We start from the raw sequence: 115,343 nt of genomic DNA on the forward strand, positions 1-115,343 counted from the left end.
CGGAATCCTCGATGACGAAGGTTTTGGCAGGGTCGGCGCCCAGCGTTGCCGCCGCATGCAGGAAGACGTCCGGCGCCGGCTTGGTCTTGCCGGTCGGCGTCTCCTCTGCGGAGAAGATGCGACCGGAAAACAGCGGCAGGAGCCGCGTGCGCTCCAGCATGAATTCGATGCGCTCCGAGCGCGAGTTGGAACAGATGCAGCGTGGCGCGGTGATCGAGGCGACGGCCTCATGCACGCCCTCGATGGCGCGCACGTCGCGCTTCAGTCGCTGGCCGACCAGCGTTTCGGCGCGGTCGATGAGCGCGATCTGGAAAGCCACGCCGGACCTTTCCTCGATGCTCATCAAAATATCCTTGAAGGTCAGCCCGGCATAGGTCTGCGCGATCTCTTCGGCCGATATCTCGTAGCCGGCGGCGGTGATCAGTTCGGCCTCGACGCGCGCGGCGATAATTTCGGAATCGACGAGCACGCCGTCGCAATCGAAGATGACCAGGTCGGGTTGAGGCATGACGATCCGCGGCTGGGAGGAAAGGGGCTGTCTGACGAAGCGGCGGCATACACCAGTGCCGGCGGCATCGCAAACAGCGGGCCGCACTTCATGAAATCTTTACGCAAAACGGTAACCATAACAGCCGGTAAACAGTAACGCGTATCTGGGTGTCCGATGTCTGCCGTGCGTCTCCTGGACGAGCTTTCCCATACTCCTCAGCCGGCCGAATGGCTGGATACGATCCTCAAGGGCGATTGCGTCGCAGCGCTTGACCGGCTGCCCGAGAAGTCGATCGACGTCATCTTCGCCGACCCGCCCTACAACCTCCAGCTCGACGGCGACCTACATCGTCCCGACCAGTCCAGGGTCGATGCCGTGGACGACGAGTGGGACCAGTTTGAGAGCTTCGAGGCTTACGACGCCTTCACCCGCGCCTGGCTGCTCGCGGCGCGCCGCGTCTTGAAGCCGAACGGCACCATCTGGGTCATCGGCTCCTATCACAACATCTTCCGCGTCGGCGCCCGCATGCAGGACCTCGGCTTCTGGATCCTCAATGACGTGGTGTGGCGCAAGACCAACCCGATGCCGAATTTTCGCGGCCGCCGTTTCCAGAACGCTCACGAGACGATGATCTGGGCCTCGCGCGACCAGAAGGCCAAGGGCTACACGTTCAACTACGAGGCGATGAAGGCCGCCAACGACGACGTGCAGATGCGTTCGGACTGGCTGTTCCCGATCTGCACCGGTGCCGAGCGGCTGAAGGACGACGACGGCAACAAGGTGCATCCGACGCAGAAGCCGGAAGCGCTGCTGGCGCGCGTTATGATGGCCTCGACCAGGCCGGGCGACGTGGTGCTCGATCCCTTCTTCGGTTCCGGCACGACGGGCGCGGTGGCAAGGCGCCTCGGTCGCCATTTCGTCGGCATCGAGCGCGAGCAGGCCTATATCGACGCCGCCAACGAGCGCATCGCGGCGGTCAGGCCGCTGGACGAAGCTTCGCTGGCGGTGTTGACCGGCAAGCGAGCCGAGCCGCGCGTCGCCTTCGTCAGTCTCATCGACACCGGCCTGATCGCGCCGGGCACCACGCTTTGCGATGCCAAGCGGCGCTGGAGCGCCAAGGTGCGCGCTGACGGTACGTTGGTCGTCGGCGACAATGCCGGCTCGATCCACAGGGTCGGTGCACAGGTGCAGGGCCTGGATGCCTGCAACGGCTGGACGTTCTGGCACTACGAGCGGGCAGGAGGGCTGACCCCCATCGACGAGTTGCGCAGGATCGCGCGCCTCGGCATGGAGCGGGCCGGAGCCTAGAAAGCTTTTTTGCCGAGAGCCGGCGCCTACGGCGTCAGTTCCGTGCCCGGCCGGCTTTGCGGAAATCCTCGAACAGTTTTTCCGCAAGGCGCAGGTCCTCGGGCGTGTCGATGTCGATCACCCGGTCGCGCGGCATGATGTAGAGCGATGCGGGCCGCTCGTTGAACGACAGTCCCAGCAGGGCGACGTCCGTCCTGACCAGATAGAACTGCCCGGCGTCGTGATAGGCCGGGACAAGGTCCTGCGAGCGTCGCAGGTAGTTCTCGGGCTGGAACATGCGCGCAATGCCCTTGTCGTCGATGAAAAGCGCCCGCTGGATCGGGGCGGGGAATTCGGCGGCCGAAAAGACCATGTCCGTTCCCTCCCGCTCGATCAGCGTCAGCGCGCTGGCTATGTCTTCGGCCGAGACGAAAACGGCTGTCGGGTAGACGGTCAGCACGTATTGCGGCTTGCCGTGAGTGCTCACGAACCATTCGAGCGCATGCCGGGTCACCTCGGCCGTGCCGACGAAATCGCCGGAAAGGTGCGGCGGCCGCTCGAACGGGACCTGGGCGCCGTATTTTTCCGCGACGGCACGGATTTCGGCGCTGTCCGTCGACACGATGATCTCGTCGGCAATTCCGGACGCCTTGATTGCCTGGATCGGCCAGGAAATCATCGGCTGGCCATGGAACTCCACAACGTTCTTGCCGGGTATGCGCTTGCTTCCGCCGCGGGCAGGCAGCACCGCCAGGACAGTCGGCTTCATCGCTCCCCCTTTCGCCGGCAAGGTTTGCCGGTTGTGTTACAGTTCGTGCGCGCCGAGTCCCCGGCGCTCTGCCTACATACACCATGAAATATCGGCGTCAGGTCAAGTTTCGCAGGCTCCGGGCAAGCTAGTCGGGGTATTGAACCGGAGAGCCGTGTTCCATTCGGTCAATTCCACCTAGTCGGGGTATTGAACCGGAGAGCCGTGTTCCATTCGGTCAATTCCACCTGGAAGTCTCGCCATGATCCGCAGTTTTCTCGAGCCCGCGCCAAACCTCGACGGCAAGGCCATTCTGGTCACGGGTGGAACCGGCTCGTTCGGCAAGGCTTTCGTGCGGACCGTCCTCCAGCGTTCCAAGCCATCGCGCCTGATCATCTTCTCGCGCGACGAGTTGAAGCAGTACGAGATGAACCAGGAACTCGGCAATCAGGAGTATCCCTGCCTGCGCTATTTCATCGGCGACGTGCGCGACCAGGCCCGCCTCGAAATGGCCATGGCAGGCGTCGACTACGTCGTCCATGCTGCGGCGCTCAAGCACGTGCCGATCGCCGAATACAATCCTTTCGAATGTATCCAGACCAACATCATCGGCGCTGAAAACGTCGTGCGCGCCGCCCTGAACAAGGGCGTGAAGAGGATCGTCGCCCTGTCCACCGACAAGGCGGCCAATCCGATCAATCTCTACGGGGCTTCCAAGCTTGCCTCCGACAAGATCTTCATCGCGGCCAACAATATTTCCGGCAGCTCGGGTGCGCGCTTCTCGGTGGTTCGCTACGGCAATGTCATGGGCTCGCGCGGCAGCGTGCTGCCCTTCTTCCGCAAGCTGGTGGCGAACAAGGTCGACCGGATTCCGATCACGCATCCGGACATGACCCGTTTCTGGATCACGCTGGAACAGGGCGTCAACATGGTGCTGTCGAGCTTCGACCTGATGAAGGGCGGCGAGATTTTCGTGCCGAAAATCCCGTCCATGAAGGTGGTGGACCTCGCCAACGCGGTCGCCCCCGGCATTCCGCACGAGATCGTGGGCATCCGCCCCGGCGAGAAGCTGCACGAAGTCATGGTGACGGGCGACGATGCCCGCATGACGATTGACCTCGGCGACCGGTATGCCATCCTGCCTACCTTCAGGTTCTGGGGTGGCGGTATCGACGCCTCCGCCGATTCGCGGCGGGTGCCGGATGGTTTCAGCTATTCGAGCGAGATCAACGACGAATGGCTGGACGAGACCGGTTTCCAGAGGATGGTCGCCGGCGCGGGCGTCTGAGGCTCTGCCATGTCCGACAAGTTCCTTCCCTACGGCCGTCATTGGATCGACGAGGACGACATCGCGGCCGTCGCCGAAAGCCTGCGCGGCGACTGGCTGACCACCGGGCCGGCCGTTGAAGCCTTCGAGACCGCGTTCGCCGAAACGGTCGGCGCCCGCTATGCCGTCGTCGTGGCCAACGGAACGGTCGCGCTGCATCTGGCCGCCCTGGCGGCGCATGTCGGGCCGGGCGATCTCGGGATCGCGCCCACCATGTCGTTCCTCGCCTCGGCCAACGGCATGTGCTACACGGGCGCCGACATCCTGTTCGCCGATGCGGATCCCGATACCGGCCTGGTGACGCCGGAGACCTTCAGCGCCGCCGTCGCCCGCGCGGGACGACCGGTCAAGATGGCGGTGGTCGTGCATCTGAACGGCAATCCCGTCGCCATGCCCGAGATCGCTCGCATCGCGGCCGAACACGGGATCGTGCTGGTCGAAGATGCCTGCCATGCTCTAGGGACAACCTATCGCGACGAGCACGGCGCCATGGCCAAGGTCGGGGCGTGTCGCCACTCGGCGATGACGGTGTTCTCGCTGCATCCGGTCAAGACGATCACCATGGGCGAGGGCGGCGTCGTCACCACGCAGGACCCGGACGTCTACGAACGGCTGAAACTGTTGCGGTCGCACGGCATGGTCAAGGCGCCCGCGCAGTTCGTCGACCGCGAACTCGCCTTCTCCGGTAATGAGAGAGCAAACCCCTGGTACTATGAGATGCAGGAGCTCGGCTTCAATTACCGGGTTCCCGATTTCGCCTGCGTGCTGGCTCATTCGCAGCTGAAGAAGCTGTCGCTGTTCGCCGAGCGCCGCACCCGTTTGAAGGCGCTTTACGACGAGAGTTTCGCGGGCCTGGGCAATCTCGTGACGCCGGTGCCGGCCGTGTCTTACGGCGAGCCGGTCCTGCATCTCTATCCGCTGCTGATCGATTTCGCGGCGCTCGGAAAGGATCGCGCGCGGGTGATGGCGGAGCTGCGGGCGTTGAGGATCGGAACGCAGGTCCACTACATCCCCATCCATCGGCAGCCATACTATGTCCGGCATAGCGGCGAGGCCGAGCTTCCCGGCGCGGACGCATACTACGCCAGGGTGCTGTCCATTCCTTATTATCCGCTGATGACCGAGTTGGATGCCGAGCGCGTCGTCGACGCGGTCAGGCAGGTGCTGTCGCGGTGAGCCGGGCTTCGTCCCGTGGCTGTCTTCAGCTCGCCAATGTCTTTTGCCTGAGGATAGGCCTCACTTTTCAACAAGCTGCGCGGCAAGGGCGGAAATCTCGCCGTCTTCCCGGTAGATGTCCGCGACGATCGCGGCCGCCTCGTCGGGCGCGTGTTTGAAGGCAAGGCGCATCAGATCCATCCAGTTCTTGTTGTTCTTGCGCCTGACCGCCTCGATCTGATCGATGATCGCGTTGTAGTCTTTCATTTCCTCGATTCCCATTCCGCCTTGGTTATGCCCAGCAGGACGGCGCCGTACTTCCTGCCGTCCCGGATGACATGGTCTCGCCGAAAACCTTCGCGCAGAAAGCCGAAGCGTTCATGCATGGCGATGACTTTTTCATTGAACTCGATGACTTCACAATTCAGTTTCTCGATGTCGAAAGTGGAAAACACCAGATCGAGGAACTGCTGTTCCAGGGCGGAGCCAATGCCGCGGCCCTGGACGGCTTGTGATATATAAAACGCCCAGTCGGCTCTTTTGTGCGCGGAATTGATCGCGCTGAGCCCGGCCGCACCGACGATCTTTCCCCCGTGTTCGACGGAAAAGAACTTCCTGTCCGGTGAGGAGCGAAGGCCGTCTACCCATGACTTATGCTCTTCAGCTCCAATCTGGTGGCTGGTGTACATATTGTTTCTTACGGGCAGCTCATTCCTGATCGAGAGGATTTTGGAGAGATCGGCCTCGGAAAGCTCCGTCACGTTCCGAAAATGCAGGACGACGCCATCGGGCTTGTTCATTTCACCCCTCCATCGGGCGCGCGATTTTCGGACCGGAGGTCTTTCGATCGGGTCAGCATAGCCGAAGAAAACACCGCATCCAGAGGTTTCGGCCAGAAGCGCGCAAGCCCTGTCGGCTTCGTTTTCCAGATGCTAAGAAACGGCTGGACTACGGCCGCGTGGCCTGCGGCAGGTGCGCTCCCGCTCAGGAAAAGGATGATGTCTTGAAGATCGGCAATCGTGAAATCGGGCTCGGTCATCGGCCCTACCTGATCGCGGAAATGTCGGGCAACCACAACCAGTCGCTCGAGCGGGCGCTGGAGATCGTCGATGCCGCCGCCCGCTCCGGCGCGGACGCCATCAAGCTCCAGACCTATACCGCCGATACGATGACGCTCGACATCCGCGCTCCCGGCTTCGTCATCGAGGACGAGGGCAGCCTTTGGGCCGGGCGCCAGCTCTACGAGCTCTACCAGGAAGCGCATACGCCCTGGGAATGGCATAAGCCGATCATGGAGCGCGCGGCAAGCCACGGCCTGCATTGCTTTTCCACCCCGTTCGACGACACCGCCACCGACTTCCTCATGTCGCTCGACGTGCCCGCCTTCAAGATCGCCTCGTTCGAATGCACGGACCTGCCGCTGATCCGCAAGGTGGCGTCGACCGGCAGGCCGATGATCGTTTCGACGGGGATGGCGACCTTGGCCGAAATCGACGACGCGGTGCGGACGGCCAGGGCGGCCGGCTGCAAGGATATCGTGCTGCTCAAATGCACCAGCACCTATCCGGCGACGCCCGAAAACACCAATGTGCGCACGATACCGCATCTGCGCGAGGCGTTTCCCGGCTGCGAAGTCGGCCTTTCCGACCATACGATGGGCTGCGGCGCGGCGGCGGCGGCCGTCGCGCACGGCGCGGTGCTGATCGAAAAGCACTTCACGCTCAGCCGCGCCGACGGCGGCGTCGATTCGGCCTTCTCGCTGGAGCCCGACGAGTTCGGGCAACTGCGCGTCGAGACCGAACGGGCCTGGCAGGCGCTTGGAACCGTGAGCTATGGCGTGAGGCCGGCGGAAGAAAAGTCCACGGCCTACCGGCGCTCCCTTTACATCTCACGCGACGTCAAGGCCGGCGACGTGCTTTCGGCGGAAAACGTCCGCATCATCCGGCCGGGCTTCGGCCTGCCGCCCAAATTCTACGACATCGTGCTCGGCAAGCGTGTGCGTAAGGACGTCTCGGTAGGGACGCCGGTGAGTTGGGACCTTATCGGCTGACGCTGTTTGCCATCCGCCGCCCGTCGTTCAGGAAATCCCGAGGGCCTGAAGGTCTCTCTCCAGACGATCGGCGCCGGTGAACAGCACCGCCTGCCAACCGGCGGCCCTGGCGCCGTCGACATTCTTCTGGCTGTCGTCGATGAAGATGGTCGCCGACGGCTCCAGGCCGAAGGTGGCGGCGTGGCGGTCGTAGATGGCGCGGTCGGGTTTGATCAGGCCGACCTCGCCGGAAACCGTCACGCCGCGCGGCTTCTTCAGGAAGGGAAAACGCTCGCGCGCTTCGCCGAACGTGTCGGCGGCGAAGTTGGTCAGCATCGTCACGTCGTGGCCGGCGTCGATCAGCCGCTCCATGACGGCGACGCTGTCGTCATAGGCGTGCGGCACCATCTCGTGCCATGTCAGGCGGAAATTGCGGATGTTTTCCGCGTGGCCGGGATGTTCGGCGATCAGCAGCGCCTCGGCGTCTTCCCAGGTGCGACCGCGATCCTGCTCGATGTTCCAGTCGTGGGTGCAGACATTGTCGAAGAACCATTTGCGTTTCGCCGCGTCCGGGATCAGCCGGCTGAACGGCAGTTCCGGATCGTAATGGATCAACACCTTGCCGATGTCGAAGACGATATGGCGGATCTTGGTCATGCTTTGGGGACTCGCTTCGGTTTGGTCGCGCCGGGAATGGCGGCCTCGATGGCCTTTTTCATGACGGTCGGCAGCGCCTCGCCCGAAATTCCGGCCGGGCCGGACCAGAAATGGCCGGGCGGCGCCGGTCCGTTCGTTTCGGCGCGGAAAACGGAGAGTTCCAGAGCAAAGTGCGTGAAGACGTGGCCGATGGCTCCCGCCTTTTGCCAATCGGCGGAAAACGGCGCGGCCGAGACGTCCGTCGCTCCGTCGGCTCGGGCGGTCCAGTTGGTGGTCGGCACTTCGCTCATGCCGCCGAGCAGACCCTTTTCCGGGCGCTTGCGCAAAAGGACGGCGCCGTCGCTCCTGACCGCAACGAACGCGGCCCCCCGGCGCAGCGGCTTCTCCGGCTTGGCGAGGCGTACGGGATAGAATTCCGGATCGCCGTTTGCCTGCGCGCTGCAATCCTCGCGCAGCGGGCACAGCATGCAGCGCGGCCGGCGCGGCGTGCAGATGGTGGCGCCGAGGTCCATCGTCGCCTGGGCGAAGTCGCCGGGCCGTTCCCGCGGCACCAGCCCTTCCACCATGGCGCGGACTTCCACCTTCGCCTGCGGCAGCGGCGTGGCGATGGAAAACAGCCGGGTTGTCACCCGTTCGACATTGCCGTCGACGACGGCGGCCGGCCGGTCGAAGGCGATGGCGGCGATCGCGGCGGCGGTGTAGGCGCCGATGCCGGGCAGGGCGCGCAGGCCGTCTTCGGTGTCCGGAAAGGTGCCGCCCAGAGCCGCGACCTGGTCGGCGCAGGCTTTCAGGTTGCGCGCCCGCGAATAGTAGCCGAGCCCCGCCCATGCCTTCATGATGTCGTCGCTCGGTGCAGACGCAAGAGCCGTGACGGTGGGCCATTTCCGCACGAAGGTGCTGAAATAGCTTTTCACGGCTTCCACCGTCGTCTGTTGCAGCATCACTTCCGAAAGCCAGACGCGGTAAGGGTCGGGTCGCACGCCGCGCGCGAGATCGCGCGGCGGCACGCGCCATGGCAGGTCGCGGTGATGCGCGTCGTACCAGGCAAGCAGCCTGCCGGCGATGCCGGCGTCTTGCGGAGCGGGGTTGCGGACGGGCATTGGCGGTGTCATTGATCCTTCAACAGGACTGCGGCGGGCGGCTGGCGCCGGCAATTGGAGCACGCATGGCAGGGAAAAGGCCCTCGGGCAATCCCGTTGCGGTCAGCGATCTCGCGACCGGCATTCTCGACCCGATGCTGCGCAAGCGCGCCGGCATCTCGGTCGGCCTCGTCCAATCGTGGGAAGAGATCGTCGGGCCTCGGCTGGCGCGCCTGTCGCGGCCGGAACGGATTCAGTGGCCGCGCCGCCTGCATGAGGACGATCCGTTCGAGCCGGCCGTGCTGGTCATCGCCTGCGAAGGGGTGGCCGCCCTCCACATCCAGCACCAGACGGGCGAGATCGTCAGCCGCGCCAATACGTTCCTCGGCTTTGCCGCCATTGGCCGCATCCGCATCGTCCAGAAGCCGGGAGCACTCGCATCCAGGTCCCCCCGGCCTGTCCCCCGGGCGCTGTCGGAGACGGAAAGGAGCCGGCTGGCAGGCACGGTCGGCGGCATAGAAGATGCAAGCCTGCGCGCTTCGCTGGAGCGGCTCGGCGCCAGCGTGCTGGGCCATCGCAAATGAAACTCGCATATTCGTGATCGCAGCTGGCAAGTTTGTCCGTTGGCTTGCGCGTGCCGATGCCTTAATTCGCGCCAACTCTCGCCTTTTCGTGCCTTTGCATTGCACAATCCAGCTCCAGTCAGGTGATTCGCATGAACCGTATCTTGTCCCGCAGAAACGTCCTGTCGACGCTGGCCGCCATGCCGGCGGTCGTCGTGCTGGCGGCATGCAGCGATTCCGGCAAGGCCGAGGCTGAAACCAAGCCGGTTGAGCCGGCAAAGCCCGCCGAGACCGCGACACCCGCCACGCCAGCCGAGCCGGCCGCCGAGGCGCCGCAGCCGCAAGGCACCGTCGATATGGCGGAACTGCTCAAGCCGGGCGCTTTGCCGGACAAATCCATGGGCAAGGACGACGCCAAGGTCACCATCGTCGAATATGCCTCGATGACCTGTCCGCACTGCGCGCATTTCAACGACACGACCTTTCCGGACTTGAAGAAGAAATATATCGACACCGGCAAGGTGCGGTACATCCTGCGCGAGTTCCCGTTCCCCGGCGATCCTAGGGCTGCGGCGGGTTTCATGCTGGCGCGCTGCGCCGGCGACAATTATTTTCCGATGGTCGACGTGCTGTTCAAGCAGCAGGAAAACTGGGCGATGGCCAAAGATGCCAAGGACGCCATGTTCCAGCTTTCCAAGCTGGCCGGTTTTACACAGGAGAGCTTCAACGCCTGCTTGACGGACCAGAAGCTTCTGGAACAAGTGAAAGCGGTGCAGGAGCGCGGCGCGGACGAGTTCAAGGTCGACTCGACGCCAACCTTCTTCATCAACGGCAAGACCTACAAGGGGGCTATGTCGATTGCAGAAATGTCGGCCATCATCGACCCTCTGCTCTGACGTCTCCGTGAGCGCGGGGCGGCGCGGATGAAATTTTCGCGCCTGCGCCTGCTCGGCTTCAAATCCTTCGTCGAACCCGGCGAGTTCGTCATCGAGCGCGGGCTGACCGGCATCGTCGGCCCGAATGGCTGCGGCAAGTCGAACCTTGTCGAGGCGCTGCGCTGGGTGATGGGCGAAAGCTCCTACAAGAACATGCGCGCGTCCGGCATGGACGACGTCATCTTTTCCGGCTCCAATACCCGACCTGCCCGCAACACGGCCGAGGTGACGCTGTTCCTCGACAATATCGACCGTTCGGCGCCGTCCGCCTTCAACGACGCGGACGAGTTGCAGGTTTCGCGCCGCATCGAGCGCGAGGCGGGCTCCGTCTACCGCATCAACGGCAAGGAGGCACGCGCCAAGGACGTGCAACTCCTGTTCGCCGACCAGTCCACCGGCGCGCGTTCGCCCTCGATGGTGGGGCAGGGGCGCATCGGTGAGCTGATCCAGGCCAAGCCCCAGGCGCGCCGCGCGCTGCTGGAAGAGGCGGCCGGTATTTCCGGCCTGCACACGCGCCGCCACGAGGCCGAATTGCGCCTGAAGGGCGCCGAGCAGAACCTTGAGCGGCTGGACGATGTCGTCGGAGAACTGGAAGGCCAGATCGAGAGCCTGAAGCGCCAGGCCAGGCAGGCTTCCCGTTTCAAGAATCTGTCCGCCGATATCCGCAAGGCCGAGGCGATCCTGCTGCATCTGCGCTGGACGCAGGCCAAGCTGCAGGAGGGCGAGGCCCGTTCGGCGCTTGCGACTGCCACCGCGCTGGTCGGAGACCGCGCAGCAAGCCAGATGGAGGCGGCGAAGGAGCAGGCGGTCGGCGCGCATCGCCTGCCGGACCTGCGCGAGGCCGAAGCCGCCGCCGCCGCAGCCTTCCAGCGGCTTTCCATCGCCAAGACGCAGATCGAGGAGGAAGCGGACCGTATCCGCGCCCGTCAGGCCGAGTTGGATCGTCGCCTGCAGCAGCTCGACGCCGACATCGCCCGCGAGGAGCGCATGGTGCGCGACAATGCGGAGGTGCTGGAACGCCTGGCGACCGAGGAAACGGCCCTCAACGCCGAGAACGCCGGCGCGACCGATCGCGAAGCGGCCACGCGCGGCGCCTTCGAACAGGCGACGCTGGTGCTCACGGCCAGCGAGGAGGCTCTGTCGAAGCTGACAGCAGCGCGCGCCGAGGCTGCTGCCTCCCGCCAGCAGATGGAACGCACGCTGCGCGATACGGCCGAGCGCCGCGACCGCATCGCCCGCCAGCTCGGCGAGATCGACCGCGAACTGGCCGACCTGACGACGAAGATCGCCGGCCTGCCTGACCCGGTCGAAAAGAAGGCGCTGGCTGAGCAGGCGTCAGCAGCGCTGGAACGCACGGAAGCAGCGGCGATAGCCGCCGAGCAGGCCGTCTTTGCTGCCCGCGCAGCGGAAACGGCGGCGCGCACGCCCTTGCAGGAAGCCAGGGCGGAACTTGCGCGCGTCGAGACGGAAGCGCGCACGCTGGCGAAAATGCTCAACGCTGCCTCCGGTGACCTTTTCCCGGCGGTGCTGGAGCAGGTCAGCGTCGAGCGCGGCTTCGAGACGGCGCTGGGCGCGGCACTTGGCGAAGACCTTGACGTGCCGCTCGACCGCAGCGCGCCGGCGCATTGGGGTGAGAGCGCCATCCAGCCCGGCGACCCGGCGCTCCCTGCGGGCGTCAGGGCGCTCGCCAGCGTTGTGCGCGCGCCGAGCCAGCTTGCCCGCCGGTTGGCGCAGATCGGCATCGTCGAAGCCGCCGACGGCCGCCGCCTGCAAGCGTCTTTGGCGCCCGGCCAGCGACTTGTGAGTCGCGACGGCGCGCTGTGGCGCTGGGACGGACTAACCGCCAGCGCCGATGCGCCGACCGCCGCCGCCCTTCGGCTGGCGCAGAAGAACCGGCTTGCCGAGCTCGACGCCGAGGCCGTCGAGGCGACCAAGGCCGTGCGCGCCGCCGAGGAAGCGCTGGCGGACGCCGAAGGCAGGTTGCGCGGCGCTGTGGAAGCCGAGAAGACGACGCGGCAGGCCGCGCGCGACGCCAGGCAGGCGTTGGATGCTGCCCGCGCCGCGCTGGCCGCCGCCGAAAAGGCCGCCGGCGAGCTTTCCAGCCGCCGCTCGGCGCTGACCGAGACGCGCGGCCGCATCGTCGCCGATCACGAGGAGGTTTCGACGGCTTTCGCGCAAGCCGAGGCGGCCTTGGCCAAGGCGCCTGATCTCGGCGACTTGCAGGCTCGACTGGAGCAGGCCTCCACGCGGGTGGCTGGCGATCGCGCGGCGCTCGCCGAGGCGCGCGCCGTTCATGACGGGTTGAAGCGCGAGGCGGAAGCCCGCACGCGGCGGCTCGCGGCAATCGCCTCCGAGCGTGGAAGCTGGACCGGGCGTGCCGAGAATGCGGCGGCGCAGATCGCGGCCCTCGGCGAGCGCAAGGGCGAGGCGGCGGCCGAGCGGGAAAAACTCGCCGACGCGCCCGATGAACTCGATGCAAGGCGTCGCGCATTGCTGTCGCAACTGTCGCAGGCCGAGGACTTGCGCAAGGCAGCGAGCGACCGTTTGCAGGAAGCGGAGAACCGGCAGGCGGTGCTCGACAAGGCGGCCACCGCCGCCATTCAGGCGCTGGCCGAGTCGCGTGAGCAGCGCGTGCGCGCCGAGGAGCGGCTGACCGCTGCCGACGAGCGCCGGCAGGAGGTCGAGGCGCGTATCCAGGAAGCGCTGGCGGTGCCGCCGCATCTGGTTATTCGCCACACCGGCCTGGAGGCCGACGCCCCGATGCCGGACATGGCCGAGGTGGAGCGCCAGCTGGAGCGGCTCAAGATCGAGCGCGAACGGCTGGGCGCCGTCAACCTGCGCGCCGAAGAGGAGCAGAAGGAACTGTCGGAACGGCTGGAGACGATCGTTTCCGAGCGCGAGGACGTCATCGAGGCGATCCGCAAGCTGCGGCAGGCGATCCAGAGCCTGAACCGCGAGGGCCGGGAGCGGCTGCTGGCGGCCTTCGATGTCGTCAACGGCCATTTCCAGCGCCTGTTCTCCCATCTGTTCGGCGGCGGCACGGCCGAACTGCAACTGATCGAATCGGAAGACCCGCTGGAAGCGGGCCTTGAAATCCTCGCCCGCCCACCCGGCAAGAAGCCGCAGACCATGACGCTGCTTTCAGGCGGCGAGCAGGCGCTGACGGCGATGTCGCTGATCTTCGCCGTGTTCCTGACCAATCCCGCGCCCATCTGCGTGCTGGACGAGGTCGACGCGCCGCTCGACGACCACAATGTCGAGCGCTTCTGCAACCTGATGGACGAGATGGCGAAGTCGACCGAAACCCGCTTCGTCGTCATCACCCACAACCCCATCACCATGGCCCGCATGGACCGACTGTTCGGTGTGACGATGGCCGAGCAAGGCGTGAGCCAGCTCGTCTCGGTCGATCTGCAGGCAGCCGAAGCAATGCGCGAGGCGAGCTGAGTTCTAGCCACTGCACGGGCAGGCGCGCCTAGAATAAGTGGTGCGAATGCGCCGCAGCACGCCGCTGGGTTGGTGCTTCCGTCCACTCAGATCAGAGCCGGGAGTTCGCCAGCAAGGACTGGGCGGCGTTCTTGATGCACCTCAACCTTAAGCACCGGATGAGCCGGTGGTCCGAATGAATTATCGAAGGCTTCTCCAAATGGAGAAGCAGATCAACATACATGCGAAAACAGCTGAGATGAGCCGACCGAGAACTGCTCCCGACACACCGGCAATGGGAATTAGAACGGCGCTGAATACCAATCCGACGATACTCGAAATAGTGAAGAAGACAGCGAGATGGACAGTCTTCTTTTCGACAATCAAGACATCCGCTAAAATGGAGGCAATCGTGCTGACGGTGGTGGCCGCACAGAGAACCGGGATCAGGTCAATACCTGACTTGTATCGCTTGTCGATAATAAGCGTGACCCATTGATCGTTAAATATCACCAGAAGGATCGAAATCACCGTCGATATCAAGGCGACGGCCGCAACCACTAGGCCGAGAAATCGCAAAACTTCGCTTCGCTGATTTTGATCCCATTTTACGGCGACAAGAGGAAGAAAAGCCATGGCCGCAATGCTGGCCATGAAACCGACCAGCCGTTCGATCGGAGCCGAGAACGCTGCATAAATTCCGGCGTCATATGGACTTGCCATATTCGCGATGATGAGCTGGATACCCATATTCCCGAGCAGGAATGCACCATTCATAAAAGCCAGTGGCAGTCCGAAGAATAAGAATTCTCTCTCCCATTTGCGGGTTTCCGTATTTCTGAACGGCCTGAAGGTCCGGCGGATCGCAGTAAGGGACCAAGGCTGGACAACCGCAACATACGACAAACCTAGAAACAGGACCGCAAGAAGTACATCTTTGGCGTCTCCTGAAAATATTCCCAAGGAACAAAATGCCAGGAAAAGGACAGCTTGCGCCGTTGTCATGGCAAGGAAATAGGTTGTCTTTCTCTTGGCCATGAGATGGCCGGAATAAATTTGGAATAAAGCTGCAGACCCGAAAGAAAAGATCGCTAAAGCAAATAAAGATCCGGATCTCGGCCATTCCCCTATATAGGCGGATATCAAGAAAGCAGGGACGAAACAAAGCAAGCCGAGGGAGATTACCGTTCGCGTGACTCCCGTCGCCGCGAAAGAGTATAAATCCGTGGTCTTGTTTTGTTCAAATTGCCCGTAGTAGCGGCGAAAGGCGGTTACCAGACCTGTCGTGACGATTGTCGCTGCCCCCACGATCAGCGTGAATATCTGCCAGAAAGTAGCGTAATTTGCCGGGCTCAAATGCTTGGTGAGCGTGGAGATGATGACGATCCAGGTGACCGCGACAAGTGCCTTGGACGAACCGTAAAACAGCACGTCAATCCCGAACGCCTTCATCAGATTCATTTTAGAAGATCCGAAAAATAGTTCTCCCACGTGAAGCTGTTAAGAAGGTCTTCGCTGGGCCGCGATCGGGTACCGATCAGACCGGGAAGAACCGCTGCAACGGCATCGGCTTCGGCCGGGCACACGACGACTCCGGCCGTTGTTTCCAACCCTTCAGCATCGAACTCGGTCGGCAGAACAATAGGGGTTTTGTGAATCAGGGCTTCGAGCGGAGAAATATCATAATCTCCTATGTCCATGCTGACGAACACCTGTGCCGCCTGCTTGAGCCCCGGAAGGTGTTCATCCGGCACCCGGCCAAGGAATTTCACTCGATCTGCAATTCCCAACCCTTTTGCCTGGGCTTCGAGATTCGAGCGCTCCGGACCATCCCCACCCAATACCAGAACAATGTCGTCGGCCAGGTTGGCGCGATAAAATGCCTCAACAACAAGGCTCAACCGCTTTTTGGGCGCCATCCTGCAGACGGAAAGCACATATTTGGTGCCGACGAGATCGTATGCCGCCAAGGCAGACACAAAATCGCGAACCTCTCCCAAGTCTTCCCGTCGGAATGCGCCTCTGGCAATGGTTGGAGTGCGACCGAAAAGCAATTTTGTTTCCCACTGCACTTGGTGGGAAAAAACAAACAGGCGTTGAGCTGAACGTACGGCCAAGTACCGGATAACCGACAGCATTTCCATCGCTACACGATCACTGATCCTGATCTTCGGCGGAGTCAGGCTTACAGTGTCGCGGTATCCTTTGTATGAGTTGACTATCCTTTTCAAATGACGGCGAAAAATAAACGTGTATTTGCCGTAATCTTCCGGAAACTGGTAGTTTTGACCAAATATAAGAAACTTGTAATCTATTTTAAGGAAACGAGTGGAAAGATACACAAGTGCAACGTCGTATTCGCTTTGAACAAAAACCGTGTCGACATTGTATTCTTTAAAAAATCTTCTTAATTTGGGGATGTCGAATAAGCGGGCAAGCGCGCGTTTCGTATTTTTTCCTGAACCGCTCGGGGATATCGTGACGACTTCGCTCGGATCATATCTTCCGTCGAAACTGACGGCGTCGTCATAAGACCAAGTGAAGACGACGGTACGGTGGCCTTCATTGCGATAAAAGCGAATGCCTTCCTGGATGAGTCGCTCTCCGCCGCCAACCTGGTCGAAATGACCTGCGACCCACGCGATCGATCGTTTCATTTTTCTCTCTGTAAGTCAAAACTGGACGCGGGCAGCGTTTCGCCGGGCGCTTCCGATGTCACAGATTGCCATTTCAGGCAATCCTGCATCCGGCGTACATTCGCCTTCTTATATTTTTGCTTGGCGTATAATCGGCGGCTTTCCGGCAATCTTTTGCCGATCGATGCCGCTTTTTGCAAGCCGGCGGCGATACCGCTTGACTTTGGGGGAAAAAGCCAAAATCAGGGGTCCCGCGAACACGATAGCGCCGGCAACGCATTCATCGATCCTTGTTGACCTACTTGGACCTGGGAGAATTCTGTGAGAAAAAAGGCACTTATCACCGGAGTAACAGGGCAGGACGGGGCGCTTCTCGCTGAGCTTTTGCTGGAAAAGGGGTATCAGGTTCACGGCCTGCGGCGCCGCATTTCACTGTTCAACACACAGCGCATCGATCACCTCATTGCCAGTGATTATTACCGGCAGGGCCAGTTGGTGCTCCACTATGGCGATATGACAGACGCCGCGAGCCTGATGCAGGTTGTAGCCAGAAGCGCTCCCGACGAAATCTATAACCTTGCGGCCCAGAGTCATGTTGCGGTTTCTTTCGAGGAACCCGTCTTTACCGCGAACGCAGACGCCTTGGGCACATTGCGTCTTTTGGAGGCTGTCCGGGCGAACGGTCTGGAAAAGTCGGTTCACTTCTATCAGGCCTCGACGTCCGAACTCTATGGATTGGTTCGCGAAACGCCGCAATCTGAAAAAACTCCGTTCTATCCGCGCTCTCCCTACGCGGTGGCGAAGTTGTACGCTTACTGGATCACGGTGAATTATCGCGAAGCCTACGGCATCTATGCGTGCAACGGGATTTTATTCAATCACGAATCGCCCACTCGCGGCGAAACATTCGTGACCCGCAAGATCACGCGTGGGTTGGCACGGATCAAATATGGCTTGGAGGATTGCCTGCACCTCGGTAATCTGGATGCGAAGCGCGATTGGGGGCATGCCCGCGACTACGTCGAATGCCAGTGGCTCATGCTTCAGCAGGAAAAGCCGGACGACTATGTGATCGCTACCGGAAATCAGATTTCAGTGCGAGAGTTTGTCGACCGTGCGGCCAGGAAAGCCGGTTTCGAGTTGACATGGAAGGGGCAGGGTATCAACGAGAAGGCCTATGATCAGGAGGGGCGCTGCATTATTCAAGTGGACCCTGACTACTACCGGCCGGCGGAAGTCGAAACTCTGTTGGGTGATTCAAGTTACGCGCGCGAAAAGCTCGGATGGAAGCCGAGAACCGACCTCGATCAGCTGATAACTGAAATGGTTGAAAACGATCTGAATCTGGCTCACGACGATCACGTGTTGCGAACGAAGGAGCCTCGAGTCCCATGAAGCGACCAGCTTGCAATTTCTGCGAGAGCCGCTTGATGATATTGGCCACGCGCGCGCAGGACTCGGATGGGAAGCTGGAACCAATCTGGACCAACTGACAACTGAAATGGTTGAATCCGACCCCACTCAGGCTCACCACGACCATGTGTTGCGGACGAAGGAGCCGCGAGTTCGATGAAGCGACCGGCTTGCAATATCTGTGAGAGTCGACGTCTCCGCGAAATTCTAAATCTCGGAAAGCATCCGCTTGCGGATACTTTCCTGCCGGCAACCAGATTTGATGATGCGGAGACGCATTTCCCGCTGGCGCTGGCGGAATGCGAAGACTGTGGACATGTTCTTACGCAATACTATATTCCGCCTGCCAAACGGTATGTAGAAAGCGAGTATAGTTACGACAGCTCGAATTCACCCGTTTCCAGAGCGCACTTTCGTGAGTTCGCCGGTGATATTGTCAAAACCTACAAGTCTCTTTTCGGCGGTCGCCTGCCCAGGCGTGCTACGGATATAGGCAGCAGTGTTGGGACTTTGCTCGGCTATATGGCAAATGATTTCGGCATTTCCGTCGTGGGCATTGAACCGTCCGCCAATATCGCTGCTCTTGCCGTTGCAAACAGAGTGCCTACCGTTTGCGCGCTCTTCGATGAGGGTATCAAGAGTCATCCCGAATTCGAGCCCGGAAGTCTGGATGTGGTCGCTTCTACCAATGTCGTGAATCATATCGACGATCTCAGGCTCATGATGGCGGTAATCAAGGATATTGCCAGCGATGAGGCATTGTTGTCGTTCGAAGTTCCCTATCTGGGAGATTTGCTTCAGCAGAATGCATTCGATACTATCTATCACGAGCATGTGAATTATTTTTCAATTCGTGCGATTGCACGATTGCTGGAGGAATGGGGCTTTCGTCTCGCTCATGTCGAAAAGATCGCCTATATGGGCGGCTCCATTCGCGTTTATGGTGTTCGCAAAGGCAGAGCATCTGAACCGACGGCGAATGTCGCCGTACTGCTCACGGAGGAAGATCGGTTCTTTCAGGTGAACCCGCTATGGCGGGAAAATTTCCGCGCGGAAGTCCTGAACGTTAAGCAGCGCTTGCTCGCCTTTGTGCATAGGGAGCATCTGCGCGGGGCCCGGATTTGCTGCATAGGTGCGGCGACGAAGGGCAATACCCTTCTGAATTATTGTAAACTCGACAGCGATGCGGTGACCGTTTGCTGTGACGTGTCTGCACTAAAGGTAGGCAAACGAATGCCGGGATCGGCCATACCCATCGTCCATGACGACGAATTGGGCCCCGATTGGGATTATGCGATCGTCTTGCCGTGGAATCTATCCGACTTCCTGATCGATAAGTTCCAGAGTAGCGGTTTGTCCCTCGTTTTCCCAATTCAAGGTCACATCATCAACAAGGACGGGATAATTGAGAGTCTCGCTTGACGTCCAATTTGAGGACAGCCGCGGTAAAATTGCCGATCTATTGGTCAACGAGAGCATTGACGCGATCACCTACATAACCTTCACCCCAGGTGCTGTCCGAGGTAATCACTACCATAAGCAGACCACACAGTGGACGTTCGTCATCGCGGGCAGCGTCCTCTACGCGTCCTGCCGCCCTGGCGAGCCGGTGAAGACGGAGGTCCTGAGCGTGGGTGACTTTGTGGTAGCGGCGCCGAATGAGGTCCACGCTTTTCGTGCAGGAGTTGAACCTGCCGAAATTCTTGTCTTTACCAAAGGGCCAAGGGCCGGGTTCAACTACGAGAAGGACACGTTCCGCCTCGAGAGGCCGATTTTGGAGGCAGAACTGTGATACCTGTAGCGGTCCCGTATATCGCTCGCAACAGCGCCAAATATGTGAACGAGGCGTTGGCCGACAAGGCCATTTCCGGTCTTTTTGGCAGGCATATTCCGGAATTCGAACGTATGTTCGCCCAGTATATCGGGGTTGAGCATGCCGTGAGTTGCGCCAACGGAACCGTCGCTCTCCATCTGGCTTTGGCCGGCCAGAACATTGGTCCCGGGGACGAGGTGCTGGTCTCGGCACTGACCAATATGGCGACGTTTTTCGCTGTCATCTATTGCGGTGCCACGCCTGTTCCGGTGGATATCGACCTCGACACGTATTGCATGTCCGTTGACGACTGCAGGCGCAAGATCACGCCGAGGACTAAGGCCATTATGGTCGTCCATCTCTTCGGCCAATGCGCCGATATGGATGAGTTGACCGAACTCGCAGAGGCTAACGGGCTCCTGCTTTTCGAGGATTGTGCCGAATCTCACGGCGGCACCTTCAACGACAGGCAAAGCGGCTCCTGGGGTATTGGAGGCTGCTTCAGCTTTTTTGCCAACAAGATCGTCAATACCGGCGAGGGCGGCATGGTGGTTACTAATGACGCCGCTTTCGCCGACAGGATGCGCTCCTTGAGATCCCTCGCCTTCGGCAAGAAGCAGAAGTTTCTGCACGAAACGGTCGGATACGCCTATCGAATGGACAACCTAAAGGCGGCCTTGGGATGTGCGCAGATGGAGGAGATCGACCATCTTGTCGATATCAAGGTTCGGATGGGGCAGACTTACGATCGCATGCTACGCGACGAGAAGTCGTTGATTCTGCCCGCCACGAGGCAGAATGTGAAGAACGTCTATTGGATGTACCATATCCGATTGGCCGACAGCGCCGCGCCCCATCGTGAAGCAATCCTCGAAGAACTCCGCGGTGACGGTGTGGAGACGAGACAGGGTTTCGTCTCATATACTCTCCAGCCTTTCGCGGATCGGCAGGTCGTCTCCGCCAATCCATGCCCAAATGCGGACAAAGTGTCGTTCTCAACGTTCTATCTTCCGTCGTCTCACGATATAGAAGAAGCGCAGCAGGAGATCGTTGTTGAAAAACTTGGACGAGTGCTTAGAAATTATGATTGATCATGCCGTATCTCGATAATAGATAGGGAAGAGAAGTTTGGAAAATAATTCCGAAGAAAGTGGAGTTTTTAATCTCGTAGCGCAATATTATGATTTGCTTTACAAAGATAAAGACTACGAAAGAGAAGTATCGTTTCTAAATGATATAATTTCCGACTTCGATCCGACTACAAAATCCATACTGGATTTGGGCTGCGGGACCGGAATTCATGACTGGCTGCTAGCCCGGCGTGGATACAAGGTCGAGGGTATCGATATGAGCGAGCAGATGCTGCAAGTCGCTCGTGACCGGGGAGCGCATTATCCCAACGTAGCTTATCGGCCGACTTTTCGACAAGGGACGTTGGAAAACTTCCATACCGAGGAGCGCTTCGACCTCGTCGTCTCGCTTTTCGATGTTGTTAGCTATCTCCGGGACTTTGATGGTTTGCGTGCCTTTGCGCGCAATGTGAAAGCATCGCTCAAGTCGGGCGGACTGCTGGTTTTCGACTGTTGGTACGGGCCGGCGGTTCACTGTCAGCGCCCCGGAACACGGATAAAGCGTCTCGAAAACGACGTGATAAAACTGGTTAGGATTTCGGAGGGGCACTTCGATCCGAATCGGAATCGCATCGATGTGGAGTACGAGATATTTTTGACCCGCAAGCTGGAGGGAACCATTCATACCTTCCGCGAAAGCCACGCGTTGCGCTGCTATTTCGAGGATGAATTGGATGAAATACTGGGCCAGTGCGGTTTCAAGCGCATTTTCGCGCAACAATGGTTCGACCGCTCCGCCCCCTCGGTTCAAAGTTGGAGTGTGTTGTTTGGCTATCAAGCCTGCTGAGCACCTTCGTGGGTTAAGCGGCATCTTGCTCAAATGAGCAAACAATCAAGGAGAGTTTCGCGGCGGACAGCCAGATAGTATTCCTTCGTTCTTTTCTACGAAAACGCGTAGTCAGGATACTCGAGGTCTGGTCGAATTATGCAGTCTCGACGCTTGTCACGTTTGCTAGCCTGTTCTGCATAGCTGCAAGATGATGCCGAACGGTTGCCGTTGTCTTGATCGGCGAAGATGGAACCGGTGACGCGACGTTCTGATTCTATTGGAAGGAAAGAGATGAGATGGTCGTTCCGGTTGTGATGGCTGGTGGTTCAGGCACGCGGCTGTGGCCCCTGTCGCGGCAGCTTTTTCCAAAGCAGTTCCACGCCCTTACCGGCGAATCCACCCTTTTGCAGGAAACCTTGGCGCGGCTTGGCGGGCTGGAAACCGGGGCGCCGATTGTCATCTGCAACGAGGATCAACGGTTTCTCGCTGCCGAGCAACTGCGTCTTGTCGGCGTCGAAGACGCCAGGATTCTACTCGAGCCATTCGGCCGCAATACCGCCCCCGCGATAGCCCTGGCCGCCAACATTGCGACTGCCGACGGCGATGATCCGATCCTGCTCGTTTTGGCGGCCGATCATAGTATCCAGGACGTGGATCGCTTCCATGAGGCGCTGAAGCGTGCGGAACCGTTGGCAGAACAGGGCAAACTCGTGACGTTCGGAGTCGTCCCGCAGCAACCTGAAACAGGCTATGGCTACATAAAGCGCGGCGGACAGATGGGGGCCGGATTCATTATCGAGCGCTTCGAGGAGAAGCCTGATCTAGCGACTGCTGAAAGTTATGTGTCGTCGGGGCAATATCTTTGGAACAGCGGCATGTTCATGTTTCGGGCCAGCCGTTACCTTTCCGAGTTGAAGACCTTCAATCCGACCGTTGCGGAGATTTGCGAACAAGCGGTGAAGAAGGTCGTGCCCGATATGCAGTTCGTACGTATCGATGCGTCCGTCTTCAGCAAATGCCCGGACATTTCCGTCGATTACGCGGTGATGGAAAAGACCGCTGACGCGGTCACCGTGCCTCTCGATGCGGGTTGGAGCGACATAGGCTCGTGGTCGTCGCTATGGGCGAGCCAGGCGCATGACTCGGCGGGTAATGCGTTCCGTGGCGATGTGCTTGCTGCATCGAGCAGGAACAATCTGGCCCGCTCCGATTCCAGGTTGCTCGCTTTGGTCGGCGTTGAGAATCTGATCGTCGTCGAGACAAAGGATGCCGTCCTTGTCGCGCATAAGGACAAGGTGCAGGACGTCAAGAAAATTGTCGAGCAGCTCAAACGGGCCGGGCGCAGCGAGCATCTCAGCCATCGTCAGGTTTATCGTCCATGGGGTCATTATGATTCCATCGACGTCGGTGAGCGCGATCAGGTCAAGCGTATTACCGTGAAGCCGGGAGCCAAGCTTTCGGTTCAAATGCACCATCATCGCGCTGAGCATTGGATCGTGGTGAAAGGTACCGCCAAGGTTTACCGCGGCAAGGAGACGATGATTCTCACGGAAAATCAGTCGACCTATATCGGGCTTGGCGAGATTCATGCTTTGGAGAACCCCGGCAAGATTCCGCTCGAACTCATCGAGGTCCAGTCGGGCTCTTATCTGGGCGAGGATGACATCGTGCGTTTTGAAGACCTCTACGGCCGCAGCTAGGGTGTTGCGGCCGGTAGTCCAGAATCCGGTTATGCATTCTTGCCTGCGCCCGACGATTTCTCCCGTTGTCTCGAGTGATATCCGAGCCTCGCTCAGGGATTGAAAATGAAATGACGTCGCCCTTCAAAGCCTACGATATTCGGGGCCGGATTCCCGACCAGATGAACGTTCCGTTTGCCTACCGGTTCGGACAGGCTGTGGCGCGGCTTCGACTCCCGTCGACCGTGGTTGTGGGGCACGATATGCGCAAGGATAGTCCCGCCCTGGCGCTGGCGATTGTCCAAGGCCTGCTCGATAATGGCGTAGACGTGCTTCCGCTTGGGCAATGCGGGACCGAAGAGGTTTACTTCCACACCGATGTCCAAAAAGCGGATGCCGGCTTGATGGTCACTGCGAGCCACAACCCTGAAAACTACAATGGCATCAAGATGGTGCTGTCCGGAGCCGCCGCGGCAACACGCGAGAATGCCCTGAATGCAATCGAGGAACTGGTGCTGTCCAAGGCGGCGATCGACAATGTCGCCAGCTACGCAGCTCGTGGCCGCCTGTTCGAGAAATTGTCCCGCGGCCCTTATATCGAGCGTCTCTTGAATCAGGTTTCCCGACGCAGACTCAGGCCGATGAAGATCGTGTGCCATGCCGGGAACGGCTGCGCCGGACCCATCATCGATCTTTTGGAAGAGCACCTGCCGCTCGAATTCGTGAAGATCGACCACGAACCCGATCCCTCGCTTCCCAACGGCATTCCAAATCCTTTGTTGCCGGAAAAGCGCGAGCGCGCGAGCCGAGCCGTTATCGACCATAAGGCCGATCTCGGTATTGCATGGGACGGCGATTTCGACCGATGCTTCTTCTACGATCACGAGGGTGATTTCGTAGAAGGATACTACCTTGTCGGCCTGATCGCGCAGAGCCTGCTTCGAGACAATCCGCGGCAGACTGTCCTGTATGATCCCCGGCTGACCTGGAACACGATCGATGTCGTCGAGTCCGCCGGCGGCCAAGCAAAACAATGCCGGACCGGCCATGCCTTTTTCAAGGACATGATGCGGCGTGAAAATGCGCTCTACGGCGGCGAAATGAGCGCTCATCACTATTTCCGGGATTTCAGCTTCTGCGATTCAGGCATGTTGACCTGGTTGCAGGTTATCGCCGAACTGAGCGAGCGCGAGCTGCCTCTCAGGCAAGTGGTAGCCGATCGAATCGCGGCCTTCCCCTGTTCAGGGGAGATCAATTTCACGGTTGCCGACCCTGCGGATACCAGGAAACGTGTTGCCGACTATTTTTCGCCTGCTGATCCGGCAATCGACACGCTGGATGGTCTTGGCATGGAGTTTGATGATTGGCGCTTCAATCTGCGCGCATCCAATACCGAGCCGCTCCTGCGTCTGAATATCGAAACACGCGGCAGCAGGAAACTGTTGCAAACGAAAGTTGCGGAATTGACGAAACTCATCCTGGAGGCGGACAGGAGCGGCGCCCGCTAATGTATACCGTTATCATGTTGCTTGAATGACGGATGCACAATGCAGCTCTGCCATTTTTGACGCGGTCGCCGCATTTCCTCCGGGCTCTGTTGCGCTGCCCGACGGCGCTTGACATCGCAGACGGTTTCCAGCCAATGAGGGCTGCTACGCTGTGGCTCTCCAATCAAATGGTTGCAGGAATAGAACGTTGCGTGTCCTTGTACTTTGCGGTACTCGCCCGGAAGTAATAAAGATGGCGCCCGTGGTCATGGCGCTGAAGGAAACTGCCGATATTGAGCCGATTCTGTGCTTCACGGGCCAGCATCGCTCGATGGCGGAAATGGCCATGAGGGTTTTCGGCCTGACGCCGGATATCGACTTGAACGTGATGAAACCGGGGCAGTCGCTCGAAGGACTGACGGCCTCCTTGCTGACGGCGCTTCACACGGTCTTCGATGAATGGAAGCCGGATCTCGTTCTCGTTCAGGGCGACACGACCTCGGCCATGGTTGGGGCGTTGGTTGCCTTTTATCGCGGTGTCCGGGTCGGCCATGTCGAGGCAGGACTTCGCACCGGTAATATGCAGCATCCGTGGCCTGAGGAAGCGAACCGGCGCATCGTCGGCCTTTTCGCATGGCGTCACTATACGCCCACGAGCGTCGCGACCGGAAATCTCTTGCGCGAACACGTCGATCCCAAGACGATCCTGGAAACAGGCAACCCGGTGGTCGATGCGTTGCGATGGGTCAGGATCCGCATCGAGGGTGACAAATCCTATCAGAAGCGCTTCGAAGAGAAACTCGGGGCGCTCGGGCAGGGCAGGAAAGTCGTTCTGGTCACCGGCCACAGGCGCGAAAGCTTCGGCCATGGCTTCGAGGCCATGTGCCGGGCCATCCGCGAGATCGCCTCGACGCCCGACACCAGCGTCGTCTATCCCGTGCACCTGAACCCGAACGTACGCGAACCGGTCAATCGCATATTGGGCGGTATCGAGAACGTGCATCTGCTTGAGCCTCTGGCCTATGACGAGTTCGTCTTCATGATGAGCAGGGCGCACGTGATCCTTACCGATTCCGGCGGTGTGCAGGAGGAGGCCCCTTCGCTTGGAAAACCGGTCCTGGTCATGCGCGAAACCAGCGAGCGGCGTGAAGCCATCGACGCCGGCAGCGCCAAGCTGGTGGGGACGAGTTTCGAGCGGATCGTCTCGGAAACGACGAAACTGCTGACGGACGCGAAAGCCTATGCGGCGATGGCGCATGTCAGCAATCCGTTTGGCGACGGCACGGCGTCGAAGCAAATTGCAAAGGATATTCTGGAAAATGCAGCCAATCCGTAAGGTAGCGGTCGTCGGCCTCGGCTATGTCGGCCTGCCGACGGCTGCGGTGATCGCGCGCTCCGGCCTCGAGGTCGTCGGCGTCGATATCAACAAGGGCGTGGTGGATACGGTCAACGACGGCCGCATTCATATTGCCGAGCACGATCTCGAAGATCTCGTTCGCGAGGGGGTCAAGGCGGGCCGTCTGCGCGCCACTGTCAGCCCCGAGCCGGTCGATGCGTTCATGATCGCCGTGCCGACGCCGGTCAACGGCGACAACACGCCGAACATGACGCTGGTTGACAATGCCTGCGCGGCGATCGCGCCTGTGCTCAAGAAGGGCGACATCGTCATCATCGAATCGACCTCGACGGTGGGCACCACCGAGCGCGCAGCCGATCAGTTCGCCAGGGCGCGGCCCGATCTGACCTTCCCGAAGACGCATCCGGAAACCTCGGACGTTCTGATGGCTTACTGCCCGGAGCGAATCCTGCCCGGTGCGACGCTGCGGGAACTGGTCGAGAATGCGCGCATCATCGGCGGCTTGGACGGGCGCAGCGCGGTTCGGGCAAAGGAAGTTTACGGCCATTTCGTCAAGGGCGAGATGATGCTGACGTATGCCCGGGCCGCGGAGATGGCCAAGCTCACCGAAAACGCCTTCAGGGACGTCAACATCGCTTTCGCCAATGAGTTGTCGATGGTGTGCGAGGAACTGGATATCGATGTCTGGTCCGTCATCCACGCCGCCAACCTGCATCCGCGCGTCAATATCCTGCAGCCGGGCGCCGGCGTCGGCGGCCATTGCATCCCCGTCGATCCATGGTTCATCATCAACCAGGCGCCGAAGACGGCCAACCTCATGCGGACCGCACGGCTGACCAACCATGAGAAGACGCATCGCGTCGTCGGCAAGATCGTCGCGGCAGCCGAAAACAAGGATACGCCGATCGCTCTGCTGGGCTTGTCCTACAAGCCCGACATCGACGACCTGCGCGAAAGCCCGTCGCTGGAAATCCTCGACAGTCTGCTGGAGCAGAATTTCCGGCGTGTCATGGTTGTGGAACCGAACATAAGCCGGTTGCCGGCTGCCTATGAAGGCAAGGCGGTCGCTCTTGTCGACCTTGAGAAAGCGCTGGGCGAGGCCGAAGTCGTGGCCATTCTGGTCAACCACAGCGATTTCCGTTCGGAGAAAGAGCGCATAAAGGACCATGGCCGGGTGATAGATCCCGTCGGCGCGCTTCGATAGCCGCGGCTGTTCGGTATCTGCCGTCGCTTGGTGCTGCCGGATGCGTATGATGGCGAGTGCATTTGACGGAAGCGCTCCTGGATGAAGGCAGGCCGGAGCCCTCGAAATGTGGCGGCAGGACAGAGACGGGTCGGCGTACTGAGGCGAAAATTGAAACGGGCCTTCGATATCGTGCTCACCGTGCTGACGGCGCCTCTATGGGCACCGGTGCTGGCGGTCGTTGCCCTGCTCGTACGATGGCGATTGGGCAGTCCGGTCTTCTTTCGTCAGGTCAGGCCCGGCCTGCACGGCAAGCCGTTCAGGATGGTCAAATTCCGCTCCATGACGGATGCGCGCGACGCCGCCGGGCAACTCCTGCCTGACGAGCAGCGCCTGCCGGCCTTCGGCCGTCTGTTGCGCTCCACCAGCCTCGACGAACTGCCCGAACTCTGGAACGTGCTCAAGGGCGATATGAGCCTGGTCGGGCCGCGGCCTTTGTTGATGGACTACCTGCCGCTCTACTCGCCCGAACAGGCACGGCGCCACGAGGTCCGGCCCGGCGTGACCGGCTGGGCGCAGGTCAACGGCCGCAATGCGATTTCATGGCCGGACAAGTTCGCGCTCGACGTCTGGTATGTAGACAACCGCTCGCTGTGGCTGGACGTCCGCATCATTGGAATGACTTTGGCGAAAGTTCTGAGACGTGACGGTATCAGCGCGGCCGATAGTTCCACAATGGAGCGCTTTCGCGGATGACGTCATCCATCCTGGCTATTGTCGGTGCAGGCGGGCACGCGCGTGTCGTGGCGGACACAGCCCTCGAGGCTGGCTGGAAAGACGTCGCTTTCTTCGACGATCGTTACCCGGAGATAAGGGAGACCGGTCCGTGGCGCGTGTCCGGAACGGTATCGGATTTGTATAACCGGATGTCGGAATATGGGGGCGTCATTGTCGCCATCGGCGACAATGACGTGCGCCTGCGTCATCATCTCGCCCTGGCCGAACAAAGGGCGGTGATGGCCAGCGTCGTGCATCCTCGTGCCTGGGTCAGTTCCAGGTCCAAAATTGGCCCTGGCGTGACGCTTTGTGCGGGTTCAGTCGTCAACGTAGGCGCCGTTGTCGGCGCGGCCTGCATTGTCAATACCGGAGCGACAGTCGATCACGATTGCGAATTGGGCGAGGCGGTCCACGTCGCTCCCGGTGCCCATCTGTCGGGAAATGTCCGCGTGGGTCCCCGAAGCTGGATCGGTGTCGGCGCGACCGTGCGTCAGGGCATCCGCATTGGCACCGGCGTGATGGTTGGTGCCGGCGCTGTCGTTGTCTCGGATTTGCCTGATGGCGTTGTTGCCATCGGCTGTCCTGCAAGGCCAAGGAGCTGAACATCATGCTGAACACGCCTTTCGCCCCCTGGCCGTCCTATACGCCCGAAGAGATTTCCGCCGTGAGCGCCGTCTTGGCGTCCGGCAAGGTCAACTACTGGACAGGCGACGTGACGCGTGAATTCGAGCGGCGCTTCGCCCAATGGTGCGGCACCAGCCATGCGGTGGCGCTTGCCAACGGCACGCTGGCCCTCGATGTGGCGCTGAAAGCGCTGGGCGTCGGCGCCGGCGACGAGGTCATCGTTACGCCTCGCACTTTCCTGGCTTCGGCGTCCACGGTGGTCACGGCGGGCGCCACGCCCGTCTTCGCGGATGTCGATCGCAACACGCAGAACCTTTCGGCCGAGACGATTGCCGCCGTGCTCAGCCCGCGAACCAAGGCGGTCATCGTGGTCCATCTGGGCGGAATGCCCTGCGACATGGACCCGATCATGGCGCTGGCGCAGGAGCATGGTTTCTTCGTCGTGGAGGACTGCGCGCAGGCGCATGGTGCGGCCTATCGGGGGCGTCCTGTCGGCTCTGTCGGCCATATCGGTGCCTGGTCCTTCTGCCAGGACAAGATCATGACGACCGGCGGCGAAGGCGGCATGGTCACGACCAACGACAAGGACCTCTGGTCCTTCATGTGGTCATACAAGGATCATGGCAAGAGCTGGGAGGCCGTCTACGAGCGCCCGCATCCTCCGGGTCCAAGACTGGTGCACGACCATTTCGGCACGAACTGGCGCATGCTCGAGATGCAGGCGGCGATCGGTTTGGTCCAGCTCGACCGCATGGATGCCTGGAACGCACGGCGCACCACTATTGCTCACCGCATCGCCGATGCCTGCCGGCGCCACGATCTCGTACGGGTGCCGCATGTCCCCAACGACGTTCATCACGCCTACTATCGTTTCTACGCCTTCGTCGAGCCGAAGAGGCTCGCTGCGGGATGGAGTCGCGACCGCGTCATCAGCGCCATCAGCGAACGCGGCGTGCCCTGCTATCATGGCTCCGCGCCCGAAATCTATCTGGAGAGGGCGTTCGAGGATACCGGCTGGCGTCCGGAGCATCGCCTGCCGGTGGCGAAGGAACTGGGCGAGACGGGGATGTGCTTCCTGACACATCCCACCATTACCGACGAGCAGGTCGACAGGACCTGCTCGGTCATCGACGAAGTCCTCGCCCTCGCGGCGGCCTGATCTCAGGCCGCCCAGCCGTTATAGGCAGGGATGACGCCGACATTGTCGTCGACGTTGACGATGCCGGCCATCAGGGCAGGGCATGCGATGAGAAAGCGGTCGCCGGCAGCCTGCGCGTAGATGGAGAAGATCGTAGGCTGATAGCCATAGGAGAGGGATGGATCGATCTCATCGTGAACGGTGATCGAGGTCCAGCCCTCGCCGGGCGTTACCGCAAATGCGGATGTATAGGCGACGCCGTCCTTGTAGAGGACCTGCCCGGACAGGACGTTGACCAGGATCGCCTGGTCGAGCGCCTTGACATAGGTGTGATGGGTGAGGGCCGGGGGGCGCACCTTGAACGATGTATAGAGACTGATGTGGCCGGACATCGAACCGACGGTGAGTGCGCTGCTTGTGTTGCCTGCGCCGGCGGTGACGGCAGCCACCCAGAACTCGATGTTGTATTGCCGGTATGCCGGTTGTCTGATCCGGTCGATCAATTCCTTGACGGCAGCGTCGAGCGACGCTCGGCTTCCGCCATAATCGGTATTGTCGTAGACAAACTGGTCGTGGGCCGCGGCAATCGCGCCGTTTTCAAGCGACAGGTAGCTCGGCCACAAAAACGCCCCGACGGTTATCGACGACGCACCGTTTCCCGCCATCCTGCCGCCGTCCTGGTACAGGTTGAGGGCATAGCTTTTCAGCACGTTGGTCTGCGGAAAATCGACCTTTCCCGATGTTGCGTCGATAACCAGCGCCTCGGTCCAGGCGGAACCGTCCGCGCTGACTTTGACGTGCAGGTCGTCGTCGCCGGCAAGGCCGATTTCGGCGCGCCCGGAATAGCCGGTCTGGAACAGAAGGGAGCCGGCGTCTGAGGGACCCGCCTTGTTGATCTTGAGCTGGTGGTCCGATCCCTGGTGGTCGAAGAGGCTGGCGGATGACTTGAGGGCAAGGCGATTGACGGTGTCGGCCGTCGCGTTGATGCCGAGACGGTCGATACTCTGCATGTCGCCGGCGCCGGTAGCCTGCCATGAGCCGTCGGTGAAGCACAGCAGGGCCGTTTCGTCCTGGCACCAGGCAAGCCATCCTTCCGCAGGTGTGTAGAAGCTCCAGTCGCCGTCCTGCATGGCGGCGATCATGCCGGCCTTGCCGGCCCATGCTCCGTCGGCATCCGCCGGTACGATATGACGCTGGCCGTCGTCCGGACTCGCCGGTGGAGATGAAATCGTCCTGCTCACCACCGAGGCCATGACGAGGGCGTCGAGCATCCTCAAGGCCTCGTTGTGCGTGACCGATTTCTGCGCCTGGGATGGCATGATGTAGGGAAGCGAAAGATTGGGAGTTTCGTCCATGACCGTTCCTCGAATGACCTTCGGAGGGTAACATCTTGTCCTGTTATGAGGATAAAATTCCTATTTTAAACGTGTGTCCAGTTAGTCGCCTTTGAGAGCGGTGGTCGGATCGTTGACACGTTGTTGGGTCGGTTTCGACGATTTTTATCGGCGATCCGCCTGAGCCTTCTCCAGCCAATCGACGAACTGGTCGGCCAATCGATCGCGAGCGAAGGTGGTTTCGGCAAGGCGGTGGCCGCGCTTGCCCATTTCCTTGAGGGCCGCCCGGTCGGCGGCCGCTTTCTCGAGCGCGTCGGCGAAAGCCTTCGGATCGCGCGGCGGAACCGCGAAGCCGCAACCGTTTTCCTCGATGAGCCCGGCGACCCAGCCAGGATAGTTGTTGAGCACTGGCAGGCCCGCCGCGATATAGTCGAAGAACTTGTTCGGCGAAGTTCCGTAGTAGAAAGCAGGGACATCGGCGAGGATCTGCAGGCCGATATCGGTGGCTGCCATCAGGCCGGAGAGCCGCGTCTTGCTCACCGGATCGCCGAAGACGACGTTGTCCAGCCCTTCCCTCGCAGCTCTCTCCTGAAGAGAGGGCTTCAGCTTGCCCTGTCCGATCAGCAGGATCTTGATATCGTCGCGGCCGCGTTTGCGCAGTTCGGCCGCGGCATCGAGCACGGCATCGAGGCCGTTGGCCATGCCATGAGTGCCGGCGAACACCGCCAGCAGATCGCCTTTTTCCACGCCCTGCGGGCGCCAGGGTTCGCTTGCGGTGCCGAAAATGTCGAGATCGCAGCCGTTGGGGATCATGGCGATCCGTGGCTCCGGTATTCCGCGTCGGGCAATACCCTCGACCATGCCGGGCGCCAGACCGATCAGCCGATGAGCGGAACGGTAGCTCATCCATTCGAGAGCCCCCATCGCCCACAATATCAGCGGGTTACGGATCACGCCCATCGCTTTCGGCAGTTCGGGCCACAGGTCGCGTACCTCGAAAACGAAGGTCTTTCGCGTGAACCAGCGCGCGGCGATACCGGGAATGCCAGCCGTCAGGGGTGTCGTCGTGGCAAAGACGAGATCGGCCGGTTCGGACAGCACCAGTCCGATGCAGCGCAAGGCATAGCGCATGAAAGTCATGGTGCGCGAGGCAAATCCGGCGGCGTTGGAATAGGCCAGATCGAATTCGATCACGTCGATGCCATTCACGTCCCCGCGTCGGCGGCCGTTTTCGAACGGCTGCTCCAGTCCCGTATGACCGCCGCCATAACTGCCGCACACCATGGTGACGCTATGGCCGCGCTTGACCAGACGTCGGGCCATCTCATAGGAGCGCGTGCCGGCGGACCCCTTCGGCGTCGAAAAATGCTGATGGAAATAGAGGATTTTCACGGCCAGGAAAGCTCGCTGGTGAGTGTGCCGGGATCGTTCACTTCGATTTCGAGCACCGGCACCGGATGCTTTTCGAGGTAATAAAGCGATTCTTCGCCGGTGGTCAGGTCGATCCTGGCGATCGGAACATCGGCCGCAATACGAAGCGTGTTGCGGCCGTTGCTGAGGGTCTGTCCGTCCAGCTTCCATGGGCCGGGTTGGAGGCGCCAGCGCAGGACAGCCCGGACGAACCGCCCTGAAAGTCCGTCGCGAACGGTCAGCCGGTTTGCCTCAAGTTGCACGGCGCGGTTCTGTGTTGCGCCTCGCCAATCGGTATAGCCGGCCGAGGCTTGCTCTTGCGCTGCGTCGAAAGCGACCGAATGGGCGTTGAGCCATTCGCCATAGAGAAACCGTCCGAGGCGTGGCATCTGGTCCCGACCGTCGAATTGAACGGTGTTGTGACCGGCGGTGCCCGCGAACCTGTCCAGCGTGGCTGCATCCGTGTTGTAGCTGAAGGTTCCCGCGTCACGCAGGATGTTGGCCCCTTCGACCCACAGGTCCACATGCAGGGCGTCCGCCTGTGCCGGCCGGAAACGGAAGCGGGGATACCGCAGGAGCGCCATCGCCACGCCCTTCCGCAGAACGGCATAGCCGCCGTCGTCGAACTGCGTCGAGCCGACCGGCTCGCTTGCGGCTTCCGCTGCGGCGATGCCGAGCCAGGCAAGAGGAGCATCCCAACTGCCGCGTTCGGCATAAGCCCGTTTGTCGCAGAACAGCGTCATGGCGGCTTGTACGGTCGGGCGAAAGTCCCTGTAATCCGTATCGGTCAGCGGGAGCAGCCGGGCGCCGTCGTTGGCGCCGAGATTGGGGCCGTCGCCGCTTCTTGGATCGATCATCGCAAACAGCCAGCGTGCGGCCGCAGCCATGCGCTCGCGTGCCTTCGACGAAAGCGGTTCCAACTCGAATCGCCGCCGCCAGACCTCCGCCATGATCAACGTATCGAGCAGGACGCGGTGATAGGTCAGGGAATATTGCGAGAAACTGCCGTCGCGCTCGATGAGGCGGCCGACGCGATTCTCCAGCAGTCTCCTTCCGAGCGCTTCCCAATGCCGTCCGCGCGGATGCCCGTTCGCGGCCAGCCATGACCCACCGATGAACAGGGCGGCGGCTTCTGAGGTTCCGTGATTGTTGTCCTGGCCGATGGCGTAGCCGACGGTCGGCTCGATCCGGCGCAGATGAATGTCGAGCAGGCGCTTCAAGCCGGCCGTCGGCGCGCCCTCGTTGCCGAGCATGAGCGCCGCCATCGCCAGGTGCATCACCCGAATCGACGTCTCCTGTCCGCATTTCCAGTTCGGGCCGCGATAGGGCGGATTACGGCGGCACCAGTCATCGAGCCATAGCTCAAGTCGCGCCAGGGCCGCGGCGTCGCCGGCGGCGGCTCGTTGGGCGCCGGCCAGCAGCCAGTCGAACCGCGAGGCTTCCCAGATCACCTTGATATCGCCGATGGCGGGATCGAAATCGGCAATCTGCCACCAGTGCCGGTCGGCATTTTCCAGCCTGCGGCCGGTGATCGGGTTTTTCAGCCAATCCGGCGGTCCGTCGCCGATCGGGAAGCGGTGGCGGCCGAAATAGACGGCTTCCGTCTCCCAGGCGTGGCTGACGGGAAGATTTTGCATGGAACTCGGACGCGGCCGAAAGAACGGGCCGATCGCGGGTTCGACGTCCTTCAGGCGGCGAACCGGGCCCAGGCCGCTTTTGAGGCCCAGCCGATACGCCGCGACGCGCGCCACATTGCCAAGGCCGAGCGCGGCGATCGTTCTGGCCTTGACGGCGAAACTCATTGTTGCTGGGCGCGCAGCATCCGCGCTGCCTCGACCGTTGCACGCGCCACTTCGAAAATCTCGTCGGCTGGAATGGGCGAGGGCCGGCCATCGGCAATGGTTTTCAGGAATTCCCCCGCGCAGACGTCCTGGCCCTTGTCCTGCGTCCAGCCGCCCTTGCCCTTGAACCCCGTCCAGCCATAGGCGGCCAGCTTGCGGAAATTGTCGAGTTGCAGCGTACGGCCGGCGCAGAAGGCTTCGATCCTCTCCTTCGGGAACGTCTTCGCGCCGTTGGCGAAATAGTTCACGGTGCCGAAGGACCCATCGGCGAAGCCGAGCAGGATGACGGCCTTGTCTTCCGTCACCGCGACGCCGGGCGCCTCGCCCATGCGCCTTGCCATGACCGAGACAATCGACGCTCCCGCCAGGAAGCGCATCAGGTCGATGTGATGGCACGCCTCGCCGATGATGCGGCCGCCTCCGACGGCAATATCCTGTGTCCAGTGCTCCGGCGGAATGGCGCCGGCGTTCATCGTCAGGATGAAGGACTTCGGCTCCTTCAGAGGCTCCAGCAGCGCTTTCATCTTAACGATATGCGGCGCAAACCGACGGTTGAAGCCGACCATCAGGCGCGGAGGGTTCGTCTTCGCCGCAGCCTTCTCATAGGCAGCCTCGACGGCATCGATCTCCTCTATCGTCAGCGCCAGCGGCTTCTCGACGAAAACGTTCTTGCCGGCGCGAAGCGCCCGCGCGACGAATTCGGCATGGGTGTCGTGGCGGGTCGCGATGGCCACGGTGTTGATCTCCGGCGCGGCGAATATCGCCTCGGCGTCGTTCGCCGCATGCGCGAAACCCGCCTGCCGTCCCTGGATGCCGCCGCTGGTGCCGCCGGAGGCGACAATGGTGTGAAGCTGTGCGCCGCCCTTCTTGAAGGCGGGAATGAGAACGCGGGAGGCGTAGTTGCCGGCGCCGATGAAGCCGCATACGGGCTTGCCGGCGGCGAATGCCGGCGGTGTCTCGACCAGGGCCACGGTGGTGCGCCGCAGGACCGCGGCCTCCTGTGCCGGATATGTCAGGAGAACGCCCAGCGTCGACTTGTCCTCGGTCAGAAGGTCGTAGGCGGACGGCGCGTCGTCGAACGGGATGCGCCTGGTGATCAGCGGTTCGACGTCGATGCGACCGCTCGACATCATGTCGAGGATGGCTTCGAAATTGCGCTGCTCGGTCCAGCGCACGAAACCGATCGGATAATCCTGTCCCTGCAATTCGTAGCCGCTGTCGTAGCGGCCGGGCCCGTAGGAGCAGGACACCTGGAAGGTCAGTTCCTTTTCGTAGAAATCGGCCCGGTTGAGCTCCAGGCCGGTGACGCCGACGAGGATGATGCGCCCGCGCTTGCGCGACATGAGCGCCGCCTGCGTGACCGGATCGGACGACGAGGTCGAGGCGGTGATGATGACGCCGTCGACGCCGCGGCCGCGGCTGAAAGCCATGCCGGCGGCTACCGGATCTTCGCCGGCTCCGGGGTTGCAGGTTTCGGCGCCGAAACGCGCCGCGAGGTCGAGCTTGGCCCTGTCGAAATCCGTCGCCAGCACACGGCAGCCCTGGGCCACCAGCAACTGGATCGTCAAGAGGCCGATGAGCCCGGCACCGACCACCACGAAGGATTCGCCCAGCGTGGGATTGGCAAGCCGGATGCCTTGCAGGCCGATGGATGCCACGACGGTAAATGCGGCGGCCTCGTCGCCGACATTGTCCGGTATCTTCGCACAGAGATTTTTCGGCACACTGACGAGGTCGGCGTGCGGCCCGTTGGAGACGACGCGATCACCGACGGAGAATCCCTCGCAGCCGCCGCCGACGTCCTCCACCACGCCGACGTTGCAATAGCCGAGCGCGAGAGGCTGGGCGAGCTTGGAGCGCACCGCCTCGATGGTCGTCATCAGGCCGTCGGTCTTGACCTTGTCGAGCACCATCTTGACCCGATCGGGCTGTTTGCGGACCTTTTGCAGCATGGAAGCCCGGCCGAAATCCACCAGCATCCGCTCGGTGCCCGTGGAAATGAGCGTGACGCGCGAGGCGATCAGCAGCGAGCCCTTGCGCGAGCTGGGGGCCGGCGCTTCCGCGATGTAGGTCGAGCCGTGGCTCATATCCTGCAAAATCTGCTTCATGCGCGTCCAATCTGAAAGATCAATCGTGTTCACATAAACAAGAAACATCGAAAAGCAATGCGCTGTCGGGTTTCCAAAGAATTCGAAAAATGACGACTCTCATTTTCGCCTGCTCTCATCATTGGATTTGGAGTTGGTGCGGTTATCTATATCGAGGATTTCAACGGACAGGCGATGATTGGAAATTCGCACCGGCCTTCTGTCAGGCGGGTGGAGCCGCCAGAGCGATGTCGAGATACTTTTCATATTGGCCTGATCCCCTTGGCTGTCTTGACGGACGGTCGGGCGGCCCGCTAACAGGATCGGCGCCAGGCTGGCGGTGTGCCGGCCATTTTCCAGTGGGGACACCCGTGACGCGGCAGAATTATCTCTTCACCTCGGAATCGGTTTCCGAGGGCCATCCCGACAAGGTCTGCGACCGCATTTCTGACGAGATCGTCGATCTGGTCTATCGCGAGACGCGTAAAGTAAAGCCCGAGGACGCCAAACGCTATGCCGACGTCGCGGTTTCCGATCCGTGGAAGGTGCGCGTCGCCTGCGAGACGCTGGCGACCACCAATCGCGTGGTGATCGCCGGCGAGGTGCGTGTGCCGCACAGCCTCCTGAAGAAGGACAAGGCCGGCAACGTGGTGCTGGACGCGGCCGGACATCCCGCCGTCAACCCGGCGAAGTTCAAGTCGGCGGCGCGCAAGGCCATCCGCGACATCGGCTACGAGCAGAGCGGCTTCCACTGGAAGAAGGCCCGGATCGACGTTTTGCTGCACGGCCAGTCGCCTGACATCGGCCAGGGCGTCGACAACGCCGCCGACCGCCAGGGCGAGGAAGGCGCGGGCGACCAGGGCATCATGTTCGGCTATGCCTGCCGCGAGACGCCGGACCTGATGCCGGCGCCGATCTACTACAGCCACAAGATCCTCGAACTCCTGGCCGCCGCCCGCCACGAAGGGCAGGGCGACGCCGGCCGGCTCGGCCCCGACGCCAAGAGCCAGGTGACGGTGCGCTACGAGAACGGCGAGGCGGCCGAGGTCACGCAGATCGTGCTGTCGACCCAGCATCTCGATGCAAGCTGGGATTCGAAGAAGGTGCGCAAGGTCGTCGAGCCCTACATCCGCGAGGCGCTCGGCGATCTGAAGATCGCCGCCGACTGCAACTGGTACATCAACCCGACCGGCAAGTTCGTCATCGGCGGTCCCGATGGCGACGCCGGCCTGACCGGCCGCAAGATCATCGTCGACACCTATGGCGGTGCGGCCCCGCATGGCGGCGGCGCCTTCTCCGGCAAGGACACCACCAAGGTTGACCGCTCGGCGGCTTACGCGGCGCGCTATCTGGCCAAGAACGTGGTGGCGGCCAAGCTTGCCGAGCGCTGCACCATCCAGCTCTCCTACGCGATCGGCGTTGCCCAGCCGCTGTCGGTCTATGTCGACCTGCATGGCACCGGCGCCGTGGACGAGGCCGTTCTGGAGAAGGCGCTGCGCGCGGTGATGGACCTGTCGCCGTCGGGCATCCGCCGGCATCTGGACCTGAACAGGCCGATCTACGCCAAGACCACGGCCTACGGCCATTTCGGCCGCAAGCCCGGCCGCGACGGCTCCTTCTCGTGGGAGAAGACCGACCTCGTCAAGGCGCTCAAGGACGCCGTCTCGAAGGAACGGGCGCTCGCCGCCTGAGGCAGAAAGTGGTCCGCTTCCTGGGATGATGTTGAATTTTCCACATGGAACGGACCAGGTGAGTTTCGCAGCGCGATCATCTTGCGTGAGCGGCTTCGTGGCGTGCTTGCGGTGCCTTTCTGTCACCTATAGAAAATGACAGAATGACGCCCGAAATGGATTTTCGTAAGAAGCTCATCAGTCTGCCTCGGTGGCAAAAGCAGTTTCTTGCGCTTTTCGCTGATATCGTGATGTCGCTGGCGGCCATGTGGCTCGCCTTTTCCTTGCGGCTGGACATAGATCATTCGCCCCAGGCCTATGAATGGATCCCTTACGGCCTCGCCGGCTTTCTGTTCGTTCCGTTCTTCATCCGGCTGGGCCTTTATCGGGCGATCTTCCGGTATTCCGGAGCCTCGAGCCTCGCTTCGGTGGCGAGCGCCGTCTTCCTGTATGGAATACTTCTCAGCGTCATCCTCTTGATCGCCAAGTTTCCCGGCGTACCGCGCACGATCGGTATCCTCCAGCCCATCCTTTTCTTCACCTTCGTGTTCGGCAGCCGCGTAGTCGCCTCGCAATTGCTGGTTCGATCCGCCCCCGGGGTGGCCACGGTCAAGAACGTGCTGATCTATGGCGCCGGGCAGGCCGGGGCGCAGGCATACGAGGCGCTGGCCATGACCCCGGAATACCGGGTCCGCGGCTTTCTGGACGACGATCCGGCCAAGCATAACTGGCGGGTACACGGTCGCCCCGTCATCGACCCGGCCCATGCAGCCGAAGTCGTTACCCGCCTCGGCATCAGCGACATCCTGATCGCGGTTCCGAGTGCTGGCGTCGAACGGCGGCGTCAGATCGTTGATTCGCTGGCCGATCTTCAAGTTCGTGTGCGCACGATTCCCGGCATCCTGGATCTGGCGCGGGGCACCGCCAGGGTCGACGAAATTCAGGAATTGCAGATCATCGATCTGCTCGAGCGGGCGCCGATCATCACGGCGCTCGACAGGTCCGCGGTGGTCGGCAAGACCGTGCTTGTCACCGGCGCCGGCGGCTCGATCGGCAGCGAACTGAGCCGCCAGATCCTTTCGTTGGGACCCGCCAAGCTGGTCCTGTTCGACCACAACGAGTTCAGCCTCTATATCATCGACGATGAACTGCGCAGATTGGCGCCGCAACTGAAAGTCCCGACCATCATAGTGTCCTGCCTGGGCTCGATCCGGGACGAGGTCCGGGTCAGGATGGTGATGGAGGGGCACAGGCCGCAGCTCGTCTATCATGCCGCTGCCTACAAGCACGTGCCGCTGGTCGAATCGAATCCGATCGAGGCGGCGACCAACAACATACTCGGCACGGCGATCGTGGCGCACCAGGCCGAGGCTGCAGGCGTCGAGCGCTTCACCCTGATCTCCACCGACAAGGCCGTTCGTCCTACGAATTTCATGGGCGCGAGCAAGCGCCTGGCCGAGCAGATCATCCAGGGGCTGGCGGCGAAGGCGGGACAGCAGACCGTTTTCTCCATGGTACGTTTCGGCAACGTGCTGGGCAGCAGTGGCTCGGTGGTTCCGCTTTTCCGGCGCCAGATCGCGTCGGGCGGTCCGCTGACCGTGACCGATCCCGAGGTTATCCGCTATTTCATGACCATCCCGGAGGCTGTCGGCCTGGTCCTCCAGTCGTCGCAAATGGCGCAGGGCGGGGAGGTCTTCGTGCTGGACATGGGCGACCCCGTCAAGATCATCGATCTTGCGCGCAAGATGATCCGCCTGTCCGGTCATGTCGAGCGCACGCCCGCCAATCCCTATGGCGATATCGAAATCAAGATCGTTGGCCTGAGGCCGGGTGAGAAGCTCTATGAGGAACTTCTTATCGGCAACGATCCGCAACGCACGTCGAATTCGCATATCATGATGGCGCGTGAGAGTTTTGTCCCGCCCGAGCAGCTTGCCGGGGAGATCGAGACCATACGCCACTGCGTCGAGAGGCAGGACGTTGCCATGCTTGCTGGCGCGCTGATGCGCACGGTAGCCGGCTTCAACTGGAACGGCGAAACGGCGCCAACCGCCGCGAATGGCTGGCGTCAGCCCGGAGACGAGCCGTTCCTGGACCGGAGGGCCGGCTCGTTCTGATCCGCGGTTGCGGCTCGTCCCATCTGCGTCGGAAGACAGGGGGATTTACGCCTGGCGATTAAGCCGTCCCGAGCCGATCACAGATGGCTGTCTGTTTGTACTATCGGAAAATGGCTGGGGCGCCAGGATTCGAACCTGGGAATGTCGGTACCAAAAACCGATGCCTTACCACTTGGCGACGCCCCAACGTCCCGATCGCGTCGGATCGAATGTGAGCGGCCTTATAGGCAGAGCTGCCGAAAAGCACAATCACCTACGATCGCCAAAGCGCCTATTCTCCCCACACCGCCAACTCGTTGCCAGCAGGATCGAGGAAGTGGAAACGCCGGCCGCCGGGGAAGGAAAAGATCGGCTTGACGATCGTTCCGCCGGCATTGGTGACGGCAAGCAGCGTTTCTTCCAGCTTTTCCGAATAGAGGATCGGCAGCGGCTTTGTCGCGACCTCCGACGCATCGGCCTGGAAGCCGCCCTCCAGCCCTTCATCGAAGGCCGAATAGGTTGGCCCGTAGTCGGTGAAGGACCATGAAAAAGCGGCGCTGTAGAACGCCTTGACGCTGTCGAGCCTGCCGTGCGCCGCCGGCAGTTCCAGATAATCGAGCTTGCCTGTCTGTTTCATGGCGTCGTCCTTTTGTTCTCTTTATGTTCTATATCTCGCATCCCGACTGGACAAGAGCAGGGGGCAAGATTTTTTCTTAATCGATTGTACGCTGTCGCACTTCTTGCCTTTCGCACCGCAGCATTCTATCGCTCGCGGCGAACGTCCGCACAGGATGTCCGCCAACCTGGAAGACTAGGGAGCGAACATGACCAAGTGGGTCTACACCTTCGGCGACGGCGCGGCCGAAGGGCGCGCGAGCGACCGTAATCTGCTCGGCGGCAAGGGTGCCAATCTTGCCGAGATGTGCAGTCTGGGTCTGCCGGTGCCGCCCGGCTTCACCGTCACCACCGAAGCCTGCAACTGGTATTATGCCAACGGCCGCTCCTATCCAGCGGCTCTCGAAGGCGAGGTCGAGGAAGCGTTGAACCATGTCGGCCGGCTGACCGGCCGCCGCTTCGGCGATCCTGAAAAGCTCCTGCTGGTCTCGGTCCGCTCCGGTGCTCGTGCGTCGATGCCGGGCATGATGGACACGGTTCTCAATCTCGGCCTCAACGACGAGACGGTCGGGGCGCTGGCCGCCGATTCCGGCGACGAGCGCTTCGCCTATGACAGCTACCGGCGCTTCATCCAGATGTATTGCAATGTCGTGCTCGGTCTCGATCACGAGGTGTTCGAGGAGATCCTCGAGGATCGCAAGGCGAGCCTCGGTCACGAGCTCGATACCGACCTGACCGCACTGGAATGGCAGGAAGTGATCGCCCTCTACAAGGCGCGGATCGAGGAAGAACTGGGCAAGCCGTTTCCGCAGGACCCGCAGGAACAGCTCTGGGGTGCCATCGGCGCGGTCTTTTCGAGCTGGATGAATGCGCGCGCCATCACCTATCGCCGGCTGCACGACATTCCCGAAAGCTGGGGCACGGCTGTCAACGTGCAGGCCATGGTGTTCGGCAACATGGGCGAGACTTCGGCCACCGGCGTCGCCTTCACCCGCAACCCCTCGACCGGCGAAAAGGCGCTCTATGGCGAATTCCTGGTCAACGCGCAGGGCGAGGACGTGGTGGCCGGCATCCGCACGCCGCAGAACATCACCGAGGCCGCCCGCATCGCCGCCGGCTCCGACAAACCCTCCTTGCAGAAGCTGATGCCGGACGCCTTCCAGAGCTTCGTCGACATTTCGTCGAGGCTGGAAAAGCACTACCGCGACATGCAGGACCTGGAGTTCACCATCGAGCGCGGCAAATTGTGGATGCTGCAGACGCGGTCGGGCAAGCGCACGGCCAAGGCGGCGCTGAAGATCGCGGTGGACATGGCGAACGAGGACCTGATCACCCGCGCGGAAGCGGTGGCGCGCATCGATCCGGCCTCGCTGGACCAACTGCTGCATCCCACCATCGATCCGAAGGCCAAGCGCGACGTGCTGGGCATCGGCCTGCCGGCCTCGCCGGGGGCGGCCACCGGCGAGATCGTCTTTTCCTCCGACGAGGCCGAGGAGGCCAAGGCGGTCGGGCGCAAGGTCATCCTGGTGCGCGTCGAGACGAGCCCGGAAGACATCCACGGCATGCACGCGGCGGAGGGCATCCTGACCACGCGCGGCGGCATGACCAGCCATGCCGCGGTGGTGGCGCGCGGCATGGGCAAGCCTTGCGTTTCAGGCGCCGGCTCGCTGCGCGTCGATCATCGCACCGGCACGCTGATGGCGATGGGGACCGCCCTGAAAAAGGGTGACGTCATCACCATCGATGGCGGCAACGGCCAGGTGCTGAAGGGCGCGGTGCCGATGCTCCAACCCGAGCTTTCGGGTGATTTCGCCGCCATCATGGAATGGGCGGATGCTGCCCGGCGCATGAAGGTGCGCACCAATGCCGAAACGCCCGCCGATGCGCGCATGGCCCGCTCCTTCGGCGCGGAAGGCATCGGCCTGTGCCGCACCGAGCACATGTTCTTTGACGGCCAGCGCATCGTCGCGATGCGCGAGATGATTTTGGCCGATACGGAAAAGGACAGGCGTGCCGCCCTTGCCAAGCTGCTGCCCATGCAGCGCGCCGACTTCCTCGAACTGTTCGAGATCATGGCAGGCCTGCCGGTGACGATCCGCCTGCTCGACCCGCCGCTGCATGAGTTCCTGCCGAAGACCGAGGAGGAAATCGCCGAGGTCGCGGCGGCCATGAACGTCTCGGCCGACAAGCTGCGCCAGCGCACCGAGGCGCTGCACGAGTTCAACCCGATGCTCGGCCATCGCGGCTGCCGCCTCGCCGTCTCCTATCCGGAAATCGCCGAGATGCAGGCGCGCGCCATCTTCGAGGCCGCCGTCGAGGCCGGCCGCAAGGCAGGGCAACTGGTGGTGCCGGAAGTGATGGTGCCGCTGGTCGGTCTGGTCAAGGAACTCGACTACGTGAAGGCCCGCATCGACCAGGCCGCGAAGGCGGTGATGGAAGAGACCGGCGTCCACATCGACTATCTCGTCGGCACGATGATCGAGCTGCCGCGCGCCGCGATCCGCGCCAACGTCATTGCCGAGACGGCCGAGTTCTTTTCGTTCGGCACCAACGACCTCACTCAGACCACCTTCGGCATTTCGCGCGACGATGCGGCGTCGTTCCTGGAGACTTACAGGCACAAGGGCATCATCGAGCAGGACCCGTTCGTTTCCCTCGATATCGAGGGTGTTGGCGAATTGGTGCGGCTGGCGGCGGAAAAGGGCAGGGCGGCCCGGCCGGGAATAAAGCTCGGCATCTGCGGCGAGCATGGCGGCGATCCGGCTTCGATCCGCTTCTGCGAGGAGGTCGGGCTGGACTACGTGTCCTGTTCGCCCTTCCGGGTGCCGATCGCCAAGCTGGCCGCCGCGCAGGCGGCGGTGCGCGGCAAGAACTGACCGGCCGGGTTCAGGGTATCGGCCTGTCCGTCGCGGCTGCGGCCGTCGCCTCGATCGACACCTTTTCGGGGTAGAAGGCGCCGTGGCCGCGAATGGCGAGCATCTCGTCGTAGGGATGTTCGTACGCCCACATGATATCCGGGCGCGCTTCTCCCGCCGCGATCACGCTCCAATAGCTCGCATCTCCCTTGTAGGGGCAGTGCGTCGAAGTCTCGCTGCGGCGAAGGAAGTCGAAGTAGATGTCTTCGAAAGGGATATAGAGCACGTCGGCGTGCCCGGCCTCCTTCAGGACCTTGGCGTTCTTCGAGGAAGCGATGACCGCACTTGAAAAGCGCACGGTCACCACGCCATCGAACGGGTCGACCGTAATGTGGTGCGAAGGATTGCTCTTAAAACCCGGTGAAGGATTGTCCATGCGGCGTCTCCATCTTTGCCGCATAACGTGCGCCGAGCCGGCATGTTCCGCAACATCGCGGCTTCGCCGGACCGTTTGACCCATGTTTGCCTCGGTGCAGACCTTTGGAAGGGCCGTTATGCGGCCGCCTGGAAGACATCCATCAGGCCGGCATAGGAAGCGGCCAGGCTGGCGACCGGGTTTTCGCTTTTGGAGGCTGCCTCCACCTTCAGCGCACCGCCGCTGGCGGGCAGGGTGAGCACGAGGAATTGCCGCTCGCCGCCGTCGCCAATGGACGCGGCGGCCACATGCTCGCTCTCGCCGTTCCTGTCGAGCCGCATCTTGAACAGCAACCTGCCGCCGACGGCTTCCAGCGCTCCGCCGACGACCTCGGCGAATTCACCTTCGGAAACGGTATGAGTCTCCGGCACGAGGTCTGCCAGGCTCTCGGCCAGCTTTTCTTCCAAAGCCCCGTCTTCGAGGCTCTTGTCTTCCATGTCCTTGTCTTCGAGTTGCGCGCCCATGCGAACCTCATCCATTCGCCAACGGCACCCCGCCGGAAATTACGATTCCCGCCGACAATGGCCGGATTGTGACGCATTCTACCTTTGTTCAAGGCTCGAACAGGTCGCTGGACATTGTCGGCGTTCGCTTCACAATGCCTGAAAAAACGGGAGGAACGACATGCTCGGTCTGATGCAGGAATGGCCGCTGCTTTGCCATAAGCTGATCGACGAGGCGGCGATCCAGCACGGCAGGCGCGAGATCGTGTCGCGCTCGCTGGAAGGGCCGATCGTGCGCACCACCTATGCCGAACTGCGCGCCCGCGCGCTCAAGGTGGCGCAGCGGCTGGAGCGCGACGGCTATGGCTTAAGCGACCGCATCGCCACGCTCGCCTGGAACACGGCCCGCCACCTAGAAGCCTGGTACGGCATCATGGGCATCGGCGCGGTCTATCACACGCTGAACCCGCGTCTGTTTGCGGAACAGATCGTCTGGATCATGAACCATGCCGAGGACAAGGCGGTCTTCGTCGACCTCACCTTCCTGCCGCTGGTCGAAAAGATTGCCGGGCAGGTGAAGTCGCTGCGACAGGTCATCGTGCTGACCGACAGTGCGCACATGCCTCAGACGACGCTCGCCAACGCCGTCGCCTACGAGGAATGGCTGGCCGAGGCGGACGGCGATTTCCGCTGGAAGACGTTCGACGAGGGCACCGCGGCCGGCATGTGCTACACCTCCGGCACGACCGGCGAGCCGAAGGGCGTCCTCTACAGCCACCGCTCCAACGTCTTGCACGCCATGATCGCGGCCATGCCCGATGCCATGGGTCTTTCCTCGCGCGACGTGGTGCTGCCGGTGGTGCCGATGTTCCACGCCAATGCTTGGGGTCTCGGCCAGGCCTGCCCGATGATCGGCGCCAAGATGGTGATGCCGGGCGGCAAGATGGACGGCGCCTCGATCTACGAACTGCTCGATACCGAGAAGGTGACCTTCAGCGCCGCCGTGCCGACGGTGTGGCTCATGCTGCTGCAATATCTGGAGGAGACGGGCAGGAAACTGCCCTACCTCAACAAGGTCGTCATCGGCGGCTCGGCCTGCCCGCGCATGATCACGAAGAAATTCCAGGACGACTATGGCGTCGAGGTCGTCCACGCCTGGGGCATGACGGAAATGTCACCGCTCGGCACGCTGTGCACGCTCAAGCCCGAATATGCCGGACTGGAGGGCGACGCCCGGCTCGACGTCCAGCAGACGCAAGGCTACGCGCCGTTCGGCGTCGAAATGACTGTCACCGACGACGAGGACAACCACCTGCCGTGGGACGGCAAGACGTTCGGCCGCCTGAAGGTGCGTGGCCCGGCGGTCGCGCGCGCCTATTACGGCGGCGCCGGCGCCGAGCAGTTCGACGAAGAGGGCTGGTTCGACACGGGCGACGTCGCCCATATCGACCCCAACGGCTACATGCAGATCACCGACCGCGCCAAGGACGTCATCAAGTCCGGCGGTGAGTGGATCTCGACCATCGAACTGGAAAACCTCGCCGTCGGTCATCCCGACGTGGCGGAGGCGGCGGTTATCGGCGTCGCCCATTCCAAATGGGGCGAACGGCCGCTGCTCGTGGCCGTGCGAAAGCCGGGCCGGAAGCCGTCGCGCGACGATATATTGGATTTCATGGAGGGAAAGGTCGCGAAGTGGTGGATGCCGGACGACGTGACTTTCGTCGCCGAGATTCCGCACACCGCCACCGGCAAGATCCAGAAGACGGTGCTTCGCAAGCAGTTCAGCGACTATCGCCTGCCTACGGATTGAAGGATTGCGCGCCTTTCGGCTTCAATCGCGTCGCAAAAGCCGATAAGGCTTCGACGCGGGGTGAGTGGTGCGGCGCAGCAGATGACCGAATATCCGGAACGGCGGACGACGAGGGCGGCCGGATGGGCACGGCGGACTGCGGCCTTCTCAGCCGTCCTGCTGGTCTGCGTGTGGGTCGGTCACCATTTCGGCCTTGTCGAGCATCTGGCCTACCTGTGGGTGCTGGCGATCGTGGCTCTGCTCGCGGCCGTCGCGCTGATCTTCGCCGGCTTCGCCTTCTCGAAGCTGTGGCAGTACGGCGATCTCGGCGGCCGCGACCTGACGGTCGGTGCGATGATCGCCTTGCTGGTTCTGGCACCCTATGGCGTCGCGGCCTATTGGATCGCGACGTATCCGCCGCTGCGCGACATAGCGACGGATACGGACGATCCCTTGCCATTGACGACGGCGGCGGAGCGGACGCCGGACATGAACGCCCTGACGGAGCCGACGCCCGGCGAGCGGCGATTGCAGGACGAGACTTATCCGCTGGTGGCGGGGCGCCGCTACGACTTGCCGTTCGACGCGGTGGTGGATGCGGTGGCGGCCGTCCTGCAACGGCGCGGCTGGCGGCTGGCCGCACCGATCCCGCCGGCGGACGAGGCGAGCGGCGAACTGGTCATCGCCGCGGTGGCCCCGAGTTTCGTTCTGGAATTGCCGGCCGATGTGGCGATCCGGGTGGTTTCCGAAGGCGACGCCACGCTGGTGGATATGCGCTCCGCTTCCCGCTATGGCCGCCACGACCTCGGCGACAACGCTGCCCGCATCGTCGAATTCCTGACTGAACTCGACCAGCAGATCAACGGCCAGATCGGTCCCGACGCGGCCCAGTAACGGCTCAGCACACCGGCAGGAAGACGCCATCGAGCGCCGGTTCGCCATCCGTTTCGACCGCGCCGCGCGCCACCAGGTCTTCCAGGTGGGCGAGCACGGAAAGGCCGGCGGCGCCGTGCAGGCGCGGATCGGTTTCGCGGTAGATCGCCGCCACGATCTCGGGGATCGTCCGGTCGCCTTTCTCGATACGGTCCAGTATGGCCTGTTCACGCATCTTCCGGTGTGCCTTGAGGCCGCGCATGAAGACGCGCGGCTTGGTGACGGGGCCGCCGTGCCCCGGCAGCATCAGCCGGTCGTCGCGCGCCAGGAGCTTGTCGAGCGAGCGCATGTAGTCGGCCATCGCGCCGTCCGGCGGCGCCACGATGCTGGTCGACCAGGCCATGACGTGGTCGGCCGAGAAAAGGATTCCGCTACCCTCCAGCGCGAAGGCGGCGTGGTTGGCGGCGTGGCCCGGCGTCAGCACCGTGCGGATCGCCCAGCCGTCGCCCGATGTCAGCGCGTCGTCCGCCAGCGTCGCGTCGGGCCGGAAGGCAAGGTCGCCGCTGGCGTCGAGCCGGATGCCCTCGCCCGTCCGCAAGGCGCGGGCCGGCCGGTGCGGACCCTCGGCCAGCACCGTCGCGCCGGTTTCCTGCTGGAGCCGTGCGGCCAGTGGGGAATGATCCTTGTGGGTATGGCTGACGAAGATATGGCTGACCGGCCGCCCGTCGATCGCACGAAGCAGCGCTTGCAGATGGGCGTTGTCGTCGGGACCTGGATCGATGACCGCCAGCGTATCCTGGCCAACCAGATAGCTGTTGGTGCCGTGGAAGGTGAACGGGCTCGGATTGCGGGCGGTAAGCCGCATCACGCCGGGCGCCACCGCGACGGCGCTACCGTAGGCAGGATCGAAGCTGGCATCGAATTTCAGGGACATTGCAGGCTCGCGCTGGGGACGGGAGGCAAAATGGATTGCCGCAGGACGCCGGACTCAATATAGGAAAATGCGACGCCTTGTCAGGCGCCGGATTGAAATCGGGAATGGAAAGACAAATGGCTCTCGCTACGACAATGCGTCCCCTCGTTTCACTGGCCCTGCCGCAGAATCGGGCGGCGCGCCTCGCCATGCAGTTCGGCCTGGCGCTGGGCGGAACCCTGCTTCTGACCCTGTCGGCCAAGACCAAGGTGGTGCTCGGGCCGGTGGACATGAATTTGCAGACGCTGGCGGTTCTGCTGATCGCCTCGGCTTTCGGCCTGCGCCTCGGCGTTGCCACGCTTCTGCTCTACCTTGCCGAAGGCGCCATGGGCCTGCCGGTCTTCCAGAGCACGCCGGAAAAGGGCATCGGCATCGCCTATATGCTCGGCACCACCGGCGGCTATCTCGCCGGCTTCGTCGTCATGGCGGCCATCGCCGGCTGGGCGGCCGACCGTGGCTTCGACCGCAACCTCTTCAAGCTGTTCGGCGCATTCATGGCGGCCGAGGTCATCATGATGGCCATGGGCTTCGCCTGGCTGGCCACGCTGATCGGCGCGGAAAAGGCCTGGCAGTTCGGCGTACTTCCGTTCATCGTGCCGGACCTGGTCAAGCTGGCGCTGGCCGCGGTTTCCGTGCCGGCCGTATGGTCGCTGATCAGGAAATAGGCTGAAGGCCGCTTGGCGTACCGGCTTGCCGGAGCACGCGACAGCAGCGGCACACGATTTCAGATCGACACGCGGCCCGGCGATGACCGGGCCGTGTGTGTATCGGGCGCATGGTAGGAATTTGCGTCTTCGTGCCGAATGGCAAATATAATGTTCGCAAACCGGAACGATCCTGCGGGCGCCTTTCTGTAAGGGGGCATATCGACCTGCTAGAACGCGGGCACGACCGGACGCATAGTGCCGAAGGCGCCACAGTCTGTACCCGCCTAGCGAGCTTTCCAGGCCAAAGCCATGTTGACCCACCTTCAGCGCCTCGAAGCGGAATCCATCCACATCTTCCGTGAAGTGGCGGCTAACTTCTCCAAGCCGGTGATGCTGTATTCCGTCGGCAAGGATTCGTCCGTCCTGATGCATCTGGCGATGAAGGCCTTCTATCCGGCCAAGCCGCCGTTCCCCTTCCTGCATGTCGACACCACCTGGAAGTTCCGCGAGATGATCGCCTTCCGCGACGAGATGGCGAAGAAACTCGGCTTCGACCTGCTCGTCCACATCAACGAGGAGGGGGTGAGGGACGGCATCAATCCGTTCGACCATGGTTCGAACACCCACACCCACATCATGAAGACGGTGGGGCTTCGCCAGGCGCTCGACAAATACGGTTTCGACGCCGCGCTGGGCGGTGCGCGGCGCGACGAGGAGAAATCGCGCGCCAAGGAACGCATATTCTCCTTCCGCAATGCGAGCCACGCCTGGGACCCGAAGAGCCAGCGGCCTGAGATGTGGAACATCTACAACACACGCATTTCTGCCGGCGAGTCGATCCGCGTCTTCCCCCTGTCCAACTGGACCGAGCTCGATATCTGGCAGTACATCCTGCAGGAAGACATCCCCATCGTACCGCTCTATTTCGCCAGGCCGCGGCCGGTGGTCGAGCGCGACGGCATGCTCATCATGAAGGATGACGAGCGCATGAAGCTGAGGCCCGGTGAGCGCGTTGAAAACCGCATGGTGCGGTTCCGTACGCTCGGCTGCTATCCGCTGACGGGCGCCATCGAATCCGACGCCGGGACGCTGGAAGCCATCGTCGGCGAGATGCTGACGGCGCGTACTTCCGAGCGGCAGGGCCGCCTCATCGACCGCGACGAAGCCGGCTCCATGGAAAAAAAGAAGCGCGAAGGATACTTTTGACGATGCGCTCGACCGCCGAGACCCTTTCCGAAGCCGGCGCGGCCGCCGGAACAGACAGCGTGCGCGACTACCTGCTCGCGCAGGAGAAGAAGTCGCTGTTGCGCTTTTTGACCTGCGGTTCGGTGGATGACGGCAAGTCCACGCTGATCGGCCGGCTCCTGTCCGATACGCGCCAGATATTCGAGGACCAACTCGCCGCGCTGGAGCGCGATTCCCGCAAGCACGGCACGACCGGCGAGGAGGTCGATTTTGCCCTGCTGGTCGATGGCCTTGAGGCCGAGCGAGAGCAGGGCATCACCATCGATGTCGCCTATCGCTTCTTCGCCACGCCGAAGCGCAAGTTCATCGTCGCCGACACGCCCGGCCACGAGCAATACACGCGCAACATGGCGACCGGCGCTTCCACCGCCGATCTCGCCATCGTGCTCGTGGACGCGCGCCAGGGCGTCCTGCGCCAGACACGGCGCCATTCCATCATCGCTTCGCTGCTCGGCATCCGCCACATTGTGGTTGCGGTGAACAAGATCGACCTCGTCGATTTCGACGAGGCGGTGTTCGCCAAGATCGTGGAAGACTATCGCGCCTTCGCGGCCGACCTCGGCTTCAAGTCCATCGTCCCTATCCCCTTGTCTGCCCGTTATGGCGACAACGTCACCGCGCGCTCGCCGCGCATGAACTGGTATGCCGGGCCGACGCTGATCGGGCATCTGGAAACCGTGGCTGTCGAGGACGAGGCACTTGCGTTGCCGTTCCGGTTCCCCGTTCAATATGTGAACCGGCCCAATCTCGACTTCCGCGGTTTCGCCGGCACGATAGCGTCGGGAAGCGTCGCCGAGGGCGACGAGATCGTCGTCGCCAAATCGGGAACGTCGGCGCGCGTGAAACGCATCGTCACGCGGGACGGTGACCTGAAGGAAGCCGTGGCAGGGCAGGCCGTTACGCTGGTGCTGGACGAGGAGATCGAGGTTTCGCGCGGCAACATGCTGGTGGCGGCGGCCGCAAGGCCCCAGGTTGCCGACCAGTTCGCCGCCAACATCGTATGGTTCGACGAGCAGGCGCTGCTGCCCGGCCGTTCCTACATCCTGCGCACCGCCACAGACCAGGCGAGCGCGACCGTTTCCGAACTGAAGCATCGGCTCAACGTCAACGATTTCGCGCACGAGGCGGCGAAGTCGCTGGCGATGAACGAGGTCGGCGTCGTCAGCATCGCTACCCGCGCGCCCATCGTCTTCGATCCCTTCGCGCAAAACAGGGCGACCGGCGCTTTCATCCTCGTCGACCGCATCACCAACGCCACCGTCGGCGCGGGCATGATCCTGCATCCCCTGCGCCGTGCCGAGAACATCCACTGGCAGTCGCTGGACGTCGGCAAGCGCGCCCGCGCCGACATGAAGAACCAGCGTCCGGCCGTTCTCTGGTTCACCGGTCTGTCGGGTTCCGGCAAGTCGACCATCGCCAACCTCCTGGAGAAGAAGCTTCACGCCACCGGCCGCCACACCTACCTGCTGGACGGCGACAACGTCAGGCATGGCCTGAACCGCGATCTCGGCTTCACCGACGCCGATCGCGTGGAAAACATCCGCCGTGTCGCGGAGGTGGCGAAGCTGATGGCGGATGCGGGGCTGATCGTCATCGTGTCCTTCATCTCGCCCTTCAAGGCCGAGCGGCGCATGGCGCGCGAGCTGATGGTCGGCGGCGAATTCGTCGAGGTTTTCGTGGATACGCCCTTCGAGGAATGCGCCCGGCGCGACCCCAAGGGTCTTTACGCCCGCGCGCTGAAGGGCGAGATCAAGAATTTCACCGGCGTCGATTCGCCATACGAGGCTCCTGAAAACCCCGAAGTCCGCCTGAAGACGCTGGGCCGCACGCCCGAGGACATGGTGGATATTCTCGACCGCTGGCTGGCGGAGCGCGACCTTGCGGAGGACAGTTACGACGATGGCGGCGGTATCTGACGACGCGGCTTTGGTGGCGCTGTTCGAGCGGCTGGCACTGGAAGCCGGTCGCGAGGTCATGCGCGTCTATCGGGAAGGCTGCGAGGTGGACCGCAAGGCCGATGCCTCGCCGGTCACCGAAGCCGACAGGAAGGCGGAAAAAATCATCCTCGCCGGCCTGCGCGCCGCTCGTCCGAACATCCCCTGCGTAGCCGAGGAAGAGGTTTCGGCAGGCATTGTGCCGGCCGATCTCGGCGCGGAATTCTTCCTCATCGATCCGCTCGACGGCACGAAGGAATTCGTCAATCGTCGCACCGACTTCACCGTCAACATCGCCCTTGTTCGTCGTGGCGTTCCGGAAGTGGGCGTGGTCTTCGCGCCTTGCACCGGCAAGCTCTATTCCGGCCTGCCGGGCCATGCCGAGGCAGCCGAGGTCGACGCCGATTTCCGTGTCGCGGATCGCCGACCGCTCGCCGCGCGCCAGGGCGTGAAACCGCTCGCCGTCGTCGCCAGCCGTTCGCACAACACGCCTGAGACCGAAGCCTACATAGCGAGCCTCGGCGGGGCCGAGATCGTCTCGGTCGGCTCGTCGCTGAAATTCTGCCTGGTGGCGAGCGCGGAGGCGGACGTCTATCCGCGCTTCGGCCGCACCATGGAATGGGATACCGCGGCGGGCGACGCGGTGCTGCGCGCCGCTGGCGGCGTCACCGTCACGCTGGACGGCGCGCCGCTTCGCTACGGCAAGCGCAACCAGCCCGACGACGCGGATTTCGCCAATCCGCATTTCATCGCAAAGGGCAGGTAGGGAAGGGCCGCTTCGCCGAGAGCGAATCGGACGCCCGAGGCCCTGGCGGAGGGGTGCGCGGCGCTACTCCGCCGCTTCTGCCGAGTTGGAGCCGACATAATTGCGGATCGTCTCGATGATCCGGTCCTGATCGGCTTCGCTGAGATAGGGATGCATCGGCAGGCACAGGATGTTTTGCGGCAGCGTCTCCGAAACCTTCAGCCCGGTCGGCGTGCGCGGATAGTCACGATAGGCGACCTGCTCGTGCAGCGGCTTGACGTAGTAGATGACCGAGGGGATGCCCTTTTCGGTCAGGTGCGCCCTGAGCCCGTCCCGCTTCGGCGTTTCGATCGCATACTGCGCCCAGGCCGAGCGACCGTGGCCGGGATTGTTCGCGGCTTTGACCACATCGCCCAGGCCGTCCGCATAGCGCTGTGCCACAGTGCGGCGCGCCTCCATCTCGTCTTCGAGAATGGCCAGCTTCTCGATCAGGATCGCCGCCTGCAGCGTGTCGAGGCGCGAATTGATTCCGACATGGACGTTGTCGTACTGGGTCTCGCCCTTGCCGTGGAAAGCGAAGGAGCGCAGCCTGTCGGCAAGGGCCGCGTCGTTGGTAAACATCGCACCGCCGTCGCCATAGCAGCCGAGTGGCTTGGCCGGATAGAAGCTGGTGCCGGCGACATGGCCGAACGCGCCGCACATCTTGTTGTCGGCCGAGCCGCCGATGGACTGCGCCGCGTCCTCGATAACCAGCAGGTTTTCCCGTCTGGCGATCGCCATGATGGCGTCGTAGTCGGCGGCAAGCCCGAACAGGTCGACCGGGATGATCGCCTTCGGCTTCAGGCGGCCTTCCTTCTTCACCTGGGCGATCGCCGCCTCGAGGCTTTCGATGTCGATGTTGTAGCTGTCGGCATCGACATCGACGAACACCGGCTCGGCCTTGGCCAGCGCCACCACCTCGGCGGTCGCCGCGAAAGTGAAGCTCGGCACGAACACGGCATCACCGGGTCCGATACCGGAGGCATAGAGCGGCAGGAGCAGGGCGTCGGTGCCGTTGGCGCAGGCTATGACATGCTCGACCCCGACATAGGCGGCAAGCTTCTTCTCGAACTCCGCGACCTGCGGACCGAGGATGTAGCGGCCTTCCTCGACCACTGCATCGATGGCCGCCTTCAACCTGCTGCTGATGCGCTCGCGCTGGGCGCCGAGATCGATGAATTGCATGACAGTTCCACACTTCTCAGTCTGATGTGGGGTCGCTGGTAGCAGAGTTGCACCGGTCACGAAAGGCGCAGCGCTTTGGCCGCAAGGCGTGCATGTTACCGAAAGACGATGAAAACGGCCGGGTTTCGGCCGGATTCTCGTCTCGTCGCCAAGCTGGTGACGGCGCGCAACATATTGTGATTGGCGTGGTTGGCCCGGCTGGCTTCAGGCGATCTCGCGCCGCCAGGGTGGATTGGCGCCGGCGCGCGAAACCGTGACGGCCGCCGCGCGTGCGCCGAGGTTGAGCGCCTGCTCGATGGCGTCGCGCGGCAGGTTGCCGAGGGCTGCTTTCGTCAGCAGGCCCTGCTCATGCAGCGACGCCAGGATGCCGGCATTGAAAGTGTCGCCGGCGCCGACGGTGTCGACGACCTCGACCTGTCGCGGCATAACGGTGACGGCATGGTTGCGTGTGTAGCCTATGGCGCCCTTGCTGCCTTGCGTCAGTACAATGAGCTTGGGGCCGCGCTCCAGCCAGCCCCGGATGACGTCTTCCGCCGGGCCCGCTTCCTCGAACCAGGCAAGGTCCTCGTCCGACAATTTGACGATGTCGGCCATCGTCATCATGCGGCGGATGCGCTCGGCGTGCCTGGCACGGTCGGGAATGAAGCCGGGGCGGATGTTCGGATCGAGCATCGTCACCCGTTTCGCATGCTCGCGCGCCATCAACGCTTCATAGGTGGAACCGCAGGGTTCGGGAATGAGGCTGATGGCGCCGAACAGCAGCGCCTCGACGTCGCCGGCGAGATCGGGCAGGTCCTCGGGCGAAAGCATGCGCCCGGCCGTGCCTTCGTCGTAGAAGACGTAAGTAGCATGGCCGTCCTTCAGATCGACGAAGGCGAGCGTCGTCGGCCGCGCCGAGAAGTGGGCGTAGCGCGTGCCGGCCTTGCTTTCGGCCAGGACGCGCGCGATCTGCTGGCCGAACAGGTCGGTGGAGAGGCCGGAGAAGAATTCGACCGGCACGCCGAGGCGACCGAGCGCGATGGCCGTGTTGAACACCGCACCGCCGGCATAGGGCGCGAAGGCCGGTTCCCCGGCGTCCGAGCGGCGCGGCAGCATGTCGATCAGGGCCTCGCCGCAGCACAGGATCATGATGGCCTGCTTTCTTCCGCATTGGTGGCGCTGGTGAGGACCGTGGCGCCGAGAAGGAACCGTTCCGAGAGCGGCAGGCTCGCCCCGCCGAGTGCACGCGCATGGATGCCGACGGTGCCCTCGCGCACCACCGGCAGCTTGAGGCCCTCGGCGTCGATCCGGCCAACGGCTTTCGCTACCGCCTCGACCAGCCGGCGGCGCACCGCCGCCGGCATCCAGCCGTCGATGACGGCCGCCTCGAAATCGATCACCGAAGAGGCGGCGACGATGGCGTAGGCCAGCGCGTCCGACGCGTCGGCGATCCAGGCGTCGAGTTCCGGGCCGATGTCGCCCCAGTCCTGGGGTGAGGTCCACAGATGCGAGGCCTCGATCCCGCACGCGGCGAGCGTCCTTTCCAGGACGGCGATGGAAGCCCTGTCGATGAGCTGGGTCGGCCTGCCGTCCGGCCCCGGTACCGGCATCGAGCCCAGCGCCCCGGCGTTGCCGGTCCTGCCGCCGTAGAGCCGGCCGTCGAGCACGATGCCGCCGCCGGCGAAGGCGCCGATATAGAAATAGACGAAATCGCGCAGGCTGGCCGCCTGCCCGAACACCATCTCGGCACCGCAGGCGGAGGTCGCGTCGTTCTGCAGGTAAACCGGGAAGTCGCACAGGGCCTGGATTTCGGCGCGTATGTCGCAATGGCGCCAGGCGTCCATGACGTCGCGGGGCGCGCCGGCGGCGTCGATCCAGTTCCAGAGCTCGAACGGCATGGCGATGCCGAGGCCGGCGATACGCCCATTCTGCCTGGCGTCGAGGCTGCTGCGCAGCTCCTTCAAACCGGTGGCGACGAATGCCACCGTCTCGCCGGTCGTCGGGTAGCGATAGGAATGATGCAGCATGGAGCGCACGCTGCCGAGGAAATCGATGAGCACCAGTTCGGCGCTGCGCCGGCCGATCTTGAGGCCGATGAAGAAGGCACCGTCCGGGTCGAGAGCCATCGGCACGGACGGTTGGCCGATGCGCCCGCGCACCGGTGCCTGCCGAACGAGCAGGCCGTCGGCCTCCAACTCGCGCATGATGACGGAGACGGTCTGCGCCGAGAGCCCGGTCATGCGGGCGATGTCAGACTTGGCAAGGCTGCCGTGCTGGCGCACCAGCGACAGCACCAGCCGTTCGTTATGGGCACGCATGCCGCTCTGGTTCGTGCCGCGATGGAGCGGGCCCGTCGCGGCTTCGCGCGAACCGTGCCTGATAACGTCGCCGTCCACCCCGTCCTCCCGCCGTTGCCTTCCGCGCTGTTTTCTCGTCAAATTGCGCAAGCTTGGCAAGGCTGTCAATAATAAATAAGAGTGATTTATTTATTGTCAAACTGATGCTAAGGCGTTCCTCGCAGGCTGGCTTGGGCGCCGATCATGCAGTGCTGTCCATTGCGGTTGGCAAGATTTAAATCGATTGAAAACGACAAGAGATATCGGCTAGCATGAAACGGATGGAATGATAGAACGGGGTGAGCGGCCGCGGTCGCACCGTTTCGAAAGCCAATTACCAGAGGCCACATGGCGAGCGCAAAGACTGTTCAAATTCCACAGGCTCTCCCGGAAGATCCGGACCCTCAGGCTCTCGCCGCCGAGATCCTCAGGGTGCTGCGTTATCGCGTCGGCAAGGACACCACCGTCGCCACCCGCTACGACTGGCTGACTGCGTCCATACAGGTGGTGCGCGACCGCGTCATCGATCATTGGATGGAGGCGACCAAGGAAGCCTACGACCGGCAGGAAAAGCGCGTCTACTACCTGTCGCTCGAATTCCTCATCGGTCGTCTGATGCGCGATGCCTTCTCCAATCTCGGCATGATGGAGACGATGCGGCAGGCCCTTGTTTCGCTCGGCGTCGATCTCGATGCGATTGCCCAGCTCGAACCGGACGCTGCACTTGGCAATGGCGGGTTAGGCCGGCTCGCCGCCTGTTTCATGGAATCGATGGCCACCGTCGACATCCCGGCGCACGGCTACGGCATCCGCTACGCCAACGGCATGTTTCGTCAGGAAATCCAGGACGGCTGGCAGGTCGAGCTGCCCGAAACCTGGCTCGACCACGGAAATCCGTGGGAGTTCGAGCGCCGCGAGCGTGCCTTCGAGGTCGGCTTCGGCGGCTCGGTCGAATCCGTGACCGACAAGGACGGGCGTCTGGAGCGCCACGTCTGGAAGCCCGGCGAGCGCGTGCTCGCCGTCGCCTACGACACCCCGGTCGTCGGCTGGCGGGCCAACCGCGTCAACACGCTGCGCCTGTGGTCGGGCATGCCGGTCGACCCGATCCTGCTCGACAAGTTCAATGCCGGCGATCACATGGGCGCGCTGGCCGAAAGCAACAAGGCAGACGCCCTGTCGCGTGTGCTCTATCCGGCCGACTCGCACAAGGAAGGGCAGGAACTCAGGCTCCGGCAGGAGTATTTCTTCTCCTCGGCCTCCTTGCAGGACATCCTCCAGCGACATCTGTGTCAATATGGCGATCTCGGATCCCTGCCGGACAAGGCGGCGATCCACCTGAACGACACCCATCCGGCGGTCGCCGTGCCAGAACTGATGCGGCTTTTGATGGACGTCCACGGCATCGATTTCGATCAGGCCTGGGACATCACCAGGCGCACTTTCGGCTACACTAACCACACGCTTTTGCCGGAAGCGCTGGAAAGCTGGCCGGTGCCGCTGTTCGAGCGGCTTCTGCCGCGCCATATGCAGATCGTCTATGCCATCAATGCTGCGGTGCTCTTGGAAGCGCGCGCAACCGGCCGCTTCAACGGCGACCAGATCGCCCGCATCTCGCTGATTCAGGAAAACGGCGACCGCCGCGTTCGCATGGGCAACCTCGCCTTCGTCGGCTCGCATTCGATCAACGGCGTGTCGGCACTGCATACCGAACTGATGAAGCAGACGGTGTTCGCCGACCTGCACAGCCTCTATCCGAACCGCATCAACAACAAGACCAACGGCATAACGCCGCGCCGCTGGCTGTTCCAGTGCAATCCGGGCCTGACGGAACTCGCGCGCGAGACGATCGGCGACCGTTTCCTCGACGACATCGAGGCGATCCACGATCTCGATCGCTTCGCCGAGGATGCCGGGTTCCGCGACAAGTTCGCCGCCGTCAAGCGCGCCAACAAGGAGCGGCTGGCCACCCTGGTCGCCGAGCGGCTGGGCATCAAGGTCGATCCGTCGGCGCTGTTCGATATTCAGATCAAGCGTATCCACGAATACAAGCGCCAGCTTCTCAACATCCTCGAAGCTATCGCGCTCTACGACCAGATCCGCTCGCACCCGGAGCGCGATTGGGTGCCGCGCGTGAAGTTCTTCGGCGGCAAGGCGGCGCCCAGCTATCACAATGCCAAGCTCATCATCAAACTGGCCAACGATGTGGCGAAAGTCATCAACGGCGATCCGTCGGTGCGTGGCCTGCTGAAAGTGGTGTTCGTGCCCAACTACAACGTCAGCGCCGCCGAGGTGATGATGCCGGCAGCCGATCTGTCGGAACAGATTTCGACGGCGGGGATGGAGGCGTCCGGCACCGGCAATATGAAATTCGCGCTGAACGGCGCGCTCACCATAGGTACGCTCGACGGCGCTAATGTCGAGATCAGGGAGCGCGTCGGCGACGACAACATCTTCATCTTCGGCCTGAAGGCCGATGAGGTGGCCGAGCGGCGCGCCAACGGCTACCAGCCGCGCACGATCATCGAAGGCTCGCGTGAACTGTCGCAGGCCATAGCCGCCGTCTCGTCCGGCGTGTTCTCGCCCGACGACCCGGATCGCTATCGCGACCTGATGAACGGCCTCTACGACAGCGACTGGTTCATGGTCGCCGCCGATTTCGATGCCTATGCCGCGGCGCAACGCTCCATCGACGACGTTTGGCGCGACAGTTCCGACTGGTACGCCAGGGCCATCCGCAACGTCGCGCGCGTCGGCTGGTTCTCCTCCGATCGCACCATCCGCGAATATGCGAAAGATATCTGGAACGTGCCTGCCTGATGTGATTGCATGAGAAACGGCAACGTATTGTTGTACCCGGAAAGGGGAGCCGCTTGACGAAGAAGCCGCGTGCGACCGCGACAATGGGCGGAACGGACGGACTGGCATCAGCCGGCGATGTCTCCGCCATTGTTTCGGGCACGCATGGCGATCCGTTTGCGGTCCTCGGCGTGCAGGCTGCCGGCAAGGGTTTCGTCGCCCGCTGCTTTATTCCTCATGCCGAGCGCGTGACGGCCCATACGCTGGCCGGCAAGGAAGTCGGCACGCTTGAGAAGCGAAACGAGGACGGGTTCTTCGAAGGCAAGCTGTCGATCCGCAAGCGCCAGCCGCTGCGCTATCATGCGGAAAATGCCGGCGGCGAATGGTGGCTGACTGATCCCTATTCCTTCGGCCCGGTGCTCGGGCCGATGGACGACTACTATATCGCCCAGGGCTCGCATCTAAGGCTTTTCGACAAGCTCGGCGCCCACCTGATCGACCACGAAGGGGCCAGCGGCGTGCATTTCGCCGTCTGGGCGCCGAATGCCAAGCGCGTCTCCGTCGTCGGCGACTTCAATGACTGGGACGGCCGCCGCCACCCGATGCGCCTGCGCCGCGACACCGGCATCTGGGAGATTTTCATTCCCGATATCGGCGCTGGCCGGCCCTACAAGTTCGAGATCATCGGCGCGCAGGGCGTCCGGCTGCCGCTCAAGGCCGATCCCTTCGCGTTCCAGTCGGAGCTGAGGCCGGCCACGGCTTCGGTGACGGCCGAGCCATCACAGCACCAATGGGGCGACGAGGCGCATCGCACGTTCTGGCGCGACGCCGATCCGCGGCGCCAGCCGATGGCGATCTACGAAGTCCATGCCGGTTCCTGGCAGCGCAACGAGGATGGCACGTTCCTGACCTGGGACGAACTGGCCGACCGGCTGATCCCCTATGTGGTCGAAATGGGCTTCACCCACATCGAGTTCCTGCCGATCTCGGAGCATCCTTATGATCCGTCCTGGGGCTACCAGACGACCGGCCTGTATGCCCCGTCGGCGCGCTTCGGCGATCCTGACGGCTTCGCCCGCTTCGTCGACGGCGCCCACCGCGCCGGCGTCGGCGTCGTTCTCGACTGGGTGCCGGCGCATTTTCCCGTCGATCAGTTCGGGCTGGTGCGCTTCGACGGCACCGCGCTCTACGAGCACGAGGATCCGCGCAAGGGGTTTCATCCGGACTGGAACACGCTGATCTACAATTTCGGACGCCACGAGGTCATCGAATTCCTGGTCAACAACGCCCTCTACTGGGCCGAGAAATACCATGTCGACGGGCTGCGTGTGGATGCCGTCGCCTCCATGCTCTACCTCGACTATTCGCGCAAAGCCGGCGAATGGATCCCCAACGAGAAGGGCGGCCGTGAGAACCTTGAGGCCGTTGCCTTCCTCCAGCGGATGAACAAGGAGCTTTACGGCCATCACCCTGGGGTCGTGACCATCGCCGAGGAATCCACCTCATGGCCGAAAGTGTCGAAGCCGGTACATGAAGGCGGCCTCGGCTTCGGCTTCAAGTGGAACATGGGCTTCATGCACGACACGCTGCAATATTTCGCGCGTGAGCCCATCCATCGCCAGCACCATCACGACGAACTCACCTTCGGGCTGATGTACGCCTTCAGCGAGAATTTCGTCCTGCCGCTGTCGCATGACGAGGTGGTGCACGGCAAAGGCACGCTGATCTCGAAGATGGCCGGCGACGACTGGCAGAAGTTCGCCACGCTCCGGGCCTTCTATGCCTTCATGTGGGGCTATCCCGGCAAGAAGCTCCTGTTCATGGGGCAGGAATTCGCCCAACGCCGCGAATGGAGCGAGGCGAGGGCGCTCGACTGGGACCTGCTGCAATACGCCCCGCACAGCGGCATGCAGAAGGTGGTGAAGGACCTGAACCGTCTCTACCGCAACTATCCGGCGCTTCATGCGCGCGACTGCGAGCCGGAAGGGTTTGAATGGCTGGTCGTCGACGACAAGCAGCGCTCCGTCTTTGCCTGGCTGCGCAAGGCGCCTGGCGCAAACCCCGTCGCGGTCGTCTGCAATTTCACGCCGGTGCCGCGCGAGAACTATCGGCTGCCGCTGCCGCACGCCGGCACATGGCGCGAGATCGTCAACACCGATGCCGCCGACTATGGCGGCTCCGGTATGGGCAACGGCGATTCCGTAGAGGCCGTGGCCGAAGGCGAAGGGGTTGCAGCCGTGCTGACGCTGCCGCCGCTTGCCACCGTCATGCTCGAATTCGTTCCGGACTGAGTGCTTGGGAGGAAACCATGGCCGATATGAAACGAACCCAGCCGCTGGCCCGCGATGCGATGGCCTACGTGCTGGCAGGTGGGCGTGGCAGCCGGTTGAAGGAACTGACCGACCGGCGCGCCAAGCCGGCCGTCTATTTCGGCGGCAAGACCCGTATCATCGATTTCGCCCTGTCGAACGCGCTGAATTCCGGCATCCGCCGCCTCGGCGTGGCGACGCAGTACAAGGCCCATTCGCTGATCCGCCACCTGCAACGCGGCTGGAATTTCCTGCGCCCGGAACGCAACGAGAGCTTCGACATCCTGCCGGCCTCGCAGCGCGTGTCGGAAACCCAATGGTACGAAGGCACGGCCGATGCCGTCTACCAGAACATCGACATCATCGAGAGCTACAACCCGGAATTCATGGTCATCCTGGCCGGCGACCACATCTACAAGATGGACTACGAACTGATGTTGCGCCAGCACGTCGACGCCAATGCCGACGTCACCGTGGGCTGTCTCGAAGTGCCGCGCATGGAGGCGACGGGTTTCGGTGTCATGCATGTCGACGGCAAGGACAACATCATCGCCTTCGTCGAGAAGCCCGCCGATCCACCCGGCATCCCCGACAAGCCGGATTTCGCGCTGGCCTCGATGGGCATCTATGTCTTCCGCACGAAATTCCTCATGCAGTTGTTGCGCGAGGATGCCGCCGATCCGAATTCCAGCCGCGATTTCGGCAAGGACATTATCCCGAAGATCGTCCAGGGCGGCAAGGCGATCGCCCATCGCTTCGCCAAGTCCTGTGTGCGCTCCAGCCAGGAGGCGCTGCCTTACTGGCGTGATGTCGGCACGGTCGATGCCTACTGGGAGGCCAATATCGACCTCACGGATGTGACGCCCGAACTCGATCTCTACGACCGCGACTGGCCGATCTGGACCTATGCCGAACTGAAGCCGCCGGCGAAGTTCGTGCATGACGAGGAGGGGCGCCGCGGCGAGGCGATCTCCTCGCTGGTGTCGGGCGACTGCATCGTCTCCGGCGCCTCGCTGCGCCGCAGCCTGATTTTCACCGGCGCGCGCATCAATTCCTATTCCAAGCTGGAAGAGGTGGTGATGCTGCCCGACTGCACCGTCGGCCGCAACGCGCGCCTGAAGCGCGTCGTCATCGACCACGGCGTCAAGATCCCCGAAGGGCTGGTGGTCGGCGAAGACCCGGCGCTGGACGCCAAACGCTTCCGCGTGTCGGAAAAGGGCATCTGCCTGATCACCCAGCCGATGATCGACAAGCTGGGATGACGGTTCCGGAAGCAGGCCGAATGACTGACAAAAACATGCAGGTGCTCTCCGTCGCCTCCGAAATCTTTCCGCTGGTCAAGACCGGCGGCCTGGCGGACGTCGCCGGCGCGCTGCCCATTGCCTTGAAGGGAAAGAGTGTCGCCATGCGCTCGCTCGTGCCCGGCTATCCGGTGGTGATGGATGCGCTGAAGCAGGCAAAAGCCGTGGCGGATTATCCGGCCCTGTTCGGAGGCAAGGCTTCCGTGCTGGCGGCCGAGGCCGCGGGGCTCGATCTTCTGGTGCTCGACGCGCCGCATCTGTTTGACCGTCCGGGCAGCCCCTATGGCGATGCGGCCGGCCGCGACTGGCCGGACAGTTGGCGCCGCTTCGCCGCGCTCAGCCGCGTCGGCGGCGACATCGCCGGCGGCTCGGTCGCCGGCTACGTGCCCGACGTCGTCCACGCGCATGACTGGCAGGCGGCGATGACGCTGGCCTACATGCGCTATGGCCGCGCGCCCGCCACGCCTTCGGTGATGACCGTCCATAACCTTGCCTTCCAGGGTCAGTTCGGCGCCGGCATCTTCGGCGAACTCGGTCTGCCGGCCGAGGCGATGACGCTGGACGGCGTCGAATATTACGGCGGCGTCGGCTATCTCAAGGCCGGCTTGCAGGCGGCATGGGCGCTTACCACCGTCTCGCCCACCTATGCGCAGGAAATCCGCACGCCGGAATTCGGCATGGGCCTCGATGGCCTCGTCAACCTGCGCGCCGGCGATCTCCATGGCATCGTCAACGGCATCGACACCGACATCTGGAATCCAGCCACCGACAAGCATCTTGCCGCACCGTATTCGGCCAAAACGCTGAAAGCGCGCGCGCGCAACAGGGCCGCCGTTGAGGAGCGCTTCGGCCTCGATCGCGACAATAGCCCACTCCTCTGCATCGTCAGCCGGCTGACATGGCAGAAGGGCATGGACATCCTCGCCGCCGTGGCCGACGGCATCGTCGCCGCCGGCGCGCGGCTAGCCGTGCTCGGCTCCGGCGACGCCGGACTGGAAGGCGCGCTGCTCGCCGCCGCTGCCCGCCATCGCGGCCGCATCGGCGTGGTGATCGGCTACGACGAGGCGCTGTCGCATCTGTTGCAGGGCGGCAGCGACGCCATCCTGATCCCGTCGCGCTTCGAGCCGTGCGGGCTGACCCAGCTCTACGGCCTGCGCTACGGCTGCGTGCCGGTCGTCGCCCGCACCGGCGGGCTCGCGGACACTGTCATTGACGCCAACGAGGCGGCCGTCGAGGCAAGCGCCGCCACCGGCTTCCAGTTCGCGCCGAACAGCGGTGAGGCGCTGCTGCACGCCGTTCACCGGATGGTCGAGCTGCATCAAAACCCGGTGATCTGGGTCTCGATACAGCGGCAGGGCATGAAAGCCGATCTATCTTGGGACAGGAGCGCGGAAAAATATGCCGGGCTCTACCGCTCGCTCCTATCGAGAAAGGCTGTTTGAAGAATGATCCGCACCGTCGCCACCAAACCTTTCGACGACCAGAAGCCCGGTACATCCGGCCTGCGCAAGAAAGTGCCGGTGTTCCAGCAGCCGCACTATGTCGAGAACTTCGTCCAGTCGATCTTCGACGCGCTGGACGGTTTTGAGGGCAAGACGCTGGTGCTGGGCGGCGACGGTCGCTTCTACAACCGCGAGGTCATCCAGAAGGTGCTGGCGATCGCCGCCGCCAACGGCTTCGGCAAGGTGATGGTCGGGCAGGGCGGCATCCTGTCGACGCCGGCCGCCTCCAACGTCATCCGCAAATACAAGGCCTTCGGCGGCATTATTCTCTCGGCCAGCCACAATCCCGGCGGGCCGAAGGAAGATTTCGGCATCAAGTACAATGCCGAAAACGGCGGCCCGGCGCCGGAAAAGATCACCGACGCCATCTTCGCCAAGTCGAAGGCGATCAAGGAATACCGCATTGTCGATATCGGCGCGGTCGATCTCGACAAGGTGGGCACCGTCGAGGTCGCCGGCATGACGGTCGAGGTCATCGATCCGGTCAAGGACTATGCCGAGTTGATGGAGAGCCTGTTCGACTTCGACGCGCTGAGGGCGCTGTTCAAGTCCGGCTTCCGCATGGCTTTCGATTCCATGCACGCGGTGACCGGCCCCTACGGCAAGGAGATTCTGGAAAACCGCCTCGGCGCGCCGGTCGGCACCTGCCGAAATTTCAAACCGCTGCCCGATTTCGGCGGCCATCACCCCGATCCGAACCTCGTCCACGCCAAGAAACTCTATGACGACGTCATGAGCCCGTCCGGTCCGGATTTCGGCGCCGCCTCCGACGGCGACGGCGACCGCAACATGATCGTCGGCAAGGGCATGTTCGTCACGCCATCGGACAGCCTTGCAATCATCGCGGCCAACGCGAAGTTGGCGCCGGGTTATGCCAAGGGCATTTCCGGCGTTGCACGCTCCATGCCGACGAGTGCCGCCGCAGACCGTGTGGCTGAAAAGCTCGGCGTCGGCTGCTACGAGACGCCGACCGGCTGGAAGTTCTTCGGCAACCTCCTCGATGCCGGCAAGGTGACGCTGTGCGGCGAGGAGAGCTTCGGCACCGGCTCCAATCATGTGCGCGAGAAGGACGGGCTGTGGGCCGTACTGTTCTGGCTCAACATCATCGCCGCGCGCGGCGAGAGCGTGAAGGAGATCGTCACCAAGCACTGGGCGACTTACGGCCGCAACTACTATTCGCGTCACGACTACGAGGAGGTCGAGAGCGAAAAGGCCAACGCGCTGATGAAGGATCTCGGCGCGAAGCTGGACTCCTTGCCCGGAACCATGGTGCGTGGGTTGACCGTCGAGAAGGCCGACGACTTTTCCTACCACGATCCGGTCGACGGTTCGGTCAGCGAGCATCAGGGCATTCGCGTGATGTTTGCGGGCGGTTCGCGCGTTGTCTTCCGCCTGTCCGGAACGGGTACTTCCGGCGCCACGTTGCGCGTCTATATGGAGCGCTATGAGGCGGACCCATCCAAACACGGCATCGACACGCAGGAAGCGCTTGCCGACCTGATCGCGGCTGCGGACGACATCGCCGGCATTCATAGCCACACCGGCCGCGCCGCGCCGAGCGTGATTACGTGACCCGCATGGGCGGATAGTCAGTTTAGATGGGATTCTTGTTAAGTCTTGCGGGCTTGATACCCCTTCCCTTTAAGGTGGAGGGGGACTGGCCGTATCGGCGCCCTGCCAGGACCTTCGTTTCACTCGTGCCGGACAGCGCCGGCAGGATTCCCCTCCCCATTGAGGGGAGGGGGTAGGGGTGGGGGTATCAAACCCGCAGGATCGGAGAGTTGCTTCTCTCCTCGGCGCTACCGTCACCCCCGAAGGTATCTGCTTCGCCGTCTGGTCGGGTGCTGCGGAATGCGTCTGGGTCTGCCTGTTCGACGGCACGCGGGAGACACGGCTTGAGTTGAAGCCCGAAGGCGAGGGCGTCCACGCGCTGTCCGTACTGGGTCTGAAAGACGGCACCCGCTACGGTTTTCGCGCGGATGGACCTTACGCCCCCGAAAAGGGCCTGTGGTTCGATCCCGACAAACTTCTGGTCGACCCCTATGCGGTCGAGATCGACCACCCCTATGTCTATGACGCGCGTCTCGCGGCGCGGCGCGGCGAGGGCGGCGATACGGCCGCGCTGGTGCCAAAAGCCATTGCGCGCGCGTTGCCTGCACCGCCACCGATGCAATCACCGCTGTTCGATCCCGGTGGGCTGATCTACGAACTGCCGGTCAGGGCGTTTTCGATCCGCCATCCCGGCGTGCCGGAACAGGATCGCGGCACGCTGCGCGCGTTGAAAGCGCCGACTGTCATCGACCATCTGAAAAAGCTCGGTGTCTCAGCCGTCGAACTGATGCCGGTCGCGGTCTGGATCGACGAGCGCCATCTGGGGCCGCTCGGCCTGACGAACGCCTGGGGTTATAACCCCGTCACCTTCATGGCGCTCGATCCGCGCCTGGCGCCGGGCGGCCTCGCCGATCTTCGCGAGGCGGTTTCGGCGCTGCACGACGCCGGCATCGGCACCATTTTGGACGTGGTTTTCAACCATACGGGCGAGAGCGATGCGCAGGGGCCGACGCTGTCGCTGCGCGGGCTGGATGCGCAAGCCTACTACCGGCACGATGCCGGCGGGAAACTCGTCAACGACACCGGCACCGGCAACACGCTGGCCTGCGACCGGCCGGTCGTGCAGCAACTCATTCTCGACAGCCTGCGCCACTTCGTGCGCCATGCCGGCATCGACGGTTTCCGTTTCGATCTCGCGCCGGTCCTCGGCCGAGACGCTGACGGCTTTCATAAGGATGCGCCGCTGCTGGAAGCCATGCGCACCGATCCGCTCTTGCAGGATAGAATCCTGATCGCCGAGCCGTGGGACATCGGCCACAACGGCTACCAGCTCGGCAATTTTCCGCCGTCCTTCCTCGAATGGAACGACCGCTTTCGCGACGACGTGCGCCGTTTCTGGCGCGGCGACGCCGGCACGGTGGGCGCACTGGCGACGCGGTTGGCCGGTTCGTCCGACGTATTCCAGCGCGACGGCGCGGTCAGCCGCACGGTGAACTTCGTCGCCGCGCATGACGGCATGACGTTGGCCGACCTTGTTTCTTATGCCGGCAAGCACAACGAGGCGAATGGCGAGAACAATCGCGACGGCCACGACGAGAATTTCTCCTGGAACGACGGCGTCGAGGGCGAAACGGCCGATCCCGCCGTCCGCGCGCGGCGGGACGCCGACATGCGCGCGCTGCTTGCCGCCCTGTTCGCCTCGCGCGGCACCATCATGCTGACGGCGGGCGACGAGTTCGGTCGCAGCCAGCGCGGCAACAACAACGCCTATGCGCAGGACAATGACCTGACCTGGCTGGATTGGGCGGGACGCGATGCGGCGCTGGAGGATTTCGTCGCCGCCCTGTCGGCGCTGCGGCGTGCGGCGCCGGCTTTGCAGGATACGCGTTTCCTCACCGGCCGGCCGGAAGGCGGACAAGAGATCCCGGACGTCGAATGGCTGACCGAAACCGGCACCGCTCTCGATGATGTGACCTGGCAGGACCCCGCGCGCCATCGCCTTGTCATGATCCTGCGAGACGGCAGCGTTGAAGGCGGCCGGTTGGCCGTGTTGGTCAACGGTGACCGGCGCGCCTCGACCTTCGTTTTGCCGGGCCGCGAGGGCTATCGCTGGTGTGCGGCGCTCGAAGGCGGCCCGGCACCCGGTGCGGCGGTGCCGGGCAGGGCGGTGGCCTTCATGGTCGAGCGCGGGTGAGACAGGAGACGACGATGGCAGAGGCGGCGACAAGCGAATGGTGGCGCGGCTGCGTCATCTATCAGATTTATCCGCGCTCCTATCAGGACACGACCGGCGACGGCAGCGGCGATCTCGCCGGCATCACCCGCCGGCTCGGCCATGTCGCCTCGCTCGGCGCCGACGCCATCTGGCTGTCGCCCTTCTTCAGGTCGCCGATGGCCGACATGGGCTACGACGTGTCGGACTATCGCGCCGTCGATCCGATGTTCGGCACGATGGCCGATTTCGACGCTCTTGTCGCCGAGGCGCATCGGCTGGGCTTGAAGGTCATCATCGATCAGGTCCTGGCGCACACGTCCGAAAAGCACGACTGGTTTGTCGAAAGCCGCTCCAGCCGTGACAACGCCAAGGCCGACTGGTACGTCTGGGCCAATGCGCGGCCGGACGGCACGGCGCCCAACAACTGGCTGTCCGTGTTCGGTGGGCCGGCATGGGAGTGGGACGCCACGCGCCGGCAATACTACCTGCACAATTTCCTCGCCGCCCAGCCGGCGCTGAATTTCCATCAGGGCGCGGTGCAGGACGCGCTGCTCGATGACGTTCGCTTCTGGCTCGATCGCGGCGTCGACGGCATCCGCCTCGACACGGTGAACTACTATTTCCAGGACCGCTGGCTGCGCTCCAACCCGCCGCTGGCCGAGAGCGTCGCCGGCACCAACGGCCAGAACACGACCTATCTTTTTCAGGAGCATCTGTTCGACAAGACGCAGCCGGAAAATCTCGATTTCCTGCGCCGCCTGCGCGGCGTGCTCGACCAGGCGGGCGACCGGGCCGCCGTCGGCGAGATCGGCGACGAGGACCGTTCGCTCGAGACGCTGGCCGCCTACACCAGCGGAAGCGACAAACTCAACATGTGCTACACATTCGACATGCTCGGCGCGGATTTTTCCGCCGCCCATGTGCGCGGCTGCGTCGAGGCGTTCGAGCGGGAAGCGCCGGACGGCTGGGTCTGCTGGGCTTTTTCCAACCATGACGTGGTGCGCCACGTCACGCGCTGGACGCGGCCGGGCGGCGACCCGGTCGCCGTCGCCAAGTTCGCCATTGAACTGCTTTGCTGCCTGCGCGGCTCGATCTGCCTCTACGAGGGCGAGGAACTGGGGCTTCAGCAGGCGGAGCTCGCCTATGCCGACCTGCGCGATCCCGTCGGCATCCGTTTCTGGCCCGGCAATAAGGGTCGCGATGGCTGCCGCACGCCGATGGTGTGGGAAAAGGATGCGCCCAACGCCGGTTTCTCCACGGCAAAGCCGTGGCTTCCGGTGCCCGACGAGCAGCGCGCGCGTGCCGTCGATGCCCAGACCCCGGATGTGAATTCGGTCCTGACCCATTACCGCGCCGTGCTCGGCATCCGCAGGGCGCACCGGGCGCTGGGGCGCGGCGCGATCCGCTTCCTGGATGCCGACGGTGACGTGCTTGCCTTCGTCCGCGAAGGGGAGGGCGAGAAGTTGCTGTGCGCCTTCAATTTCGCTGAGGGGACTGTGCGCTGGCCGCTGCCCGACGGTCTCGGCCCGGTCAAAGCCGTCGATTACGCCGGCTATGGAGCGGCCTTGCAGGGGAGTACCCTGTCCCTGCCAGGCTTGCGCGCCTTCATCGGCCAGATCGTATAGCGGCCTGTTCCCGCCCTACTGAACCAGCAGCGCGCGCCCACATGTTGCGCCGGTGACGCGCACGTCGGCTTCGCCAAGCCGCACGCCGAAAGCGGAAAGGACGTTGCCAAGCAGGATATCGACCGGCTCGGTGATCGACTTGAGCAGCGTCACGACGGCCGGCTTGACGGTCCCCAGCAGTCCGGTGACGTCGAGCCCGAGACCGAGCGCGTTGACCGACAAGGACAGGTCGTTGATCAGCGACACGGTCAAGGTTTCGGTGATGTTCCGCGTCGAGGTGGATTTCACGGTCTTGTTGGCGATGTCACCGCTGTCGAAGGTCAGCATGGTCGGGCTCGTATTGGTCGATGCGGCCGAAGCCGAGCCGTCAACGCCCAGAAGGTCGAGCGTCAGAAACAGGAGCTTGAGGCTGACTTCCGCGATCCGCGCGTCGTGGAACGATTGCGGCCTGCTGAAATCGGCGAAGCCCGCCGCATCGCTTTCGGCGAGCCTGAATGAAGCGATGCCGGGGCGTACCGCGATGGAAACCCTCGTATTGCCCTGTCTGCCGGCCGGGCAGGAAATGTCCGCGAGCCGGGCTTCGGCGGAGGCCGCTTCGACATGGAGAGGCAACGTTACGGAAAGCAGCTTGATGCCACCGCCGAGATTGGAGGCGGCGCCGCCGATGGTCGCCTTGAGGCGAAGCCGCGTCTGGGCGGTGCGCACCACCGTTCCCGCTTCGCCCACGGTCAGCCATGGTGACGATTGCGGCGGTTCGCCGATGGCGACGGCCACTGTGGTCGAGAGAAGGCCGGGGACCGTGGCACCGAGGTCGACTTCGACCTGATGAGATCCGTTCGCCAGCGTTGCGGCCGCCGTCAGCAGGCCGAGCGCGCTGGCGTCGACCGGCAGGCCCGCCGGCCGCTGGCCGAGCCCGAGGCGGCCGACCGAGCCGAGGTCGATGACCTTGCTGAGGGGGATTTTCGCATCGACCGCAGAGCGGGCCGCAATGGCCTGCAAGGCGAGCTTGCCGGCCTGGCCGACTCCGCTGGTATTGGCGAGCGCCGTTGCGATCTGCCCGACCGTGGCCTTGGATTGCAGCACGTCCGCATAGGTCGCCGCCGTCAGGTGCTGTTGCACGGCAAGCGTGTCGAGAAAGGAGAGCGCGCTGACATCGGCAGCGGCCAAGGCGTTGTAGTCCATGACGCTGAGCGAGAGGCTTCCGCCGATCAGGCCGCCAAGAAGGGCGTTGAGGATACCGCCGTCGACCTTGGCTAGTCGCGATCCGACGGAAAATGCGGCTTGCGCCCGCGTGCTGGCGATGGCGGTGGTCGAGATCGTCGGCGCGTCCATGATGGCGGAGCCGAAGAACAGGGTGCCCTTCTTGCGCAGCGTCACCTTCACTGCATTGTAAGGCTGGGCCTCCGGCACGAAGCGGCTGGCTGCCGCGACCGCCGGATCCGGCGCATAGTGGCCGAGCATGACAGTTGCCATCGGTATATCGTCCTTGGAGGCGCTCGCGGGCTGGCCGCTACTTGCGCCCTGCACGACGGCGGACGGCAAGCCGTTGTCCGCGAGCGTCGCAAGCACGGCCCCTTCGGCATTGCCGATATTGGCGGCGGCGGTGATGGCGGCAATGTCGACCAGCGACTGTGCTGCCCGGCGTTCGGTGTAGAGCGAGCCTTCGTCGACGGCGAAGGCTGCCAGGGTGATCGCCAGGGGAGCGGTGATCGCCGTCATGACGGCGAAGTTGGCGCGCCTGTCGCAAACGAACCGGCGGATATCCCGAAGGATCGAGTGCTGATGCATCACAGACCCCCGATGCGGATGGTCGAGCGCTTGGCGATCGTCGTGCCGGGCAAGGGCAGGCCGCTGAGCAGGTTCCAGATCGGTAGGTTGCGCGCGTCGTATTGCACCGCGACGACGAATTGGTCGGCATCGGCTGCACTGTCCTGCGCGGTGACCGAGAGGTTGCCCGGGTCGATGAACGGATAGCCGGCGGCATTACGCTGGACGAACGCCGTCACCAGCGATTGCCGTTCGCTCTGATCCAGGCCGGACAGCGCGGTCCGGGCGGCATCGGCGGCAATCTGCTGGACCGAATGGCTCGCTCCGAAATAGATTCCATATGCAACCATTCCGAGTAAAATCAGGATGAAAATCGGTGACAGTATGGCGAATTCGATGGCCGACGTGGCCGTCCTGTCGTTTCGAAAGCGTGTGAAACTGGAGCGGTAAAGAAAGGGATTGTGCATAATATCAGGATGCGCCGGTGGCGTGTTGGAAGGCTGAACCGGGAATGCAACCTGGAATTGATTTTGAGTTGTATCGATAAGGTTGTGAGAAAGAACCAAGGCGGATGGAGGTGAGCTTGCCTTGCGTCAACTAACGAGGCTGTTGAAATAAGATTTCGTCGTGTCTAGTGTCCTGACACCAGCCGCGGCCAGGGACCGACGGCTCGCCAACGAAACCGGGTGAACCGGTTCGGGGCGTCAACACTCGCAAGGCGTGTTTGAGGGGCGCACGCCGTTAGGGAGAACTTTATGCTGAAGACAATGCTCAAGGCGACCGTATTCGCCGCTACACTGGCTGTTTCGGCCGGTGCGTTCCAGGCACCGGCTTTCGCCGATGTGGTCTACAATCGCGGCAGTGCCGCCGAGCCCGAATCGCTCGACCCGCACAAGACCTCGACCATCTATGAAGCCAACGTCCTGCGCGACCTGTTCCAGGGCCTCGTCATGCAGGATGAGAAGGCGAACGTCATTCCCGGTGCGGCCGAAAGCTGGACGGTTTCGGACGACGGCACTGTCTACACCTTCAAGCTGCGCAAGGACGGCATGTGGTCGGACGGCAGCCCCGTGACCGCGGAAGATTTTGTCTACGCGTTCCACCGGCTGGAAGATCCGGCGACCGGCGCCGAATACGCCTCGATGCTCTACCCGATCAAGGGTGCCGAGGAAGTCAACACCAAGAAGGGTAAGCCCGAGGACATGGGCGTCAAGGCGATCGACGCCACGACGCTGGAAGTCACGCTCAAGGCGCCGACGCCCTATTTCCTCGAAATGCTGACCCACCAGGCGACCTATCCGGTCAGCAAGGCCTCCATCGACAAGCTCGGCGCCGATTGGGTCAAGGCTGGCAAGCTGGTTTCAAACGGCGCCTATACGCTGGCCGAGTGGGTGCCGAACGACCACATCAAGCTGGTCAAGAACCCGAAGTTCTGGGATGCGGACACCGTCAAGATCGACACGGTGAACTACATCCCGACCGAGGATCGCGCCTCCGCGATCAAGCGCTTCGAGGCCGGCGAACTTGACAGCTACGACGACCTGCCGACCGAGCAGCTGGCGGACCTCCAGGCCAAGTTCGGCGACCAGATCAAGGTCGGTCCCTATCTCGGCACCTATTACTACGCCATCAAGACCGACAAGGCGCCGTGGGACAATGTCGAGCTGCGCAACGCCATCTCCATGGCCATCGACCGCGACTTCCTCGCCGAGAAGGTCTGGCAGAATTCCATGCTGCCCGGCTATTCCATGGTGCCTCCCGGCATCGAGGGCTACACGCCGGCACTGGCCAAATACGCCGACATGCCGCAGATCGACCGTGAGGACGAGGCCAAGAAGATTCTCGAGAAGCTCGGCTACACGCCCGAGCATCCGCTGAAGATGGAGATCCGCTACAACACCTCGGAGAACCACAAGAACACTGCCGTGGCCATCCAGGAGCAGTTGAAGCCGCTCGGCGTCGAGGTGACGCTGCTCAACACCGACACCAAGACGCACTACAGCTTCCTGGAGCAGAAGGGCAACTACGACGTCGCCCGCGCCGGCTGGATCGCCGACTACAAGGACCCCGAGACCTTCCTCGGCATCTCGCGCAAGGCCAGCGGCAACAACTACTCCGACTTCGACAACGCCGACTTCGAGAAGGCCATGGACAAGGCCGCCGCTGCCGGCGGCAATCCGCAGGAGCGCATGAAGGACCTCTCCGAAGCCGAGCGTGTGCTGGTCGACAATGTCGGCAACATCCCGCTTCTCTACTACAGCTACCACGACATCGTTTCGCCGAAGCTGCACGGCTTCGTCGACAACGTGATGGACGTCCATCCGTCCCGCTTCATCAGCAAGGACTGATTTAGTCAGCCGCCGTTCCCAAGTCGGGAGCGGCGGCCCCTTGCTCAAGCGGGGAGGGGACGGTGCTTCTCTACGTGTTCCGGCGGTTGCTGACCGCCATACCGACGCTATTCGTCATCGTGACGCTGGCGTTCTTCCTGATCAGGGTCGCGCCCGGCGGCCCGTTCAACCAGGAGCGGGGCCTGAGCCCCGAGATCAAGGCCAACCTGGAAGCCCAGTTCGGCCTCAACGATCCGCTCTGGGTGCAATACCTTCACTACCTGAAGAACCTGGCGCACGGCGATTTCGGCCCGAGCTACAACCTGCCCGATTTCACCGTCGGCGAACTTTTCGCCAAGGGCCTGCCGATTTCGATCCAGCTCGGTGCGTCCGCGCTCGTCCTTGCTTTGCTGCTCGGTTCGCTGCTCGGCACCGTGGCGGCGCTGAACCAGAACAAGGCGGGCGACTATTCGGTGATCGCGCTGGCCACCGCCGGTTCCACCATTCCGACCTTCGTCATCGCGCCGATCATCCAGCTCGTCTTCGGCCTGACATGGAGGCTGTTGCCGATCGGCGGCTGGGGAGACGGGGCGTTCGTCAACAAGATCGGGCCGGTGCTCACGCTCGCCTTGCCGCAGATCGCCATCGTCGCGCGCCTGATGCGCGGCTCGATGATCGAATCGCTGCACTCGCACCATATCCGCACCGCCCGCGCGCTCGGCCTTTCCGACTGGTCGGTGGTCGTCAAGCACGCGCTGCGCGGCGCCGTCCTGCCGATTGTCTCCTTCACCGGGCCGGCCGCCGCAGCACTTCTGACCGGCTCCATCATCGTCGAGACGATCTTCGCCATTCCCGGTGTCGGGCGCTATTTCGTCGATGCGGCGCTGAACCGCGACTACACGCTGGTGATGGGCACGGTTGTGGTGATCGCCATCTTCACCATCGTCTTCAACCTCATCGTCGACATCATGTATGCTGTGGTCGATCCGAGGGTGCGCTATGACTGAGGTCGCCGCCGCCGCTCCCGCTGCCATCGTCGGCCGATCGCTCTGGGGCGATGCCTGGGCGCGCCTGAAGGCGAACCGCGCCGCCATGGTCAGCCTGTGCTATCTCGTCCTGATGGGGATCGTGTGCATAGCCGGCCCCTGGTTCGTGCCGCACAACTACACCACCATCTATTCCGACTATGTGCGAACGCCGCCGAGCTTCTCCGCCTATCCGAAGGCGGAGATGGTGCAGGGCGCGCTGGACGACGTGCTGAAGCGCATGCGCGTCGATCTGAAGGATTGGAAGCTGGAGGACAGCCGCGCCGTCGTCACCGTCACCGCGACCCGGCCGATCGATGAGCGCTACCTGCGCTACATCGACCGCTCCGACACTTTCGACGACGCCAAGGTGGAAGCTAAATCGAATGACGGGCTGGAAATGATGTTCAGCGCCGCCGTCAGGCAGCAGTATTTCTTCTTCGGCACCGACAATGTCGGCCGCGACCTGCTGTCCCGCACCTTGATGGCGGGACGCATATCGCTGTCGATCGGCCTTTTGGCCGGCGTCGTCGCCGTCGTCATCGGAGTCCTCTACGGCTCGACTGCCGGATTCATCGGCGGCAAGGTCGACGAGGTGATGATGCGCATCGTTGACGTGCTCTATTCGCTGCCCTTCATCTTCTTCGTCATCATGCTGGTCGTCTTCTTCGGACGAAACTTCGTGCTGATGTTCCTCGCCGTCGGCGCGGTTCTGTGGCTCGATATGGCGCGCATCGTGCGCGGGCAGGCGCTGTCGATCCGAAGGCAGGAATATGTCCAGGCGGCGGAAGCGCTGGGCGTCGGCGCGCGCGGCATCCTTTCGCGCCATGTCATCCCCAACCTGCTCGGCCCGGTGGTTATCTATATGACGCTGCTGGTGCCGCAGGTCATCATCCTGGAAAGCTTCCTGTCGTTCCTCGGCCTCGGTGTGCAGGAACCGATGACGAGCTGGGGTGTGCTGATCTCGACCGGCGCCAAGAACATCGGCACCGCCAACTGGCTGCTTCTGTTCCCGGCCTTCTTCCTCGTCTCGACGCTGTTCGCGCTGAACTTCGTCGGCGACGGCCTGCGCGACGCGCTTGACCCGAAGGATCGCTGAGATGACGGGACGCGAAACGATCCTCGATGTCCGCGGCCTTCGGGTCCGCTTCCGAACCCTCGACGGCACGGTCGAGGCGGTGAAGGGTATCGACATCCATGTCGGCGCCGGCGAGACTGTCGCCGTCGTGGGCGAATCCGGCTCGGGCAAGAGCCAGACCATGATGGCTGCCATGCGCCTTCTCGCCTCCAACGGTGAGGCCAGCGGGACGGTCGACTATCGCGGCCGCAATCTTCTGGAGCTCGGCAAGTCCGACCTCAACAAGGTGCGCGGCTCGAAGATCAGCATGATCTTCCAGGAGCCGATGACCTCGCTCGATCCACTCTACACCATCGGCAATCAGCTCATCGAGCCGATCCGCCGCCATCGCGGGCTGGGCGCCGCCGAGGCGCGCAAGGAAGCGCTCAAGCTTCTGCGCCTTGTTCGGATTCCCGATCCCGAGCGGCGGATGAAATCCTATCCCTACGAGATGTCTGGCGGCCAACGGCAGCGCGTCATGATCGCGATGGCGCTCGCCAACGATCCCGATATCCTGATCGCCGACGAGCCGACGACCGCGCTCGACGTCACCATCCAGGGCGAAATCCTGACCCTGCTGGCGGAACTGCAGCAGAAGCTTGGCATGGCGATCGTCTTCATCACCCACGATCTCGGCATCGTGCGCCGCTTCGCTGATCGCGTCTACGTCATGCGCTCCGGCGAGGTGGTGGAGGAAGGGGAGACCGAGGCGCTGTTTTCAGCACCCAAGCACGACTACACCAAGATGCTTCTTGCGGCCGAACCGACGGGCAGCAAGGATCCTCCGCCGCCCAATGCGCCAGTGCTTCTGGAAGGCCGCAACGTCGAGGTGACGTTCCGCATCGGCGGGGGCTTCCTGGCCGGCGAGCCGATGCTGCTCAGGGCCGTCGACCGCATCTCTGTGCGACTGAAGCGCAGACAGACCATCGGTATCGTCGGGGAGTCGGGCTCGGGCAAATCGACCCTTGGCCGTGCTCTGCTCAGGCTGCTGCCCAGCGACGGCGTCATCCGCTTCGACGACAAGGATATTTCCCATGCCGACCGGCAGGCGATGCGGCCGCTGCGGCGCGAACTGCAACTGGTCTTCCAGGACCCGTTCGGTTCGCTGTCGCCGCGCATGACAGTCGGCCAGGTCGTCACCGAAGGACTGCTGGTCCACGAGCCTGAGCTTTCAGGCAAGCAGCGCGACCAGCGGGCTGTTGAAGCCTTGCGCGAGGTCGGTATCGATCCCAATGCTCGCAACCGCTATCCGCACGAATTCTCCGGCGGCCAGCGCCAGCGGATCGCCATCGCCCGTGCCATGATCCTGAAGCCCAAGGTGGTGGTGCTCGACGAGCCGACCTCGGCGCTCGACCGCTCGGTGCAGAAGCAGATCGTCGACCTGCTGCGCCAGCTTCAGGCGGAGCACGACCTGTCCTATCTGTTCATCAGCCACGATCTCTCGGTGGTGCGCGCCATGGCCGACTACATCATCGTCATGCGGCAGGGAAAGATCGTCGAGGAAGGGCCGACGGAGGCGATCTTCGATCATCCGCAGGACGCCTACACGCAGACCTTGATGGCCGCAGCCATCGACTCGACGCGCTTTCGCGCCAGCGCGTGAAGGGGAAGTTCCACACGGGTGCGTGACACGCCACGCGTTCTGTATTCCTTTCTCAGGATGACGTTTTAACGCGCTGACTTGTCAAAGAAAAAGCCGCCTCAAGGGCGGCTTTCAGTCTGGTCGGAGTGGCAGGATTTGAACCTGCGACCCCCTCGTCCCGAACGAGGTGCGCTACCAGACTGCGCTACACTCCGTGGCCAGACGGCGGGCTTATAGCTGCCGTGTTGCTTTCCTGCAAGCACCAATGGCGACGATCATGGCGCAATTTGCGGCTTGCCCGGTAGCGCTGATAAAAGATGACGGTCATTCTTCATCTTCAGCCCTTCCACTTCTGCCATCGGGCGATATAGTCGGTTAGTCGGGGTTGGCTATGGGAACGGACCTGCCGATCCGTATGGGGTTACGGGATGGACTGGGGGCTTCGATCCGTTGCGGCTACACCAAAGCTGATGTCGCACGTCACCGCGCCTGCGGGATCGTCCGCATTCACCGGATGTCCTCTCTTTGGAGTGATGGTTGATGTCAACTGGTTGAATTTGTCTGTGTTTCGAGAAGAGCGGGAATGTGCTAGCGCTCGTGGACAAAGGTTGACTGCGGAATCCGGTTTTGATTCAAGGCTTCCATTTGGAGGGAGCCTTGGGCGAACGGATTGGTTTGACGGACGAGGAATGGGCGCTGATCGGCCCGCTTCTTCCTGCCGAACGAGGACGCGGTTGCCGCCCTGCGCAGGACAACCGGCGCTATTTCGAAGGCATGATGTGGATGGCGCGCACCGGAGCGCAATGGCGACATCTGCCTGACGAATACGGCAAGTGGAACAGCGTCTTCCGCCGATATCGGCGATGGGTCGAGACCGGCGTGTTCGAAGCGATGCTCGAAACGCTGGCGGAGATGGTCGAGCGGGATCGAAGCGCCGACATGATCGACAGCACCATTGTCCGGGCACATCATTGTGCGATCGGCATAAAAAGGGGACTCAGGAGACCGAGGCGCTTGGCCGATCGCGCGGCGGCTTCACCACCAAGCTCCATGCACGGTGCGATGCGAAGGGGCGGCCACTCGGCTTCGTCCTGACGCCTGGGCAAACGCACGACACACAAGGCTTCGCGCCGTTGTTCCGGATGATCTCCGATCGGATCGAGGCATTCCTCGCCGACAAGGGTTATGACGCCGATGCAATCCGCGAAGAGATCTCCAGCGCCAACGTTGAGGCTGTCATTCCCTCGAAAAGCAACCGGCGCGAGCCCATCCTCCACGACAAAGCCAAGTACAAATGGCGCAACCAGATCGAGCGCCTCTTCAACAAGCTCAAGAACTGGCGGCGCATCGCCACCCGTTATGACAAGACAAAGGAATCCTACCTCGGCTTCGTCGCCATCGCAGCAGTCAAACTATGGATACCCTTTGTCCACGAGCGCTAGAATCGTAGCAGATTGGAGAATGATAGTTATTTTTTGTAGATTTCTACATATTTTAACTTTCAAAGTTGTATATGATAATATGTATTGCATAATAACAAGATTCCATATTATGAAATCGAGAGCGTAAGGTCTAAATAGATATTAAAATGCCCAAGTGACGGTCGAGAATTGAAAATAATTACGTCCTTCGTGTTTCGCCGCATGGTCCTGATCGCCTACATGGCGATAGCGACCTTGATCACTGTGGTTTTCCCGCTCATCTACTCAATCCGTCACAACGATGACATCGCGCTCTATGTGGGATTAGCGGCGGCCTCCCTGATCCTTTTTATTGCCATTGGGATTGCCGTGGCGGAATGGGTTCGACCTCGCGCTCACGTTCCTGAAGTTCGGCAGCCAATCGACCCAACTATCCCCGTTATGCTTTTCATATCTGGTTCGTTCTTCTATGCGGGACTGTTCACATATGTGACGCTTAAGAGCGGCCTTTTTTTTCGTCGCGTTGGCTTTGAGGGGCTTGTCGAGCGCAGTCTTGCGATGCCTATCTATGAATTGGTTATCCATCGCTCATTTATGGAAAACGCCACCACATTGCTTTGTGCAACAATCCTGTTGCTGGTGACCGTCCGCCTTCGGCCATTTGTCCGCATCTATGCGATATTGGTTTGGCTTGCCATTTTCGCTCTGTATTCCGCCTTTGTTATTGCAAACAATCGCTTTCAAAGCGCGATCTTGTTTTTTGGAATATCGATTGCACTCGGTTATGCTTGGGATGCCACGAAATGGAGGAGATCATATCTGGTCGTTGCTATTGCCGCGGTTGTGGCGTTTTCCGCCTATAGCTTCCGGGTAACTCGAAACATGCGAGATGAAATCTCTATTGCTGGTTGCGTCCACCCAACGGTTCTTGATCCAACTCTGACCGCAATGGATATCTATCACCGCGCGGTCGCCGATCCGCATCTCTGCAAAGGCAGCGTGGTTACTGACATTATGGCTCAGATTCAGGCTGGTCCTAAGAATGGTACCTCGGGCGACCTAAATCAGGATGAATCTGCAAAGCGGGTTCTGGATTCGGAAAAGAGACCTTGGGATCAGCGGCTGAATAGCCTTGGCCTGATTTCCGCTATCACTCGTCCCGCTTTTTCCACCGGCTTCGGATACGGAGCGTTCTGGGTCGAGCCGCTCAGCCTCTATTATTATTATGTTATGGACCGCGATAAGTACCTGGAGATCAAGAAGCAACTCCGCACCAATCCCAAGGTCTATATCGCGAACCATTATCTCGACAAACGGATTGCTGACGCTCCGTCGTCAATTTTGACCGACGCATTCGCGAATTTTTCGTTCGTCGGATTCATTCTGGCTGGCGTTCTGATGGGGACGGCCCTTGGGTGGACAGACGCGGTATTGCGGTCAACAACGAGTGCCGGCGCTGCCGTTTTGGCGTTTTTCCTGATGGAAAAGTTGCTCTATACGGAAAAGGAAATGTTGACCTTGGTCGTTGATCTCATGAAGTTCTCGCCAGTTCCAATCGTGGCCGCCGCGTTGTTATGGAGAGTGCAACTCCGCCGCCACCCACCGGCTAATGAGTCCACGATTCCGGTAAGCCCATCGCCACTCATTTTGTAGTTCGTGTTGGCCCTGGCGGCCGAGCTTCTTGCGCATCCCCGTGACTTGCTTCGGTAGAACTGCGACCGAGCGGTATGGGCGCGACAAAGCCGCAACGGGAGGAGTTCGCGAGCGCGCTTCGAGGCGTTGCGGCGTTATCATGATCGACCACTATGTCGCTTCGTTCGGCCTTCTCAATGGTCGATTCGGGGGCCGATCTTGGCGTCAACCCGTTCGCGGCGATCATGCCTCACCTCTATCTGTGGGTTCCCGGCCTATATGGGGGACCTTTCGGCGTCGCACTGTTCCTCCTGATCAGCGGCTTCGTGATCCCGATCTCGCTGCAAAAGATGGCGGGCACGCGATATTGGGTTCCGCGCTTCGCTTTGGCGCGCCTCGTTCGTCTTTGGCCACTTACGCGACTGGCTTTTTCATCTAACGCTGTTGATCCAAATTCCGGTGACCATCGCGCTTGCGACATTGGTCAATAGGATCGTGGAAATGCCGAGTCACAAATGGAGCCACGCAATCAGCCGATGGTCTCCGGCTGTAACGGCAACTGCTTAGGCATGGGGCCTTCCAACGGCGGGCCGTCTCCACTCGCCGAGAAGTTCGCAGTTCGTGTCGGCGCACTTGGCTTTGTTACCGGCGGCGATTGTGCCGGCGATGACATGTCTCGCCATACCTGCTACCAACCTGAGATTGGGAAGCGGAAAATGCCGCGAAGACCGTTCGATGAAGCCCTGAGCGGAATATCACAGCGCCTTGCGCTCGTTGCCTATGTGGCAATTGCGATCCCACTGACAGTCATCTTCCCGCTTCTGCATGCATGGAAAACGCGAGAGAGCATAGGCCTCTATATCGGGCTCTCGCTGGCTGCACTGATTCTCTTTATCGGCACCGCCGTAGTCGTAGCCGAATATATACGACTGCGGACCGAGGTCCCCACTGTTCGTATTCCCGTGGAGCCGACCATTCCCATTGCACTTTTCGTGACAGGCGTGGCTGCCTACGCCCTGCTATTCGGCTACTTCACTATCGAGAATGACCTATTCTTCCGGCGCATCGGCTTCGAGCGGTTGGTTGAACGAAGCCTGTCGATGCCGATCCATGCGCTGGTGATCCATCGGTCCTTCAGTGAGAACGCAACTTCGCTTCTGTGTGTGCTGACCGCGATCCTGTTTACGGTACGAGAACGACGGGCTCTGCGGCTTTATACGATGGCGGTTCTGTTCCCTGTGCTCGCCCTTTATTTCGCCTTCGTCCTGTTCAATAACCGGTTCCAGAGCGCCATTCTGATCCTCTGTCTCTGCATCACCGCCGGCTATTCCGTACGGCTCTCGATCCACACGAGACGTTATGCATTGGTCGCCATGCTCGCGGTGATGATACTGGTCATATATGGCTTCACGGTAACCAAACAGATTCGAAATCAAAAAGACATCTTGGGTTGCGTCAGTCTCTCGGTACTCAACCCGTTTGAGACTCCGATGGAGGTCTATCTTCGCGGTCGCGAGAATCCGAATATCTGCGGTGGAGCGAACCCGCGCACGATCACCGGAATGATCAAAAAACGGGTCCGCGATCCTGCCGATCCTGAGGCCAACTCGTCGCTTTCACGCGATGAGGCGGAACTAGCCTTGGCAAAAAAAGTCCTGACACAGGGTATCGAGCGCCCGTGGGACGGTCGGCTGAACAGCCTTGACCTTGTGGTCAATATCACGCGGCCAGCGATTCAAACTGGCTTTGGCTACGGTTCGTTCTGGATACAGCCGTTGAGCCTTTACTACTACTTCTTCACGGATCGCGGGAAGTACCGAGAGATCAAGCAAAACCTGCGTACAAACCCCAAAGTCTACATCGCCAGTCGCTATCTCGGTACGACAATCGCGGATACTCCGTCATCGATCCTCACGGATGCCTACGCCAATTTCTTTCTTGCTGGCTTCATTCTCGCCGGTGTCCTGATCGGGGTTACGCTCGGTTGCATTGACTCGGTGCTGGGACGCACGACCCGTCTTGGTGCCTTCATGTTGGGAGCGTACCTCTTGGAAAGGTCGCTCTACATTGAAAAGGAAATGCTTACTTTTGTCGTCGATACGATAAAATTTGGCATAATTCCATCGATTTCGGCTGTCCTTCTCTGGCAAGTCCGAATAAGTCGTGACGGCGCAAGATCGTCGAGGGAATAGAATTCCTCTCGCGCGGTGGAAGGCAGACTGGACATGCTCGTAAAAGAAATTCTTGATCAAGGCGGGGACGTGATCGCCCATGTTTACGACACAACCGCCGTGGATAAGACGACTTTTCCGACGCCTGCTGAATTCCCACTTCAATTTAGCGTAGGCGTAAATGCCGAAGGAAGGGTCTTCATGCCCCATGTCCACTTGCCGATTGAGCGTGCGATTGTGGGCACATCCGAATTTATCTACGTTTTCGCCGGAAGAATGGACGTCAAATTCCTCGATTGCGACGGTAAGATATTGGACAATGCAAGCCTAGAGCCGGGAATGGGGATGATTCAGATCAGAGGCGGGCATGCTCTTTCGACGATCGAGGGCACGCGCTTTTTTGAGATCAAACAAGGCCCCTACAGCGGCGTGACAGCCGATAAGGCTCCAGTCGAACCCTATTGAAAGACCATCCATGCTTCGGAATTATTCTGTAGCGACCTTCAACTGGCTGGTCGCGGTAGCTTTCGTCACCGCCAGCGTCAACAACATCGCCATTCGCAACGAATCGCTTGGTCTTTACCTTGCCGTGTATCCTTTCGTGATCCTCTCGATGGTTTTTCTGCCGAAGCCTTTCATCATCATTCGGGAGACGAAGTGGTTCGACTGGTTCGCGATAGTCTTCACGGCTCTCGTTGTCATGTCTGCCGCCCTTCACCCGAACAGCAAATCGGTCACATATGTCGGGCTCTATGGGTTTACCTTCATTTTCATGACCATTCTCTTGCGTAACGCCATTTCCGTGTTCGGCTGGAGAGATTTTATACAGCGCTCCAACGTTATCGGCTGCGGAGCGCTGTCCGCCATCGCAGTAACCGAATTTTTCTCCCGGTACATTTACGGAGCCAATCCGCTTCTCCGCCTTCCCTTTATTAATCCGCCGGTGGCAGTCTGCGGCTTTGACATTCCTCGTTCTTATGGGCTCTCGATCGAGCCTACTTATGTCGCTTGGTATCTAAGTACTTTAGGCGTCGTCGCAATATGGTATGTCTGGAAGCAATCCATCACATGGATATTCCGTATTGCCTTCGCTGTGTTGCTTGCTCTGGCGGCGGTTGTCACTTGGTCGACTTCTGCACTGGTCGCATGTCTCGCTTCTGCAGTCGGCGTATTTGCCTACGTTATACTTTTTGACAGGCCACGTCTCTCGATTTGGCGGCGGAATATCATCTCGGTTGGTAGTGCTTGGCTGGTTACCCTGGTGGCCGTGATAGCGGTTATCGTAATTACGATCCCGGCTCCGTCGCTGATTCCCTGCCTTGACTATGTAGGCATGAAGCCGATTTCGCAGGCGATCTATGGCTATCGTGATATGCAAACGCAAATTCTCGCACAGAAAGAGGTATTGACCAATCGTCAGTCTGTGGCGGAGCAGGCCGGCGACGAGACAGAAGTTGTGAGGGTCCAAGCAGCGCTTGATGCAACCGAAAATTCCCTGGCGCAGATCCACAGCGAAAATGGCGCCGAAAACTCGATGTCTCGATATCAAATTTGGAAGCGCGATATTTCCAAAGCTATCGAGAAGCCTTTTCTCGGTTGGGGACCTGGCTACAATTCATCAACCGGGACGTCAAGCTCGCTCAACTTCTATATCGCCGCATTCCTGGAAAGCGGTGTTGTTGGCGCCGGCTTTCTTGGCCTCTTTCTCTTGTTCGTGGGAATCCACATCGCGCGCTCCACTCTGCCGAGCAAGTATGTATTTTTATTCGCTTATATGGCGGGACTGATTCATCTGAGTACGCAAACGCGCTTTTTCTTTCCTTTTGCGTGGCTGTTACTCTCACTTTTTTGGTTGGAAAACAAACGACAAGATACGGAGCTCGCATCTTGATTCCTGCAGTCAAAAGAGCACTTTACAATCTTTATTTGAGCTTCAGCGCTACCAACAACGCAGCTTTGGAGCGAGAGTATCGGGAATTGCGCGCATTGCCGCGTTATGCAGATCCAAAACACCTCGCTCAATCAGGCTATAAAATCTATTCCCAGGGCGACGAAGACGGCATCATTGCCGAAATTTTCCGCCGCATCGGGAGGGGTAGCCGAACCTTCGTCGAATTCGGTGCGGGCAGCGGCATCGAAAACAACTCCGCTGCCCTTCTTTTGGGAGGATGGAACGGCCTCTGGATCGAAGGCTCCGGCGAACATGTCAATGCAATTAAGTCCGGACTTCCATCGCTGATCGACTCTGGCCGTTTGAAGGTTCTCCAGTCTTTCATCACTCGCGACAACATAGACGGATTGATCGTTGGTGCGGGTATTGCCGGCGAAATTGACTTCCTGTCCGTCGATATCGACGGCAACGATTTCGAGGTCTATTCGGCCATCAAGAGCATTCAGCCGCGCGTCATTGTTTTTGAATACAATGCGAAATTCCCACCCCCTGTCGAATACTGTATGCCCTACAATGAGAAGCACGTTTGGCGCGGCGGGGACGCCTATGGCGCGTCCCTGGCGTTCCTCGAACGCGCGTTGAGGGAGCGCGGCTACTCTCTCGTCGGGTGTAGCCTGACCGGCAATAATGCGTTCTTTGTTCGATCCGATCTCATCGGTGACAAGTTCGCCGGTCCGTTCACCGCTGAGCAATTATATGAGCCAGGTCGCTTCCATCTCAACCATTACAGGACGGCACATCGCCCGAGCTATCAGGCACTGGATCAGGCGGCGACTCAATCCAGTATCTGATCAAAGCTTCTATATGTTCAGGAAAGAAGGCCCGTTGATGTTGACGGAAAGTGCCTCGGTCACGCTGAGCTTGCGTTCAAGCGGGTAGTCGATGAAGTACCGGCCGCCATTGCGACAGCCTTTGATCAGCGCCCGGAGCATGTCTCCCGAAAATGGGAACTGCTTTCGGGAGACATGCGTAGAATTAAGAAATTGAAGTCGCCCCGGTGGATCGGAAGCACTGTTCGTGAGCGGTTGATCTGGTGCGTCGCATTATCTTCCGCACGGTCGAAGGCGGGCACCTGGCACACAATAAAGCTGGATTACAGCGCGGACGCCGGTCAGTAGGGGCTGGCGACGTCGCCCGTTTCGACATAGACCGTCTTGATCTGCGAATAATGATCGAGGGCCGCCAGCGAATTCTCTCGGCCGATGCCGGACTGCTTGTAGCCGCCGAAGGGAATCTCGACCGGCGTCAGGTTGTAGGCGTTGATCCAGCAGGTGCCGGCCTGCAATTCGGAAATCACACGGTGGGCGCGCGACAGGTCGCGCGTGAAGACGCCGGCGGCGAGGCCGAACTCGGTGGCGTTGGCGCGCTCTATTACTTCGTCTTCATGGTCGAAGGACAGGACGCTCATCACCGGCCCGAAGATTTCCTCGCGCGCAATGCGCATGGAATCGGTGACGCCGGTGAAGACCGTCGGCTCGACGAAAAAGCCGCCTTCGAAGCCTTGCAGGCTCGGAACGCCGCCGCCGCAGGCGAGCGTTGCACCTTCCTCGCGGCCGATGCCGATATAGGACATGACCTTGTCGTGCTGCGCCTTGTTGACCAGCGGTCCCATCTGTGTGTCGGGGTCGAGCGGATCGCCGAGCCGGATGGTCTTGGCGCGTTCGACCAGCCGCTCCACGAAGCGGTCGTGAATGCCTTTCTGCACGAAGACGCGGGTGCCGTTCGAGCAGACCTGCCCGGCCGAATAGAAGTTGCCCAGCATGGCGCCGCCGATGGCGTTTTCGATATCGGCGTCGTCGAAGACGATCAGTGGCGACTTGCCGCCGAGTTCCATCGTCGCGTGCTTCATCTTCGAGCCGGCGAGCGCCAGCACCCGGCGGCCGGTCGGCACCGAGCCTGTGACCGAGACCTTGGCCGTCACCTCATGCTCGACCAGAGTGGCGCCGACGTCGCCAAAACCCTGCACGACGTTGAACAAACCGTCCGGCAGGCCGGCCTCGGTATAGATCTCGGCCAGCGCCAGCGCCGAAAGCGGCGTGTTCTCCGAGGGCTTGAAGACCATCGCGTTGCCCATTGCGAGCGCCGGAGCGGACTTCCAGCCGGCGATCTGGATCGGATAGTTCCAGGCGCCGATCCCGACGCAGACGCCCAGCGCCTCGCGCCGTGTGTAGGCGAAGGGTCCGCCAAGATCGACGAACTCGCCGTTGAAGGCAGCGACGGCGCCGCCGAGATACTCCAGACAGTCTGCGGCGGACGGCGCGTCGGCCACCAGCGTCTCCTGCAGCGGCTTGCCGGTGTCGAGCGTCTCCAGCCGCGCCAGTTCCTCGTTGCGGGCGCGCAGTATATCGGCGGCGCGGCGCAGGATGCGGCCGCGCTCCACCGGCTTCAGCCGTGCCCATGCCGGCTGCGCCGCGCGCGCCGCCTCAATCGCCAGTTCGACGATGTTCGGCGTCGCCGAATGCAGGCTGGCGATGACCTCGCCTGTGGCCGGATAGATCACCGGCAGCGCCATGCCCTGTTCGTCATCGACATAGCGGCCGTTGATGTAGTGCGAGGCCGCGGGCTGGGCACGCATGGGTTTTCTCCGGATTTGTCGGCGCTGCCCCTCACCCTTACCCTCTCCCCGCAAGAACGGGGAGAGGGGATCATCAACGCTGCGGCTGCCCCTTCTCCCGTCTCTATACGGGGAGAAGGTGCCGGCAGACGGATGAGGAGTGGCACTGTCCGCGCAAGTTATCTGTCGCTGTCCCGCCAGCGCGGGTTGATCCACGGCTCCTGGTTCGACGACGCGAGCGGCGTGCGGCCGAGGATGTGGTCGGCGGCCTTCTCGCCGGTCATGATCGACGGCGCATTGAGGTTGCCGTTGGTGACGCGCGGGAAGATGGAGGAATCCGCCACGCGCAGCGCTTCCACGCCGATCACCCGGCATTCGGGATCGACCACGCTCGTCCTGTCGTCGGTGCGGCCCATGCGGCAGGTGCCGCAGGGATGCAGCGCGCTCTCCGCATGGTCGCGGATGAAGGCGTCGAGGTCCTCGTCGCTCTGCACATGGCTGCCGGGCGAAATCTCCCTGCCGCGATAGGCATCGAAGGCGGCCTGGCCGAAGATTTCGCGGGTGAGCCGGATGCAATGGCGGAACTCGGTCCAGTCGTCCGGATGCGCCATGTAGTTGAAACGGATGACCGGCTTGGCCCATGCATCCGGCGAGCGCAGCGCAACGCTGCCGCGCGACTTGGACCGCATCGGCCCGACATGCGCCTGGAAACCGTGCGTCCTGGCAACGGCCTTGCCGTCGTAGCGCACTGCCGCCGGGATGAAGTGGTACTGGATGTCGGGGTAATCGATACCGGCGGCCGAGCGCACGAAGGCGGCGGCCTCGAAATGGTTGGTGGCGCCGAGCCCGTTCTTGAAGAACAGCCAGCGCGCGCCGATCAGCGCCTTGGAGAATGGATTGAGCACCGAGTTCAGCGTGATCGGCTGGGTCGATTCCTGCTGGATGTAGAGTTCGAGGTGGTCCTGCAGGTTGGTGCCGACGCCGGGACGATCGGCGATCACTTCTATGCCGTTTTCCCTGAGGTGCGCGGCCGGACCGATGCCGGACAGCATCAGGATCTTCGGTGAGTTGATGGACGAGGCGGCGACGATGACTTCGCGTCTTGCCTTAACGAGTTGAATCTTTTTGTGAGCCTCGATCTCGACGCCGACGGCGCGTTGATTCTCGATCACCACGCGCCGGGCGAAGCCCTTGACGAGACTCACATTCTGCCGCTTGAGCGCAGGCCTCAGATAAGCGTTGGCGGTAGACCAGCGGCGACCGTTGTGGATGGTCTGCTCCATCGGCCCGAAACCTTCCTGCTTGGCGCCGTTGTAGTCGTCGGTCAGCTCGAAGCCGGCCTGGCGCCCGGCTTCGACGAAGGCGGCATAGAGCGGATTGCGGCGCTGGCCGCGCTGGACGTGCAGCGGCCCGTCGGTGCCGCGCCAGCCGTCCTCGCCGCCGTGCGAATGCTCCATGCGTTTGAAGTAGGGCAGCACGTCGGCGTAACTCCAGCCGGCAGCGCCCTGCTCGGCCCAATGGTCGAAGTCATGCGCATGGCCGCGCACATAGACCATGCCGTTGATGGAGGAGGAGCCGCCCAGCACCTTGCCGCGCGGCGTCGCCAGCACCCGGCCGCCGAGATGCGGCTCCGGTTCGCTGGCAAAGCCCCAGTCGTAGAGCGGCATGTTGAGCGGGATCGACAGAGCCGACGGCATCTGGATCAGCGGCCCGGCGTCGGTGCCGCCGTATTCGATGACGATGACGGAATGCTTGCCGTCCTCGGACAGGCGATAGGCCATGGCCGAGCCGGCCGAGCCCGAGCCGATGATGACGAAATCCGCTTCCGCGAGAACGTTCATGTTATTCGCCCCGCGGAAAGCGCTTCTCGCCCTCGAGCGTGTCGAGGTTCATGTGGTTGCGCATGTAGCGCTCGGACGCCTTTTGCAGCGGCTGGAATTCCCAAGGGTAGTAGGCGCCGTTGCGCAGCGCCGGATAGACCACCCAGCGGCGTGCCTGGCTGGCGCGTACGGCGGCGTCGAAGCCGGCCATGTTCCAGCGCGCGCGAACCTTTTCCATGAAACTTTCGACCAGCGCCGCATGGGCCGGATCGGCGGCGAGGTTGGTCCGCTCGTAGGGGTCGGCTTCGAGGTCGAAAAGCTGCGGCGGGTCGAGTTCGCAATGGACGAACTTGTATCTGCCCTCACGGATGCCGACCAGCGGCGCATAGCTGCCCTCGGCGGCATATTCCATCAGCACCGGTGCTTCGCGCGTCCTGCCGTCGAGCAGCGGCTTCAGCGACTGACCGTCCGTCCACGGCATGATCGCTTCGATATCGATGCCGGCGAGATCGCACAGCGTCGGCGTCACGTCGAGGTTCGACACCGGCTTATCGATCCGCCCGGCCGATATGCCCCTGCCGGCGATCATCAGCGGCACGCGCGCCGCGCCCTCGAAGAAGCACATCTTGAACCACAGGCCGCGCTCGCCCAGCATGTCGCCGTGGTCGGAGCAGAACAGGACGATGGTGTCGTCCAGCATCCGCGTGCGTTCCAGCACCGAGACCAGTTCACCCACCTTGTCGTCGAGATAGGAGATGTTGGCGAAATAGCCGCGCCGTGCGCGCCGGACCTGCTCGGGCCTGATGTCGAAGCTATCGTAGTCGCTCGCCTTGTAGAGCCGCTGCGAATGCGGGTCCTGGCTTTCATAGGGGATGAAGCCGACCTCCGGCTCCAGCGCCGGGCAGTCCTCGTAGAGGTCCCAGTATTGGCGCCGGGCAACATACGGGTCATGCGGATGGGTGAAGGAGACGGTCAGGCACCACGGCCTGCGCGCGGTATCGTCGGAGGCGCGCGACAGGTCGTAGAGCTTCTGCACGGCGTGGAAGGCGACTTCGTCGTCGTATTCCATCTGGTTGGTGATTTCGGCGACGCCCGCGCCGGTGACGGAACCGAGGTTGTGATACCACCAGTCGATGCGCTCGCCCGGCTTGCGGTAGTCGGGCGTCCAGCCGAAATCGGCGGGATAGATGTCGGTGGTCAGCCGCTCCTCGAAGCCGTGCAACTGGTCCGGCCCGACGAAGTGCATCTTGCCGGACAGGCAGGTGTGGTAGCCGGCGGCGCGCAGGTGATGCGCGAAGGTCGGCACGGAGGAGGGGAACTCGGCGGCGTTGTCGTAGACGCCGGTGCGCGACGGCAACTGCCCGCTCATGAAGGCGGCGCGGCCGGGCGCGCACAGCGGCGAGGCGGTGTAGTTGTTGGAAAACCGCGCCGAGCGCGCCGCCAGCGCCTTCAGGTGCGGCGCATGCAGGAAGTCGGCCGGCCCGTCCGGGAACAGCGTCCCGTTGAGCTGGTCGACCATGACGATGAGGATATTCGGCTTGGCGGTCATGTGCGGGGAGCCTGTTTCGCCAGCATGGCGTCGACATAGTCTTCGACCAGCGAAATCGCGCTCGCCGGGTTCGGCAGGCCGTCGCGCAGCGCGCGGCGGATGTAGAGGCCGTCGATCATCGCCGCGATCGCCTCGGCCATGCGCTCGGCTTCACGACGGGGAACGAGCGGGAGAAGGCCGCTCATCAGGTTGGAATGCAGCCGCCGCGCATAGACGCTGAGCAGGCGGCGCAGCGGCAGCGAGTTCTGCGCCTCGACATAGAAGGCCAGCCACGCATGCACCGTTTCCTCGCGGAACTGGCCGGCGTTGAAGTTGACGGCGGCGATGGCCGACAGCCGCTGGCGCGGTGTCGTCGCCTTGCGAAGTGCTGCCACGCTGTCGCGGCCGAGATCGGCCAGCAGCTGTCGCATCGTGGCGAGCAGCAGTTCTTCCTTCGGGCCGAAATAATGATGCGCCAGCGCTGACGACACGCCGGCGCGTTCGGCGATTTCCGACACGGTGACGTTGAGCGAGCCGCGCTCGCCGATCGCCGAAATCGTCGCGTCGATCAGCGCCTTGCGGCGTACCGGTTCCATTCCGAGTTTTGGCATGGCGATCCTCCCGCTGTCAGTTTATTTTTTATTGACTGCTCAATCAATAACCCATCGGCGGCAGCTCAATCGATTCAATCGCCTTCGCATATGCGAAATCTCTTTACGCGGCTGCGAAGACGGTTCAGATTTGAACAAAGGCACGCCGTAGCCCTGTAAGACGCGGCGAAGGAGGCAGTCATGACCGCATGCATCGTCGGCTGGGCGCATTCCCGCTTCGGCAAGCTGGAAGGCGAGACGCTGGAGGGCTTGATCACCAAGGTGGCGGCCGAAGCGCTGGAGCACGCCGGCATCGGGCCGGACGACGTGGACGAAATCGTGCTCGGCCATTTCAACGCCGGCTTCTCGGCCCAGGATTTTACCGCCAGCCTCGTTTTGCAGACCGACGACCGGTTGCGCTTCAAGCCGGCGACAAGGGTGGAGAACGCCTGCGCCACCGGTTCGGCGGCGGTGCGGCAGGGCATCCGTTCCATTGACGCCAATGCGGCCCGCGTGGTGCTGGTGGTCGGCGCCGAGCAGATGACGACGACGCCCGGTCCGGAGATCGGCAAGAACCTTCTGAAAGCCTCCTACCTGCCGGAGGACGGCGACACACCGGCGGGTTTCGCCGGCGTCTTCGGCAAGATCGCGCAGGCCTATTTCCAGCGCTACGGCGACCAGTCGGACGCGCTGGCGATGATCGCGGCGAAGAACCACAGGAACGGCGTCGACAATCCCTATGCGCAGATGCGCAAGGATTTCGGCTATGATTTCTGCCGCCATGAGAGCGAGAAGAATCCCTTCGTCGCCGGCCCCCTGAAGCGTACGGATTGCTCGCTGGTATCGGACGGTGCGGCGGCGCTGGTACTGACCGATTCGACGACGGCGCTTGGCATGCGCCGCGCCGTCGCCTTCCGCGCCAACGAGCATGTGCAGGACTTTTTGCCCATGTCGAAGCGCGACATCCTCCTGTTCGAGGGCTGCGAGGAGGCGTGGGGCAGGGCGCTGAAGAAGGCCGGCGTGACGCTCGGCGACCTCTCCTTCGTCGAGACGCATGACTGCTTCACCATTGCCGAACTGATCGAATATGAGGCGATGGGGCTCGCCAAACGCGGCGAGGGCGCAAAACTCGCCATGGAAGGCTACACCGCCAAGGACGGCAAGCTGCCGGTCAATCCTTCGGGCGGCCTGAAGTCGAAAGGCCATCCGATCGGCGCTACCGGCGTTTCCATGCATGTGCTCACCGCCATGCAACTGACGGGCGAAGCCGGCGGCATCCAGGTGCCGGGCGCGAAGCTCGGCGGCATCTTCAACATGGGCGGCGCGGCGGTGGCCAACTACGTGTCCATTCTGGACCGGATCAGATAGGCCGGGACTGCGGTGCCGGACCATAGGGCCGGTTCCTCCGGAACGGTTTTGCCGTTCTTCACCGTCGGCCATTCGACCCGCACGATCCCGGAATTCGTCGACCTCCTGCGGGTCACTGGGGTGGAGATGGTGGCCGATATTCGCACCGTGCCGCGCTCGCGTACCAATCCGCAATACAACAAGGACGTGCTGGGTGAAAACCTCGCACCTTACCAGATCGGCTACGAGCACATTGCCGAGCTCGGCGGGCTGCGCGGTAAGGCAGGCGATGTTCCCGAGACGACTAACGCCTTCTGGATCAACCGGAGTTTTCATAACTACGCCGACTATGCACTGGGCGAGCGCTTCCGCAGTGGCCTGGAAGCCCTCGTCGCTCTCGGACGTCGGCGGCGAACGGTGATGATGTGCTCGGAGGCCGTCTGGTGGCGTTGCCATCGTCGGATCGTCGCGGACTATCTGCTGTGTGGCGGCGAGACGGTTTTTCATCTCATGGGTGAAGATCGCGTGGAGTCGGCCACCATGACGCCGGGTGCCTGCTGCCAGCCGCCGGACCGGCTTGTCTATCCAGCCGAACCGTTGCAGGAATAAGGTCCTCAATCTCCGTTTCCGGGCTCGAACGATGACAAACCCTGTTCTGGTCGAAGTGACCCGCGGCAATGTGGTCGAGAGCGCCCATCGCGGCGCGGTGGCCGTCTATGACGCGGACGGCAAGCCGCTGCTGGAGATCGGCGACACCGCACGTCCTGTCTTCCCGCGCTCCGCCGTCAAGGCGATCCAGGCGTTGCCTTTCGTCGAAAGCGGCGCGGCGGACGCCTACGGTTTCGGCGAAAAGGAACTGGCGCTGGCCTGTGCCTCCCATTCCGGTGAGCCGGAGCATGTCGAACTGGCTCGCTCAATGCTTGTGCGGGCCGGTCTGGACGAAACGGCGCTGGAATGCGGCATCCATTGGCCCTCGAACCACGAGGCGACGATTGCGCTCGCCCGGTCCGGCGGCTCGCCCGGCGCGCTGCACAACAACTGCTCCGGCAAGCATTCGGGATTTCTCTGCACCTGCCGCCATCTCGATATCGATCATCGCGGCTATGTCGCGGCCGGCCACCCTGAGCAGGAGATGGTGCGTGAGGCGATGGAGAGCGTCACCGGCGCCGTCCACGATGCCGAGCATCGTGGCACCGATGGCTGCTCCATCCCTACCTATGCCGTGCCCCTGCGCAGCTATGCTCTCGGCTTCGCCCGCATGGTGACGGGAAAGGGCTTGCCGCCCGAGCGCGCGAAGGCGGCGCAACGGCTGCTCAAGGCCTGCATGGCCGAGCCGTTCCTCGTCGCCGGCACGGGCCGCGCCGACGTCGCGCTGATGCTGGCCGCGCCCGGCCGCATCTTCGTCAAGACCGGCGCAGAAGGGGTCTACTGCGCCGCCGTGCCGGAATTGGGCGTCGGCATTTCGCTGAAATGCGACGACGGCGGCGGCCGCGGCGCAGAAGTGATGGTCGCGGCGGTACTGAGCAAATTGCTCAAGACCGACGGGACACTGGCGGCGAAGCTGACGGAACTCGCCAATCCGGCCTTGGAAAATCGCAAGGGCCTGAAGGTCGGCGCATTGCGTCCTGCCGGGGCGCTCGCCTGAGGCTCCCAGCCGTCAACTCACACGGTTGCGCTCGACCGTCAGGTGCGCGTAGCCGGCATTGCCCAGCGTCGCGAGGTCGCCGGTCACCGGGTCTGCCCAGCGCTGGCCGATGATGGCGCCATGCTGGGCGCCATCGATGACATTGTCCGAAATGATGGCCGAACCGGCGCCCTCGACGACGCTGACGATGATGCCAGTTCCGGCCTTGCGAATGACGTTGCCACTGGCGACGACGTTGCGCAGGAACGGTCCCCAGCCGAGTTGCAGGCCGGAAAGCGGTGCGTTCTCGACGACGTTTCCGGTGACGGTGGTGTCGGCCTCGACACTGATGCCGGTGCCGAAGCCGCCGTTTTCGGCAGGGTAGGGGCCGGTAGCGGAAAGGTTGCGCACGATGTTGCCCGAACACACCGCCATGCGGCCGCCTTCGTTGAAATTGACGACGGAGATGCCGTTGGCGGCGCCGTCGACGATGTTGTTGCCAATGACTGCGCCCTCGAAGGAAAACTCCGAATAGAGGCCCGTTTCGCCGGAGCGCAAGCAGGTGTTGCCGTTGATCTGGATGTTGCTGGCGCTGTTGGCGCGGATCGCCGAGAAGGCGCAATCCGAGACGAGGTTGCCTGAAACGACGACGTTGGCGGCGCGGAAGGCGTTGATGCCGTTGCCGTTCTGCCCGGTACCGCCATTGCGCGCGCCGATGCGCTCGACGCGGTTGCCGGTCACCATCGTTCCGTCATCTGCCGCCTGCCAGCGATGCACGAGGATACCCCCGTTGGCGCAATCCGAAACCGTGTTGCCGGCAATGGTGAGTCCGGCTGCCTCGACCGACCAGATGCCGGCATCGGCGGCACCGGATATGGTCGTGCGCTCTATGCGGCCGGCTGCCCGCTCCAATGCCAGCCCGTTCTTGGCGCTGCCGGTGACGCTGCATTTGTCGACAGCAAGGAAAGCAGCGCCGCGCAAGTCCAGCAGGCCCTCGGTATAGTCGGCCAGCCATTGGTTGACGCCGTCCAGCACCAGCCCGGTGAATTCGAGATGTTCGAGTTTTTCTCCGCGCATGAAATGACCGCCGCCACCATAGACGATGCGCGTGGCGCCCGGCACGCCGGAAAGGCGCACGCGGCCGGGCAGCGAAAGATTGGACACGACATAGGTGCCGGCAGGCAGGAAGATCGGCTGGTCACGCTTGGCCGCGTCATGCAGGATGCGCGAAAACGCCTTGCTCTGGTCGTCGGACGTGCCGGGCCGCACGCCCAGATCCGTGGCGCTGATCGAGCCGCGCAAAGATGCGGTTTCGATCGTGCCAAGGCTCTTCGCCGCCGCCCGGGCAAGCGGAAAGCCGGTTGCCGCAAGGCTGGCGCAACCGGCAAGCAGGGCACGTCTGTTCAACATTGGCACAGTTTCCAGCGGTTTGTCTGCGCGGCGCAGGAAACGTGCCAGCTTCGGCCTTTCCCGGCATGGCTTGTGGCGGGTCGAGGGACGGCCTAAGCTCCTGCCATGAGCAGAGCCTTCACCCGCGAAGAAGACAACGAGGCTATTGCCGATATCGGCGAACGGCCGATCTCCCCGCACCGCAACCTGGTGACGGAGCGCGGGCTGGCGCAGATTGAAGCCGAACTGGAAAGGCTGCGCAAGGAACTCGGCAAGGGCGAGCGGCAGGAAGACCGGGAACGTCTGGCCACGGCCTCGCGTGACCTGCGCTACTGGACGGCCCGCCGTGAAAGCGCCGAACTGTCCGTTCCCGAAGCCGACAGCGATGTCGTGCGCTTCGGCATGGGGGTCACGCTCGAAGGCGAGGACGGCGGCAAGGTGCATTGGAAGATCGTCGGCGAAGACGAGGCCGATCCCGCCAAAGGCTCCATCTCGCACGTTTCACCGATGGCCCAGGCGCTGTTCGGCAAGAGCACCGGCGACCTCGTCACCGTCAACGGCAAGGAATGGGAAATCGTCAGGCTGACGACGAGGGAGTGAGCTTACAGCTTTATCGGCACAGTGTGGTCCCGGAAGAATGCCGTGGCGCCGGGCTCGTCAATTTCGCCGGCGGCTATTCCCATTGTGAACGTATAAAGCTCGGCGTCGTTCGCCGTTAGCCCATAGCCGTTCAGCAGCAGGAAAGCACCCGCAGCGACAATCGCCGTGCGTTTATTCCCGTCAATGAAGGCGTGGTTGCGCGCAAGTCCGTAGACATAGGCGGCAGCGAGTTCATGAACGGTAGGCGTGCCGTAAGTCGCCCTATTCTCGGGGCGGGCGAGGGCGGACTCCAAGATATTTGCGTCCCGCAAACCAACTGCGCCCCCGTGTCGACGTAGTTGTTCAGCATGGAAGGCCTCGACAACGGCCCGCGTCAGAAACTCCCAGCTCATTCTGCGAGTTTCTGAAGCGCGACCTTGTATTTGTCCATGACCTCACGTGCGGCCGCCATCTGCCGCTCGAAAGTATTGTCGACCGGCGTCAGAGATAGACCGTTCTTCGTTTCGGCCACTTCCAACGTATCTCCGGCACGCAGATTCAGGCGCTCGAGGATTTCCTTGGGCAGGATGATTCCTTCGGAATTGCCGATCTTGCGAATGGTCGTATTCATGACACCGATCTCACGTTGTAACGGCAATTATAACGGTAAGCGCCAAATGTTGCAACGATGATTATAACGGCATCATGACCCAGTCAGCAGCCGTTCGATCAGGCGTTCCGCCGCTTCCGGGATCGCCGTGCCGGGCGGGAAGATTTCGACGGCTCCGGCGGCGCGCACGGCGTCGAAATCCTGCGGCGGGATGACGCCGCCGGCGACGATCAAAATATCCTCGCGGCCGAGCTTCTTCAGCGCCGCCTTCAGTTCCGGAATGAGGGTGAGATGGCCGGCGGCCAGCGAGGAGGCGCCGACGACGTGCACGTCGTTCTCCGCCGCCAGCCGGGCGATTTCCTCCGGCGTCTGGAACATAGCACCGACGGTGACGTCGAAACCGAGGTCGGCGAAGGCGGTGGCGATCACCTTCTGACCGCGGTCGTGGCCGTCCTGTCCCATCTTGGCGACGAGGATGCGCGGCTTGCCGCCGGTCTTCTTCTCGAAGGCCGAGAGCTTTTCCTCGAACCGGTCGACGCTTTTGTTCTCGCCGAGAGCCTTGCGGTAGACGCCGGAAATCGTCTGCACGGTGGCGACATGGCGGCCGAAGGCCTTTTCGATTGCCATGGAAATTTCACCGACCGTCGCCTTGGCGCGCGCTGCGCGGATGGCGAACTCCAGCAGATTCTCGTTGCCTTGTGCCGCGCGGGTCAAGGTGTCCAGCGCGCTTTCGACGGCGGCGACCTCGCGCGTGCCTTTCAGCTGTTGCAGCTTCGACAATTGTCGGGCACGGACCTCGGCATTGTCGATCTTGAGCACGTCGACCTCGATGTCCGTTTCCGGCTGGAAGGCGTTGACGCCCACCAGCGTCTGCTCGCCGGAATCGATGCGGGCCTGCGTGCGCGCCGCCGCCTCTTCGATGCGCAGCTTTGGAATGCCCTTTTCCAGCGCCGCCGCCATGCCGCCGAGCTTCTCGACTTCCTCGATATGGCGCATGGCAAGCTGCGCGAGGTCGTGCGTCAGCCGCTCGACATAGGCCGAACCACCCCACGGGTCGATGATGCACGTCGTGCCGGATTCCTTTTGCAGAATGATCTGCGTGTTGCGGGCGATGCGCGCCGAATGGTCGGTCGGCAGTGCCAGCGCTTCGTCGAACGAATTGGTGTGCAGCGATTGCGTGTGCCCTTGAGTCGCCGCCATCGCCTCGATCATGGTGCGCACGATGTTGTTGTAGGGATCCTGCGCCGTCAGCGACCAGCCGGATGTCTGGCAATGCGTGCGCAGGGATAGCGAGCGCGGGTCCTTCGGCGAAAAGTTCTTCGCCATCAGTTCCGACCACAAAAGGCGCGCGGCCCTCAGCTTGGCGACTTCCATGAAGAAGTTCATGCCGATCGCCCAGAAGAAGGAGAGGCGCGGCGCGAAGCGGTCGATGTCGAGCCCGGCGGCGACGCCGGCCCGGGTGTATTCGATGCCGTCGGCGATGGTGTAGGCAAGTTCGAGGTCCGCCGTCGCTCCCGCTTCCTGCATGTGGTAGCCGGAAATCGAGATCGAGTTGAACTTCGGCATGTTGCGCGACGTGTAGGAGAAGATGTCCGACACGATCCGCATCGAAGGCTTCGGCGGATAGATGTAGGTGTTGCGCACCATGAACTCTTTCAGAATGTCGTTCTGAATGGTTCCGGCGAGATCCTTCTGCGCCACGCCCTGTTCTTCGGCAGCCACGATGTAGAGCGCCAGGATCGGCAGGACCGCGCCGTTCATGGTCATGGAAACGGTCATCTGGTCGAGCGGGATGCCGTCGAAAAGCTGGCGCATGTCGAGGATGGAATCGATGGCCACGCCCGCCATGCCGACGTCGCCGGCAACGCGCGGATGATCGCTGTCATAGCCGCGATGGGTGGCGAGGTCGAAGGCGATCGACAGGCCTTTCTGACCGGCGGCCAGGTTGCGCCGATAGAAGGCGTTCGATTCCTCGGCCGTCGAGAAACCGGCATATTGCCGGATCGTCCACGGCTGCTGGACGTACATGGTGGGATAGGGGCCGCGAACAAAGGGCGGCAGGCCGGGGTACGTATCGAGGTCCGGCAGGCCCTTGAGGTCGGATTCGCCATAGAGAGGCTTGACCGGAATACCTTCCGGCGTCTGCCATGACGCGCCGGTGGACAGGCTGGCGGCGCGGTGCGACTCTTCCCATTTCATATTGCTGAAATCAGGGATCATGGCGTCTCACTCATCTGCTGATCGAGACGCATGGGCACCATGGCCTCGCAGAACACCACGCCGTCGTTCGGGGCGGCATGCTTTTCGGCGCGGAGCGTTTCGACCGGCGATTCGCCATGCAACGGATGCAAGGTGGTGCCGACGATGGGGCGGCCGCCCGCCCGCTGGGCCTCGGCGCGGCTTTCCCGCGCGGCTTTCACCCGCGTCTGGATGTGACCGTCGCGCAGGCTGGCAAGAACGCCGCCCTCGGCGTCAATGCGCTGGAACTCCTCCCATGCGGCTTCGCACAGGCTCTCGGTCAGCGCCTCGATGCCGCCCGAGCCGGCGGCGGGGTCGGCGACGAAGCCGATATGGCTCTCGCGCGCCATGACAAGCTGCGTGTTGCGGGCGACGCGGCGCGCAAAGCCGGCCGGCAGGCCATGCGCGATCGTATGCGGCAGGATCGAGATCGAATCGGCACCGCCCGTGGCGGCGGCGAAGCAGGCGATCGTATTGCGCAGGATGTTGGTCTCCGGATCTTTCGCCGTCGTCATCCGGTAGGACGTCTCGGCATGGACCTCGGCTGCGGATGCCGGAATGGAGCAGACCTCCTGGATGCGCGCCCACAGGCGCCGCAACGCCCTGATCTTGGCCATGGACAGGAACTGGTTCTGGTCCACCGACAGGGCGAAACCGATATGCGGCGCGGCATAGACGAGCGCCTGGCGCGCCTCCTCGAACAGCTTGAGGTGAGAGACAGCTGAGGCGAGCATGATGCCCAGTTCCTGCGCTTCAGTCGCCCCCGCATTGTGGAAGACGCGCCCATCCGCCTCCAGCAGGATGCCTGGAACGCCGAGCGCGAAGAAGTGCGCCAGCGACTGCGGCATCGACGCCTGCAGCGCCTCGATCGACATGCGCAACCGCCCGGTGCCGGCGAAGATCGCCGCCGGATCGATGCCGAAGGAGAGGCTGAGCTTGGAGGGGTCGGCGCGCCGCTTCGTCAGCACCGCCACCAGTTCGTCCGCCATGGCGCGGCTGACCGGATGGACGTCGACCCTCAGGTGAACCTGGTTGAGCGAGACCTGCGCTAGAACGCGCTCAAGCGTCTGTGGCGTACCGGGCAGGCCGTAGCCGAAAGCGTTCGGCGCGCCCTCGAAGACGAGAGACAGGCCAGTGGCGCCCTGCGCAAGGTCCTCGCTCGCCTGCGCGATGGCGCGGTCCACATCGGGGTCGTCGATTCGCTGGCTGACGATCCATGGTTGTGCCGGATTGTTACGCAGGCAATGCGCGGCATCGACCACCCGGCCATAAAGCGGTTCGACGCGAATGCCGTCGTCGGTGTGGGAAACCAGCCGGTCCTCGAAGGACGCGCCGGCCAGCGCTTTTTCGGCAAGCGCCAGCCAGCGCTTCCGCTCCGTGTTCTGCCCATCTATGTCGATCGAGGCCTCGGCGCTCATCCGTTCTTCCTGTCTGCCGGCCGCACCAGCCTGGACGGCATCACTCTACGGTTCCTGTTACCATATCGCAATGCAACCAAGGCACTGAAGGTTGCGCCTGCGCCTTTGATTTTCACACGAGCGTCAGTATACCCTGCGGCAAATCGCCGGCCTTGAGCGGCGGCACGGCAGAAGGGCCAATAGATGGCGCAAGACACGGGCATTTTCCTGGGCGCGAGCCGCAAGCCGGACGACAGCTACCAGAAGCCCGAGGAACTGCTGCTGCGCTACGGCAACCGGCACGGCCTCGTGACGGGCGCGACCGGAACCGGCAAGACCGTCAGCTTGCAGATCATGGCGGAAGGCTTTTCGAATGCCGGCGTGCCGGTGTTCTGTGCCGACGTGAAGGGCGACCTGTCCGGCATCGCCATGATGGGCACGGCGCAGGATTTCCTTCTCAAGCGCGCCAGCGAAATCAGGCTCGATCCGTACGAATTCCAGGAATTCCCGGTCATTTTCTGGGACCTGTTCGGCGAACAGGGCCATCCCATCCGCGCCACCGTCTCGGAAATGGGACCACTACTGCTGTCGCGGCTGATGAACCTCACCGAGGCGCAGGAAGGCGTCATGAACATCGCCTTCCGCATCGCCGATGAGGAAGGTCTGCTGCTGCTCGACATGAAGGACTTGCAGGCCTTGCTGGCCAACATCGCCGGGCGCGCCGACGAGATTGGCGCACGCTACGGCAACGTCACCAAGCAGTCGGTCGGCGCCATCCAGCGCTCGTTGCTGATTCTGGAACAGCAGGGCGGGGCGAATTTCTTCGGCGAGCCGGCGTTGCGCATTTCCGATCTCATGCGCACCACGCGCGACGGCCGTGGTGCCATCAGCGTGCTGGCCGCCGACAAGCTGATGATGAACCCGCGGCTCTACGCCACCTTCCTGCTGTGGCTGATGTCGGAACTGTTCGAGGTGCTGCCCGAGGTTGGCGATGCGGACAAGCCGAGGTTGGTCTTCTTCTTCGACGAGGCGCACCTTCTGTTCGACGATGCGCCGAAGGCGCTGATCGACCGCGTCGAACAGGTCGTGCGGCTGATTCGCTCGAAGGGCGTCGGTGTCTATTTCGTCACCCAGAATCCGCTCGACGTGCCGGAAACGGTCCTGGCGCAGCTCGGCAACCGGGTGCAGCACGCGCTACGCGCCTACACGCCGCGCGAGCAGAAGGCGGTGCGCACCGCCGCCGACACCTTCCGGCCCAATCCGGATTTCGATTGCGCAACGGCCATCACCCAGCTCGGCACCGGCGAGGCGCTGGTTTCCACGCTTCAGGAAAAGGGCGTGCCCTCGATGGTGCAACGCACGCTGATCAGGCCGCCGTCCTCGCGGCTCGGGCCGATCACGCCGCAGGAGCGGCAAAGAGTGATCGCCGCCAGTCCCGTGGCCGGGCAATATGACGAGACGATCGACCGCGAATCGGCCTTCGAGATGCTGCAGAAGAAGGCTTCCGAAGCGCAGGCGGCCGAACAGAAGGCGCGGGAGAGCGGCGGCTCGCGCTGGACCTTGCCGGATTTCGACGGTGGCGGTTCCGCGCCGGCTCCGTCCCAGCCTCGCCGCCCTGCGCCACGCCCGTCGAACCGCCAGACCGTCACCGAGGCCGCCATCAAGTCGGTGGTGCGCTCGGTCGGCTCTTCGCTTGGCCGCGCCATCGTACGCGGCATTCTGGGCAGCCTGTCGCGCGGCCGCTAACAGGGCTGAGGCGCCGGCGTATCCGGCGCCGCCATCAGATCAATAGGCGGGGCCGAGCAGTTCGGCGTCCTGCGGCACCCCGGCATCGATGGGGATGGCGCGTCTGGAAGACGTCGCCGCGATCGCCGATTCGGCGTTGGGCGTCACGATCACCGTCGCCTTGCCGGGCACCCGGCCGTAGAGATCGATGATGTCCTGGTTCATCAGCCGCACGCAGCCGGAAGAGACGGACTTGCCGATGGACGTCCATTCGGGCGAGCCGTGCAGACGGTAGAGCGTGTCCTGGCCGTTCTGGAACAGGTAGAGCGCGCGCGCGCCCAGCGGATTTTTCAGCCCGCCCGGCATGCCGCCGTTGTCTGCGCTGTATTTCCTGAGTTCCGGCTGGCGGGCGATCATCTCCTCCGGCGGCGTCCACTTCGGCCATTTCTGCTTCCATTGCACCACGGCATTGCCGGACCATTCGAAGCCGGCGCGTCCAAGTCCGACACCGTAGCGAATCGCCTGGCCGCCCGGCCGCACCAGGTAGAGAAAGTGGCTCGTTGTATCGACCACGATGGTCCCGGGCTTCTGGCCGGTCGGGTCGTCGACGATCTGTCGCAGGAATTGCGGGTCGATCTTCTGGTAGGGAACTGCCGGAATCTGGAACCCTTCGTCCTCGATTGGGCCGTACATGGTCGCATAATCGGGCAGGTCCGGCTCACGCGGCAACTGTGGCTGTGGCGGCGGTTGCGAGCCGACGGTCGTGCATCCCGCCAGCGCTACCGAGGCTGCGCCGAGCGCTGCCGTGCCAAGAAAGCCGCGGCGCGTCATCGCAGGCGGGGCAAAAATCGTCTTGAGCATGGTGGCCTTTCCGAATTCCGGGTCGAAGAGAATATGAGCCGACCCCGCTCCTTCCTCATCACATGAGAGGCGGCGATAAGTCTTGCCGATTTTGGCCAGAAGGTGGGCAAGCCGGCGATCAAAGCCGTTTTGCGCCGCAAAGAGGCCGCGACTGTGGCCGATCCGCAACGCTCGCGCCAAAGTGAGGTGTGCAATGGCTAGGTACCATCGGCAGTCAGCCGAAAGTTTGCGCCGCTTGTCCCAACGATTCCACGGCCTTGCCGGTTGACGCGGACGGCCAAGCGCCTTCCAATGTGTGCCAACGCGAACGGGATGAAGCGATGACCCTGGCAGCAGCCGCGCAGACGACGACCTGGACCTATGTGGATGGCGATTGGCACGAAGGGAACGTGGCGATCATCGGGCCGCGTAGCCATGCCATGTGGCTCGGCTCGACCGTTTTTGACGGCGCCCGCTGGTTCGAGGGTGTCGCGCCGGACCTCGACCTTCACGCAAGGCGGGTGAACGCCTCGGCCGTTGCGCTCGGTCTGGCGCCGACCATGTCGCCGGAAGAAATCGTCGGCCTGACTTGGGACGGATTGAAGAAGTTCGACGGCAAGACGGCGGTCTATATCCGGCCGATGTACTGGGCCGAGCACGGCGGCTATATGGGCGTACCGGCCGACCCGGACTCGACGCGGTTCTGCCTGTGCCTCTATGAAGCGCCGATGATTGCGCCGAGCGGCTTTTCCGTCACGGTCTCGCCCTTCCGCCGGCCGACCATCGAGACTATGCCGACCAATGCCAAGGCCGGCTGCCTCTATCCCAACAACGGCCGCGCCATCATGGAGGCCAAGGGGCGCGGCTTCGACAATGCGCTGGTGTTGGATATGCTGGGCAACGTCGCCGAGACGGGATCGTCCAACATTTTCCTGGTCAAGGACGGCCATGTCCTGACGCCGGCCGCCAATGGCACCTTCCTGTCCGGCATCACCCGCGCCCGCACCATGGCGCTGCTCGGCGATTACGGCTTCCGCGCCATCGAAAAGACGCTCACGGTGCGTGATTTCCTCGAGGCCGATGAAATCTTCTCCACCGGCAATCATTCCAAGGTCGTGCCGATCACCCGCATCGAAAACCGCGACCTGCAGCCCGGCCCCGTCGCCAAGAAGGCGCGCGAGCTTTATTGGGAATGGGCGCATTCGACTTCCGCCGGATGACCGGATAAAACGCAATCGCGCACCGGCCCGGCGTTGTCCCCGGCCGTAGCCGACCTATCTTTCTCCGGTAGACACCGGATTTTTTTGAGGAGTAGCACCATGGCTTTTGAACTGCCCGCCCTTCCATACGACTACGAGGCTTTGCAGCCGTATATGTCGAAGGAGACGCTGGAGTATCACCACGACAAGCACCACAAGGCCTATGTCGACAACGGCAACAAGCTGGCCGCAGAAGCCGGGATGGGTGACCTGTCGGTGGAGGAGGTCGTCAAGCAGTCGTTCGGCAAGAACGCCGGCCTGTTCAACAACGCCGCCCAGCACTACAACCACATCCACTTCTGGAAGTGGATGAAGAAGGGCGGCGGCGGCAACAAGTTGCCGGGCGCGCTGCAGAAGGCGGTCGATTCCGACCTCGGCGGCTACGACAAGTTCAAGGCCGACTTCATCGCCGCCGGCACCACGCAGTTCGGCTCCGGCTGGGCCTGGCTGTCGGTCAAGGACGGCAAGCTGGCCATCTCCAAGACGCCGAACGGCGAGAACCCGCTGGTTCACGGCGCGAGCCCGATTCTCGGGGTCGACGTATGGGAGCACTCCTATTACATCGACTATCGCAACGCCCGGCCGAAGTACCTCGAAGCCTTCGTGGACAATCTTATCAACTGGGATCATGTCCTCGAGCTCTACGAAAAGGCGCGTGGCTGATCGCACAGGAAAGCCCCGGCAAGTCCGGGGCTTTTTCTTTTCAGGCATCGGAAAGACGAAAATTCACGCTCGCGTGAAAGTGGCGGGAATTTCAGGGTACAGTCTTTCGTTGACGTCTGGGGCCGGATACGGTCCTCAACCGTCAACTGTGGAGCCTCCTGAATGAGAAAGCTTGTCATCGCCATCTCTATGCTCGCCTTCACCGGCGCTGCAGCGTCCGCCGATCCCATTGCGGACAGACAGGCGCTGATGAAGGAACGCGGCAAACTAGTCGGCACCTTGTCCAAGGTGGTGAAGGGCGAGCAGGCCTTCGACGCGGCCGCCGTCCTCGATGCGTTGAAGGGGTTGGAGGCGAATGCCGAGAAATTCGACACCGAGGCGCTGTTCCCTGTCGGCAGCGAGCAGGGCAGCGACACCACCGCCGCGCCGAAGATCTGGGAAGACAAGGCCGGGTTCAACGCCGCCGAAGACAAGTTCCTCGCCGACGTCAAGGCGGCGGTTGCTGCTCCTCCTGCCGATGTAGACGCCCTCAAGGGGCCGTTCGGCACCATCGCCAAGGATTGCGGCGCCTGCCACCAGACCTATCGCATCAAGAAGGGCTGACGCGCCCGATGGGCTGGGCCGGCAAGCTTCTCGGCGCCGTCGTCGTCCTTGGCGGCGCCTGCGCGGCTGCCGGCTGGTTCCTGTCGGCGCCGGTCCGGCTGGACGCCGGGACCATCGCCGAACTTGGCGCAGGCGATGCGGTGAAAGGCAGGCGCATCTTCTTCGCCGGCGGCTGCGCCTCCTGCCATGCCAGGCCGAAAGCCGAGGGCGACGCCCGGTTCGAACTCGCCGGCGGCGTCGAACTGAAAACGCCGTTCGGCACCTTCGTCGCGCCCAACATCTCGCAGGACGCGAAGGACGGCATCGGTGCGTGGTCGATGGAGGATTTCGCCAACGCCATGCTGAAGGGCATTTCGCCCTCCGGCGAGCATCTCTACCCGGCTTTCCCCTATGCGTCCTATGCCCGCATGAAGCCGTCGGACGTGGCCGATCTTTATGCCTTCCTGAAGACCCTGCCTGCCGTTTCCGGCAAGGCACCCGGCCACCAATTATCTTTTCCCTTCAACATCCGGCGCGGCATCGGACTGTGGAAGCTCGCCTATCTCAGTGACAGGCCGGTGGTCGACCTGCCTGCGGACGCGCCCGAAGCCGTTGTCGCCGGGCGCTACCTTGTCGAAGGACCGGGCCATTGCGGCGAATGCCACACGCCGCGTGACTTCGCCGGCGGACCCAAGAAAGCCGAATGGCTGGCCGGCGCCGTCGCCGCCGAGGGTGACGGCATCGTGCCCAACATTACTTCGGGCGAGGGCGGCATCGGCGACTGGTCGGCCGAAGACATCGCATCCTATCTTGAAAACGGCTTGACGCCGGATTTCGATTCGGTCGGCGGCGCGATGGTCGAGGTGCAGAAGAACATGGCCGAACTCCCGCCCGAGGACCGGGCGGCGATCGCCGCCTATCTGAAGGCCATCCCGCCGCACCCCAACGGCTATCCGCCGCGCAAGCCGCAAGGCTGAGGAATCAGCCCAACGGCTTGGCCTCCATGCGGCCTGTTACCTTGAGTGCGAAGGCGTAGGTGAAGGCGATTTCCTCCAGCCGCGAGAAGCGGCCGGACGCGCCGGCATGGCCCGATTCCATGTTGATCTTGAACAGCACCGGATTGTCGCCCGCCTTGCGCTCTCGCAGCCGCGCCGCCCATTTCGCGGGCTCCCAATAAGTGACGCGCGGATCGGTCAGGCCGGCGACGGCCAGGATCGGCGGATAGGCGAGTGCGGCCACATTGTCATAGGGCGAATAGCCGGCGATCAGGCGATAGTCGGCTTCCGACTGGATCGGATTCCCCCATTCGGGCCATTCCGGCGGCGTCAGCGGCAGCGTGGCGTCCAGCATCGTCGCCAGCACGTCGACGAAGGGAACTTCCGCGACGATGCCGCCGAAAGCCTCCGGCGCCATGTTGGCAATGGCGCCCATGAGCATGCCGCCGGCCGAGCCGCCCTGCGCCACGATCCTGTCGTGCGCCGTATAGCCGGTTCCGACGAGATGCCGGGCGGCGGCGATGAAGTCCGTGAAAGTGTTGGTTTTCCTGGATCGCTTGCCGTCTTCGTACCAGCCATAGCCCTTGTCCTTGCCGCCGCGCACATGCGCGATCGCATAGACGAAGCCGCGGTCGACCAGCGACAGGCAATTGGTGTTGAAGGCGGCCGGGATGGTGATGCCATAGGCGCCGTAGCCGTAGAGCAGGCAGGGCGCCGAGCCGTCGAGCGGCGTATCCTTGTGATAGATCAGCGAAACGGGAACCAGTTCACCGTCCTCGGCCGGCGCCATCAGCCGGCGCGTGACGTAGCGATCCGGGTCGTGCCCGGAGGGCACCTCTTGCGTCTTGAGCAGGGTGCGCTCGCGCGTGCGCATGTTGTAGTCGAAGACCTGCGCCGGCGTGGTCATCGAGGAATAGGTGAAGCGCATCACCTCGGTGTCGTATTCGTAGGAACCGGACAGGCCGAGCGAATACGCTTCCTCGTCGAAGGCGATCATGTGCTCGGCGCCGCTTGAACGGTCGCGCACCACGATGCGTGGCAGGCCGTCCTTGCGCTCCAGCCGCACAAGATGGTCCTTGAAGCCGATGACGGACAGGATCAGGCGACCCGGCTCGTGCGCCACCAGTTCGCGCCAGTTGGCGCGCGCAGGATCATCGACCGGCGCCGTCATGATCTTGAAATCCTCAGCGCCATCGGCGTTGGTCAGGATGAAGAAGACGTCGCCGCCGTCCTCAAGGTCGTATTGCAGGCCGGTTTCGCGTGCCGCCACCAACTTCGGTTCGCTGAACGGATCGTCCGAGCGCAGCAGCCTGTATTCCGACGTCTCGTGATCGTTGATGGCGATCAGGATCCAGCGGTTGTCGCGCGTGCCGCCGACGTTCATGAAGAAGCCGGGGTCCGTTTCCTCATAGACGAGGTGATCGTCCCGCCCGGCGCTGCCCAGTTTGTGGAATAGCAGCTTCGACGGGCGGTGGTTGGCATCGAGCCGCGCATAGAAGAACCCGTCATTGTCCTTCGCCCAGACGCCGGAGCCGCCGCTGTCGGCGACGCTGTCCGTCAGGTCCTGTCCGCTCGCCAGATCGCGCACGCGAAGCGTGAAGAATTCCGAGCCCTTGTCGTCATACGCCCAAAGCAGCCTGGCATGGTCCGACGAGTGGTCGATACCGCCGAGGCGGAAATAGGGCTTGCCGGCCGCTTCCGCATCCCCGTCGAGGAGGATGTGCTCGGTGCCGCCGTCGCGCGGGGTGCGGAAATAACGCGGCTGCTCGCCGCCGAGCTTGAAGGAAGAGCCATAGGCGTAAGGCCCGTCCTTCATCGGCACGGACGAATCGTCTTCCTTGATGCGCCCCTTCATTTCGGAAAACAGCACTTTCTGAAGATCGGCCGTATCGGCCATCATGGCGGATTGATAGGCATTCTCGGCTTCCAGTTGGGCGCGGATTTCCGGATCGAGCAGGGAAGGGTCGCGAAATACGTCCTGCCAGTTGTCCGCGCGCATCCAGGCATAGTCGTCCGTTTGGGTGATACCATGGTGCGTCTGCGAAACCGGACGCTTCTGTGCCTGCGGGGCGGCTGCTTGCGGAAAAACGGACTTGCGGGACATGGCAATTCGCTGTGCTGGTTCGGTTGAGCTTCGAATGAACACGCCTCGGCGCCTTGTTCAAGGCCCGGCGTCGAAGCACAGGGCGAGTGCGACGGATTTCCAGGCATTGCCGGCTGGCGGGATCGGAGGCGGTTGTATTTGGTGACCTGCGCTCTATCACGCTGGTTGAATAAGCCGCCAAGTCGAGACGTGGCGTTATATTAGGGAGCCAAGAACGAATACGCTTAGAAATATTAGCTATACGACCCTGTCTATAATTCTCTAGATCAATTGACTTGTCAGATCATCCGGTTCATGAAAGGGCCGTACTGTGGGTCGTAAGGTCTTTATCCTGCGACATGAAAATAGCCCGACGATGGACGAACGGGCAGAAAAACACACTCACGTTGGGACCCTATAGAGATGGATATCGCCGAAACACCTCCTCGAAACAGCGACATGCTGATCGAACTGACCGCCGACGTCGTGGCGGCCTATGTCAGCAACAATCCCGTTCCGGCGGCAGAATTGCCGAACCTGATCGCCGATGTTCATGCCGCTCTGGGGCGCGTCGGCACCAGCAGCGAGCCGCCGGTGGCCGATAAGCAGAAGCCGGCCGTCAATCCGAAGCGGTCGGTGCATGACGACTATATCGTCTGTCTCGAGGACGGGAAGAAGTTCAAGTCGCTCAAGCGGCACCTCATGACTCATTACGACATGACGCCCGATCAGTATCGCGAGAAGTGGGGCCTGGACCCGAGCTATCCGATGGTGGCCCCCAACTACGCGGCGGCCCGCTCGCAACTGGCCAAGAAGATGGGCCTGGGACGCAAGCGCAAAGGCAGATAGCCGCGCGGTTCCGCTCTGCCCGCTTGTCGGGCCTTGTTATCGATCACGGCGCCTTCGGGCGCCGTTTTCGTTTGCCTGTCCATCTTCTGATCGCGCCATCCGCCCTGTTTCGGCACGAGGCGCTCCTGGCCGGGCGCCCGCACAGCCGATCGAGAACCTGCTTCAGGGCTATGTGCCGATTGAGGTCGTAACCCCAGTGCCGCCGCATCCCTTTCTGCCGTTCGCGCTCGATCAGGCGTTCGATGTGACGGATCAGCCTGGTTCGGCTTTCAGGCGATGCTGCGAAAGTATCGGCGATGTCGATGCCGCACAGCAGGCTGAGCGCCACCCGTTGGCGCGCCTGATCCTCTTCTTCGGTTTTCGTCCTGCCGAAGGCTTTCGCCTCCTCTTCCAGTCGTCCCATGCCCGCCATCCCGTTCAGCCAGGCGTCAACTATCGGAGCGGTAGTGGAAGCGGGGATATCGGCGATGCCGGAATTCCGTGGGAAGAAATAAAGCTTATTTGTAACAAAGGCTTAGAGCGCACCGCGCCGAATAAATGTTCTCTCTATGTTCACATGAAGGCTGTCAGGAAATATAAAGGAACTTATTCCTAATGGAGGAAGTTCCGTGCATTCGACGCCTTCGATCCTTCGTCAAGAGCCGCCGGTTGAAAGGCTTCCCGACCGTGCTGCCCCCGATGGGTTCCATCCGACGTCCAAGCGGCGGGATGAAGTGGCGATCGAGATGTGCGAATGCCTGATCGACATCGCCGCGGCCTTCTTTTCCGTATCCAGCAAGGAACTGCGCAGCGCCGGCCGCAATTCCATGACCGCATCGCGCGTCCGCCAGATTGCCATGTATGTCGCCCATGTGGTGCTCAGGCTGACGCAGGCCGAGGTCGGCCGGGGCTTCGGCCGTGACCGCACCACGGTCGCGCACGCCTGCCAGGTGATCGAGGACATGCGCGACGACCTGGAATTCGACCGCGTCGTGCTGACGCTGGAACGGATCGCGCACGCTGCTTTCCGCAGCCGGCTGGATATCTGAGCCTCGGGACCGTCAATCATGCAGCATGTGACTTCCACGCCGGACGCGGGCCGGCGCGTCTTGCGCTTTCTGTCACTCGGGCCGGCATCGATGCGGCCGGCGGCGAGCGGGACGAAACTGTTGCTCGAGGCCGGCGACCGCGGCGTCATCGCCGTGGCCGGCGATCTCATCGATCTTCTGGCGTCTCGCGGTGTCGTGGTGCGGGCTTCCCACACCGTCGGCCTGTCGGATGAAGGGCATGCCCTTGCCAAGCGGTTGCTGGCCATGCGCTCTGCAGAGCGGCAGCGCGATATCGGCGTCGTGGTTCTTCAAGGAGAGCCGGATGCGCCGGCTGTTCTGGCAAACCTGTCGGAATCGCCGCTGGGCCAACTCGCCCGACGCCGCGCCAAGGACGGCACGCCGTTCCTGACGCCGGAGGAGTACCGGGCCGGCGAGCGGCTGCGTGTCGACTATACGCGTGGCCAGATCATGCCGAGGCTGGGCGCCAACTGGATCGCCAGCGTCTCTTCGGGCAAGCGCGGCGGCGCGGGCGGTATGGCCGACCTGACGGACGCAGCCCTTGCAGCCCGCCAGCGCGTGGAAAAGGCCATAGCCGCGGTCGGACCCGAATTGTCAGGCGTGCTGATCGATGTCTGCTGCTTCCTGAAAGGGCTGGAACTGGTCGAAAGCGAACGCGGCTGGCCTGTCCGCTCTGCCAAGATCGTCCTCAAGACCGCGCTCGCCGCGCTCGCGCGCCACTATTGCCCGCCAAGGCAAACGAGTCGGCCGCAAACCTTGCACTGGGGAACGCCGGACTACCGGCCGACGATCGACTGACGGCGGTTCGTGCTCAGGCGGTCTGTCTGAGTGCTGCTTCCGCGTCGCGCCGGATGCGCTTGACCATGGAGCGCAGGCCGTTGGCGCGCTGCGGTGAAAGATGTTCGTCGAGCCCGAGCGCCTTCAACGTCGCTTCGGCGTCGGTTGACAGGATCTCGCTGGCTTTTCGCCCGGAAAACAGCGCCAGCATGATGGCGACGAGACCGCGCACGATATGGGCGTCGGAATCGCCCTGGAACGTCAGCGGTGGATTGTCGCCGGAGCCAGTCTCCGTCGTCAGCCAGACCTGGCTGACGCAGCCCGGCACCTTGTTGGTCGGTGTCCGCTCGGTCTCGGGGAAGGACGGCAGCGCCTCGCCGAGTTCGATCACATAGCGATAGCGGTCTTCCCAGGCGTCGAGCAGGGAGAAGTCGTCGTGGATCGTCTGGATCGTCGTGGCCATTGCCCGGATATAGTGAGACGGGCGCGCCGCGTCACGGAAAAAGAAAACGCCGCAGGCGCCGAGAGGGGAGGCGGCCTGCGACGGCGCTGCCCTGAAGCCAGGGCCCGCAGCGGAAATTGTCAGTTCTTTGCCGGTACGCTTCCGGTGACGGTTTTCGCGTCCAGCGCGGCCGCCTGCTGGGCGGTATCGTCGTCCAGCATCTCGGCCGCGATCCGCGCCGTTTCCATGGCGCGCACGGTGATCGTGTGCATGGCGGACTTGCCTGTCGCGCAGACGTCGGGCTTGCGCTCGCAGATTGCCGCGATGTCGCCGACGGCGTCGCGGGCGGCGACCAGCGCCTGCAGCGGTCCGACGCTCGGCTGCCCGGCTTCATCCGAGCCCGTGCCCAGCGGCAGCGCCAGAAGCACCAGTGAAAACCAGAATGCGGCCCTGATCAGAAAACCCATGTGACTGCCCTCTCGTCGTGACGGGACGCACGGCTATCGGTGCGGCCTCTTGATTGGTCCCCATGATGACATGGACACACGAAGAGGCGTTTGACCGGCGCGGGACAATTTTCTTCAAATTTTATCGAACCGGGAAACCCCGCCTTTACCCCTTTCTCGCCGATCCTTGCTCAAGGACATCTATTTACTTAAAAGTAACCATATAAAATACTGATTATAATAAGAAAATTACAGAACATGCGGTCGCGCTGTCGCATTGTCGTGGCGGCAACGGGCGAAGGGGCGGCTAACCTGCCATTTACTATGGCGGCAATCGATCGGGCTTTTGCCGATCGCCATGCCGATATTTGCCGGGATGGCCGGGCTCGATGGTCCGGCCTTATCGTTTCTTTAAAGGCTGGATGCGAGTTTCGGATTAACCAAAAGCGATCTGCAAAGCAGACAGATGCGAGTGCGTTGCGTTGAGTTCCTTGCCGACCCGAATCGTTGACTTGTGCAACGCGATGGCCGCGGGTTGCGAGCGGCTCGTTCATCCTTGCGTCGCGGGCGAGCCGCAGCGCCGTACCCAACGGCGCTTCATCGGCGTGACGATGGCCGCGCCTTTTCTTGCAGCGGGCGCGGCAGTCACATTGAGCGCCGCACGCCTCGGCGCCGACATGGCGCTCCTTGCCATCTTCGCCACGTTCGGCACCTGCTGGTTTGTTGCCCTGCTGGTTTCGTCCAGCGGGAGCCTGGCGCTGCCGTCGAAGCTGTCCGCGGGCGCGGCGAGCATCGGCCTGGCCTGCCTGATTGCCGTTGCCGGCGGTCTGGCTTCGCCGGTCACCCTCCTGGCTCTGGCACTGCCGGTGGAAGCGGCCTGGGTGTTCGGCACGCGCCGCGCGGTGATTGGCGCGGCCGTGGCCGCCGCAATCGCTATTGTGTTGCAATTCGCTCTCGCGCCGCTCCTGCCGTTGGCTGCGGCTTCTCCCGCTGCATGGCATTGGCTGATCCCGATTGCCTGGGGGCTGTCGCTGGTCCCGCGCATGGCGCATTTCGACCTTGGCCGTGACGCCGGACATCCTGCCGAAACGTCGCTGGAGGACGTCATCGACGCGGTGGTCCTGCGCTTTGCGCGTACGGGTGAGGTTCTGGAGGCATCGACCAAGGCAGAGCCGTTGCTGGGATTGTCGCCGGACCTGCTGGCGGGGAACGGCCTGTTCGACAGGGTGCATATCGCCGACCGGGTGGCCTATCTCAGTGCGCTGGCGGACCTGCGCGAGGGCGCGGACCTGCGCAGACTGGAACTGCGCCTACGCATGCCGCGCGCTGCAACGGACGGGCACGGCGACCAGTATCGGCCCTTCGCACTGGACCTGATGCGGGCGGGAGATTCGGACACGTTCCTCGCTCTGTTGCGCGCCAATGGCGAGCTTGCGGGGCTCCGCGACGAACTGGCCGCCGCCCGCGAGGCAGCCGCCGGCGCTGACGTGGCGAAGGGCCGGTTCCTCGCCGCCGTCAGCCACGAGCTGCGCACGCCGCTCAATGCCATCCTCGGTTTTTCCGACATGCTGCTGCATGAGATGTTCGGACCCTTCAAGGACGAGCGCCAGAAGGAATATGTCGGGCTGGTGCGCGAATCGGGCCAGCATCTCCTGGATGTGGTGACTTCCATCCTCGACGTGTCGCGCATCGAGGCCGGCACCTATCGGGTCCAGCCAGAGCCGTTCCGTTTCGCCGATGCCGTGGAGATGTGCCAGTCGATGATGCGCCATCAGGCAGGCTCCAAGGACATCGCGTTGGATGCCAACCTTGCGGCGGACCTTGGCGAGATCAACGCCGACCGCCGAGCCGTCCAGCAGATCCTCATCAACCTCGTCTCCAATGCGGTGAAGTTCACGCCCGTCGGCGGCAGCGTCACGGTCGATGCCCGGCGCGTCGGCTCGCGCCTGCATTTTGCGGTCCGCGATACCGGCATCGGCATCGCCGAGCACGATCTTGCCAGCCTCGGCAAGCCCTTCATGCAGATACAGAACGACTATACGCGCCGCTTCGAGGGCACTGGTCTCGGCCTGTCGCTGGTGAAAGGTCTCGTCGCGCTGCACGAGGGCACGATGTCGATCGAGAGTGCGCCGGGGGAGGGCACCAAGGTTTCGATCAGCCTGCCGTTGGAGGGACCGAAGCAGGCAGCCGACGAGCCTGTCGTCCTGTCGATGCCGGCAAGGACGGAAAAGAGGGACGATTCTCATGGCACGCTCCGCAAGACCGCCTAAGCGGGCTCCCCGCAGGCGGCGCAGCGCCTTCGGCAGCAGTGCCGTCGCGTTGGGTAGCCTTGTGGCGGCCAATCCCGTTCTGGTGGGTGGCTCGACCGCCTTCCTGGTGACGCTGTTCTACGTCTCGGCCAACGCGCTTTGGTATCAGCCGTTCCCGCATACGGGCGCCTTCTTCGCCACCCGCAGCATCGGCAGTTTCCCGAGCATGGTGCCGGACGAGCCGGAAACGACGATCAACATCGTGCGGCCGGCCCCGTCGCCGGTTGCCGCTCCCGCGCCCAAGAGCGATCCGGTGGTCGAGCAGGTCCAGGGCATATTGAAGACCCTCGGCTTCTATGGCGGGACGGTCGACGGGCTCCAGGGGCCGAATACGCAAAAGGCGATCGATGCCTATCGCCAGAAGGTCGGGCTCGCCGGCGGCGGGATCGACGATGCTCTTCTGGAGCAACTTGGCGCGGCGCCCACCACGGCTTCCGTGCCGCATCCGACGCCGCGCAACCCGGCAGCTTCGGCGCCGCCCGCGCCGGCAGCAACGACTGCACCCTCACCCCAGGGCGACGCACGCATCATCAAGATACAGGCGGGATTGAAGGCCTTCGGCAACGACGGCATCAAGCTGGACGGCATGGTCGGCGCCCAGACGAAAGCCGCCATCAAGGAATTCCAGGCGCTGTTCGGTTTGCCCGAGACAGGGGAGCCCGACGAGGTCGTCTACAACAAGATGCGCGAGATCGGCCTGACCAACTGACGGCGCCTTTCCACTCGCAGGCTGCATGCGATGCGGCTATGAAAAGCCGCGAAGCCGGAGTCTCATTATGCGGGTGACCACCGATCTTTGGGTATCGGCGCTGATACGCCGGGTTTTCGGCGGCGGCGGCTTTGCCGCCGTCATGCGCAAGGGTGCGGCCGAATCGGGCGCGGTTTTCGTGCTGACCAGGGACAGGCTGGGGACTGTGGAGTTGTTCGGCCCCGCACCGCAAACCAGTTACGATCAGGCTCGTCCCGACGAGCGCTTGTTCGTTCGTCTCGGCGACGGTGAGGACCAGGACGCGCTCCAGGCGCGGCTGGAGCGGGAGCGGAAATTCGATTCCGACATCTGGGTTGTCGAGATCGAGGCCGGGGCCG

At 62.6% G+C, this 115,343-nt stretch carries 95 protein-coding genes, 2 tRNA genes and 1 pseudogene (2 of these 98 running past the window's edge); 61 read left to right on the top strand and 37 right to left on the bottom strand.

From position 1 onward, the window contains the following. Positions 1-508: the 5' portion of an HAD family hydrolase gene (locus FGU64_RS22410; RefSeq protein ID WP_139955092.1), read on the bottom strand. 179 nt of this gene lie to the left of the window's left edge; the window shows 508 of its 687 coding nt (coding positions 1-508); the start codon lies at positions 506-508; the stop codon falls past the left edge of the window. A 156-nt stretch (positions 509-664) separates the two neighbouring features. On the opposite strand from FGU64_RS22410, the gene FGU64_RS22415 reads away from it, so the two are divergent. After that, positions 665-1,798, top strand: a complete 1,134-nt coding sequence (locus FGU64_RS22415; RefSeq protein WP_139955093.1) for a site-specific DNA-methyltransferase — start codon at positions 665-667, stop codon at positions 1,796-1,798. 34 nt (positions 1,799-1,832) lie between these two features. Here FGU64_RS22415 and pseF read toward each other — a convergent pair whose 3' ends face one another. After that, entirely contained in the window at positions 1,833-2,546 is a 714-nt protein-coding gene (gene pseF / locus FGU64_RS22420) for a pseudaminic acid cytidylyltransferase (RefSeq protein ID WP_139955094.1), read from the bottom strand. 241 nt (positions 2,547-2,787) lie between these two features. On the opposite strand from pseF, the gene pseB reads away from it, so the two are divergent. Both pseB and pseC read left to right on the top strand, forming a co-directional pair. Further along, positions 2,788-3,813 carry a UDP-N-acetylglucosamine 4,6-dehydratase (inverting) gene (pseB, locus tag FGU64_RS22425; protein WP_139955095.1) on the top strand — a complete coding sequence of 342 codons (1,026 nt, stop codon included), beginning with the start codon at positions 2,788-2,790 and terminating at the stop codon, positions 3,811-3,813. Positions 3,814-3,822: 9 nt separating this feature from the next. Continuing rightward, a complete protein-coding gene (gene pseC, locus FGU64_RS22430) occupies positions 3,823-5,028 on the top strand; it encodes a UDP-4-amino-4,6-dideoxy-N-acetyl-beta-L-altrosamine transaminase (RefSeq protein WP_139955096.1) in 1,206 nt (401 codons plus the stop codon). Positions 5,029-5,088: 60 nt separating this feature from the next. Here pseC and FGU64_RS22435 read toward each other — a convergent pair whose 3' ends face one another. Continuing rightward, on the bottom strand, positions 5,089-5,274 hold the full coding sequence (locus tag FGU64_RS22435) for a hypothetical protein (RefSeq protein ID WP_210239050.1): 186 nt from the start codon (positions 5,272-5,274) through the stop codon (positions 5,089-5,091). Then, positions 5,271-5,807, bottom strand: coding sequence for a UDP-4-amino-4,6-dideoxy-N-acetyl-beta-L-altrosamine N-acetyltransferase (gene pseH / locus FGU64_RS22440; protein WP_139955098.1), 537 nt, complete (start codon positions 5,805-5,807; stop codon positions 5,271-5,273). The genes FGU64_RS22435 and pseH overlap by 4 nt, the downstream gene beginning before the upstream one ends. Positions 5,808-6,010: 203 nt before the next feature. Here pseH and pseI point away from each other — a divergent pair, with 203 nt between their 5' ends. Continuing rightward, positions 6,011-7,057 (top strand): pseudaminic acid synthase, encoded by a 1,047-nt coding sequence (pseI, locus tag FGU64_RS22445; protein ID WP_139955099.1) that lies wholly within the window; start codon positions 6,011-6,013, stop codon positions 7,055-7,057. Between the two features lie 27 nt (positions 7,058-7,084). Here pseI and FGU64_RS22450 read toward each other — a convergent pair whose 3' ends face one another. Together FGU64_RS22450 and mutY are read right to left on the bottom strand one after the other, a co-directional pair. Further along, a complete protein-coding gene (locus FGU64_RS22450) occupies positions 7,085-7,693 on the bottom strand; it encodes an HAD family phosphatase (RefSeq protein ID WP_139955100.1) in 609 nt (202 codons plus the stop codon). Further along, entirely contained in the window at positions 7,690-8,793 is a 1,104-nt protein-coding gene (mutY, locus tag FGU64_RS22455; protein ID WP_246671194.1) for an A/G-specific adenine glycosylase, read from the bottom strand. The genes FGU64_RS22450 and mutY overlap by 4 nt, the downstream gene beginning before the upstream one ends. A 65-nt stretch (positions 8,794-8,858) precedes the next feature. Here mutY and FGU64_RS22460 point away from each other — a divergent pair, with 65 nt between their 5' ends. The 3 genes from FGU64_RS22460 (at position 8,859) to smc (ending at position 13,717) form a co-directional block, all read left to right on the top strand. Next, positions 8,859-9,356 carry a DUF721 domain-containing protein gene (locus FGU64_RS22460; RefSeq protein WP_139955102.1) on the top strand — a complete coding sequence of 166 codons (498 nt, stop codon included), beginning with the start codon at positions 8,859-8,861 and terminating at the stop codon, positions 9,354-9,356. 131 nt (positions 9,357-9,487) lie between these two features. Then, positions 9,488-10,231, top strand: a complete 744-nt coding sequence (locus FGU64_RS22465) for a DsbA family protein (RefSeq protein ID WP_139955103.1) — start codon at positions 9,488-9,490, stop codon at positions 10,229-10,231. Positions 10,232-10,258: 27 nt separating this feature from the next. Continuing rightward, positions 10,259-13,717, top strand: coding sequence for a chromosome segregation protein SMC (smc, locus tag FGU64_RS22470; protein ID WP_139955104.1), 3,459 nt, complete (start codon positions 10,259-10,261; stop codon positions 13,715-13,717). Positions 13,718-13,897: 180 nt separating this feature from the next. Here smc and FGU64_RS22475 read toward each other — a convergent pair whose 3' ends face one another. Both FGU64_RS22475 and FGU64_RS22480 read right to left on the bottom strand, forming a co-directional pair. Continuing rightward, complete coding sequence (locus tag FGU64_RS22475; RefSeq protein WP_139955105.1) at positions 13,898-15,157, bottom strand: lipopolysaccharide biosynthesis protein; 1,260 nt, start codon at positions 15,155-15,157, stop codon at positions 13,898-13,900. After that, positions 15,154-16,353 (bottom strand): glycosyltransferase, encoded by a 1,200-nt coding sequence (locus FGU64_RS22480; RefSeq protein WP_139955106.1) that lies wholly within the window; start codon positions 16,351-16,353, stop codon positions 15,154-15,156. The genes FGU64_RS22475 and FGU64_RS22480 overlap by 4 nt, the downstream gene beginning before the upstream one ends. Positions 16,354-16,653: 300 nt before the next feature. Here FGU64_RS22480 and gmd point away from each other — a divergent pair, with 300 nt between their 5' ends. The 12 genes from gmd (at position 16,654) to FGU64_RS22540 (ending at position 29,723) form a co-directional block, all read left to right on the top strand. Next, positions 16,654-17,727 (top strand): GDP-mannose 4,6-dehydratase, encoded by a 1,074-nt coding sequence (gmd, locus tag FGU64_RS22485; RefSeq protein ID WP_139955107.1) that lies wholly within the window; start codon positions 16,654-16,656, stop codon positions 17,725-17,727. Between the two features lie 174 nt (positions 17,728-17,901). Further along, on the top strand, positions 17,902-19,167 hold the full coding sequence (locus tag FGU64_RS22490) for a class I SAM-dependent methyltransferase (protein WP_139955108.1): 1,266 nt from the start codon (positions 17,902-17,904) through the stop codon (positions 19,165-19,167). Next, positions 19,151-19,537 carry a cupin domain-containing protein gene (locus FGU64_RS22495; RefSeq protein ID WP_139955109.1) on the top strand — a complete coding sequence of 129 codons (387 nt, stop codon included), beginning with the start codon at positions 19,151-19,153 and terminating at the stop codon, positions 19,535-19,537. Before FGU64_RS22490 ends, FGU64_RS22495 begins: the two co-directional genes overlap by 17 nt. Next, the gene (locus tag FGU64_RS22500) at positions 19,534-20,649 is read left to right on the top strand and encodes a DegT/DnrJ/EryC1/StrS family aminotransferase (protein WP_139955110.1); all 1,116 of its coding nucleotides are present in this window, start codon (positions 19,534-19,536) and stop codon (positions 20,647-20,649) included. The genes FGU64_RS22495 and FGU64_RS22500 overlap by 4 nt, the downstream gene beginning before the upstream one ends. A 37-nt stretch (positions 20,650-20,686) precedes the next feature. Beyond that, positions 20,687-21,475 carry a class I SAM-dependent methyltransferase gene (locus FGU64_RS22505; RefSeq protein WP_180375592.1) on the top strand — a complete coding sequence of 263 codons (789 nt, stop codon included), beginning with the start codon at positions 20,687-20,689 and terminating at the stop codon, positions 21,473-21,475. Between the two features lie 278 nt (positions 21,476-21,753). Next, positions 21,754-23,157 carry a mannose-1-phosphate guanylyltransferase/mannose-6-phosphate isomerase gene (locus FGU64_RS22510; RefSeq protein WP_139955112.1) on the top strand — a complete coding sequence of 468 codons (1,404 nt, stop codon included), beginning with the start codon at positions 21,754-21,756 and terminating at the stop codon, positions 23,155-23,157. Positions 23,158-23,267: 110 nt separating this feature from the next. Then, the gene (locus tag FGU64_RS22515) at positions 23,268-24,644 is read left to right on the top strand and encodes a phosphomannomutase (RefSeq protein WP_139955113.1); all 1,377 of its coding nucleotides are present in this window, start codon (positions 23,268-23,270) and stop codon (positions 24,642-24,644) included. A 232-nt stretch (positions 24,645-24,876) separates the two neighbouring features. Then, the gene (wecB, locus tag FGU64_RS22520; protein ID WP_348639778.1) at positions 24,877-25,959 is read left to right on the top strand and encodes a UDP-N-acetylglucosamine 2-epimerase (non-hydrolyzing); all 1,083 of its coding nucleotides are present in this window, start codon (positions 24,877-24,879) and stop codon (positions 25,957-25,959) included. Further along, on the top strand, positions 25,943-27,184 hold the full coding sequence (wecC, locus tag FGU64_RS22525; protein WP_139955115.1) for a UDP-N-acetyl-D-mannosamine dehydrogenase: 1,242 nt from the start codon (positions 25,943-25,945) through the stop codon (positions 27,182-27,184). Before wecB ends, wecC begins: the two co-directional genes overlap by 17 nt. A gap of 150 nt (positions 27,185-27,334) precedes the next feature. Beyond that, a complete protein-coding gene (locus tag FGU64_RS22530; RefSeq protein WP_246671195.1) occupies positions 27,335-27,919 on the top strand; it encodes a sugar transferase in 585 nt (194 codons plus the stop codon). Then, positions 27,916-28,542 carry a NeuD/PglB/VioB family sugar acetyltransferase gene (locus FGU64_RS22535; protein WP_139955117.1) on the top strand — a complete coding sequence of 209 codons (627 nt, stop codon included), beginning with the start codon at positions 27,916-27,918 and terminating at the stop codon, positions 28,540-28,542. Before FGU64_RS22530 ends, FGU64_RS22535 begins: the two co-directional genes overlap by 4 nt. 5 nt (positions 28,543-28,547) lie before the next feature. Further along, positions 28,548-29,723, top strand: coding sequence for a DegT/DnrJ/EryC1/StrS aminotransferase family protein (locus FGU64_RS22540; protein ID WP_139955118.1), 1,176 nt, complete (start codon positions 28,548-28,550; stop codon positions 29,721-29,723). A gap of 2 nt (positions 29,724-29,725) precedes the next feature. Here FGU64_RS22540 and FGU64_RS22545 read toward each other — a convergent pair whose 3' ends face one another. The 4 genes from FGU64_RS22545 to FGU64_RS22560 form a co-directional block, all read right to left on the bottom strand. Beyond that, complete coding sequence (locus FGU64_RS22545) at positions 29,726-31,057, bottom strand: DUF2793 domain-containing protein (RefSeq protein WP_139955119.1); 1,332 nt, start codon at positions 31,055-31,057, stop codon at positions 29,726-29,728. 144 nt (positions 31,058-31,201) lie between these two features. Beyond that, on the bottom strand, positions 31,202-32,428 hold the full coding sequence (locus FGU64_RS22550) for a glycosyltransferase family 4 protein (protein ID WP_139955520.1): 1,227 nt from the start codon (positions 32,426-32,428) through the stop codon (positions 31,202-31,204). Further along, complete coding sequence (locus FGU64_RS22555) at positions 32,425-34,248, bottom strand: heparinase II/III-family protein (protein ID WP_139955120.1); 1,824 nt, start codon at positions 34,246-34,248, stop codon at positions 32,425-32,427. The genes FGU64_RS22550 and FGU64_RS22555 overlap by 4 nt, the downstream gene beginning before the upstream one ends. Further along, positions 34,245-36,395: a bi-domain-containing oxidoreductase gene (locus FGU64_RS22560; RefSeq protein ID WP_139955121.1), complete on the bottom strand. Its 2,151-nt coding sequence runs from the start codon at positions 36,393-36,395 to the stop codon at positions 34,245-34,247. The genes FGU64_RS22555 and FGU64_RS22560 overlap by 4 nt, the downstream gene beginning before the upstream one ends. A 350-nt stretch (positions 36,396-36,745) precedes the next feature. On the opposite strand from FGU64_RS22560, the gene metK reads away from it, so the two are divergent. Beyond that, complete coding sequence (gene metK, locus FGU64_RS22565) at positions 36,746-38,065, top strand: methionine adenosyltransferase (protein WP_139955012.1); 1,320 nt, start codon at positions 36,746-36,748, stop codon at positions 38,063-38,065. 143 nt (positions 38,066-38,208) lie between these two features. Continuing rightward, positions 38,209-40,161, top strand: coding sequence for a nucleoside-diphosphate sugar epimerase/dehydratase (locus tag FGU64_RS22570; RefSeq protein ID WP_210239051.1), 1,953 nt, complete (start codon positions 38,209-38,211; stop codon positions 40,159-40,161). 111 nt (positions 40,162-40,272) lie between these two features. Here FGU64_RS22570 and FGU64_RS22575 read toward each other — a convergent pair. Further along, positions 40,273-40,347: transfer RNA gene (locus FGU64_RS22575), tRNA-Gln, on the bottom strand. An 85-nt stretch (positions 40,348-40,432) separates the two neighbouring features. Continuing rightward, positions 40,433-40,777 (bottom strand): VOC family protein, encoded by a 345-nt coding sequence (locus FGU64_RS22580; protein ID WP_139955122.1) that lies wholly within the window; start codon positions 40,775-40,777, stop codon positions 40,433-40,435. 187 nt (positions 40,778-40,964) lie between these two features. On the opposite strand from FGU64_RS22580, the gene ppdK reads away from it, so the two are divergent. Beyond that, entirely contained in the window at positions 40,965-43,631 is a 2,667-nt protein-coding gene (gene ppdK / locus FGU64_RS22585; RefSeq protein ID WP_139955123.1) for a pyruvate, phosphate dikinase, read from the top strand. Positions 43,632-43,641: 10 nt separating this feature from the next. On the opposite strand, the gene FGU64_RS22590 is transcribed toward ppdK, so the two are convergent. Continuing rightward, complete coding sequence (locus tag FGU64_RS22590) at positions 43,642-44,046, bottom strand: DUF427 domain-containing protein (RefSeq protein ID WP_139955124.1); 405 nt, start codon at positions 44,044-44,046, stop codon at positions 43,642-43,644. Positions 44,047-44,162: 116 nt separating this feature from the next. Further along, a complete protein-coding gene (locus FGU64_RS22595; RefSeq protein ID WP_230978752.1) occupies positions 44,163-44,549 on the bottom strand; it encodes a hypothetical protein in 387 nt (128 codons plus the stop codon). Between the two features lie 160 nt (positions 44,550-44,709). Between FGU64_RS22595 and FGU64_RS22600 the strand changes: the two genes are divergently transcribed. Both FGU64_RS22600 and FGU64_RS22605 read left to right on the top strand, forming a co-directional pair. Then, positions 44,710-46,338 carry a fatty-acid--CoA ligase gene (locus FGU64_RS22600; RefSeq protein ID WP_139955125.1) on the top strand — a complete coding sequence of 543 codons (1,629 nt, stop codon included), beginning with the start codon at positions 44,710-44,712 and terminating at the stop codon, positions 46,336-46,338. 81 nt (positions 46,339-46,419) lie between these two features. Next, positions 46,420-47,211 (top strand): DUF1499 domain-containing protein, encoded by a 792-nt coding sequence (locus FGU64_RS22605; protein ID WP_139955126.1) that lies wholly within the window; start codon positions 46,420-46,422, stop codon positions 47,209-47,211. Positions 47,212-47,215: 4 nt separating this feature from the next. Here the strand turns inward: FGU64_RS22605 and FGU64_RS22610 are convergent, their stop codons facing one another. Then, the gene (locus FGU64_RS22610; RefSeq protein WP_139955127.1) at positions 47,216-48,124 is read right to left on the bottom strand and encodes an MBL fold metallo-hydrolase; all 909 of its coding nucleotides are present in this window, start codon (positions 48,122-48,124) and stop codon (positions 47,216-47,218) included. Between the two features lie 116 nt (positions 48,125-48,240). Between FGU64_RS22610 and FGU64_RS22615 the strand changes: the two genes are divergently transcribed. The 4 genes from FGU64_RS22615 to cysQ all read left to right on the top strand — a co-directional run bounded on the left by FGU64_RS22615 (position 48,241) and on the right by cysQ (position 52,755). After that, complete coding sequence (locus FGU64_RS22615; RefSeq protein WP_136357828.1) at positions 48,241-48,828, top strand: biotin transporter BioY; 588 nt, start codon at positions 48,241-48,243, stop codon at positions 48,826-48,828. A gap of 291 nt (positions 48,829-49,119) precedes the next feature. Beyond that, positions 49,120-50,016: a sulfate adenylyltransferase subunit CysD gene (gene cysD, locus FGU64_RS22620; RefSeq protein ID WP_139955128.1), complete on the top strand. Its 897-nt coding sequence runs from the start codon at positions 49,120-49,122 to the stop codon at positions 50,014-50,016. 2 nt (positions 50,017-50,018) lie between these two features. Then, a complete protein-coding gene (cysN, locus tag FGU64_RS22625; protein ID WP_139955129.1) occupies positions 50,019-51,971 on the top strand; it encodes a sulfate adenylyltransferase subunit CysN in 1,953 nt (650 codons plus the stop codon). After that, positions 51,955-52,755, top strand: a complete 801-nt coding sequence (gene cysQ / locus FGU64_RS22630) for a 3'(2'),5'-bisphosphate nucleotidase CysQ (RefSeq protein WP_180375593.1) — start codon at positions 51,955-51,957, stop codon at positions 52,753-52,755. Before cysN ends, cysQ begins: the two co-directional genes overlap by 17 nt. A gap of 63 nt (positions 52,756-52,818) precedes the next feature. Here cysQ and FGU64_RS22635 read toward each other — a convergent pair whose 3' ends face one another. The 3 genes from FGU64_RS22635 to FGU64_RS22645 all read right to left on the bottom strand — a co-directional run bounded on the left by FGU64_RS22635 (position 52,819) and on the right by FGU64_RS22645 (position 56,333). Next, positions 52,819-53,958 carry a DegT/DnrJ/EryC1/StrS aminotransferase family protein gene (locus tag FGU64_RS22635; RefSeq protein WP_139955131.1) on the bottom strand — a complete coding sequence of 380 codons (1,140 nt, stop codon included), beginning with the start codon at positions 53,956-53,958 and terminating at the stop codon, positions 52,819-52,821. 204 nt (positions 53,959-54,162) lie between these two features. Further along, entirely contained in the window at positions 54,163-55,086 is a 924-nt protein-coding gene (locus tag FGU64_RS22640) for a carbohydrate kinase (RefSeq protein WP_139955132.1), read from the bottom strand. Then, the gene (locus FGU64_RS22645; protein ID WP_246671196.1) at positions 55,083-56,333 is read right to left on the bottom strand and encodes an ROK family transcriptional regulator; all 1,251 of its coding nucleotides are present in this window, start codon (positions 56,331-56,333) and stop codon (positions 55,083-55,085) included. Before FGU64_RS22645 ends, FGU64_RS22640 begins: the two co-directional genes overlap by 4 nt. A gap of 288 nt (positions 56,334-56,621) precedes the next feature. Between FGU64_RS22645 and FGU64_RS22650 the strand changes: the two genes are divergently transcribed. From FGU64_RS22650 to FGU64_RS22680, 7 genes are all read left to right on the top strand, one after another. After that, a complete protein-coding gene (locus FGU64_RS22650; protein ID WP_139955133.1) occupies positions 56,622-59,090 on the top strand; it encodes a glycogen/starch/alpha-glucan phosphorylase in 2,469 nt (822 codons plus the stop codon). 83 nt (positions 59,091-59,173) lie between these two features. Then, entirely contained in the window at positions 59,174-61,360 is a 2,187-nt protein-coding gene (gene glgB / locus FGU64_RS22655; protein WP_139955523.1) for a 1,4-alpha-glucan branching protein GlgB, read from the top strand. A gap of 17 nt (positions 61,361-61,377) precedes the next feature. Further along, on the top strand, positions 61,378-62,640 hold the full coding sequence (gene glgC, locus FGU64_RS22660) for a glucose-1-phosphate adenylyltransferase (RefSeq protein WP_139955134.1): 1,263 nt from the start codon (positions 61,378-61,380) through the stop codon (positions 62,638-62,640). 35 nt (positions 62,641-62,675) lie between these two features. Beyond that, positions 62,676-64,121, top strand: a complete 1,446-nt coding sequence (gene glgA / locus FGU64_RS22665; RefSeq protein ID WP_139955524.1) for a glycogen synthase GlgA — start codon at positions 62,676-62,678, stop codon at positions 64,119-64,121. Positions 64,122-64,124: 3 nt separating this feature from the next. Beyond that, positions 64,125-65,753 (top strand): alpha-D-glucose phosphate-specific phosphoglucomutase, encoded by a 1,629-nt coding sequence (locus FGU64_RS22670; protein WP_139955135.1) that lies wholly within the window; start codon positions 64,125-64,127, stop codon positions 65,751-65,753. Positions 65,754-65,931: 178 nt separating this feature from the next. Beyond that, a complete protein-coding gene (gene glgX / locus FGU64_RS22675; RefSeq protein ID WP_139955136.1) occupies positions 65,932-67,926 on the top strand; it encodes a glycogen debranching protein GlgX in 1,995 nt (664 codons plus the stop codon). A 14-nt stretch (positions 67,927-67,940) separates the two neighbouring features. After that, on the top strand, positions 67,941-69,572 hold the full coding sequence (locus FGU64_RS22680; RefSeq protein WP_139955137.1) for an alpha-glucosidase family protein: 1,632 nt from the start codon (positions 67,941-67,943) through the stop codon (positions 69,570-69,572). A 15-nt stretch (positions 69,573-69,587) separates the two neighbouring features. On the opposite strand, the gene FGU64_RS22685 is transcribed toward FGU64_RS22680, so the two are convergent. Then, positions 69,588-71,360 (bottom strand): TadG family pilus assembly protein, encoded by a 1,773-nt coding sequence (locus tag FGU64_RS22685; RefSeq protein WP_139955138.1) that lies wholly within the window; start codon positions 71,358-71,360, stop codon positions 69,588-69,590. After that, positions 71,360-71,905: a TadE/TadG family type IV pilus assembly protein gene (locus tag FGU64_RS22690; RefSeq protein WP_348639779.1), complete on the bottom strand. Its 546-nt coding sequence runs from the start codon at positions 71,903-71,905 to the stop codon at positions 71,360-71,362. Before FGU64_RS22690 ends, FGU64_RS22685 begins: the two co-directional genes overlap by 1 nt. A 189-nt stretch (positions 71,906-72,094) precedes the next feature. On the opposite strand from FGU64_RS22690, the gene FGU64_RS22695 reads away from it, so the two are divergent. The 4 genes from FGU64_RS22695 (at position 72,095) to FGU64_RS22710 (ending at position 77,411) form a co-directional block, all read left to right on the top strand. Then, positions 72,095-73,687: a peptide ABC transporter substrate-binding protein gene (locus tag FGU64_RS22695; protein ID WP_136357855.1), complete on the top strand. Its 1,593-nt coding sequence runs from the start codon at positions 72,095-72,097 to the stop codon at positions 73,685-73,687. Positions 73,688-73,749: 62 nt separating this feature from the next. After that, the gene (locus FGU64_RS22700) at positions 73,750-74,673 is read left to right on the top strand and encodes an ABC transporter permease subunit (RefSeq protein ID WP_139955139.1); all 924 of its coding nucleotides are present in this window, start codon (positions 73,750-73,752) and stop codon (positions 74,671-74,673) included. After that, positions 74,666-75,790, top strand: coding sequence for an ABC transporter permease subunit (locus FGU64_RS22705; RefSeq protein WP_139955140.1), 1,125 nt, complete (start codon positions 74,666-74,668; stop codon positions 75,788-75,790). Before FGU64_RS22700 ends, FGU64_RS22705 begins: the two co-directional genes overlap by 8 nt. Before the next feature lies 1 nt (position 75,791). Then, positions 75,792-77,411 (top strand): ABC transporter ATP-binding protein, encoded by a 1,620-nt coding sequence (locus tag FGU64_RS22710; RefSeq protein ID WP_139955141.1) that lies wholly within the window; start codon positions 75,792-75,794, stop codon positions 77,409-77,411. Positions 77,412-77,528: 117 nt separating this feature from the next. On the opposite strand, the gene FGU64_RS22715 is transcribed toward FGU64_RS22710, so the two are convergent. After that, a tRNA-Pro gene (locus FGU64_RS22715) sits at positions 77,529-77,605 on the bottom strand. 460 nt (positions 77,606-78,065) lie between these two features. Between FGU64_RS22715 and FGU64_RS22720 the strand changes: the two are divergent. From FGU64_RS22720 to FGU64_RS22750, 7 genes and pseudogenes are all read left to right on the top strand, one after another. Beyond that, positions 78,066-78,832 (top strand): annotated as a pseudogene (locus FGU64_RS22720) (IS5 family transposase). 201 nt (positions 78,833-79,033) lie between these two features. Next, positions 79,034-80,464 carry a hypothetical protein gene (locus FGU64_RS22725; RefSeq protein WP_139955142.1) on the top strand — a complete coding sequence of 477 codons (1,431 nt, stop codon included), beginning with the start codon at positions 79,034-79,036 and terminating at the stop codon, positions 80,462-80,464. A gap of 152 nt (positions 80,465-80,616) precedes the next feature. Then, positions 80,617-80,934, top strand: a complete 318-nt coding sequence (locus FGU64_RS22730; RefSeq protein ID WP_139955143.1) for a hypothetical protein — start codon at positions 80,617-80,619, stop codon at positions 80,932-80,934. A 24-nt stretch (positions 80,935-80,958) separates the two neighbouring features. Continuing rightward, positions 80,959-82,635: a hypothetical protein gene (locus tag FGU64_RS22735; protein WP_139955144.1), complete on the top strand. Its 1,677-nt coding sequence runs from the start codon at positions 80,959-80,961 to the stop codon at positions 82,633-82,635. A gap of 33 nt (positions 82,636-82,668) precedes the next feature. Further along, positions 82,669-83,079: a hypothetical protein gene (locus FGU64_RS22740; RefSeq protein WP_139955145.1), complete on the top strand. Its 411-nt coding sequence runs from the start codon at positions 82,669-82,671 to the stop codon at positions 83,077-83,079. Positions 83,080-83,089: 10 nt separating this feature from the next. Further along, positions 83,090-84,505, top strand: coding sequence for an O-antigen ligase family protein (locus tag FGU64_RS22745; RefSeq protein ID WP_139955146.1), 1,416 nt, complete (start codon positions 83,090-83,092; stop codon positions 84,503-84,505). Continuing rightward, positions 84,502-85,356 carry a hypothetical protein gene (locus FGU64_RS22750; protein WP_210239052.1) on the top strand — a complete coding sequence of 285 codons (855 nt, stop codon included), beginning with the start codon at positions 84,502-84,504 and terminating at the stop codon, positions 85,354-85,356. Before FGU64_RS22745 ends, FGU64_RS22750 begins: the two co-directional genes overlap by 4 nt. Positions 85,357-85,676: 320 nt before the next feature. Here the strand turns inward: FGU64_RS22750 and betB are convergent, their stop codons facing one another. From betB to betI, 4 genes are all read right to left on the bottom strand, one after another. Beyond that, a complete protein-coding gene (betB, locus tag FGU64_RS22755) occupies positions 85,677-87,140 on the bottom strand; it encodes a betaine-aldehyde dehydrogenase (protein ID WP_139955147.1) in 1,464 nt (487 codons plus the stop codon). A gap of 158 nt (positions 87,141-87,298) precedes the next feature. Beyond that, complete coding sequence (betA, locus tag FGU64_RS22760; RefSeq protein WP_139955148.1) at positions 87,299-88,960, bottom strand: choline dehydrogenase; 1,662 nt, start codon at positions 88,958-88,960, stop codon at positions 87,299-87,301. A 1-nt stretch (position 88,961) separates the two neighbouring features. Then, entirely contained in the window at positions 88,962-90,488 is a 1,527-nt protein-coding gene (gene betC / locus FGU64_RS22765) for a choline-sulfatase (RefSeq protein ID WP_139955149.1), read from the bottom strand. Beyond that, complete coding sequence (gene betI, locus FGU64_RS22770) at positions 90,485-91,078, bottom strand: transcriptional regulator BetI (protein WP_139955150.1); 594 nt, start codon at positions 91,076-91,078, stop codon at positions 90,485-90,487. Before betI ends, betC begins: the two co-directional genes overlap by 4 nt. 180 nt (positions 91,079-91,258) lie before the next feature. On the opposite strand from betI, the gene FGU64_RS22775 reads away from it, so the two are divergent. The 3 genes from FGU64_RS22775 to FGU64_RS22785 are packed head-to-tail and all read left to right on the top strand — an operon-like array spanning position 91,259 to position 94,049. Further along, a complete protein-coding gene (locus tag FGU64_RS22775; protein ID WP_139955151.1) occupies positions 91,259-92,425 on the top strand; it encodes an acetyl-CoA acetyltransferase in 1,167 nt (388 codons plus the stop codon). A 48-nt stretch (positions 92,426-92,473) separates the two neighbouring features. Then, positions 92,474-93,013, top strand: a complete 540-nt coding sequence (locus FGU64_RS22780; RefSeq protein ID WP_246671197.1) for a DUF488 domain-containing protein — start codon at positions 92,474-92,476, stop codon at positions 93,011-93,013. 31 nt (positions 93,014-93,044) lie between these two features. Continuing rightward, a complete protein-coding gene (locus FGU64_RS22785) occupies positions 93,045-94,049 on the top strand; it encodes an asparaginase (RefSeq protein WP_139955152.1) in 1,005 nt (334 codons plus the stop codon). Between the two features lie 12 nt (positions 94,050-94,061). Here the strand turns inward: FGU64_RS22785 and FGU64_RS22790 are convergent, their stop codons facing one another. Further along, positions 94,062-95,438 (bottom strand): TIGR03808 family TAT-translocated repetitive protein, encoded by a 1,377-nt coding sequence (locus tag FGU64_RS22790; RefSeq protein ID WP_139955153.1) that lies wholly within the window; start codon positions 95,436-95,438, stop codon positions 94,062-94,064. 105 nt (positions 95,439-95,543) lie between these two features. On the opposite strand from FGU64_RS22790, the gene greA reads away from it, so the two are divergent. Continuing rightward, on the top strand, positions 95,544-96,017 hold the full coding sequence (gene greA / locus FGU64_RS22795) for a transcription elongation factor GreA (RefSeq protein WP_139955154.1): 474 nt from the start codon (positions 95,544-95,546) through the stop codon (positions 96,015-96,017). A gap of 2 nt (positions 96,018-96,019) precedes the next feature. On the opposite strand, the gene FGU64_RS22800 is transcribed toward greA, so the two are convergent. The 4 genes from FGU64_RS22800 to FGU64_RS22815 all read right to left on the bottom strand — a co-directional run bounded on the left by FGU64_RS22800 (position 96,020) and on the right by FGU64_RS22815 (position 100,262). After that, positions 96,020-96,409 (bottom strand): type II toxin-antitoxin system death-on-curing family toxin, encoded by a 390-nt coding sequence (locus FGU64_RS22800; protein ID WP_139955155.1) that lies wholly within the window; start codon positions 96,407-96,409, stop codon positions 96,020-96,022. Then, positions 96,406-96,627, bottom strand: coding sequence for an AbrB/MazE/SpoVT family DNA-binding domain-containing protein (locus FGU64_RS22805; protein WP_136357882.1), 222 nt, complete (start codon positions 96,625-96,627; stop codon positions 96,406-96,408). The genes FGU64_RS22800 and FGU64_RS22805 overlap by 4 nt, the downstream gene beginning before the upstream one ends. 72 nt (positions 96,628-96,699) lie before the next feature. Next, the gene (gene scpA / locus FGU64_RS22810) at positions 96,700-98,805 is read right to left on the bottom strand and encodes a methylmalonyl-CoA mutase (protein ID WP_246671393.1); all 2,106 of its coding nucleotides are present in this window, start codon (positions 98,803-98,805) and stop codon (positions 96,700-96,702) included. Positions 98,806-98,822: 17 nt separating this feature from the next. Then, positions 98,823-100,262 (bottom strand): methylmalonyl-CoA mutase subunit beta, encoded by a 1,440-nt coding sequence (locus tag FGU64_RS22815; RefSeq protein ID WP_139955157.1) that lies wholly within the window; start codon positions 100,260-100,262, stop codon positions 98,823-98,825. A gap of 183 nt (positions 100,263-100,445) precedes the next feature. Between FGU64_RS22815 and FGU64_RS22820 the strand changes: the two genes are divergently transcribed. Next, positions 100,446-101,987, top strand: coding sequence for a helicase HerA-like C-terminal domain-containing protein (locus tag FGU64_RS22820; RefSeq protein WP_139955158.1), 1,542 nt, complete (start codon positions 100,446-100,448; stop codon positions 101,985-101,987). 39 nt (positions 101,988-102,026) lie between these two features. Here FGU64_RS22820 and FGU64_RS22825 read toward each other — a convergent pair whose 3' ends face one another. Beyond that, a complete protein-coding gene (locus FGU64_RS22825; protein ID WP_136357890.1) occupies positions 102,027-102,827 on the bottom strand; it encodes a L,D-transpeptidase in 801 nt (266 codons plus the stop codon). A gap of 320 nt (positions 102,828-103,147) precedes the next feature. Between FGU64_RS22825 and FGU64_RS22830 the strand changes: the two genes are divergently transcribed. The 4 genes from FGU64_RS22830 to FGU64_RS22845 all read left to right on the top strand — a co-directional run bounded on the left by FGU64_RS22830 (position 103,148) and on the right by FGU64_RS22845 (position 106,287). Then, positions 103,148-104,026 (top strand): branched-chain amino acid aminotransferase, encoded by an 879-nt coding sequence (locus FGU64_RS22830; protein ID WP_139955159.1) that lies wholly within the window; start codon positions 103,148-103,150, stop codon positions 104,024-104,026. Positions 104,027-104,125: 99 nt separating this feature from the next. After that, positions 104,126-104,728, top strand: a complete 603-nt coding sequence (locus FGU64_RS22835) for a superoxide dismutase (protein ID WP_139955160.1) — start codon at positions 104,126-104,128, stop codon at positions 104,726-104,728. Positions 104,729-104,890: 162 nt separating this feature from the next. After that, positions 104,891-105,331, top strand: a complete 441-nt coding sequence (locus FGU64_RS22840) for a cytochrome c (RefSeq protein WP_139955161.1) — start codon at positions 104,891-104,893, stop codon at positions 105,329-105,331. 8 nt (positions 105,332-105,339) lie between these two features. Next, entirely contained in the window at positions 105,340-106,287 is a 948-nt protein-coding gene (locus FGU64_RS22845) for a cytochrome c (protein WP_139955162.1), read from the top strand. A gap of 4 nt (positions 106,288-106,291) precedes the next feature. Here the strand turns inward: FGU64_RS22845 and FGU64_RS22850 are convergent, their stop codons facing one another. Continuing rightward, on the bottom strand, positions 106,292-108,409 hold the full coding sequence (locus FGU64_RS22850; protein ID WP_139955163.1) for a S9 family peptidase: 2,118 nt from the start codon (positions 108,407-108,409) through the stop codon (positions 106,292-106,294). 402 nt (positions 108,410-108,811) lie between these two features. Here FGU64_RS22850 and FGU64_RS22855 point away from each other — a divergent pair, with 402 nt between their 5' ends. After that, positions 108,812-109,237, top strand: coding sequence for a MucR family transcriptional regulator (locus FGU64_RS22855; RefSeq protein ID WP_136357902.1), 426 nt, complete (start codon positions 108,812-108,814; stop codon positions 109,235-109,237). Positions 109,238-109,280: 43 nt separating this feature from the next. On the opposite strand, the gene FGU64_RS22860 is transcribed toward FGU64_RS22855, so the two are convergent. Beyond that, entirely contained in the window at positions 109,281-109,649 is a 369-nt protein-coding gene (locus tag FGU64_RS22860) for a cytoplasmic protein (RefSeq protein ID WP_180375594.1), read from the bottom strand. A gap of 301 nt (positions 109,650-109,950) precedes the next feature. Here FGU64_RS22860 and FGU64_RS22865 point away from each other — a divergent pair, with 301 nt between their 5' ends. Together FGU64_RS22865 and FGU64_RS22870 are read left to right on the top strand one after the other, a co-directional pair. After that, positions 109,951-110,265: a helix-turn-helix domain-containing protein gene (locus FGU64_RS22865; RefSeq protein ID WP_230978754.1), complete on the top strand. Its 315-nt coding sequence runs from the start codon at positions 109,951-109,953 to the stop codon at positions 110,263-110,265. An 18-nt stretch (positions 110,266-110,283) separates the two neighbouring features. Beyond that, entirely contained in the window at positions 110,284-111,081 is a 798-nt protein-coding gene (locus FGU64_RS22870; RefSeq protein ID WP_139955164.1) for a DUF6456 domain-containing protein, read from the top strand. A gap of 13 nt (positions 111,082-111,094) precedes the next feature. Here the strand turns inward: FGU64_RS22870 and FGU64_RS22875 are convergent, their stop codons facing one another. Together FGU64_RS22875 and FGU64_RS22880 are read right to left on the bottom strand one after the other, a co-directional pair. After that, positions 111,095-111,523: a SufE family protein gene (locus FGU64_RS22875; protein ID WP_139955165.1), complete on the bottom strand. Its 429-nt coding sequence runs from the start codon at positions 111,521-111,523 to the stop codon at positions 111,095-111,097. Between the two features lie 119 nt (positions 111,524-111,642). After that, positions 111,643-111,969 (bottom strand): DUF5330 domain-containing protein, encoded by a 327-nt coding sequence (locus FGU64_RS22880; protein ID WP_139955166.1) that lies wholly within the window; start codon positions 111,967-111,969, stop codon positions 111,643-111,645. Between the two features lie 503 nt (positions 111,970-112,472). Here FGU64_RS22880 and FGU64_RS22885 point away from each other — a divergent pair. The 3 genes from FGU64_RS22885 to FGU64_RS22895 all read left to right on the top strand — a co-directional run. Beyond that, complete coding sequence (locus FGU64_RS22885; protein WP_139955167.1) at positions 112,473-114,218, top strand: PAS domain-containing sensor histidine kinase; 1,746 nt, start codon at positions 112,473-112,475, stop codon at positions 114,216-114,218. Then, positions 114,193-114,966, top strand: coding sequence for a peptidoglycan-binding protein (locus FGU64_RS22890; protein WP_139955168.1), 774 nt, complete (start codon positions 114,193-114,195; stop codon positions 114,964-114,966). Before FGU64_RS22885 ends, FGU64_RS22890 begins: the two co-directional genes overlap by 26 nt. A gap of 67 nt (positions 114,967-115,033) precedes the next feature. Then, on the top strand, positions 115,034-115,343 hold the 5' portion of the coding sequence (locus FGU64_RS22895) for a DUF1491 family protein (RefSeq protein WP_139955169.1). The gene runs 38 nt beyond the window's last position; only the first 310 of its 348 coding nucleotides appear in the window; the start codon lies at positions 115,034-115,036; its stop codon lies beyond the right edge, outside the window.

Source organism: Mesorhizobium sp. 8 (genome assembly GCF_006351905.1).
GTDB lineage: Bacteria > Pseudomonadota > Alphaproteobacteria > Rhizobiales > Rhizobiaceae > Mesorhizobium > Mesorhizobium composti.

Bases quoted from the DNA above. Each gene is read 5' to 3' on its own strand.
- pseH (WP_139955098.1), bottom strand. From the start codon at position 5,807: ATGAACAAGCCCGATGGCGTCGTCCTGCATTTTCGGAACGTGACGGAG.
- FGU64_RS22845 (WP_139955162.1), top strand. From the start codon at position 105,340: ATGGGCTGGGCCGGCAAGCTTCTCGGCGCCGTCGTCGTCCTTGGCGGC.
- FGU64_RS22790 (WP_139955153.1), bottom strand. From the start codon at position 95,438: ATGTTGAACAGACGTGCCCTGCTTGCCGGTTGCGCCAGCCTTGCGGCA.
- betI (WP_139955150.1), bottom strand. From the start codon at position 91,078: ATGCCAAAACTCGGAATGGAACCGGTACGCCGCAAGGCGCTGATCGAC.
- betB (WP_139955147.1), bottom strand. From the start codon at position 87,140: ATGCGTGCCCAGCCCGCGGCCTCGCACTACATCAACGGCCGCTATGTC.
- FGU64_RS22820 (WP_139955158.1), top strand. From the start codon at position 100,446: ATGGCGCAAGACACGGGCATTTTCCTGGGCGCGAGCCGCAAGCCGGAC.
- glgA (WP_139955524.1), top strand. From the start codon at position 62,676: ATGCAGGTGCTCTCCGTCGCCTCCGAAATCTTTCCGCTGGTCAAGACC.
- scpA (WP_246671393.1), bottom strand. From the start codon at position 98,805: ATGAAATGGGAAGAGTCGCACCGCGCCGCCAGCCTGTCCACCGGCGCG.
- betC (WP_139955149.1), bottom strand. From the start codon at position 90,488: ATGACCGCCAAGCCGAATATCCTCATCGTCATGGTCGACCAGCTCAAC.
- FGU64_RS22730 (WP_139955143.1), top strand. From the start codon at position 80,617: ATGTCGCTTCGTTCGGCCTTCTCAATGGTCGATTCGGGGGCCGATCTT.
- pseC (WP_139955096.1), top strand. From the start codon at position 3,823: ATGTCCGACAAGTTCCTTCCCTACGGCCGTCATTGGATCGACGAGGAC.
- FGU64_RS22540 (WP_139955118.1), top strand. From the start codon at position 28,548: ATGCTGAACACGCCTTTCGCCCCCTGGCCGTCCTATACGCCCGAAGAG.
- wecB (WP_348639778.1), top strand. From the start codon at position 24,877: ATGGCGCCCGTGGTCATGGCGCTGAAGGAAACTGCCGATATTGAGCCG.
- FGU64_RS22460 (WP_139955102.1), top strand. From the start codon at position 8,859: ATGGCAGGGAAAAGGCCCTCGGGCAATCCCGTTGCGGTCAGCGATCTC.
- FGU64_RS22535 (WP_139955117.1), top strand. From the start codon at position 27,916: ATGACGTCATCCATCCTGGCTATTGTCGGTGCAGGCGGGCACGCGCGT.
- FGU64_RS22860 (WP_180375594.1), bottom strand. From the start codon at position 109,649: ATGGCGGGCATGGGACGACTGGAAGAGGAGGCGAAAGCCTTCGGCAGG.
- FGU64_RS22775 (WP_139955151.1), top strand. From the start codon at position 91,259: ATGACCGCATGCATCGTCGGCTGGGCGCATTCCCGCTTCGGCAAGCTG.
- FGU64_RS22885 (WP_139955167.1), top strand. From the start codon at position 112,473: ATGGCCGCGGGTTGCGAGCGGCTCGTTCATCCTTGCGTCGCGGGCGAG.
- FGU64_RS22560 (WP_139955121.1), bottom strand. From the start codon at position 36,395: ATGAAGCAGATTTTGCAGGATATGAGCCACGGCTCGACCTACATCGCG.
- glgB (WP_139955523.1), top strand. From the start codon at position 59,174: ATGGGCGGAACGGACGGACTGGCATCAGCCGGCGATGTCTCCGCCATT.
- pseB (WP_139955095.1), top strand. From the start codon at position 2,788: ATGATCCGCAGTTTTCTCGAGCCCGCGCCAAACCTCGACGGCAAGGCC.
- FGU64_RS22640 (WP_139955132.1), bottom strand. From the start codon at position 55,086: ATGATCCTGTGCTGCGGCGAGGCCCTGATCGACATGCTGCCGCGCCGC.
- FGU64_RS22415 (WP_139955093.1), top strand. From the start codon at position 665: ATGTCTGCCGTGCGTCTCCTGGACGAGCTTTCCCATACTCCTCAGCCG.
- FGU64_RS22830 (WP_139955159.1), top strand. From the start codon at position 103,148: ATGACCCTGGCAGCAGCCGCGCAGACGACGACCTGGACCTATGTGGAT.
- FGU64_RS22615 (WP_136357828.1), top strand. From the start codon at position 48,241: ATGGCTCTCGCTACGACAATGCGTCCCCTCGTTTCACTGGCCCTGCCG.
- mutY (WP_246671194.1), bottom strand. From the start codon at position 8,793: ATGCCCGTCCGCAACCCCGCTCCGCAAGACGCCGGCATCGCCGGCAGG.
- wecC (WP_139955115.1), top strand. From the start codon at position 25,943: ATGCAGCCAATCCGTAAGGTAGCGGTCGTCGGCCTCGGCTATGTCGGC.
- FGU64_RS22595 (WP_230978752.1), bottom strand. From the start codon at position 44,549: ATGGGCGCGCAACTCGAAGACAAGGACATGGAAGACAAGAGCCTCGAA.
- FGU64_RS22590 (WP_139955124.1), bottom strand. From the start codon at position 44,046: ATGGACAATCCTTCACCGGGTTTTAAGAGCAATCCTTCGCACCACATT.
- FGU64_RS22805 (WP_136357882.1), bottom strand. From the start codon at position 96,627: ATGAATACGACCATTCGCAAGATCGGCAATTCCGAAGGAATCATCCTG.
- FGU64_RS22610 (WP_139955127.1), bottom strand. From the start codon at position 48,124: ATGTCCCTGAAATTCGATGCCAGCTTCGATCCTGCCTACGGTAGCGCC.
- FGU64_RS22580 (WP_139955122.1), bottom strand. From the start codon at position 40,777: ATGAAACAGACAGGCAAGCTCGATTATCTGGAACTGCCGGCGGCGCAC.
- FGU64_RS22825 (WP_136357890.1), bottom strand. From the start codon at position 102,827: ATGCTCAAGACGATTTTTGCCCCGCCTGCGATGACGCGCCGCGGCTTT.
- FGU64_RS22635 (WP_139955131.1), bottom strand. From the start codon at position 53,958: ATGCAATTCATCGATCTCGGCGCCCAGCGCGAGCGCATCAGCAGCAGG.
- FGU64_RS22435 (WP_210239050.1), bottom strand. From the start codon at position 5,274: ATGAAAGACTACAACGCGATCATCGATCAGATCGAGGCGGTCAGGCGC.
- FGU64_RS22650 (WP_139955133.1), top strand. From the start codon at position 56,622: ATGGCGAGCGCAAAGACTGTTCAAATTCCACAGGCTCTCCCGGAAGAT.
- FGU64_RS22695 (WP_136357855.1), top strand. From the start codon at position 72,095: ATGCTGAAGACAATGCTCAAGGCGACCGTATTCGCCGCTACACTGGCT.
- FGU64_RS22710 (WP_139955141.1), top strand. From the start codon at position 75,792: ATGACGGGACGCGAAACGATCCTCGATGTCCGCGGCCTTCGGGTCCGC.
- cysN (WP_139955129.1), top strand. From the start codon at position 50,019: ATGCGCTCGACCGCCGAGACCCTTTCCGAAGCCGGCGCGGCCGCCGGA.
- FGU64_RS22490 (WP_139955108.1), top strand. From the start codon at position 17,902: ATGAAGCGACCGGCTTGCAATATCTGTGAGAGTCGACGTCTCCGCGAA.
- FGU64_RS22840 (WP_139955161.1), top strand. From the start codon at position 104,891: ATGAGAAAGCTTGTCATCGCCATCTCTATGCTCGCCTTCACCGGCGCT.
- FGU64_RS22815 (WP_139955157.1), bottom strand. From the start codon at position 100,262: ATGAGCGCCGAGGCCTCGATCGACATAGATGGGCAGAACACGGAGCGG.
- FGU64_RS22785 (WP_139955152.1), top strand. From the start codon at position 93,045: ATGACAAACCCTGTTCTGGTCGAAGTGACCCGCGGCAATGTGGTCGAG.
- FGU64_RS22545 (WP_139955119.1), bottom strand. From the start codon at position 31,057: ATGGACGAAACTCCCAATCTTTCGCTTCCCTACATCATGCCATCCCAG.
- ppdK (WP_139955123.1), top strand. From the start codon at position 40,965: ATGACCAAGTGGGTCTACACCTTCGGCGACGGCGCGGCCGAAGGGCGC.
- FGU64_RS22450 (WP_139955100.1), bottom strand. From the start codon at position 7,693: ATGACCAAGATCCGCCATATCGTCTTCGACATCGGCAAGGTGTTGATC.
- FGU64_RS22800 (WP_139955155.1), bottom strand. From the start codon at position 96,409: ATGAGCTGGGAGTTTCTGACGCGGGCCGTTGTCGAGGCCTTCCATGCT.
- betA (WP_139955148.1), bottom strand. From the start codon at position 88,960: ATGAACGTTCTCGCGGAAGCGGATTTCGTCATCATCGGCTCGGGCTCG.
- FGU64_RS22880 (WP_139955166.1), bottom strand. From the start codon at position 111,969: ATGGGTTTTCTGATCAGGGCCGCATTCTGGTTTTCACTGGTGCTTCTG.
- cysQ (WP_180375593.1), top strand. From the start codon at position 51,955: ATGGCGGCGGTATCTGACGACGCGGCTTTGGTGGCGCTGTTCGAGCGG.
- FGU64_RS22850 (WP_139955163.1), bottom strand. From the start codon at position 108,409: ATGTCCCGCAAGTCCGTTTTTCCGCAAGCAGCCGCCCCGCAGGCACAG.
- FGU64_RS22480 (WP_139955106.1), bottom strand. From the start codon at position 16,353: ATGAAACGATCGATCGCGTGGGTCGCAGGTCATTTCGACCAGGTTGGC.
- FGU64_RS22605 (WP_139955126.1), top strand. From the start codon at position 46,420: ATGACCGAATATCCGGAACGGCGGACGACGAGGGCGGCCGGATGGGCA.
- FGU64_RS22890 (WP_139955168.1), top strand. From the start codon at position 114,193: ATGGCACGCTCCGCAAGACCGCCTAAGCGGGCTCCCCGCAGGCGGCGC.
- FGU64_RS22705 (WP_139955140.1), top strand. From the start codon at position 74,666: ATGACTGAGGTCGCCGCCGCCGCTCCCGCTGCCATCGTCGGCCGATCG.
- FGU64_RS22555 (WP_139955120.1), bottom strand. From the start codon at position 34,248: ATGAGTTTCGCCGTCAAGGCCAGAACGATCGCCGCGCTCGGCCTTGGC.
- FGU64_RS22670 (WP_139955135.1), top strand. From the start codon at position 64,125: ATGATCCGCACCGTCGCCACCAAACCTTTCGACGACCAGAAGCCCGGT.
- FGU64_RS22725 (WP_139955142.1), top strand. From the start codon at position 79,034: ATGGTCCTGATCGCCTACATGGCGATAGCGACCTTGATCACTGTGGTT.
- FGU64_RS22515 (WP_139955113.1), top strand. From the start codon at position 23,268: ATGACGTCGCCCTTCAAAGCCTACGATATTCGGGGCCGGATTCCCGAC.
- FGU64_RS22685 (WP_139955138.1), bottom strand. From the start codon at position 71,360: ATGCATCAGCACTCGATCCTTCGGGATATCCGCCGGTTCGTTTGCGAC.
- FGU64_RS22875 (WP_139955165.1), bottom strand. From the start codon at position 111,523: ATGGCCACGACGATCCAGACGATCCACGACGACTTCTCCCTGCTCGAC.
- greA (WP_139955154.1), top strand. From the start codon at position 95,544: ATGAGCAGAGCCTTCACCCGCGAAGAAGACAACGAGGCTATTGCCGAT.
- FGU64_RS22465 (WP_139955103.1), top strand. From the start codon at position 9,488: ATGAACCGTATCTTGTCCCGCAGAAACGTCCTGTCGACGCTGGCCGCC.
- cysD (WP_139955128.1), top strand. From the start codon at position 49,120: ATGTTGACCCACCTTCAGCGCCTCGAAGCGGAATCCATCCACATCTTC.
- FGU64_RS22475 (WP_139955105.1), bottom strand. From the start codon at position 15,157: ATGAATCTGATGAAGGCGTTCGGGATTGACGTGCTGTTTTACGGTTCG.
- FGU64_RS22600 (WP_139955125.1), top strand. From the start codon at position 44,710: ATGCTCGGTCTGATGCAGGAATGGCCGCTGCTTTGCCATAAGCTGATC.
- FGU64_RS22835 (WP_139955160.1), top strand. From the start codon at position 104,126: ATGGCTTTTGAACTGCCCGCCCTTCCATACGACTACGAGGCTTTGCAG.
- FGU64_RS22570 (WP_210239051.1), top strand. From the start codon at position 38,209: ATGACGCCCGAAATGGATTTTCGTAAGAAGCTCATCAGTCTGCCTCGG.
- glgC (WP_139955134.1), top strand. From the start codon at position 61,378: ATGGCCGATATGAAACGAACCCAGCCGCTGGCCCGCGATGCGATGGCC.
- FGU64_RS22510 (WP_139955112.1), top strand. From the start codon at position 21,754: ATGGTCGTTCCGGTTGTGATGGCTGGTGGTTCAGGCACGCGGCTGTGG.
- FGU64_RS22745 (WP_139955146.1), top strand. From the start codon at position 83,090: ATGCTTCGGAATTATTCTGTAGCGACCTTCAACTGGCTGGTCGCGGTA.
- FGU64_RS22740 (WP_139955145.1), top strand. From the start codon at position 82,669: ATGCTCGTAAAAGAAATTCTTGATCAAGGCGGGGACGTGATCGCCCAT.
- FGU64_RS22870 (WP_139955164.1), top strand. From the start codon at position 110,284: ATGCAGCATGTGACTTCCACGCCGGACGCGGGCCGGCGCGTCTTGCGC.
- smc (WP_139955104.1), top strand. From the start codon at position 10,259: ATGAAATTTTCGCGCCTGCGCCTGCTCGGCTTCAAATCCTTCGTCGAA.
- FGU64_RS22855 (WP_136357902.1), top strand. From the start codon at position 108,812: ATGGATATCGCCGAAACACCTCCTCGAAACAGCGACATGCTGATCGAA.
- FGU64_RS22680 (WP_139955137.1), top strand. From the start codon at position 67,941: ATGGCAGAGGCGGCGACAAGCGAATGGTGGCGCGGCTGCGTCATCTAT.
- FGU64_RS22735 (WP_139955144.1), top strand. From the start codon at position 80,959: ATGGAGCCACGCAATCAGCCGATGGTCTCCGGCTGTAACGGCAACTGC.
- pseF (WP_139955094.1), bottom strand. From the start codon at position 2,546: ATGAAGCCGACTGTCCTGGCGGTGCTGCCTGCCCGCGGCGGAAGCAAG.